Origin of the sequence: Pantoea coffeiphila (genome assembly GCF_016909495.1) — a bacterium.
Lineage (GTDB): Bacteria > Pseudomonadota > Gammaproteobacteria > Enterobacterales > Enterobacteriaceae > Erwinia > Erwinia coffeiphila.
Genome location: NZ_JAFBFW010000003.1, coordinates 401,733 through 517,075, shown reverse-complemented (window position 1 = coordinate 517,075; position 115,343 = coordinate 401,733). Strand labels below are relative to the sequence as shown.

100 protein-coding genes, 1 pseudogene and 1 riboswitch (2 of these 102 cut by a window edge) are annotated in these 115,343 nt (G+C 54.7%); of the genes and pseudogenes, 44 read left to right on the top strand and 57 right to left on the bottom strand.

From position 1 onward, the window contains the following. Both JOE09_RS12090 and JOE09_RS12085 read right to left on the bottom strand, forming a co-directional pair. Positions 1–186: the 5' end (the start) of an ABC transporter substrate-binding protein gene (locus JOE09_RS12090; RefSeq protein WP_105592476.1), read on the bottom strand. It extends 789 nt beyond the left edge of the window; only the first 186 of its 975 coding nucleotides appear in the window; it begins with the start codon at positions 184–186; the stop codon falls past the left edge of the window. Positions 187–215: 29 nt separating this feature from the next. Beyond that, positions 216–1,283 (bottom strand): ABC transporter ATP-binding protein, encoded by a 1,068-nt coding sequence (locus tag JOE09_RS12085; protein ID WP_205065936.1) that lies wholly within the window; start codon positions 1,281–1,283, stop codon positions 216–218. 244 nt (positions 1,284–1,527) lie between these two features. On the opposite strand from JOE09_RS12085, the gene JOE09_RS12080 reads away from it, so the two are divergent. Next, on the top strand, positions 1,528–2,454 hold the full coding sequence (locus JOE09_RS12080; protein ID WP_205065935.1) for a LysR family transcriptional regulator: 927 nt from the start codon (positions 1,528–1,530) through the stop codon (positions 2,452–2,454). A gap of 86 nt (positions 2,455–2,540) precedes the next feature. Here JOE09_RS12080 and mdcH read toward each other — a convergent pair whose 3' ends face one another. The 13 genes from mdcH to JOE09_RS12015 all read right to left on the bottom strand — a co-directional run bounded on the left by mdcH (position 2,541) and on the right by JOE09_RS12015 (position 15,726). After that, entirely contained in the window at positions 2,541–3,443 is a 903-nt protein-coding gene (gene mdcH / locus JOE09_RS12075; RefSeq protein ID WP_205065934.1) for a malonate decarboxylase subunit epsilon, read from the bottom strand. Next, positions 3,440–4,045: a malonate decarboxylase holo-ACP synthase gene (locus JOE09_RS12070; RefSeq protein WP_205065933.1), complete on the bottom strand. Its 606-nt coding sequence runs from the start codon at positions 4,043–4,045 to the stop codon at positions 3,440–3,442. The genes mdcH and JOE09_RS12070 overlap by 4 nt, the downstream gene beginning before the upstream one ends. A gap of 1 nt (position 4,046) precedes the next feature. Beyond that, complete coding sequence (locus tag JOE09_RS12065) at positions 4,047–5,006, bottom strand: AEC family transporter (RefSeq protein WP_205065932.1); 960 nt, start codon at positions 5,004–5,006, stop codon at positions 4,047–4,049. 129 nt (positions 5,007–5,135) lie between these two features. Further along, positions 5,136–5,936: a biotin-independent malonate decarboxylase subunit gamma gene (gene mdcE, locus JOE09_RS12060; protein ID WP_205065931.1), complete on the bottom strand. Its 801-nt coding sequence runs from the start codon at positions 5,934–5,936 to the stop codon at positions 5,136–5,138. Further along, positions 5,933–6,769 carry a biotin-independent malonate decarboxylase subunit beta gene (locus tag JOE09_RS12055; RefSeq protein ID WP_205065930.1) on the bottom strand — a complete coding sequence of 279 codons (837 nt, stop codon included), beginning with the start codon at positions 6,767–6,769 and terminating at the stop codon, positions 5,933–5,935. Before JOE09_RS12055 ends, mdcE begins: the two co-directional genes overlap by 4 nt. Continuing rightward, positions 6,762–7,061: a malonate decarboxylase acyl carrier protein gene (gene mdcC, locus JOE09_RS12050; protein WP_200546235.1), complete on the bottom strand. Its 300-nt coding sequence runs from the start codon at positions 7,059–7,061 to the stop codon at positions 6,762–6,764. The genes JOE09_RS12055 and mdcC overlap by 8 nt, the downstream gene beginning before the upstream one ends. A 143-nt stretch (positions 7,062–7,204) precedes the next feature. After that, positions 7,205–8,059 (bottom strand): triphosphoribosyl-dephospho-CoA synthase, encoded by an 855-nt coding sequence (locus JOE09_RS12045; protein ID WP_205065929.1) that lies wholly within the window; start codon positions 8,057–8,059, stop codon positions 7,205–7,207. Next, a complete protein-coding gene (gene mdcA / locus JOE09_RS12040; RefSeq protein ID WP_205065928.1) occupies positions 8,059–9,711 on the bottom strand; it encodes a malonate decarboxylase subunit alpha in 1,653 nt (550 codons plus the stop codon). Before mdcA ends, JOE09_RS12045 begins: the two co-directional genes overlap by 1 nt. A 262-nt stretch (positions 9,712–9,973) precedes the next feature. Beyond that, the gene (gene olsF, locus JOE09_RS12035; RefSeq protein ID WP_205065927.1) at positions 9,974–11,701 is read right to left on the bottom strand and encodes a bifunctional ornithine lipid synthase OlsF; all 1,728 of its coding nucleotides are present in this window, start codon (positions 11,699–11,701) and stop codon (positions 9,974–9,976) included. Between the two features lie 136 nt (positions 11,702–11,837). Beyond that, positions 11,838–12,548 carry a proteasome-type protease gene (locus JOE09_RS12030; RefSeq protein WP_205065926.1) on the bottom strand — a complete coding sequence of 237 codons (711 nt, stop codon included), beginning with the start codon at positions 12,546–12,548 and terminating at the stop codon, positions 11,838–11,840. 18 nt (positions 12,549–12,566) lie between these two features. After that, the gene (locus tag JOE09_RS12025; RefSeq protein ID WP_205065925.1) at positions 12,567–13,367 is read right to left on the bottom strand and encodes a transglutaminase family protein; all 801 of its coding nucleotides are present in this window, start codon (positions 13,365–13,367) and stop codon (positions 12,567–12,569) included. Continuing rightward, positions 13,367–14,296 carry an alpha-E domain-containing protein gene (locus tag JOE09_RS12020; protein WP_200546230.1) on the bottom strand — a complete coding sequence of 310 codons (930 nt, stop codon included), beginning with the start codon at positions 14,294–14,296 and terminating at the stop codon, positions 13,367–13,369. Before JOE09_RS12020 ends, JOE09_RS12025 begins: the two co-directional genes overlap by 1 nt. Next, on the bottom strand, positions 14,290–15,726 hold the full coding sequence (locus JOE09_RS12015) for a circularly permuted type 2 ATP-grasp protein (protein ID WP_205065924.1): 1,437 nt from the start codon (positions 15,724–15,726) through the stop codon (positions 14,290–14,292). The genes JOE09_RS12020 and JOE09_RS12015 overlap by 7 nt, the downstream gene beginning before the upstream one ends. 262 nt (positions 15,727–15,988) lie before the next feature. On the opposite strand from JOE09_RS12015, the gene JOE09_RS12010 reads away from it, so the two are divergent. Continuing rightward, on the top strand, positions 15,989–16,981 hold the full coding sequence (locus tag JOE09_RS12010) for a transcriptional regulator (protein ID WP_205065923.1): 993 nt from the start codon (positions 15,989–15,991) through the stop codon (positions 16,979–16,981). Continuing rightward, complete coding sequence (locus tag JOE09_RS12005; protein ID WP_244913717.1) at positions 16,902–17,345, top strand: hypothetical protein; 444 nt, start codon at positions 16,902–16,904, stop codon at positions 17,343–17,345. Before JOE09_RS12010 ends, JOE09_RS12005 begins: the two co-directional genes overlap by 80 nt. 11 nt (positions 17,346–17,356) lie before the next feature. Here JOE09_RS12005 and JOE09_RS12000 read toward each other — a convergent pair whose 3' ends face one another. Continuing rightward, positions 17,357–18,349 carry a lysozyme inhibitor LprI family protein gene (locus tag JOE09_RS12000; RefSeq protein WP_205065922.1) on the bottom strand — a complete coding sequence of 331 codons (993 nt, stop codon included), beginning with the start codon at positions 18,347–18,349 and terminating at the stop codon, positions 17,357–17,359. Positions 18,350–18,546: 197 nt separating this feature from the next. On the opposite strand from JOE09_RS12000, the gene JOE09_RS11995 reads away from it, so the two are divergent. After that, complete coding sequence (locus JOE09_RS11995) at positions 18,547–19,029, top strand: YlaC family protein (protein ID WP_200546226.1); 483 nt, start codon at positions 18,547–18,549, stop codon at positions 19,027–19,029. A 44-nt stretch (positions 19,030–19,073) separates the two neighbouring features. Here JOE09_RS11995 and JOE09_RS11990 read toward each other — a convergent pair whose 3' ends face one another. Beyond that, a complete protein-coding gene (locus JOE09_RS11990; RefSeq protein ID WP_205065921.1) occupies positions 19,074–20,480 on the bottom strand; it encodes an aminotransferase class I/II-fold pyridoxal phosphate-dependent enzyme in 1,407 nt (468 codons plus the stop codon). 65 nt (positions 20,481–20,545) lie between these two features. Next, a complete protein-coding gene (locus JOE09_RS11985; RefSeq protein ID WP_205065920.1) occupies positions 20,546–22,669 on the bottom strand; it encodes a putative bifunctional diguanylate cyclase/phosphodiesterase in 2,124 nt (707 codons plus the stop codon). Positions 22,670–23,183: 514 nt separating this feature from the next. Here JOE09_RS11985 and JOE09_RS11980 point away from each other — a divergent pair. From JOE09_RS11980 to tcuC, 6 genes are all read left to right on the top strand, one after another. After that, positions 23,184–23,750: a spore coat protein U domain-containing protein gene (locus JOE09_RS11980; RefSeq protein ID WP_205065919.1), complete on the top strand. Its 567-nt coding sequence runs from the start codon at positions 23,184–23,186 to the stop codon at positions 23,748–23,750. A 14-nt stretch (positions 23,751–23,764) separates the two neighbouring features. Beyond that, positions 23,765–24,301: a Csu type fimbrial protein gene (locus JOE09_RS11975; RefSeq protein ID WP_205065918.1), complete on the top strand. Its 537-nt coding sequence runs from the start codon at positions 23,765–23,767 to the stop codon at positions 24,299–24,301. 25 nt (positions 24,302–24,326) lie between these two features. Further along, entirely contained in the window at positions 24,327–25,052 is a 726-nt protein-coding gene (locus JOE09_RS11970; protein ID WP_420830647.1) for a fimbrial biogenesis chaperone, read from the top strand. An 18-nt stretch (positions 25,053–25,070) separates the two neighbouring features. Further along, entirely contained in the window at positions 25,071–27,482 is a 2,412-nt protein-coding gene (locus tag JOE09_RS11965) for a fimbria/pilus outer membrane usher protein (RefSeq protein ID WP_420830638.1), read from the top strand. Further along, positions 27,479–28,465 (top strand): Csu type fimbrial protein, encoded by a 987-nt coding sequence (locus JOE09_RS11960; RefSeq protein ID WP_205065915.1) that lies wholly within the window; start codon positions 27,479–27,481, stop codon positions 28,463–28,465. The genes JOE09_RS11965 and JOE09_RS11960 overlap by 4 nt, the downstream gene beginning before the upstream one ends. Positions 28,466–28,611: 146 nt before the next feature. Next, complete coding sequence (gene tcuC, locus JOE09_RS11955) at positions 28,612–29,931, top strand: MFS transporter (protein WP_205065914.1); 1,320 nt, start codon at positions 28,612–28,614, stop codon at positions 29,929–29,931. Positions 29,932–30,116: 185 nt separating this feature from the next. Here tcuC and exbD read toward each other — a convergent pair whose 3' ends face one another. Continuing rightward, a complete protein-coding gene (exbD, locus tag JOE09_RS11950; RefSeq protein ID WP_105592504.1) occupies positions 30,117–30,539 on the bottom strand; it encodes a TonB system transport protein ExbD in 423 nt (140 codons plus the stop codon). A gap of 5 nt (positions 30,540–30,544) precedes the next feature. After that, positions 30,545–31,279 (bottom strand): tol-pal system-associated acyl-CoA thioesterase, encoded by a 735-nt coding sequence (gene exbB, locus JOE09_RS11945; RefSeq protein ID WP_105592505.1) that lies wholly within the window; start codon positions 31,277–31,279, stop codon positions 30,545–30,547. 249 nt (positions 31,280–31,528) lie between these two features. Here exbB and metC point away from each other — a divergent pair, with 249 nt between their 5' ends. Together metC and JOE09_RS11935 are read left to right on the top strand one after the other, a co-directional pair. Next, a complete protein-coding gene (gene metC / locus JOE09_RS11940) occupies positions 31,529–32,719 on the top strand; it encodes a cystathionine beta-lyase (RefSeq protein ID WP_205065913.1) in 1,191 nt (396 codons plus the stop codon). A gap of 120 nt (positions 32,720–32,839) precedes the next feature. Continuing rightward, a complete protein-coding gene (locus JOE09_RS11935; protein WP_205065912.1) occupies positions 32,840–33,496 on the top strand; it encodes a DedA family protein in 657 nt (218 codons plus the stop codon). 12 nt (positions 33,497–33,508) lie between these two features. Here the strand turns inward: JOE09_RS11935 and JOE09_RS11930 are convergent, their stop codons facing one another. After that, on the bottom strand, positions 33,509–34,399 hold the full coding sequence (locus JOE09_RS11930) for an AraC family transcriptional regulator (protein WP_205065911.1): 891 nt from the start codon (positions 34,397–34,399) through the stop codon (positions 33,509–33,511). Positions 34,400–34,571: 172 nt separating this feature from the next. On the opposite strand from JOE09_RS11930, the gene yqhD reads away from it, so the two are divergent. Next, a complete protein-coding gene (gene yqhD / locus JOE09_RS11925; RefSeq protein ID WP_205065910.1) occupies positions 34,572–35,729 on the top strand; it encodes an alcohol dehydrogenase in 1,158 nt (385 codons plus the stop codon). An 86-nt stretch (positions 35,730–35,815) separates the two neighbouring features. After that, positions 35,816–36,640 (top strand): 2,5-didehydrogluconate reductase DkgA, encoded by an 825-nt coding sequence (dkgA, locus tag JOE09_RS11920; RefSeq protein ID WP_105592510.1) that lies wholly within the window; start codon positions 35,816–35,818, stop codon positions 36,638–36,640. Between the two features lie 46 nt (positions 36,641–36,686). Here the strand turns inward: dkgA and ftsP are convergent, their stop codons facing one another. From ftsP to parC, 3 genes are all read right to left on the bottom strand, one after another. Then, complete coding sequence (gene ftsP / locus JOE09_RS11915) at positions 36,687–38,102, bottom strand: cell division protein FtsP (RefSeq protein ID WP_205065909.1); 1,416 nt, start codon at positions 38,100–38,102, stop codon at positions 36,687–36,689. 123 nt (positions 38,103–38,225) lie between these two features. After that, positions 38,226–38,963: a 1-acylglycerol-3-phosphate O-acyltransferase gene (locus tag JOE09_RS11910; protein WP_200543553.1), complete on the bottom strand. Its 738-nt coding sequence runs from the start codon at positions 38,961–38,963 to the stop codon at positions 38,226–38,228. A 150-nt stretch (positions 38,964–39,113) separates the two neighbouring features. Then, positions 39,114–41,387: a DNA topoisomerase IV subunit A gene (gene parC / locus JOE09_RS11905; protein WP_205065908.1), complete on the bottom strand. Its 2,274-nt coding sequence runs from the start codon at positions 41,385–41,387 to the stop codon at positions 39,114–39,116. Between the two features lie 553 nt (positions 41,388–41,940). On the opposite strand from parC, the gene JOE09_RS11900 reads away from it, so the two are divergent. From JOE09_RS11900 to JOE09_RS11875, 6 genes are all read left to right on the top strand, one after another. Beyond that, a complete protein-coding gene (locus JOE09_RS11900; RefSeq protein ID WP_205065907.1) occupies positions 41,941–43,632 on the top strand; it encodes a ShlB/FhaC/HecB family hemolysin secretion/activation protein in 1,692 nt (563 codons plus the stop codon). A gap of 239 nt (positions 43,633–43,871) precedes the next feature. Then, a complete protein-coding gene (locus JOE09_RS11895; protein ID WP_205065906.1) occupies positions 43,872–45,746 on the top strand; it encodes a two-partner secretion domain-containing protein in 1,875 nt (624 codons plus the stop codon). Between the two features lie 228 nt (positions 45,747–45,974). Continuing rightward, positions 45,975–47,837 (top strand): two-partner secretion domain-containing protein, encoded by a 1,863-nt coding sequence (locus JOE09_RS11890; protein ID WP_205065905.1) that lies wholly within the window; start codon positions 45,975–45,977, stop codon positions 47,835–47,837. A gap of 146 nt (positions 47,838–47,983) precedes the next feature. Further along, on the top strand, positions 47,984–49,852 hold the full coding sequence (locus tag JOE09_RS11885; RefSeq protein ID WP_205065904.1) for a filamentous hemagglutinin N-terminal domain-containing protein: 1,869 nt from the start codon (positions 47,984–47,986) through the stop codon (positions 49,850–49,852). 220 nt (positions 49,853–50,072) lie between these two features. Then, the gene (locus JOE09_RS11880; RefSeq protein WP_200560208.1) at positions 50,073–50,654 is read left to right on the top strand and encodes an NAD(P)H-dependent oxidoreductase; all 582 of its coding nucleotides are present in this window, start codon (positions 50,073–50,075) and stop codon (positions 50,652–50,654) included. A gap of 39 nt (positions 50,655–50,693) precedes the next feature. Continuing rightward, positions 50,694–50,999, top strand: a complete 306-nt coding sequence (locus JOE09_RS11875) for a putative quinol monooxygenase (RefSeq protein WP_105592518.1) — start codon at positions 50,694–50,696, stop codon at positions 50,997–50,999. A 20-nt stretch (positions 51,000–51,019) separates the two neighbouring features. On the opposite strand, the gene JOE09_RS11870 is transcribed toward JOE09_RS11875, so the two are convergent. The 6 genes from JOE09_RS11870 to nudF form a co-directional block, all read right to left on the bottom strand. Next, a complete protein-coding gene (locus JOE09_RS11870; protein WP_205065903.1) occupies positions 51,020–51,919 on the bottom strand; it encodes a LysR family transcriptional regulator in 900 nt (299 codons plus the stop codon). Between the two features lie 93 nt (positions 51,920–52,012). Then, positions 52,013–53,908: a DNA topoisomerase IV subunit B gene (gene parE / locus JOE09_RS11865; protein WP_205065902.1), complete on the bottom strand. Its 1,896-nt coding sequence runs from the start codon at positions 53,906–53,908 to the stop codon at positions 52,013–52,015. 52 nt (positions 53,909–53,960) lie between these two features. Further along, entirely contained in the window at positions 53,961–54,545 is a 585-nt protein-coding gene (gene yqiA, locus JOE09_RS11860; protein ID WP_200560210.1) for an esterase YqiA, read from the bottom strand. Between the two features lie 3 nt (positions 54,546–54,548). Continuing rightward, positions 54,549–55,376 carry a 3',5'-cyclic-AMP phosphodiesterase gene (cpdA, locus tag JOE09_RS11855; protein WP_205065901.1) on the bottom strand — a complete coding sequence of 276 codons (828 nt, stop codon included), beginning with the start codon at positions 55,374–55,376 and terminating at the stop codon, positions 54,549–54,551. Between the two features lie 48 nt (positions 55,377–55,424). Then, positions 55,425–55,847: a DUF1249 family protein gene (locus JOE09_RS11850; RefSeq protein ID WP_105592523.1), complete on the bottom strand. Its 423-nt coding sequence runs from the start codon at positions 55,845–55,847 to the stop codon at positions 55,425–55,427. 2 nt (positions 55,848–55,849) lie between these two features. Next, positions 55,850–56,482: an ADP-ribose diphosphatase gene (gene nudF / locus JOE09_RS11845; RefSeq protein ID WP_205065900.1), complete on the bottom strand. Its 633-nt coding sequence runs from the start codon at positions 56,480–56,482 to the stop codon at positions 55,850–55,852. A gap of 211 nt (positions 56,483–56,693) precedes the next feature. Here nudF and tolC point away from each other — a divergent pair, with 211 nt between their 5' ends. From tolC to JOE09_RS11830, 3 genes are all read left to right on the top strand, one after another. Beyond that, complete coding sequence (gene tolC / locus JOE09_RS11840; RefSeq protein ID WP_205065899.1) at positions 56,694–58,100, top strand: outer membrane channel protein TolC; 1,407 nt, start codon at positions 56,694–56,696, stop codon at positions 58,098–58,100. Between the two features lie 212 nt (positions 58,101–58,312). Further along, positions 58,313–58,990, top strand: a complete 678-nt coding sequence (locus tag JOE09_RS11835; RefSeq protein WP_200543529.1) for a DUF1190 family protein — start codon at positions 58,313–58,315, stop codon at positions 58,988–58,990. A gap of 6 nt (positions 58,991–58,996) precedes the next feature. Next, complete coding sequence (locus tag JOE09_RS11830; RefSeq protein WP_200543527.1) at positions 58,997–60,157, top strand: glutathionylspermidine synthase family protein; 1,161 nt, start codon at positions 58,997–58,999, stop codon at positions 60,155–60,157. 57 nt (positions 60,158–60,214) lie between these two features. On the opposite strand, the gene ygiD is transcribed toward JOE09_RS11830, so the two are convergent. Together ygiD and ribB are read right to left on the bottom strand one after the other, a co-directional pair. Next, positions 60,215–61,000, bottom strand: a complete 786-nt coding sequence (ygiD, locus tag JOE09_RS11825) for a 4,5-DOPA-extradiol-dioxygenase (protein WP_205065898.1) — start codon at positions 60,998–61,000, stop codon at positions 60,215–60,217. A 269-nt stretch (positions 61,001–61,269) separates the two neighbouring features. Continuing rightward, complete coding sequence (ribB, locus tag JOE09_RS11820) at positions 61,270–61,926, bottom strand: 3,4-dihydroxy-2-butanone-4-phosphate synthase (protein ID WP_205065897.1); 657 nt, start codon at positions 61,924–61,926, stop codon at positions 61,270–61,272. A gap of 108 nt (positions 61,927–62,034) precedes the next feature. Then, positions 62,035–62,184: riboswitch (FMN riboswitch) on the bottom strand. A gap of 147 nt (positions 62,185–62,331) precedes the next feature. Here ribB and ubiK point away from each other — a divergent pair. Beyond that, positions 62,332–62,673 carry a ubiquinone biosynthesis accessory factor UbiK gene (ubiK, locus tag JOE09_RS11815; RefSeq protein ID WP_200560272.1) on the top strand — a complete coding sequence of 114 codons (342 nt, stop codon included), beginning with the start codon at positions 62,332–62,334 and terminating at the stop codon, positions 62,671–62,673. Positions 62,674–62,712: 39 nt separating this feature from the next. Here ubiK and hldE read toward each other — a convergent pair whose 3' ends face one another. The 3 genes from hldE to JOE09_RS11800 all read right to left on the bottom strand — a co-directional run bounded on the left by hldE (position 62,713) and on the right by JOE09_RS11800 (position 68,520). After that, positions 62,713–64,143, bottom strand: coding sequence for a bifunctional D-glycero-beta-D-manno-heptose-7-phosphate kinase/D-glycero-beta-D-manno-heptose 1-phosphate adenylyltransferase HldE (gene hldE / locus JOE09_RS11810; protein ID WP_205065896.1), 1,431 nt, complete (start codon positions 64,141–64,143; stop codon positions 62,713–62,715). A gap of 132 nt (positions 64,144–64,275) precedes the next feature. Further along, positions 64,276–67,110, bottom strand: a complete 2,835-nt coding sequence (gene glnE / locus JOE09_RS11805; protein WP_205065895.1) for a bifunctional [glutamate--ammonia ligase]-adenylyl-L-tyrosine phosphorylase/[glutamate--ammonia-ligase] adenylyltransferase — start codon at positions 67,108–67,110, stop codon at positions 64,276–64,278. Between the two features lie 105 nt (positions 67,111–67,215). Then, a complete protein-coding gene (locus tag JOE09_RS11800) occupies positions 67,216–68,520 on the bottom strand; it encodes a CYTH domain-containing protein (protein WP_205065894.1) in 1,305 nt (434 codons plus the stop codon). Between the two features lie 307 nt (positions 68,521–68,827). Here JOE09_RS11800 and JOE09_RS11795 point away from each other — a divergent pair, with 307 nt between their 5' ends. Both JOE09_RS11795 and JOE09_RS11790 read left to right on the top strand, forming a co-directional pair. Beyond that, complete coding sequence (locus JOE09_RS11795; protein WP_205065893.1) at positions 68,828–69,448, top strand: TIGR04211 family SH3 domain-containing protein; 621 nt, start codon at positions 68,828–68,830, stop codon at positions 69,446–69,448. Between the two features lie 149 nt (positions 69,449–69,597). Further along, entirely contained in the window at positions 69,598–70,818 is a 1,221-nt protein-coding gene (locus JOE09_RS11790; RefSeq protein ID WP_205065892.1) for a multifunctional CCA addition/repair protein, read from the top strand. Between the two features lie 31 nt (positions 70,819–70,849). Here the strand turns inward: JOE09_RS11790 and bacA are convergent, their stop codons facing one another. Beyond that, the gene (gene bacA / locus JOE09_RS11785) at positions 70,850–71,671 is read right to left on the bottom strand and encodes an undecaprenyl-diphosphate phosphatase (RefSeq protein ID WP_200560223.1); all 822 of its coding nucleotides are present in this window, start codon (positions 71,669–71,671) and stop codon (positions 70,850–70,852) included. 161 nt (positions 71,672–71,832) lie between these two features. Next, positions 71,833–72,192, bottom strand: a complete 360-nt coding sequence (folB, locus tag JOE09_RS11780) for a bifunctional dihydroneopterin aldolase/7,8-dihydroneopterin epimerase (protein ID WP_205065891.1) — start codon at positions 72,190–72,192, stop codon at positions 71,833–71,835. A 107-nt stretch (positions 72,193–72,299) separates the two neighbouring features. On the opposite strand from folB, the gene plsY reads away from it, so the two are divergent. Then, positions 72,300–72,926: a glycerol-3-phosphate 1-O-acyltransferase PlsY gene (gene plsY, locus JOE09_RS11775; RefSeq protein WP_205065890.1), complete on the top strand. Its 627-nt coding sequence runs from the start codon at positions 72,300–72,302 to the stop codon at positions 72,924–72,926. Between the two features lie 45 nt (positions 72,927–72,971). Here the strand turns inward: plsY and tsaD are convergent, their stop codons facing one another. Beyond that, entirely contained in the window at positions 72,972–73,985 is a 1,014-nt protein-coding gene (tsaD, locus tag JOE09_RS11770) for a tRNA (adenosine(37)-N6)-threonylcarbamoyltransferase complex transferase subunit TsaD (RefSeq protein ID WP_200543506.1), read from the bottom strand. A 309-nt stretch (positions 73,986–74,294) separates the two neighbouring features. Here tsaD and rpsU point away from each other — a divergent pair, with 309 nt between their 5' ends. From rpsU to rpoD, 3 genes are all read left to right on the top strand, one after another. Beyond that, positions 74,295–74,510, top strand: coding sequence for a 30S ribosomal protein S21 (gene rpsU, locus JOE09_RS11765; protein ID WP_001144069.1), 216 nt, complete (start codon positions 74,295–74,297; stop codon positions 74,508–74,510). A gap of 143 nt (positions 74,511–74,653) precedes the next feature. After that, positions 74,654–76,399: a DNA primase gene (dnaG, locus tag JOE09_RS11760; protein ID WP_205065889.1), complete on the top strand. Its 1,746-nt coding sequence runs from the start codon at positions 74,654–74,656 to the stop codon at positions 76,397–76,399. A 252-nt stretch (positions 76,400–76,651) separates the two neighbouring features. Then, entirely contained in the window at positions 76,652–78,496 is a 1,845-nt protein-coding gene (rpoD, locus tag JOE09_RS11755; RefSeq protein WP_205065888.1) for an RNA polymerase sigma factor RpoD, read from the top strand. Positions 78,497–78,568: 72 nt separating this feature from the next. Here rpoD and mug read toward each other — a convergent pair whose 3' ends face one another. The 5 genes from mug to JOE09_RS11730 form a co-directional block, all read right to left on the bottom strand. Then, positions 78,569–79,087 (bottom strand): G/U mismatch-specific DNA glycosylase, encoded by a 519-nt coding sequence (gene mug / locus JOE09_RS11750; RefSeq protein ID WP_205065887.1) that lies wholly within the window; start codon positions 79,085–79,087, stop codon positions 78,569–78,571. Positions 79,088–79,141: 54 nt separating this feature from the next. After that, positions 79,142–80,176: a tartrate dehydrogenase gene (locus JOE09_RS11745; RefSeq protein WP_205065886.1), complete on the bottom strand. Its 1,035-nt coding sequence runs from the start codon at positions 80,174–80,176 to the stop codon at positions 79,142–79,144. 13 nt (positions 80,177–80,189) lie between these two features. After that, complete coding sequence (locus JOE09_RS11740; RefSeq protein ID WP_205065885.1) at positions 80,190–81,146, bottom strand: beta-propeller fold lactonase family protein; 957 nt, start codon at positions 81,144–81,146, stop codon at positions 80,190–80,192. A 61-nt stretch (positions 81,147–81,207) separates the two neighbouring features. Further along, positions 81,208–81,669, bottom strand: coding sequence for a heme-degrading domain-containing protein (locus JOE09_RS11735; RefSeq protein ID WP_200543499.1), 462 nt, complete (start codon positions 81,667–81,669; stop codon positions 81,208–81,210). A 165-nt stretch (positions 81,670–81,834) separates the two neighbouring features. Beyond that, the gene (locus tag JOE09_RS11730; protein WP_200560228.1) at positions 81,835–82,755 is read right to left on the bottom strand and encodes a LysR family transcriptional regulator; all 921 of its coding nucleotides are present in this window, start codon (positions 82,753–82,755) and stop codon (positions 81,835–81,837) included. 167 nt (positions 82,756–82,922) lie between these two features. Here JOE09_RS11730 and JOE09_RS11725 point away from each other — a divergent pair, with 167 nt between their 5' ends. Continuing rightward, a complete protein-coding gene (locus JOE09_RS11725; RefSeq protein WP_205065884.1) occupies positions 82,923–83,312 on the top strand; it encodes a tautomerase family protein in 390 nt (129 codons plus the stop codon). 52 nt (positions 83,313–83,364) lie between these two features. Here the strand turns inward: JOE09_RS11725 and JOE09_RS11720 are convergent, their stop codons facing one another. After that, positions 83,365–84,516: a porin gene (locus tag JOE09_RS11720; RefSeq protein ID WP_105592548.1), complete on the bottom strand. Its 1,152-nt coding sequence runs from the start codon at positions 84,514–84,516 to the stop codon at positions 83,365–83,367. A gap of 813 nt (positions 84,517–85,329) precedes the next feature. On the opposite strand from JOE09_RS11720, the gene opgB reads away from it, so the two are divergent. Continuing rightward, positions 85,330–87,624 carry a phosphatidylglycerol--membrane-oligosaccharide glycerophosphotransferase gene (opgB, locus tag JOE09_RS11715; protein ID WP_205066145.1) on the top strand — a complete coding sequence of 765 codons (2,295 nt, stop codon included), beginning with the start codon at positions 85,330–85,332 and terminating at the stop codon, positions 87,622–87,624. A 362-nt stretch (positions 87,625–87,986) separates the two neighbouring features. Then, positions 87,987–89,111, top strand: coding sequence for a D-alanyl-D-alanine-carboxypeptidase/endopeptidase AmpH (ampH, locus tag JOE09_RS11710; RefSeq protein WP_239553063.1), 1,125 nt, complete (start codon positions 87,987–87,989; stop codon positions 89,109–89,111). Positions 89,112–89,134: 23 nt separating this feature from the next. On the opposite strand, the gene JOE09_RS11705 is transcribed toward ampH, so the two are convergent. Beyond that, positions 89,135–89,449, bottom strand: coding sequence for a helix-turn-helix domain-containing protein (locus tag JOE09_RS11705; RefSeq protein WP_205065883.1), 315 nt, complete (start codon positions 89,447–89,449; stop codon positions 89,135–89,137). Positions 89,450–89,570: 121 nt separating this feature from the next. Between JOE09_RS11705 and JOE09_RS11700 the strand changes: the two genes are divergently transcribed. From JOE09_RS11700 to JOE09_RS11655, 10 genes and pseudogenes are all read left to right on the top strand, one after another. Then, complete coding sequence (locus JOE09_RS11700) at positions 89,571–89,828, top strand: helix-turn-helix domain-containing protein (RefSeq protein ID WP_105592551.1); 258 nt, start codon at positions 89,571–89,573, stop codon at positions 89,826–89,828. Positions 89,829–89,942: 114 nt separating this feature from the next. After that, complete coding sequence (locus JOE09_RS11695) at positions 89,943–90,203, top strand: helix-turn-helix domain-containing protein (protein ID WP_205065882.1); 261 nt, start codon at positions 89,943–89,945, stop codon at positions 90,201–90,203. A 163-nt stretch (positions 90,204–90,366) separates the two neighbouring features. After that, positions 90,367–91,185 carry a lipoprotein NlpA gene (gene nlpA / locus JOE09_RS11690; RefSeq protein ID WP_420830637.1) on the top strand — a complete coding sequence of 273 codons (819 nt, stop codon included), beginning with the start codon at positions 90,367–90,369 and terminating at the stop codon, positions 91,183–91,185. Positions 91,186–91,489: 304 nt separating this feature from the next. Next, positions 91,490–92,284 carry a winged helix-turn-helix domain-containing protein gene (locus tag JOE09_RS11685; RefSeq protein WP_205066144.1) on the top strand — a complete coding sequence of 265 codons (795 nt, stop codon included), beginning with the start codon at positions 91,490–91,492 and terminating at the stop codon, positions 92,282–92,284. Further along, complete coding sequence (locus JOE09_RS11680) at positions 92,281–92,799, top strand: FidL-like protein (protein WP_205065880.1); 519 nt, start codon at positions 92,281–92,283, stop codon at positions 92,797–92,799. The genes JOE09_RS11685 and JOE09_RS11680 overlap by 4 nt, the downstream gene beginning before the upstream one ends. 495 nt (positions 92,800–93,294) lie before the next feature. Further along, positions 93,295–94,662 (top strand): annotated as a pseudogene (locus JOE09_RS11675) (acetaldehyde dehydrogenase (acetylating)); the annotation flags it as partial. 198 nt (positions 94,663–94,860) lie between these two features. After that, positions 94,861–97,299, top strand: a complete 2,439-nt coding sequence (gene cutC, locus JOE09_RS11670; protein ID WP_420830646.1) for a choline trimethylamine-lyase — start codon at positions 94,861–94,863, stop codon at positions 97,297–97,299. Positions 97,300–97,358: 59 nt separating this feature from the next. Beyond that, positions 97,359–98,306, top strand: a complete 948-nt coding sequence (gene cutD / locus JOE09_RS11665; protein WP_205065879.1) for a choline TMA-lyase-activating enzyme — start codon at positions 97,359–97,361, stop codon at positions 98,304–98,306. A 38-nt stretch (positions 98,307–98,344) separates the two neighbouring features. Beyond that, positions 98,345–98,758, top strand: a complete 414-nt coding sequence (locus JOE09_RS11660; RefSeq protein WP_205065878.1) for a DMT family transporter — start codon at positions 98,345–98,347, stop codon at positions 98,756–98,758. Positions 98,759–98,769: 11 nt separating this feature from the next. Then, positions 98,770–99,099: a DMT family transporter gene (locus JOE09_RS11655; protein ID WP_200560234.1), complete on the top strand. Its 330-nt coding sequence runs from the start codon at positions 98,770–98,772 to the stop codon at positions 99,097–99,099. 115 nt (positions 99,100–99,214) lie between these two features. On the opposite strand, the gene JOE09_RS11650 is transcribed toward JOE09_RS11655, so the two are convergent. Further along, positions 99,215–99,772, bottom strand: a complete 558-nt coding sequence (locus JOE09_RS11650; protein WP_205065877.1) for a UPF0149 family protein — start codon at positions 99,770–99,772, stop codon at positions 99,215–99,217. Between the two features lie 354 nt (positions 99,773–100,126). Between JOE09_RS11650 and JOE09_RS11645 the strand changes: the two genes are divergently transcribed. Further along, complete coding sequence (locus JOE09_RS11645; RefSeq protein WP_200543485.1) at positions 100,127–101,437, top strand: MFS transporter; 1,311 nt, start codon at positions 100,127–100,129, stop codon at positions 101,435–101,437. A gap of 1,465 nt (positions 101,438–102,902) precedes the next feature. Here JOE09_RS11645 and JOE09_RS11640 read toward each other — a convergent pair. From JOE09_RS11640 to JOE09_RS11590, 11 genes are all read right to left on the bottom strand, one after another. Continuing rightward, entirely contained in the window at positions 102,903–105,125 is a 2,223-nt protein-coding gene (locus JOE09_RS11640) for a TonB-dependent receptor domain-containing protein (RefSeq protein ID WP_205065876.1), read from the bottom strand. Further along, positions 105,122–107,242 (bottom strand): S9 family peptidase, encoded by a 2,121-nt coding sequence (locus JOE09_RS11635; RefSeq protein WP_205065875.1) that lies wholly within the window; start codon positions 107,240–107,242, stop codon positions 105,122–105,124. The genes JOE09_RS11640 and JOE09_RS11635 overlap by 4 nt, the downstream gene beginning before the upstream one ends. A gap of 18 nt (positions 107,243–107,260) precedes the next feature. After that, positions 107,261–108,061: an energy transducer TonB family protein gene (locus JOE09_RS11630; RefSeq protein ID WP_205065874.1), complete on the bottom strand. Its 801-nt coding sequence runs from the start codon at positions 108,059–108,061 to the stop codon at positions 107,261–107,263. Further along, positions 108,061–109,008, bottom strand: coding sequence for a ChaN family lipoprotein (locus JOE09_RS11625; protein ID WP_338049338.1), 948 nt, complete (start codon positions 109,006–109,008; stop codon positions 108,061–108,063). Before JOE09_RS11625 ends, JOE09_RS11630 begins: the two co-directional genes overlap by 1 nt. A gap of 330 nt (positions 109,009–109,338) precedes the next feature. Then, a complete protein-coding gene (gene pqqF / locus JOE09_RS11620; protein ID WP_205065873.1) occupies positions 109,339–111,828 on the bottom strand; it encodes a pyrroloquinoline quinone biosynthesis protein PqqF in 2,490 nt (829 codons plus the stop codon). A gap of 3 nt (positions 111,829–111,831) precedes the next feature. Beyond that, positions 111,832–112,980 carry a pyrroloquinoline quinone biosynthesis protein PqqE gene (pqqE, locus tag JOE09_RS11615; RefSeq protein WP_205065872.1) on the bottom strand — a complete coding sequence of 383 codons (1,149 nt, stop codon included), beginning with the start codon at positions 112,978–112,980 and terminating at the stop codon, positions 111,832–111,834. Continuing rightward, positions 112,967–113,248 (bottom strand): pyrroloquinoline quinone biosynthesis peptide chaperone PqqD, encoded by a 282-nt coding sequence (gene pqqD, locus JOE09_RS11610; RefSeq protein ID WP_105592565.1) that lies wholly within the window; start codon positions 113,246–113,248, stop codon positions 112,967–112,969. Before pqqD ends, pqqE begins: the two co-directional genes overlap by 14 nt. Then, positions 113,245–114,000, bottom strand: coding sequence for a pyrroloquinoline-quinone synthase PqqC (gene pqqC, locus JOE09_RS11605; protein WP_105592566.1), 756 nt, complete (start codon positions 113,998–114,000; stop codon positions 113,245–113,247). The genes pqqD and pqqC overlap by 4 nt, the downstream gene beginning before the upstream one ends. Continuing rightward, positions 113,997–114,908 carry a pyrroloquinoline quinone biosynthesis protein PqqB gene (gene pqqB / locus JOE09_RS11600; RefSeq protein WP_205065871.1) on the bottom strand — a complete coding sequence of 304 codons (912 nt, stop codon included), beginning with the start codon at positions 114,906–114,908 and terminating at the stop codon, positions 113,997–113,999. The genes pqqC and pqqB overlap by 4 nt, the downstream gene beginning before the upstream one ends. A gap of 84 nt (positions 114,909–114,992) precedes the next feature. Next, on the bottom strand, positions 114,993–115,064 hold the full coding sequence (pqqA, locus tag JOE09_RS11595; RefSeq protein WP_072166356.1) for a pyrroloquinoline quinone precursor peptide PqqA: 72 nt from the start codon (positions 115,062–115,064) through the stop codon (positions 114,993–114,995). Positions 115,065–115,240: 176 nt separating this feature from the next. Next, positions 115,241–115,343, bottom strand: the end of a protein-coding gene (locus JOE09_RS11590) for a dipeptidase (RefSeq protein WP_205065870.1). Its footprint extends 941 nt past the window's final position; only the last 103 of its 1,044 coding nucleotides appear in the window; the start codon falls outside the window, past its right edge; it ends in the stop codon at positions 115,241–115,243.

Here is a 115,343-nt window from a genome sequence, read left to right as displayed (position 1 = left end):
CAGCTGGGTGGTGCCGTTGCGGGTCCAGCTCACCTCAATACCGGGGTTAGCGGCTTTAAAGGCTTCAATCGTTTGCTGAGCGATTTCAGGCGCCTGCGAGGTATAGACCACCAGTTTTCCATCGGCCGCCTGGGCTGACAGAGAGGTGAACGCCAGCAGTGCCAGAATTTTTACCGTGCTACGCATCTGTAGTCCTTAGTGAATTGAAAAAGAAATTAGTGCGGAATGACCCAGCCGTCGGTGGCGGCCAGCTTTATACGTTCTCCGACCCGCGGCGGTGCGGCGTCTGACTGCATTAGGGTCAGACGGCACTGCGGATCACCCAAAGGTTCAATTTCCAGCTGGCTGTAGCCGCCACGATAAATCACCCGGCGGACTTCGCCATCGAAGCCGGGCGCATCCATCGCAACCCGCTGCAAATCGCCCGCGTGCAGGCAGATTTTGCCTTTTGGCAGTACCGCCTGAGTGGAGCTGGCGCGCAGCTTCACCCGTAGGCCAAACAGCGTGACCCAGGCAAAGCCGTGGCCGTCGGGTTCGATATCCCCAACCGGCACAACCCGGCCATCATCAATGAATCGTGCCACCATTTCGCAGGCGGGCTGGCGGTAAAGCTCCTGCGGGGTGGCGAACTGCATTACCTGCCCCGCCTGCATCACCACGATACGGTCGGCCAGCGCCATCGCTTCGTGCTGATCGTGAGTGATGTACAGCAGCGTGGCACCGGCGTGATGATGAAAACGGGTAAACTCTTCTTCCATCGCCGCGCGCAGATGTACGTCAAGGTTGGCCAGCGGCTCATCCAGCAGCACCAGCTGCGGCCGCGTGACCAGGCAGCGCGCCAGCGCCACGCGCTGGCGTTGGCCGCCGGAGAGATCCGCCGGGCGGCGTTCGCCCATGCCGTTAAGCCCGACCAGCTCCAGTGCGGCATCCACGCGGATACGGCGATTGGCGCGATCCATGCCCTTCACTTTCAGGCTGTATTCGATGTTTTCCGCCACCGACATATGTGGCCACAGGGCGTAATTCTGGAAGACGACGCTCAGCTCGCGCTGTTCGGGCGGCAGATGTTGACCCGGCGCGCTGTAAGTGCGATCGCCGACGGCGATCGTGCCGGAGTCCGGGATTTCAAATCCGGCGATGGTGCGCAGCAGCGTGGTTTTTCCGCAGCCGGAAGGCCCGAGAACGGCGATAAACTCCCCGTGCTCAATCTGCAACGAAACATTGCGCAGCACCGGCTGCTGGCCAAAGGATTTACACAGATTGTCGATCAGGATCGCAGACATCGGGCACTCGGACTCCGTTCAATTAAAGCAACGGCTTAGAACATACTGAGCAAAGATGACAGCCCGGTGACAGCAGGTAGAATGAAGCGGCTGCCGCTCACCGCCGTTGATAAGCGCGGGAAAATCAGGGGAAAATGGCAATGTACTGGCTGGATTTCGCCGCATCAAAGCGTAAAACCCGGCGCGCATCTTCATCATAGACTCGTTAAACTCACCACATTGCGACTAACGGAAACAGGTCAAAATGAGCATCGATTCGGATATCACCGTTCGTAAACTGGAAATATTCATCGCCTTTATGACAAGAGGCAATCTTGCCCGTACGGCGGCTGCGCTTGGGATCAGCAGCGTCAGCGTGCATCGCGCCCTGCACAGCCTGGAAGAGAGCCTGCGCTGCCCGCTGTTTATTCATCAGGGGCGCAATCTGGTGCCGATGCCCGCCGCGCATACGCTGTGGGAGTACAGCCAGGAAGCGCTGGACCTGCTGTCACGCGGCGTGGAAGAGGCGCGAAAAACGGCCGGAATGAGCCAGGGAAATCTGCGGCTGGGCACGCTCTATTCGCTGACCCTGGAGACCATTCCACAGCTGATTATGGGCATGAAGCTGCGCCGCCCGGATCTGGAGCTGGAGCTGACGATGGGCTCGAATAAGATGCTGCTGAACCGTCTGGAGGAAGGGTCGCTGGACGCGGTGCTGATCGCCACATCCTGCGAGCAGATTAATCACGCTCATCTGGAAACGCTGCCGCTGTTTGAGGATGATATTTTTCTCGCAGCACCGGCCACATCCGGTCTGGATGTCAGCCAGGAGGCCGATCTGCGCGATTTCCGCACGGAGAAATTTGTCTCCCTTGATGAGGGTTTTGCTACCTGGCAGGGCTTTCGTGAGGCGTTCGCCATTGCAGGCTACGAGCCGGAGATCGTCACGCGGGTGAATGATATCTTTTCGATGCTGAGCCTCGTACAGGCCGGAGTGGGCTTTACCCTGCTGCCGGGGCGGATGAAGCGAGTTTATGAAAATTCGGTACAGCTGCTGCGGCTGGCGCAGCCCTATCAGATGCAGCAAAACATCGCGATTGTCTTTGAACGCAACCGCGAGCACGATCCGAATCTGCTGGCGCTGGTCGCCGAAGGCCGGATGTACAGCCGCCAGCGCGGGGCGAAATCCTGAGCCTCACCCGGTACGGATTTCTGCTCGCTCGACCAGCTCAGTACGGGCGACCGATCCACAGCGCAGACCGGGATGCCGCCTGGATACTAGCTCCTGGCCCTCTGCGCCAGCCGGGATGCCAGTTCGGCTCCGCTCTGCTCCAGCGAGATCGCTTCACCGCCGAGGCTAAATGACTGCCGGGTCAGGCCGGTCAGTCCCGAGCCCGGCGGCATCTGGATCGCCAGCCCGACGTCACGTTCTTCTGCCGCCACCATTGCGTCATACCAGTTCACCCTGCGGGCCATATTCCAGGCCAGATCGTCGGCAATCTGCTGCGGCTGCCACAGTACCCGCGCGCTGCTGCCGCTGAGATACGCACAGCGCGGACGATGCAGCGTGACCGCCTTGAAAGCCTGCGCCAGCTCCTGCGCGGGCTTCGCCAGCAGCTCACAGTGCGAAGGCACGCTCACCGCCAGCCGACAGGCGCGCTGGGCACCAAGCGATTTCGCTGCGGCACCGACCCGCGCCATCGCCGCATCCGATCCGGCAATCACCAGCTGCTGCGGGCTGTTGACGTTGGCCAGCCAGCAGTCATCGCCCAGCAGCGGCAGCAGTTCCGACTGTGGAAAACCGACAATCGCCGTTAATCCATAGCCCTGCGGCCAGGCGTTCTCCATCAGCGTACCGCGCAGTGAAACCAGCCGCAGCGCATCGCTGAATTCCAGTGCGCCGGCCACCACCGCCGCCGGATACGCGCCGATCGACAGCCCGGCGGTCATATCGGGAACGGTGCCCTGCCGCTCAAGGGCACGGGTATGGGCAACGCCGCTAATCAGAATGCACAGCTGTACCGCACGGGTATGCCTTAGCGCCTCCGCGCTGTCCAGCCGTCGCGTATCCTCCGCCAGGACGTCGCTGACCTCATCAAGCAGCGCATCACCGTCAGGCAGCTGCTGTAACATGCCGGGCCGCTGTGCGCCCTGGCCTGGGAAAGAGAAAAGGACTTTCATTCTGTACTCCAGGGCCGATCGGTCAGCAGCGGGCCATGTGGTGTTTTCAGCATCACCCGCCCTTCCCGCAGCCATTCAGTTAACGCAAAACCACCACGCGGCGTACCGATTTGTGTGTCCACCCGACAGGGAAGCTGGCTGATAAACGTCTGCCAGCGCAGCAGCTCGGTATTATCGAGCGGCCGGTGGCTGCGGATCAGCAGATCGAGATCGCTGCTGTCGCGCAGCACCGGCACTTCGGTCGCCAGCGCATAGCCAACGCTGCCGGTGATCCCCCAGCTCCACGGCCATGCCTGCTGGGCCAGCTGAAGCGCGGCCTGTAGCGGCGGCTGGGAAATATAGGGTGAAGCCAGCAGCCGCGCCGGATCGCTGAGCATTTCCGGCGACACAATTCGCCGGATATGGCGGGGATCGACCCAGCCTGCGGCCCGCAGATCGCGCCGCAGGCCGCGTACGCCAACCGGCACGCGTCCGCCCTCATCAGCGTCCCTGCGCACCACCAGCGGCAGCGCTGGCCGCCACTGGCTGGCCACCCATTCCGGCAGGTCGCCCTGCAATGCGGCGCGGTCGGAAACCCAAATCAGATCGTGTGGTGAACTCATTTCACATCCCGGAAGTCAGCGTGATAAACAACGGCAGGCTAAGGATACACAACAGTGAGGTGATTAGCAGAACGGCCTCCGCATCCGGTGACTGCGCGCCAAACCGGTTGCCGAATACCACCCCGAAGAAGCCCGCCGACAGTGCGATCATCAGGATCGCCGTGATCGCCACCTGACCATGCAGGCCCATCGCCAGTACTATGCCCCATGCGATCAGCGGCTGGATCAGCAGCTTGGTAATGCTGCCCACGATCACCGCACCATTGATGCTCAGCTTACGCGCGGAGAGGATCACCCCGGTAAGGAACAGTGCGGCAGCGGTAGCCGCCAGGCCGAGCGGTTTAATCGCCGCCAGCACGATTTCCGGCATGCCGATCCCCAGCCCGGACAGCACCACGCCCAGTAGCGGACCCCAAACGATAGGTTTCGTTACCGAACGCCACATCAGGATTGGCAGCATACCGATGCCGGACTGCTGGCCGTTGCCCGCCGCCAGAGCTTTTTCACGCTCGAGGATCAGCAGGCAGAACGGCGTCAGCAGCACCGAACCACAGGCGATCGAAACCGCCACAGACAGCGACGTCGATGGCCCTTCACCCAGTACGCTACCGAGGATCGGCAGGCCCAGCGCCGCATAGTTCGGCAGAGCGACGGTGAGCGTCAGTACGGCAGCATCCTGCGGTGACTTATGGAACAACCGCGTGGCCATAAAATAGATGGCAAACCAGCCCACCCACATCGACAGCACCAGCACCACGATCAGCGGCGACTGCTGAACAATCCCCAGCCAGGGGGTTTTAACCGTCGCGCTGAACAACGCGGCGGGTAGCGCAAAATCCATCACAAAGACGTTTAGCAGCGCCACATTTTTGTTGTCCACCATCTTCGCTTTCCCGGCATAAAAGCCGAGCAGCATAATCACGAAAATTGGGGCAAGCGCATGAATAATTATATATGTCATAACATCACCTGGTAGTCTGATTAAGCACCGGTGCGATGATTATTATTTTATTTTTCAGGCCATTGCTGCGGGGGCGAATGCTCCGTTTGCCCCCGCAGGTAACCCGGCAGGTTTGTCTTAGCTACTTTCTTACCAGGCTGCGCGCATCAATTCACGCACCCGTTTTGAACTGCTGCGGTTCTCTGCCTGCAGGCGACACTGCAGTCCGGGATCGCGGCGGGCGGCAGCTACGGCGGCGGCCAGCGCCTGGCGAACCTGTGTAACATCTCCGGCATCCGGTTCGTCCGGTTTGCTGATATCCAGTAGCGATTCCAGCAGGCCCAGCGTCTGGTAGTGGTGAATGTCGTAGGCCATTGGTGGGATGGTTTCCGCCAGTTTTTCCAGCGCCTCGACGCTGCGCAGAGTGATACGTGCCGCCGCCTCTTTGCCCATCGCGTGGATCATCACGCCGCCGTCATTGAAGGCGATCAGCCGGTTAGCCTGATAGCCGTGAGCCAGAAACGCCCCCGACATCGCCTTGCCGACAATCAGCCCAATCACCACGTGGCCTGCCAGCCGTGCGCTGGCGTAAGCGCCTGCCGCTGCGGCCAGCGCCTGATGGATACCGAAAGCTTCTTCGCGGCGGCCATAGGCCTGACTGGGAACGTCGATCACCGCCACGATGATGCGTTTCTCAGATTTATTTGCGTCTTCCGCTACGGTTTCACTCACCACCTTCGCCAGCGTCCAGCCCTCAAGCAGTCCGGCTTCCCCACCGGCAGCGCGCGGGAAGTGGTTATTTTTATCCGCCACGACGGCGATAAAGCGTGCGGCTTCACCGTGAACTTCACCGTCGGCAACCTGGACTGACGGGCACAGTCCCGGCATCCGGCTGGCACCGGCAGTCAGTGTTTGCAGCCAGATCTCACCGCGTCCTGTTTGCTGTTTCATGACCGATCCTCCTTGCTGAAAAGCCGTGTAATTTGCTGTGAATCCGCCTGCCGGGACGTATCAAACTTCGTCAGTCGCGGCAGATACCAGGGATAGTTTTCGGAACGGTGTACCGCCGGTACGCCCTTCGCCAGCGCATCATGCATCGCCTGCTTCACCGCTTTCTGGCCGTCGCCGACCAGTGCATCCGCCAGCCCGCTGGCCGCACGGGTTTCGCCACCGGTCATGCTCCAGATAAACGGACGGTCGCGGGAGTCATACTCGTCAATGCCCGCCTCCTGCTCAATAACCTGCGGGCCATTCAATCCCAGCCGCGCTTCGCGGGTTACGATCAGATAGCTGCACAGTCCGGCAGCGATGGACATGCCGCCGAAGCAGCCGACGGTGCCGGCAATAATGCCCACTACCGGGGTATAGCGACGCAGATCGACGATCGCCGCGTGGATGTCGGCGATCGCAGCCAGGCCAAGATTGGCTTCCTGTAGCCGCACGCCGCCGGTTTCCAGGCACAGCACCGCGCGGGTGGGAATACCGTTGCGGTTATCTTCCGCCGCCAGCTCCAGCGCCGCCGCCATTTTGGCTCCCGACACTTCGCCCATGCTGCCGCCCTGGAACGCGCCTTCAATGGCAATCACTACCGCAGGCTGCCCGTCAATAGTGCCCTTCGCCACCACCATGCCGTCGTCTGCCTGCGGGACAATCCCCTGCATGCCCAGCCACGGTGAAACGATCCCTTCAAAGGGGTCTAACAGTTCGCGGAAGCTGCCCTGGTCCAGCAACAGCCGTGCGCGCTGGCGGGCATTCAGTTCAATAAAGCTGAGATCGTTACGCATCGGCTACCTCCTCAAATACCTGCTCAATGCGAATCCTCGCCACGCCGGGCGTGGCACCGAAGTCGTGGATGGTCATCTGACCGGCGGGCAGATCCCCGAAGGTGCCCAGCCGCTCGAACAGCGCCGTCCAGCGCTTGCTGCTGTTATCCACCGAGGTGATGATGTCAACGTTCAGGGTGTCGCTGCCGTCGGCGACAAACAGCACTTCCATGTCGCCTGAACCCACAACGCCCGCCAGCGCTCTGCCGTTTAGGCGTCGTGAGGCTGGAAAATAAAGGCTTATCTGTTGCATAAGATCCTCTTTAAATAAAAATCCTTGTGTCGGACGGCCGTTACGGGCCGCCGCTTCGGAGTGTCAGGAACCCACACTGACGGATGTGATTCGCCGCAGGCTTGACTCACTGCACCGATAGCGGGCCTGCATCGCGTGGCGCATCAGGCCGGGCAGATACGATCAAGAAACAGCGTGGCGGAAAGCAGATCGGCTGCACCGCCCGGTGAAGCATTCAGCGCCAGCATGTGCGCATCGAGCCGCGCCAGCGCGCGCTGCCCCGCAGGCTGACTCACGCCGCCTGCCGCCAGCACCGCCTGCGCGCCCTGCTGCATCGCCTCAAGCCCGTCCATGCCCGCCCGCGACAGCACGCAGGTGTCGCTGAGTGATGTCATCATGATCATCAGCGTATCCAGACGGGCTTCGCGTTCGCTGGCCCCCTGCCGACGGCTGCGTTGCAGTTGTGGCAGCGCCAGGTTCACCACGTGCGGGAAGCCCTGCTGGGCCTCTTCACGCGCGCCCGGCAGACGGTAGCGCGAACTGGCCCGCTGGCCGTTGCTGAACAGCTTCGGTGCCGCATCATCAGGCAACATCGCCAGCGCGGCTGCACCGTCAACCACCTGCTGCACGCTGCCTTCCCCGCCGCGCATCGCACTGGCGGCGATCAGCAGGCCCAGCGCCCAGATCGCCCCGCGATGGGTGTTAACACCCGCGGTGGTCTGCATCATTTGCGCTTCGCCTTCACGACCCAGCCGACCGACCAGCTGGCGCAGGGCCACATCCGCCGGGCGCTGCCAGCATTGCAGCGCCAGTGCGTAGAAGGTCGGGGTCAGGCTGTGGGCCGAGCGTTCAAGGAGATCCAACGTCAGATCCTTGTGCGCCCCGCTTCCCCGGCGATCCACTAACCCCGGTTTCGGCGTCAGGTTCGCCTCCTCCAGCAGGCAGTGGGTCGCCACCACGGCCAGATGCCGCGCATGGCGCTCTGCAACGATCGCGGCGAGCTGCCGCTGCGGGCTCATTACCAGCTCCTGAATTTAGCCGGTGGCTGATAAAGGCCGCCGGACCATTCGACCAGGTCCGCGACGCTGCCTGCCGCCAGCAGTGAACGGCTGGCATCGGTACGACGGATGCCGATATCTTCCGGGAATACCACTTTGCCTTCGCGACGCAGCTTAGCCACGCGCTGCGCATCCACGCCGAGTCCAACGTCGGTGATACCGGCAACCGCCGCCACCATCGCCCGGCGCTCTTCCAGCGAACTGGCGCGGTAGAGATAGGCAATCCCCTCTTCGGTCAGCACGTGGGTCACGTCATCGCCGTAGATCATCACCGGTGCCAGCGGCATACCGGCGGTTTTCGCCACGTCTATCGCCTCCAGTTTTTCGACGAAGGTGGGTTTAACGCCCGCCTGGAAGGTTTCCACCATCTGCACCACCAGCTTGCGGCCGCGCGCCAGCGGGTCGGGTTCATTGATCATCGCCAGCCAGGCCGGGGTAGCGTGGCGGCGACCGTGCGGATCGTGGCCCATATTGGGCGCACCACCGAAGCCGGAGAGACGGCCTCGGGTCACGGTGGAGGAGTTTGCCTGGCCGTCAACCTGTAACGTCGAACCGATAAACATATCGACCGCGTACTGTCCGGCCATCTGGCAGAAGGCGCGGTTAGAGCGCATGGAACCGTCGTGGCCGGTAAAGAACACATCCGGGCGAGCAGCAATGTAGTTTTCCATGCCCAGCTCGCCGCCGAAGCAGTGCAAGCTTTTCACCCAGCCGCTTTCAATGGCCGGGATTAATGTCGGATGCGGGTTCAGCGCCCAGTGGCGGCAAATTTTGCCCTTCAGGCCAAGTTTCTCACCGTAAGTCGGCAGCAGCAGTTCAATGGCGGCGGTGTTAAAACCGATGCCGTGGTTCAGCGACTGTACCTGGTGTTCGGCGTAGATGCCTTTAATCGCCAGCATCGCCATCAGCACGTGTTCCTGCTTAATCAGGCGCGGATCGCGGGTAAACAGCGGTTCAATAAAGAAAGGCTTGTCCGCCACCACCACGAAATCTACCCATGAACCGGGGATATCCACACGCGGCAGATCGCACTCGTCATCGACCAGTTCGTTAACCTGAGCGATAACGATGCCGTTATGAAACGCAGCGGCTTCAACCAGCGCCGGGGTATCTTCGGTACTGGCCCCGGTGTAGAGGTTGCCTTTGCGGTCGGCTTTAAATCCGGCGACCAGCGCCACATCGGGCGAGAGGTCAATAAACAGCCGCGCGTAAAGTTCGATGTAGGTATGAATAGCGCCGATTTCCAGCAGGCCATCCTCAAGCAGCTGCGAAATACGCAGGCTCTGGGTGCCGGAAAATGAGAAGTCCAGCTTGCGGGCGATGCCCTTTTCAAAGATATCAAGATGCTCGCTGCGGCCGACGCTGGGCATAATCATATGCAGGTCGTGCAGCGTTTGCGGGTTAACCTGCGCCAGCGAACGCGAGAGGAAATCAGCCTGCTTCTGGTTGTTGCCCTCCATCACCACCCGGTCGCCGGGTGAGATCAGCTTTTCAAGCATGGCGACAATATCGTCGGTGGGCAGAACTTTATGGGGGATACCGAGGCTGGCTATACGGCGCTGTTTCTCGCGCCGACGTGTATCCCAGACCTGGGGTGACGGGGTAGATAACATGGTTAACCTCCTGTAAGTGCATCTTCTGCAGATGCTTTCAGTATGGCAGCCAGTCTGTACCGGAATGGATTGCTCATCAATTACGCTTCGTGCCAAATAATTACTCTGAGAGTAACGATTAAAATAAACCGTTTACTGTTCAGGGAATTAGCGCTAACGCACGGAATGTATTCAGTTTATATCCAGCAGGTTGAATCAAAAATGCCACAAACGTTAGCTAATTCATTAACCGGACGTTTGTGGCAGGAGGGAGGGGATAGCGTTAGCCGACGGCAGTTTCCTGCTCCAGCTGCTGGTGAATGGCGATGTAGCGCTGGAAGCGGCTCTCTTTCAGCCGGGTAAGGTCCACCAGCACCAGGCCGTCGATGCAGTGGTTAAAATCGGGATCGCTGCCGAAGTCGATAAACTGCACGCCGCCGCTTTCACACAGCTCGGAATACTGCTTGTACAGCGGCGGAATGCCGGTGCCGAGGTTGGCCAGCAGGCGCTTCAGGCGCTTGAGATCTTCGCTGTAGTTGTCGCCGCTGAACTGGGCCAGCACGTCAGGTAACGAGGCCGGATACGGGCGGCGAGAAGTGGCCAGCGGCAGCAGCGGCGCGAAATAGAGGCGATAGAAAGCCACCAGCAGATCCCGCGCCGCCAGCGGCAGGCCGCCGGAGATGGAAACCGGGCCGAACAGATAGCGGTACTGCGGGTATTTCGCCAGATAGGCGCCGATGCCCATCCACAAATAGTCGAGGCCGCGTTTGCCCCAGTAGGCCGGCTGGATAAAGCTGCGGCCCAGTTCGATCCCCTGCATCAGCACCGGATTCATCTGGTGATCGTAGTGGAACAGGCTGTGGCTGTAGATGCCGTCCAGCCCCTTGCGCTCGAACTGCTCGGCAGTGGGAATAAAGCGGTAGGCACCGACGATATCCAGCGCTTCTTCGTCCCAGAGGATCAGGTGGTAATAATCGTCGTCGTAGTCGTCGAGGTCACGGCGGGTGCCGCTGCCCTCGCCCACCGCGCGGAAGGCGATTTCACGCAGGCGGCCCAGCTCGCGCAGGATCGGCACGTAGTCCTCGCCGTTGCGGCGATAGAGGTAAATGGTTTTTCCATCGGGCAGTTTGCCCAGCACTTCACAGCCCGCCAGCGCACGCTTCAGCACCGCGCGGTCTTCGCTGCGGGCGATGGCCGCTTCGGTCTGGAACAGCGCGGATTTGCCCTGCGCCACGCGATACAGATGGCGGCGGAAGCGTGCAGCCAGCTCTTTCGCCGGGGTACGGCCGTCGTGCCAGCTGGCGTAGGGAATACGCGCGCCGATTTTCAGCTTCAGCCGCTCACCGCGATTGCCGAACATCTCTTTTACCAGCAGCAGCATCGACAGCGGCTGGTAGATTTTTGAAATCAGGTAGAACAGCGCGCTGTTGCGGCCGCTGACGTGGATCGGCACGATCGGCGCGCGGTAGCGCGCGGCCAGCCGCAGGAAGCCGTGGCTCCATTTGCCGTCCTTCACGCCTTTACTGCCGAAGCGTGAAACCTCGCCCGCCGGGAAGAAGATCAGCACGCCCTGGCTTTCCAGCTGGTCCTGCATCAGCGCGACCTGCTGGCGGCTGGTGCGATTGCCCATGTTATCCACCGGCACCATCAGGCTGCTCAGCGACTCCAGGCAGTTCAGCAGGCGATTGGTGACGATTTTCACATCGCGCCGCACCTGCGACACCGCGTGCAGCAAGGCCAGACCGTCCAGCGTACCGAGCGGATGGTTGGCGACAATCACCACCGGTCCCTGGCTGGGGATCTGTTCCAGATCGCGCTCGCTCAGTTCGCAGCTGACGTCGAGGTATTCCAGCACCTGTTCGACCATATCCAGCCCTTTCAGGTGTTTATTGCGCTGGTTGAATCGCTGGAATTCTTTTTCATGCAGCAGGCGGCGCAGGACGCTTTTCTGCCAGGAAGGGGTTTCACGCTGCGGATAGAGGTCTTCAAGTACGGTTTCAATGGTAAACACAGGCTTATCTCCCGGGTGTTTTATCCGCACACTAACCATCGGGAGTGACGCCAACATGGCAAAAAAATGACGAAAAAAAGACAGCGCAGCGCGGTCTGTTTTACCGCGCGGCAAGGGGGTTAAATCGGGGAGAAAATTACTCCTCCAGCTGTAGGGAAGGCAGCTGGGAGAAAACGCTTAACAGCCCACTGCTCCACAGCTGGCGGATCTGCGAGAAGTAAGGGTGCTTCTCGGTAATATGATACTGCTGCGCGGTGCTGAAGCTGTCCGCCGGATAGATCATCACGTCCAGCGGCAAGCCGACCGAGATATTGCTCGCCAGAGTAGAATCCATGGAAATTAGCGCACACTGCATCGCCTGATCCAGCGGCGTATCGTAGCGCAGCACGCGGTCGATAATCGGCTTGCCGTATTTGCTTTCGCCAATCTGGAAATACGGCGTATCGGTACTGGCTTCAATAAAGTTGCCCTGCGGGTAGATCTGGAACAGCCGGGGCTCTTCACCTTTGATCTGCCCGCCGAGCAGCAGCGTGCCGCCAAACTCTTCACCATCGCGCTTGATCACCGTCCGCAGCGTTTCGCCCACCAGCAGCGCCACGTCGTACATATTGCTACAGCTCATCAGGTTCGGTTTTTTAGCGTCTTCACAGCCCCGGCGCAGCAGGCTTAACGCGCTCTGCGTGGTGGCAAGGTTGCCGGCGCTTTGCAGCACCAGCGTCCGCTCATCATCCTGTTGAAATACATGGAGCTTACGGAAAGAGGAGATATGATCCACGCCCGCATTGGTACGGGAGTCGGAAACGAAAATCATCCCTGACGATAAGCGCATTGCCACACAATAGGTCATAGTTTTCCCGATTAACGATTACTGCTGCGAATTCACCTGCTGCACTGCGGCGACCGCCTGCATATCCTCACTGCCGCCGCCAAGGCGCATACCGCGAACCGGGCAGGCATCCAGATAATCCACGCCAACGGCCAGCTTCAGGTGCTGACGGATGCTGCGGGTGTTGTTGGTGATATCAAAGCTGTGCCAGCTGTCGTCGATCCACGCTTCTACCCAGGCATGGGTGGCCACGTGCTCCACGTTGTCAGTATACAGATAGCCGCTGACGTAGCGTGCGGGAATCTGCAAACTGCGACAGCAGGCCAGAAATACATGGCTGTGATCCTGGCAAACGCCGCTGCCGGCGGCAAAAACTTTCGCCGCGCAGTCGGTCACCAGGGTGCTGCCCGGCTGCCAGGGCATTTTCAACAGCAGTTCGCCCATCAGGCGTTCCAGGCTGTCCAGCGGCGCTTCCGGCCGATAATAGCGGCGGGCAAAGTCGCGGATGGCCTCATCCGGCAGGGTCAGCGCGCTTTGGCGCAGGAACACCAGCGGCGACAGCGCGTTGGCACCATCGGCAGCAAACTCACCGCCGTCGATAATTTCCACCACGCCACGGGCTTCAATTTCAATCGCCTGATGCGGAGTATCCAGCGTCAGCACGTGCAGTACGTTGCCCCAGGCATCGGTGGTGCACACCGCCTCGCCCGGCAGCCGCAGCTCCCAGGAAATAATCCGCTGGTGGGCGGAATCCTGCGGCGTCAGGCGCAGGTACTGGGTGCTCTGCGTCACCGGGTCCTGATAGCTGAAACAGGTTTTATGTTCGATGGTCAGCTGCATTATTTCGCCTCCAGATAGGTATGATGAATGCTGTCAGACAGCGTTGCCAGTTCGCCCAGAAAGGCGCTGAGCCAGGCGTGCAGTCCGCGATCGAGTACCGATTCTTTGCTGCTGAAGCGCAGCTGCGCATGTAGCACGCTGATCAGATAGCGCGGACGATCCTCGCCGCTGCTGCCGATTTGTTCGAGCAGCCCGGCGATATCCTCCACACAGGATCGCAGCGATCGTGGGCTTTCTTCGCGCAGGATCAGCATTTCGTTCACGCCCTCCGCCGCCAGCTGCTGCTTGTAGATGCTGTGATAGGCTTCGCGGGCCGAAACCGAGCGCAGCAGCGTATCCAGCCGGTAGTATTCCCGCACCGTGTCGTCGTCGGCATCCGAGAGGTATTGATACGCATCCAGCAGGCGTGCGGTGCAGTCGGCGCGCTCCAGCAGCGTGCCAAGCCGGATAAAGTTCATCGCATCGCCGCGCATCAGCGTGCCAAACATCGCCCCGCGAAACAGATGGCAGCGCTCTTTCACCCAGTCAAAGAACGCATCCGCCCCGCCGCTGCCGACGCCGCGTCGACGAATTTTGCGCAGTTCGATCCAGCTGGAGTTGATACTTTCCCATACCTCCGAAGAGAGGCTGCCGCGCACCGCGTGGGCGTTGTTCCACGCCGCCTGCCAGCAGTTATAAATGCTGGCCGGGTTACGGTCGTCAAGGGCAAAAAAGCTGAACAGCTGCGGCATCGCCAGCGCGTCGCTGACCGACCAGTAAAGTTCGCTGGTGTTGGTGAGGTTCAGCGGTACGCGCAGTTCGTTGTTGTGGCTACCGCGCACCGGCATCAGCGACAGACGATTGGTGACGTCAAGCACCCGGGCAATATTTTCCGCGCGCTCCAGATAGCGCGCCATCCAGTAGAGGCCAGTAGCCGTGCGACTCAGCATGCGTCATCCTCCAGAATCCAGGTGTCCTTGGTGCCGCCACCCTGCGAGGAGTTGACCACCAGCGAGCCTTCGGTCAGCGCCACACGGGTCAGCCCGCCGGGCACCAGGCGGATCTCCGCACCGCTGAGGGCAAACGGCCGCAGATCGATATGGCGCGGTGCCAGCCCCTGTTCGACAAAGGTTGGACAGGTAGAGAGCGCCAGCGTGTGCTGGGCAATGTAGTTCTGCGGCCGCGCTTTCAGCAGCGCGCGGAAATCTTCCAGCTGCTGTCGGCTGGCCACCGGACCGATCAGCATGCCGTAGCCGCCAGCGCCGTGAACCTCTTTCACCACCAGCTTTTCCAGGTTCGCCAGCACCCAGGAGAGATCTTCCGGGCGGCGGCATTGCCAGGTCGGTACGTTGTTGAGGATCGGATCTTCATCCAGGTAGAAGCGCACCATATCCGGTACGTAGGGATAGATGGATTTGTCATCGGCCACCCCGGTGCCGATAGCGTTGGCCAGCACCACGTTGCCGCTGCGGTAGACTGACAGCAGGCCGGGCACGCCCAGCATCGAATCCGGGTTAAACGCTAACGGATCGAGGAAGGCATCGTCGACGCGGCGGTAGATCACATCCACCTTGCACGGCCCGGCGGTGGTGCGCATCAGCACCGCGCCATCTTTCACATACAGATCGGCGCTTTCCACCAGCTCTACACCCATCTGCTGCGCGAGGAAGCTGTGTTCGAAATAGGCGCTGTTGAAACGCCCGGGCGTGAGTACCACCACCACAGGATCGTTGACCGGCGAGCTTTCGCGCAGGGTTTGCAGCAGGAGTGAAGGATAGCGTTCAACCGGCGCGATGCGCTGGTCGGCAAACAGTTCCGGATAGAGCCGCATCATCATCTTGCGGTTTTCCAGCATGTAGGACACCCCGGAAGGGGTACGCAGGTTATCCTCCAATACGTAGTATTCGCCGTCGCCGTTGCGGACCATATCCACCCCGGTGATGTGCGCATAGATATTGCGGTGCAGGTTAATTCCCTGCATGCAGGGCTGATACTGTTCGTTAACCAGGACCTGTTCGGGAGGGATAATGCCGGATTTCAGGATATGCTGATCGTGGTAGATATCGTGCAGGAAGGCATTCAGCGCCTGGACGCGCTGGCGAATGCCTTTGTCGAGCATCGCCCACTCCGCAGCGGGTATAATACGCGGCACGCTGTCGAACGGAATCAGCCGCTCCGCGCCGCCGTCTTCGCCATAAACATTGAAGGTAATTCCCACGCGGTGAAAGAGCAGTTCCGCTTCTTCGCGCTTGCGCGCAATCGCCTGCTGGTCAGCCTGCTGTAGCCACTGCCAGTATTCCCGATAGTGTTGACGATAGTGTCCATCGCTCAGCAACATTTCATCATAAAAGTGCGACGCTAATTCATAGCTTTGATTCATGATTTCCCTACCGCTGTCTGTGAACCCACATTCAAAGCTGCACAAAGCGTGCCAGTATCCTGGTGGAGGCAGGCACCCCGCGAGGCGTATGAGCGCAGCACCAGGGGCAAACGGCCGATTTGTTAGCAAAATGCCTGAAAATGAAGCGTGCACTTTCTTTCGCACCAGAACGGTGCGCGATCACAAAAAAGAAGGGTAAGTTGCGCTGACTGGCCGCCAGCAGTCATAATATTCAGTGACAAACTTCTGCCTAACGGTACCTATGACTCCGTCTCTTATCATTCATCACTGGCTGATTGACCATGCCTCCGGCTCGCTGATCCATCAGGTCACCGGGGAACAGCGTCGTCTTGGCGAGTATCAGCTTAAACTGTTGCAGGTTCTGGCCGAGCATGCGGGTGAAACGCTGACGCGTGAGGATCTGACTAATCTGGTGTGGGAACGGCGGGTTATCGGCAATAACAGCCTGCCAAACGCCATCCATGCCCTGCGCCTGGCGCTGGAGGATGACGGCAAGCAGCAGCGAATTATTAAAACCGTACCGAAGAAGGGCTATATTCTCGAAGCGGAGTTCTGCCAGTTTATTACGCTGGCGGATATCCTGCCGCAGCCCGCCGAGGCATCTGCCCGCGAAGAGGCTCTGACTGAGGGCGAAACGGACGCGAATACCCATCCCGACAATGCCACTCAGGTGTACGTGGAGCCGGTTACCCCTGCCGCGCCGCCCGCTCCTGCTCCCGTTGTGGAAGCCCGCTTCTGGCGCTGGCTGGTGCTGGGCCAGGTCATCATACTGGCCGCCCTTTTAGTGGTTGTCGCCCGCAACTATTTCACCGCCTCGCCGACGCAGCTACAGGAAAAGAATTCGGTCGCCTACAGCAATATCCGCCTGGTGGAAGTCCGCCGCGGCTGGGACGGTTCATCCGCCTCCGAAGATTTGAATAAGCAGCTGGGGCCGGTGCTGTTTTCACTGAATCAGTATCTGAAAAATCGCCAGGTCAATATGGAGGTGTTTTTCTTTACCTCCGGCACCGCGCTGAACTACACCATGACCTTCATTAACCGCTGCAACCGCAGGCAGCTGGCGATGAACATTATCAACTGGCGAACGGATGGTGCGCAGCTGAGCGCGCTGATCTATCGTGAAGGCGAGAGAAAAATCAATGAAATGGCGAACTGTGTCGATAAGTCTGCTGGCGATAACGCTGCTGCTGGTGCTGACGGCAGCGCTGCTAAAGCTGCTGCCGCTCGGCAATAAGGATCTGTTCAGCCGCGATTTTACCGGCTCAAGCCTGCAGCTGGGCTATTACGATCTGCTGGCACGCCAGCGGGAAATTTATGACACCCGTTTTATTATCCAGGATAAAACGGCGATCATGACGCTGACCAGCCCGAACGATAACCGTTTTTTGGCGAAGGTCAGTCTGGAGCAGAAGCGCACCAGCGCCCACAGCGTGGCGTTTAACTATCACCAGATTTACTACGCCGACAGCGGTTCGGCGCGAATGATTAAAAATATTCTCGGCTACGCGCAGAACAACGGCGTGCGTTTCGAAACGCTGGAATTTGGCGACGAGCAGTTACTGATTACCCCGTCAGGCCAGATTTTTAACTATCACTAGCCGCCCGGCGCTTAGCGTTCTGTGAACCTGGCTCGCCAGTTGGCCAGCGTTTTTGGCATGCGGGTTTTATCTTTTTCGGTGGTGACATAGTGCAGTTGCAGGCCCTTGTTATCCTTGCCCGGTTCCACGCGCAGCGCCCAAATTTTACCGTCCGGCGTATACATGATCATCGCCGATTTACGGTTGGCCATGCCCTTCACCCACAGCGTTAACACCGTTGCACCGAGGCTGTCCTCATCCGCGCTGTACACAAAGCTGGTCGCGGTCGCCAGATACTGCTGATAGTCATCGCCCACCAGCTCGCGGAAGCGATCGTCGAGCGCTTTATTCGGCATAATCCCCAAGGTGAGCAGCGTGGCGGGCGGGCGGGGATCGCTGGCGGCTTTAACGTAGACGCCGTCGATGGCCATTTCCCCAGGCAGCAGCATATCGCAGCCGCCGCTGTTATCGCTGCTGACTTCCAGCTTTCCGTCGGAACGCGGCACCAGGATGATGGCGCAGTGGCCGCCCCAGGCAATTTCATTGGTGTAGCCAACGCCGTAGTAATCATTGACGCTGCCGCTGAGCACCGAGCTGTAAACGCCGCCCCAGACGGTCGCATCCATCTTAAAACCCCAGTCGGCAGCACCGTGGATCAGGATTTTTCCGCCGTTGCCGTGGGTGGAGGTGGTATTCCACCACACGCCCTGCCAGTCGAACGAGGCCGGGACGCCGTACAGCTGACCAATACCGTTCAGATAGGCACGCTGCAGGCAGGCATCGCTGGCGCAGGCGTCGCGGGAGCGGGTCCAGCTGTTGACAATGCTTTCCACCCGCTGCGGGTTTTCGACCACCACATCGCGGAATGAGTCAGTAAACAGGCGGTCCAGCCACGTCAGCTCTTTACTGTCGCAGATGGTGTTCTCGACCACGGTTGAAGCACGTCCGCAGTCCAGCGCCTGGGCGGATGACATCCCCAGCAGGAGCAGCAGAATAATCAGTAAAAAGCGAGAGTGGTTAACCATGATGCCTGTCCATTGATTCTGTTATCGGCCCTTCCGGGGGAATGGGTAAAATTTTACACTGCGCTATGCAAGGTCGCTACAAACTCCCTTCTGCTGACAACTGTTATAGCTTAATAGCCCTAAACTGTGTCTGCTGTTGCAGCAGAAACTGTGATTTACTTTCACTCTGCCCGGACTCTTTGAACAGAGGTGAAAAAATGGAAGAAGTTAAACAGATACTGCTGCGCGAGATCGATACGCTCAATCGCGAGGAGCAGCGCGATAATAAGCCGCGCTTCAGCTTTAAGTTCCTGAAAACCCATCCGGGCCTTTGGGCTTCTATGTATGGCTGCTACGTGCTGACCGTAGCGCTGATCTTTACCACCGATTTCCTCGGCTGGCCCGCGTTCTGGGGAGCCACGCTGTTCGTTCTGCTGATGAGCGGGCTGATGCTGATGGATATCAACCCCAAGTACCGCTTTGAAGATATTGATACGCTTGATCTTCGCGTGTGCTACAACGGCGAATGGTACTATATCCGCACCCTGTCACCGGAAGCGGTGAACGATATTCTCGGCAGCGAAAAGGTGCCGGATAACGTCAAGCAGGGCATCAACAAGCTGCTGTCGCTGAAAGGCGAAGTCGACTTTTATGACGTGTTCCATCTGACCTGGGGTCAGAAAAACGCCGCGACTATCTGATGCCTGCCGCTGGCGATCGGTTCTTCCTTCAGGGCCGATCGCCGCTATAGCAGTTCACCTATCAACGCCCCCAGTTTCGCCACCGCGGCTTCCTGAGTCTCATCCCACCACGCGGTATTAAAGCGAAAATAGTTCGCGTACTGCTCGCTGGAAGAGAACATTTTCCCTGGCGCAATGCTGATCTTCTGCTCCAGCGCGCGGTAGTACAGTTCGGTGGTATTGACCTGTTTTGGCAGCTCAATCCACAGGAAATACCCGCCGCGCGACTCATTGATTTTCGCCCCGGCGGGCAGATGCCGTTTTAGCGATTGCAGGGCCAGATTCTTGCGCTGTTCGAGTACCTGCCGCAGCCGCCGCAGATGGCGGTCATAGCTGCGGGTGCCCAGATAGGTCGCCAGCGCCTGCTGCATCGGCGCACTGGTGGACAGCGTGCTCATCAGCTGCATGCGCTGAATGCGCTGGGCGTGCTTGCCGCCCGCCACCCAGCCCACGCGAAAACCCGCCACCAGATTTTTAGAAAACGACGAGCAGTGCAGCACGTTATCGTCGCGATCGAAGGCCTTGGCTGGCAGCGGCTTCTCGCTGCCAAAATAGAGCTCGCTGTAAACATCATCCTCAATCAGCGTGACGTTATGCTGCGCCAGCAGCGCCACCAGCTGCTGCTTTTTTTCCCGGCTCAGCGTGCAGCCGACCGGGTTTTGCTGATTGCTCATCATCCACATCGCTTTAATCGGCCAGCTTTCCAGCGCCCGGCTCAGTTCATCGAGGTCAATGCCGGTCTGCGGATCGGTGGCAATCGCCACCGCTTTCAGCTTCAGTCGCTCAATCGCCTGCAGCGCGCCGTAGAACGACGGATTTTCAATCGCCACCCAGTCGCCCGGCTCGGTCACCGCCTGTAAGCTGAGGTTGAGCGCTTCCATCGCGCCGTTGGTAATGACGATTTCATCCGGCGAGACCTGTACCCCCTGCAGGGCATAGCGCTGAGCAAGAGTTTTGCGCAGCGCTTCGTTACCCGGCGGCAGGTTATGTAAGGCATCCACCGGCTTCATGCTGTGGGAAACGGTGGTCAGCGCCCGCATCAGCTGGCGCTGGGGAAAGAGTTCCGGGTCGGGAAAGGCCGAGCCAAAGGGGACAATATGCGGATCGCGGCAGGCCTGAAGGACGTCAAAAATAAACGCGTTAATATCCACCGACTCGGCCAGCTGCAGCTTTTGATGGCTGACCGGCTGGCTGAGAAATTCGGCGCGGGGCGCAACGTAATAGCCCGACTGCGGGCGCGAGATAATCCATCCCTGGCTTTCCAGCACCTGATAGGCGTGCATCACCGTCATCAGGCTGACGCCGCTCAGGCTGACCTGCTCCCTCAGCGAGGGCAGTTTTTCACCGGGCAGCCAGATTTCCGTTTCAATTTGCTGGCGGATTTGGGCCACCAGCTGTTCATATTTTGCCACGACTGTTACAGGCCATTGTCATCAAAAAGTGAACTATTATAGGTCAGCCGTTGAGCACAGTACAATCACCCGGCATCAACGGGCTTTGACTGTACTGGCGCATTCTCCGCAACCTCTTCCGGCTTATCACCGGTGAAGAAGTCAGCCAGCTCAGGCACCTTATCGGCCGCCAGAGGGCGACCCAGCAGATAGCCTTGCAGGGTATTGCAGCCGAGGCTGGTCAGGAACTGCTGCTGTTCCGGCGTTTCCACCCCTTCCGCCACCACCTTCAGGTTCAGAGTTTGCGCCAGCGCCACAATGGCAGAAACAATGGTGGCATCTTCGGTCTGTTCCTGCAGCTCTTTCACAAAGGCGCGGTCGATTTTCAGCTCGCTGGCCGGAAGCCGCTTAAGGTACAGCAGGCTGGAGTAGCCGGTGCCGAAATCATCAATCGATGCCTTCACGCCCAGCTCGGTCAGTTGGGTGAGAATGCGGATGCTTTCGTCCGGATCGCGCATCGCCGTGGTTTCCGTCACCTCCAGCGTCAGCAGCTCCGCCGGGATCTGATGGGTCGACAGCGCTTTAATTACCGTTTCCACCAGTCCGGTTTGTTCAAACTGTAGCGCCGAAAGGTTAACCGCCACCGACCAGCGGGTGTTGCCCTGTAAGTGCCAGACGCGAAGCTGCCGGCAGGCTTCGTTGATTACCCAGTTACCAATGCTGATAATCAGCCCGGTCTTTTCCGCCAGCGGCAGGAAAACGTCCGGCGTCAGCAGGCCACGCTGCGGGTGCTGCCAGCGCAGCAGCGCCTCAAAGCCGACGATCGGGCCGTCCGGCGCACGGAATTTTGGCTGATAGAACAGGCGCAGCTCGCCGTTGTCCTGCGCCATCCACAGATCGTTGATCAGCTGGCGCTGGTTCTGCGCAATGATGTTCATTGAGGGCTGGAAGAAGCTGAAGCCGTTACGTCCCTTGTTCTTGGTGTAATACATCGCTGCATCGGCGTTAAACATCAGTTCCCGCTCATCAACCCCGTCCCCCGGGAAGACGGCGACGCCGATACTGAGCGAGACCTGTAGCTCGTAGCGGGAAATATCGAACGGCTGCTCGATGCTCTTCACCAGCGCACCGGCAACCACCGCCGCATCGTTGGGATCTTCAATCTCCATCAGCAGTACAAACTCATCGCCACCCAGACGCGCCAGCGTGTGGTGCCCCAGCAGCAGCGATTTCATTCGTTCGGTAACGGCGATCAGCAGGCTGTCACCGATATGGTGGCCGAAGGCATCGTTAACGCCCTTGAAGCCGTCCAGATCCATAAACATCAGGGCAAACTTCGAGTTTTCCCGCGTGGCTTTGTTGATCGCCTGATCGAGCCGGTCTTCCAGCAGGATGCGGTTAGGCAGGCGCGTAAGGTTATCGTGCAGCGCCAGCTGGGCCAGCTCGCGGTTGGCTTCCGCCAGCGAGGTTGCCAGCAGCGAGGTCCGCGCCTGCAGGCGGGCATCCAGCATGGATATCAGCAGGGTAATGCCGAGGATCGACAGCGTGACCACCACCACCAGCACCGCCAGCCAGTTGCTGTTGACCCCCATGTGCGTCGCGTGGCTGTCCATCGGGAAGCTGGCTGCTGCCATACCGGTGTAGTGCATTCCGGCAATCGCAATGCCCATAATCAGCGACGCACCGCCGCGCATCAGCGTCAGGCGGCCGGTCCCCTTCCGCAGATGGAAGGCCAGCCACAGCGCGGCCCCGGAAGCCACCAGCGCGATCAGCACCGACAGCGCAACCCAGCCCCAGTGCCAGACGATGCCCGGCTGTACCATCAGCGCCGCCATACCGGTGTAGTGCATCGCGACTACGCCGCTGCCCATGATCACCGCGCCAACACTCAGCCGATACCAGGGCAGTTCGCCGTAGCAAACCGTCCACAGCGCGAAGATCGATGCCGCAACGGCAATCACCATCGACACGATAGTCAGCGTGGCATCATAGCTCATCACCATCGGCAGGCTCATCGCCAGCATGCCGATAAAGTGCATTGACCAGATACCAACGCCCATGGCGAACCCACCGCCGAACAGCCAAAGTCGGGCAGCTTTACCGCTGGCGGTCGCGACCCGCCCGGCCATGTCCAGTGCAGTATAGGAAGCAAGGAATGCGACGATAAACGAGATGATAACCAGCAGCTGGTTGTAGGAACTCATTAACATGTGACGATCTCGGGATCTGTGTGTCAGGGCGTGAATCTCCCCGTCTCAACTGCGCTGACCCGAATCGATTTTGGGAGCCAGCCGCCGCTACGGGATGAAAATAATTAAAGAGGCTGATTTAACCATGCAGAATATCCCTATAATTTATAAAGTTTATTAATCTTCCTCTCCTTCAGAGTGAAAATAGCATCACCTCAAAATTTCGCCTAGCTCGGTCTAAGATAATTCTTGAAAATGTTTCCTTTCCACCGTGCCGGAAGGGGAGCTTTCATTGATGACTTTCATCGCCATAATTTAATTTTTTTTCTTGCAGGCGCTTCACAGCGGGAAATCCGCTGCCTATAGTTAATTCAAATAATTTAACCTGTTAAGACAGGTAACATAATATGACCGAAGTACGCTTCCGTCATAGTTTGGTTATTTTTCCATTATCCTTGCTGCGTTTAGCGTAACTGCCGTGGCATTTCATCAGGCGAAAAAGTTCTTTACTCACTCTAATCATTAAGGAATGGTTATGAAAATAAAGCTTTTTCTGCTGGGCTGTGGTCTGACTATGGGTGTGGCCACCTCGGGGATTGCTGCAACCACCGGGACCATTGGGGCAACACTGACCTTAACCGCTGGCTGTCTGGTCAACGGACAACCAGCCACCACCAACGCCAACTTCGGTTCACTTAACTTCGGTAGCCAGGTCGCCACCTTCGGTGCGCTACAGGCTGCGGTTAGCGGGTCGCAGGGGGCCGGTATTTTCGTCCGCTGTACCGCCGGTGAAGACTATAATCTGCAAATTACGGGCAGCCTGAACACCGCACCTACCACGGTGTTTGGCACCGCTCCGACGACCGGTGCGCGTTATCTGATCCGCGCCACCGATGCAACACGCGGCGTGGTTTATGGCCTGTACCCTTCTGCGGCGTCCACCACGCCGATTGTCAATAACACCACCATCACTCCTCTGGGAGCTGCCGACCAGACCTACGGCGATAACTACACTATCTTCGGTAAAATCGCCGGCAATAACAGCGCCCTCGTCCCCGTCGGGGTTTATGTCGATACGATCAGTGTAGCCGTAAACTACTGATAATTGGGAAAAGTATGGTGCCGGATCGCATCCATTCATTGACGTTCTGCTGGCACTTACTCACTCCGCTGCTGCTGATCAGCAGCAGCGGGTGGTCAATGCCTAACCCCGTCGCCGTTGAGGTAAAAGCCAGCATCGTTAACGGCTGCGTGGTTTCCGGTACGAATCCGAGCGCAATAGGTACGCTAAATTTCGGTACGCTACCCGGCATCAACTCTACTGCGACAACGGCTAGCGCGGTCTTTGCCAACAATACCACCATCATTCTGGCCTGTACGCCGGGTACCACGCTGACGATGAGCATCAACGGCGGCCTTAATTACGCCAACGGCAGCCGCAATATGAAGATCGCGAATAATACCAATGTCGTGCCCTACGCCCTGTATACCAACGCCGCACACACCACGGCGATCCCACTGAATACGGCTCTGACCGTTACTTATAACAATGCAAACAATATTACGTTGCCAATTTATGGCCTGGCGCAGATCCCAAGGGTTAACCGGGCCGGCACCTACACCGATACGTTAACGGTAACGTTAAACTGGTGATTTATTTCGAAGAAAGGAAACGCTAATTATGAAACGCTCGCGCATCACCGGATTCGGCTTTCTGCTTTTAGTCTCTTTTGTTGCTTTTAACAGCTGGGCGGCAAACTCGGTGCTTTTGTGGCCGATCGACCCGAAAATTGCGAGCGATGAGAAAGCCACCGAGCTGTGGATGGAAAACCGCGGGGACAGCACCACCCTGATGCAGGTCCGCGTGTTCCTCTGGCAGCAGAAGGACGGCCAGGACCAGTATCAAACCCAGCAGCAGGTGCTGGCCAGCCCGCCAATGGTGCGGATCGAGCCGGGAAAAAAACAGCTGATTCGCCTGGTGAAACAAACCCCGGTCCCTGCCGGTGAAGAAACGGCATTCCGTATTCTGATCGATGAGATCCCGTCACCACAGGCGCAAACCTCGGCGCAAAATCAGGCCGGACTGAATTTCCAGATGCGCTATACCGTACCGCTGTTCGTTTACGGTAACGGCGCCAGCGTCACCAGCAGCAAGCCGCAGCTGGCATGGCAGCTGGTTAACAAAGATGGCCAGCAGGCGCTCGAAATTACCAACAGCGGTAGCGGGCACGCCCGACTGAGCCACGTATCGCTTGGCGGGCGAAGCGTTTCTGACAGCCTGCTCGGCTACGTTTTACCGCATTCGAGCAATACTTTCCCCCTCAGTTTTCCGGCAGCGGCTAATGCGGAACTGAGTGCGCAATTAAGTGATAAAACCGTTTGGCGCGGCCGCAGCTCCCGCTAACCAATGAGGATTGACTTCGTGGCGTCAACTCCCCTGAAGCTGGCTATTATCGGCCTGGGCGGCGGCCTGCTGCCGCTGTTTGCCGGTGCCGAAACCTGGAATGCACTGCCGCCGCCGCCGACGGCACAGACTCCTACGGGCGAGGCACAAAGCTGGATGCTGGGGCTGATGTTAAATGGCTACGATACTGGAGAGGTGGTTAGCGTTCAGTTCCAGGGCGATCACTATGTGATGCGCGCGGGGGACTTGATGCGGGTGGGTATCCCCAGTTCGAAGATTAACTCGACGATGATGGACGTCTCGGCAATGGAAAACGTCAAGGCAGAGTATGATCGTCAGGGGCAGCGCCTGCTGCTGACGGTGCCGCCGGAGTGGCTGCCGCAGCAAACGTTCGGTAAAGTCATCCAAAACGGCCCCCGCATTGACGGCCTCAGCAGCGCGGGTGCGCTGTTCAATTACAATGTTTACGGCAGCCAGACCGACGGCGGCGGCAGCCGTCTTTCGGCCTGGAACGAGCTGCGTCTGTTTGGCGGCTGGGGGCAGTTTTCCAATAGCGGTATATTACAGCGCCAGCTGTCCGGCGACGCCGATCTGGGCAATACCTATACCCGCTATGACACCTGGTGGTCGAATCAGAATGAAGATAATGCGCTGACCCTGCGGGTGGGCGATCTGGTGACCGATTCCCTGGCGTGGAGCAGCAGCGTGCGCGTCGGCGGCATTCAGCTGGCGCGTGACTTCTCGCTGCGACCCGATTTAATCACCTACCCCCTTCCCTCGTTCTCGGGCCAGGCCGCCGTGCCGTCTACCGTCGATCTGTTTGTCAACGGCTACCGTACCAGCAGTAACAGCGTGCAGCCCGGCCCCTGGTCGATGACTAATCTGCCGTTCGTTAACGGCGCGGGCAGCGCGGTGGTGGTGACCACCGATGCCCAGGGACGCCAGGTGACCACCACCCTGCCGTTTTACGTCGCCAGTAATCTCCTGCAAAGCGGCCTGTCGGACTATGCGGTTTCTACCGGGGCACTGCGCGAGAATTACGGCCTGGAAAACTTTGACTACGGCCCGCTTACCGCCAGCGGCTCTTACCGCTATGGCTTAACCGACTGGTTAACTCTGGAGAGCCATGCCGAAGCGGCCGAGTCGCTGGCGCAGCTGGGAGGGGGCGGTCAGCTGCGGGTCGGTTCGCTGGGCGTGGTCAACGGCTCCGTCAGCCAGAGCCAGATGATGGGGCAAAGCGGTAATCAGAACAGCTGGGGCTATCAGTACAGCACGGGCCTGTTCTCCGTAGGGATGCAGCAAACGCTGCGTTCCAGCGGCTATGGCAACCTCGCGCTGTACGGTGATCGCAAGAATGGCGAAACGTGGAACAATGCCGACCAGGAATACTACACGCTGAGCCGGCGAAGTGCCCAGTACAGCGCCAGCCTGTCGCTCGATCAATACGGCAGCCTGGGTGCCGCGCTGATCGACATCACCAGCGGCAACGGCGATCGTACCCGGCTAATCAACCTGACCTGGAGCCGTGGACTGTGGGGCGGCAGCAGCATTTATGTCTCCGCGAGCCGGGACGATCAGGCGGACAACTGGGCGGGTGCCATTTCGCTCAGCGTGCCTTTCAGCAGCCTGATCAGCGGCGGGACCAGTATAGAACGCGATGCTGAGGGCAAAAACTCCCAGCGCCTGTTTGTCTCCCGCGCGATGCCGAGCGACGGCGGCTTCGCCTGGGATGCATCCTGGGCGAATCAGAGCAGCAGTGGCGACTACCGCCAGGGCAGCCTGCGCTGGCGTAACCAGCAGGTGGAAACGTCCGGCGGCTTCTACGGTGACGATGAATACATGACCAAATGGGGCCAGGTTAACGGCTCGCTGGTGCTGATGGACAGTCAACTGTTTGCCGCCAATCAGGTGACCGACTCCTTTGTTCTGGTGAAAACGGGCTACCCGAATGTCGGGGTGCGCTTCGAGAACCAGTTACAGGGCAAGACCAATAATAAAGGGTACTTGCTGGTTCCACGCGTAACCTCAAACTATGCCGCCAAATATGATATCGACACGCTCGACCTGCCCGCGAACCTGGGCACCGCAGATGTGGAAAAACGCGTGGCGGTGAAGCGTCAGAGTGGCTATATGTTGGATATGGAAATCAAGCCGCTGCGCGCCGCCAGCGTGATTATCAACGATCAACACGGCCAGCCGCTGCCGGTGGGTACCGCAATTCTCCGTACCGCCCCGCCAGCGGAAGTGGTCGGCTGGGATGGCATCGTGTGGATGGATAACCTCGAGCAGCGTAATCCGATTCGCGCCCGTACGCCGGACGGCCGCACCTGCGAGACCGAACTCACCCTGCCGAAAGAACTGCCGGACACGCTGGTGACCTACGGTCCGCTGGTCTGTCCGCTGTCGCCCCCTCCAGGAAGCAAGCCATGAAACGAGTTTTATTATCCCTGACCTTTCTCCTGCTGATGAGCGGATCGTGGCTGGCGCAGGCGGCCTGTACGCTTAGCCCGACCAGCACGACGGCCAGCTTTGGTACCATGACCTCGTTTGCGGTCACCACCGCGCAAACTACGCTGAATGGCACCTACACTGTAGACTGTGGTGCCGGGGTATTAACATTACTTGGTAACGACAATATCACCGTTAAATTGACAACGGCGACCTCCGCATCCAGTACGACCCAGGCGGCGCTTGGGCTGGGCACCGATCGTATACCGCTGCAGGTGTGTACAGACCCCAACTGCACATCGATTGCCACGCTGGGCGGCACGGGGGTGATTATTCCCCGCAGCACCCTGCTGGACCTCGCCGGGTTGTTGAATGGGTATCGCTTTCCGATCCCGCTGTATGTGCGCCAGATGCCCGGCGCGGTAGTAGCGGCAGGTAACTATACGGTGCTGCTGACGGTGACATTTACCTATGACATCTGTACCGCTATTGGCATTGGCAATCTCTGTTTGTTGGGCAGCCGCCAGCAGGGCACCTTATCTCTACCGATTACGCTGAATATGACCGTCACACGCGACTGCACCACCATCACCGCGCCAGGCATTGATTTCGGCAGCGCGCCGCTGCCCGCCAACTTCCAGACGGTCAGCCAGTCGCTGAATGTGATCTGCACCAAAGGCAGCACCTATACCGTCGGCATTACCAACGGCGGTAATCCAGTGGGCAACCAGCGCTATATGATCTCCGGCAGTAACCGGCTGGCCTACCAGATTTATAAAGGAACCACCGGTACTACCTATTGGGGGCCGACCGGTACCGATCGCGTTGACAGCAGTACGGCCAGCTCGACCAGTACCGATGGTTTAACCAAGACTTTCAGCTATCGCGCGCTGATTATCAGCAATCAAACGCCGCAGCCGGCGGGGAGCTATCTGGATTCGGTCTCGGTGGATGTACAGTTCTGAACTGATGTACGGATTTTAAGCGATATGAGCATTGTTAATTATTTGTTACCAAAGTAAATATCCTGTGCCCGGTAACGGTGATGTGTATCACATTAATACCGTTACCGGCAGGCTAAAACAGGGGAAACCACAATAAGGATGTCCTCATGACCCCTGAGACAGTCAGCACTTCATCGCGGCAGGGCGGTGCCCGAACCATCTTCAACGTTACCAGCGGTAACTTCCTCGAAATGTACGATTTTATGGTGTTCGGCTACTACGCCACCGCCATTGCCAAAACCTTCTTTCCCGGCGACGACCCCTTCGCTTCACTGATGCTGACACTGATGACCTTCGGTGCCGGGTTCCTGATGCGCCCGCTGGGGGCGATTATTCTCGGTTCCTACATCGACCGTCAGGGCCGCCGTAAAGGGCTGCTTTTAACGCTGGGGCTGATGGCTATCGGCACGCTGACCATCGCGCTGACGCCGGGTTATGCCACGCTGGGCATGGCCGCACCGGTACTCATCCTGCTGGGCCGTTTACTTCAGGGCTTTTCCGCAGGCGTCGAGCTGGGCGGCGTGTCGGTGTATCTCTCCGAGATTGCGCCAAAGGGTAAAAAGGGGTTCTACGTCAGCTGGCAGTCCGGCAGCCAGCAGATTGCGGTGATCTTCGCGGCGCTACTGGGGCTGGGGCTGAACCATCTGCTGGATAAAGGCCAGGTCACCGAGTGGGGCTGGCGTATTCCGTTTGTGATTGGCTGCATGATCGTGCCGTTCCTCTTCTGGATACGCCGTGCGCTGGAGGAGACGGAAGCCTTCAGCCAGCGTAAGCACCACCCCACCATGGGGCAGATTACCCGGTCGGTGGCACGCAACTGGGCGCTGGTGCTGGCGGGTATGCTGATGGTGGTCACCACCACCGTAATGTTTTATATGATCACCGCCTTTACGCCGACGTTTGGCAAGACGGTGTTGATGATGAGCGATAAGCAGAGTTTTCTGGTGACGCTGTGCATCGGTATTTCCAATCTGTTCTGGCTGCCGTTGATGGGTGCCGCATCCGATCGATTTGGCCGCCGTCCGCTGCTGTTGCTGTTTACCGTGTTGATGATTTTGACCGCGTGGCCGGTGCTGCACTGGCTGGTTGGATCGCCGAGTTTTGCCCATTTGCTGGAGGCGGAGCTGTGGCTGTCGTTCCTTTACGGCAGTTATAACGGTGCGATGGTGGTGTATCTGGCGGAGGTGATGCCTGCCGAGGTGCGTGCAACCGGATTTTCTCTGGCCTACAGTCTGGCGACCGCGCTGTTTGGCGGTTTTACGCCAGCGGTGTGCAGCTATCTGATTCACGCTACCGGTGATAAGGCGATGCCGGGGGTATGGCTGACTGTTGCTGCGGTGTGTGGTTTGGTAGGGACGCTGATTATTAAGCGGCTGGTGAAGCAGTATCAGGTTCGACGTTTGTCCGAGCCGGCGATTACGGTTTAGCTGGGGTCGGCTGGCAGCTCGGCGATCCCGCCTACGGGCTGTCTCCGCTCAGCCATCGGGCACAGGGCACCAAAGCCACCGGCGACACGCATAAAAAAACCGCTATCTAAAAGACAGCGGTTTTATTTTAAACCGGGGAAACATCATCTGAAACGGCAGCCCTTAAATCGGCAACCACAACCCGATTATTTCGACACGGTTTCCATGCCCATCAGGCCAATCTTCAGATAACCCGCCTGACGCAGCTTATCCATCACGCTCATCAGCGTCTCATAACTCACTGACTTATCGGCCTGGAAGAAGATAGTCGTATCTTTCTTGCCTTCGGTCTGCTTAACCAACGCATCCACCAGCGTCTCTTCCGATACCGCATCGTTACCGATAAACAGCTGATTATCAGCCTTAATCGACAGATAAACCGGTTTTTCCGGGCGCGGCTGCGGCGAACTGGTTGAGGCCGGCAGATTGACGCGAACGTCAACGGTGGCAAGCGGCGCGGCGACCATAAAGATAATCAGCAGCACCAACATCACGTCGATAAACGGCGTCACGTTGATTTCGTGCATTTCACCGTTGCTATCGAGATCTTCGTTTAATCGCATTGCCATAACGCTTAACCTACCCGCAGTTTCTGCGCCGACTGAACGCGGTGAGAACCTTCGCTGGCGGCAAGGTCAAGATCGCGGCTTTGCAGCAGCAGAACCTGTGCAGCCACATCGCCCAGAGACGCTTTATAGCTGGCAATCATACGAGCAAAGACGTTGTAGATAACGACCGCAGGAATTGCGGCAACCAGGCCAATCGCCGTTGCCAGCAGCGCTTCCGCGATGCCCGGAGCCACAACGGCCAGGTTAGTGGTCTGGGTTTTTGCAATCCCGATGAAGCTGTTCATGATGCCCCATACCGTACCGAACAGACCCACGAATGGCGCAATCGCACCAATGGTAGCGAGGTAGCCATTGCCGCGACCGGCGTGGCGGCTGAAGGCAGCAACGCGGCGCTCAAGGCGGAAACCGGTACGCTCTTTAATCCCGTTGTTATCGTCGGTACCAGCGGAAAGCTCAAGCTCGTTTTCGGCTTCTTTAATCAGCAATGCGCTGAGGCTCTGACCGGTGAAACCGGCGCTGGTTTTTGCTGCTTCATCCAGCGAACGTACGGTTGCCAGTTGCTGCTGCTCGCGCTTCAGACGTCTGCGTGCGGAACTCAATTCGATTGTTTTGCTAAAGAAGATGGCCCAGGTGACAACGGATGCCAACAACAGTCCAATCATTACGGCTTTAACCACGATGTCTGCATGCTGGTACATGCCCCAGACGGAAAGGTCCATCTGCATCAAATCATTTGTCACGCTGTGTCTCCAACATCTAATTGCTGATAGCGAAAAAATTCAGGCCAGATCATACCAAACCCGTTAGGAATTGATAGTAGTTCTCATTACTATTTACACCCTATAAGACATTTTTTGAACAATTTTTTTCTTATTTGCGGATGTGATGGCGCTCACAGTGAAATTTTATCACTTACCCGCAGGCCGAATACCTCAGGAGAGGTAGCCGTGTTAACGTAAAAAACATAACTGAATAAAGAGATCGTTTTAATGACCAGCAAAAAAATCGAAACGGCCCTGGTGGCCGCCGGACGCAGCAAACGATACACCCAGGGATCGGTGAACAGCGTGATCCAGCGCGCCTCTTCTCTGGTTTTTGATACCGTAGCCGATAAGAAACGTGCCACCGCAGGGCGCGCCAACGGCGAACTGTTTTATGGCCGCCGGGGTACCCTCACCCATTTTTCGCTGCAGGATGCGATGACCGAACTGGAAGGCGGTGCGGGCTGCGTGCTGTATCCGTGCGGTGCCGCCGCCGTCGCTAACGCCATTCTGGCGTTTGTAAACGCCGGTGATAACGTGCTGATGAGCGGCAGCGTTTACGAACCTACCCAGGACTTTTGCACCAAAATCCTCAGCAAACTGAACGTCAGCACCACCTGGTTCGATCACGGCATCGGGGCTGAGATCGCCGATTTAGTGCAGCCCAACACCCGCGTGGTGTTCCTTGAGTCACCGGCTTCCATCACCATGGAAGTGCAGGATATTCCGTCAATCGTGGCGGCGGTTCGCAGCAAAGCGCCCGATGCCATTATTATGGTCGATAACACCTGGAGCGCCGGTATCCTGTTCCGCGCGCTGGATTTCGGCGTGGATATCTCCATCCAGGCCGCGACCAAGTATCTGGTTGGCCACTCGGATGCGATGATCGGGACTGCCGTAGCCAATGAACGCTGCTGGGCACAGCTGCGCGAAAACTCCTATCTGATGGGCCAGATGGTCGATGCCGATACCGCCTATGTCACCAGCCGCGGGCTGCGCACGCTGGCCGTGCGCCTGCGTCAGCATCAGGAGAGCAGCATTCAGGTTGCACAGTGGCTGGCAGAGCGTGATGAAGTTGAGCGGGTGAATCATCCGGCGCTGCCTCAGTGCAAAGGCCATGAATTCTGGAAGCGAGATTTCAGCGGTTGCAGCGGTCTTTTCTCCTTTGTGCTGAAAGAACGCCTGAGCAGTGAACGCCTGGCGCATTACCTGGATAACTTCAGCCACTTCAGCATGGCCTACTCCTGGGGCGGCTACGAGTCGCTGATCCTTGCCAATCAGCCTGAAGAGCTGGCGGCTATCCGCCCCGCGGGCGGCGTTGATTTTAGCGGCACGCTGGTTCGGGTACATATCGGCCTGGAACACGTGGACGATCTGATCGAGGATCTGCGTGCGGGATTCGACAGACTTAGCCAATAATCGCCTGTGCTTCAACAAATTATCAATAAGGCGCGCTGTTCGCGCCTTTGATCAAGATATCTGGCACGATTTGCGAGTACTATAGGGACATAGCTATAGGTGTAGTTAACGGGATAACTAATGGGTGTTTTACACGAGATTGTTCAGGCGCTCTGGCATCAGGACTTTACCGCGCTGGCCAATCCGGATGTGATTTGGGTTGTTTACGGGATTATGTTTATCACGTTGCTGCTTGAAAATGGTTTGCTTCCGGCTTCATTTCTCCCCGGCGACAGCCTGCTGCTGCTGGCCGGTGCCATGGTGGCCAAAGGCGTCATGGCGTTTGTTCCCACGATGATCATCCTGACCGCCGCCGCCAGCATTGGCTGCTGGCTGAGCTATCTGCAGGGCCGCTGGCTGGGCAATACCCGGCTGGTTAAGGGCTGGCTGCTGCACCTCCCCGCGCAGTATCACCAGCGGGCGTGGAGCCTGTTTAACCGCCACGGGCTGCTGGCGCTGCTGGTTGGCCGCTTCCTCGCCTTTGTGCGAACCATTCTGCCTACAATGGCTGGTATCTCCGGGCTGAAAAATGGCCGTTTCCAGCTGTTTAACTGGCTCAGCGGGCTGCTGTGGGTAACGATTCTGGTGACGCTCGGCTATGGCATCAGCCAGGTGCCGTTTATCAAACGTCATGAAGATCAGGTCATGGCGATTCTGATGATCCTGCCGCTGGTGCTGCTTTGCGCCGGACTAACCGGTAGCGTTGTGCTGGTTCTGAGGCGTAAAAAGGCCCGTTAATCCGGGCCGGTTTTACCCCGGCTGCCGCATCCGCGTCATCTCTTCCCCTGGCGTTACGCCAAAGTAGCGTTTGAATTCGCGCGAGAACTGCGAGGCGCTTTCATATCCCACTTTCATCGCCGCCACGCTGGCCTTCATTCCCTCCTGCAGCATCATCATACGCGCCTGGTGCAGACGGTAGCTTTTCAGATACTGCAACGGCGAGGTGCTGGTCACCGCCTTGAAGTTATGATGAAACGCCGAAACGCTCATGTTGGCCTCGGCCGCCAGCAGGTCAACGCTCAGATTGTCGGTAAAATGATGTTCGATACGCCGCAGCGCGCGGGCAATCTGGCTGAACTGCGTCTGCCGACTCACCAGCGCCAGCAGCGCACCACCGCACGGCCCCTGCAGGACGTAATAGAGGATCTCCCGCACCAGCTGCGGCCCCAGTACTCGGGCATCGCGCGGATTGTTCATCATGTCCAGCAGGCGCTCCGTGGCGCAGAGCATCTCCTCCGTCAGCAGCGCCGAATGAATACCGCAGGTTTTCGGTTCAGGATGGAAAGCATCGTCATCACCAATATCCATCAGCAGATCCTGTAGCTTTAACGGATCGACCCGTAGCATCATGCCGGCCAGCGGCGCTTCCGGGGTGGCGAACGTCTCACATTCAAACGGCAACGGTACGGTCAGCATCAGGTATTTATTGGCATCGTAGCTGAATACGCTGTTACCCAGGTAGCCGGTCTTCTGCCCCTGAAACAGGATCACAATCGCCGGCTGATACATCACCGGAGTGCGCGACACATGTTTGTCAGCATAAATCAGGCTGATACCGGGAACCGACGATACTCCCTTATTCTGCGTCACCAGGCCGATAACCTGACTTGCCAGCCGTTCACACGTCGCGCTTCTGTTCATTCACTCTTCCCGCTGCTGAAAGTTTTACGTCAGCATCATCGCCTGACGCCCGTCATTTCTCCAGTAGTTTGGAGAATCAGGCAAGATTCCGGCAGAAATGTGCATTGAGCAATGCTCACCTGCTGCGCACAATGATTCATCTGATAAACGTCATACTTCCAGGATTATCGCGATGAACAATTTCGTACTGCATACGCCCACACGCATCCTGTTTGGCAAGGGACAAATCTCCCAGCTGGCCACCTCCATTCCTGCCAACAGCAAAGTGCTGATCCTGTTCGGCGGCGGCAGCGTCAAGAAAAATGGCGTCATGGATCAGGTCTATAGCGCGTTACAGGGCTTTGATCTGCAGGAATTTGGCGGCATCGAACCTAACCCGGATTTCTCGACGCTGATGAAAGCGGTGGAGATCGTTAAACGGGATAAGATCACCTTCCTGCTGGCGGTGGGTGGCGGCTCGGTACTGGACGGCACCAAGTTTATCGCCGCTGCGGCGCTGTATCCGCAGGACCCGTGGCATATTCTGGAAACCGGCGGCGCTGAAATTGAACAGGCGCTGCCTGTCGGATCGGTGCTGACGCTGCCCGCGACGGGCTCCGAATCAAATCGCAGTGCGGTAATTAACCGCCGCGCCACGCACGATAAGCGGGCGTTTCGCAGCAACCTCCTGTTCCCGCTTTTCGCGGTGCTGGACCCGGTTTACACCTACAGCCTGCCGCCGCGCCAGATCGCCAACGGCGTAGTGGATGCCTTTGTGCATACCGTTGAGCAGTACCTTACTTTCCCGGTTGACGCCCGCGTACAGGACCGGTTTGCCGAAGGCCTGCTGCTGACGCTGATTGAAGAAGGCCCACGTGCGCTGGCGGAGCCGGAAAATTATGACGTTCGCGCTAACGTGATGTGGAGCGCCACCATGGCGCTGAACGGCCTGATCGGTGCCGGAGTACCGCAGGACTGGTCAACGCATATGCTCGGACACGAGCTGACCGCGCTGCACGGCATTGACCACGCACAGACGCTGGCTATCGTGCTGCCGTCGCTGCTGAATATCAAACGCGATACCAAGCGGGAAAAACTGCTGCAGTATGCGGAGCGCGTCTGGGGAATCACTGACGGCAGCGAGGCGGAACGCATTGACGGCGCGATTGCCGCCACACGCGAATTCTTCGAGCGTATGGGTATCGCCACCCGGATGTCCGATTATCAGCTCGACGGGTCATCGATCCCCGCCCTGCTGGAAAAACTGGCAGAAAAAGGACTTACCGCGCTGGGTGAACGGCAGGACATTACGCTGGAAATCAGCCGCCAGATCTATCTGGACGCACGCTAGTCCCCACGAATCCTCTGCTTATCAACTAGACTTAATTCCATCAACCGGTGCCCCTGCACCGGTTTTTCCGCAGAAAAGGAGCGAACATGGCAGATCAACCAATCATTAAACTGCACGATGGCAACATGATGCCGCAGCTTGGGCTGGGCGTCTGGCAGGCCAGCGTGGATGAAGCGCGAAGCGCGGCAGTGACGGCGCTGGACGTCGGTTATCGTTCGATTGATACCGCGGCAATTTACAAGAATGAAGAAGGTATTGGCCAGGCGCTGCGCGAAACCGACGTGGCGCGGGACGATATCTTCATCACCACAAAACTGTGGAATGACGACCAGCTGAATGCCGAAAAGGCGCTGGAAGCCAGCCTGAAAAAACTGCAGCTGGATACGGTCGACCTCTATCTGATGCACTGGCCGTGCCCGGAAAAAGATACGTTTGTCGCAGCATGGCAGGCCATGATCAAGCTCCAGCAGCAGGGGCTGACCAAAAGTATCGGCGTATGCAACTTTAACGAACCGCATCTTAAGCGATTACTGGATGAAACCGGCGTCAGCCCGGTCATCAATCAGGTGGAGCTGCACCCGATGCTGCAACAGCGCACTCTGCATTCATGGAACGCGATGCATCATATTCAGACGGAATCATGGAGCCCGCTGGCACAGGGCGGTGAAGGCGTTTTCGATCAGGAGATTATCAAACGGCTGGCGCAGAAGTACGGTAAAACCCCGGCTCAGATCGTTATCCGCTGGCATCTGGATAGCGGACTGGTGGTGATTCCAAAATCCGTGACGCCATCGCGTATTAAAGAGAATTTTGAAGTTTTTGATTTCCGCCTGGAGAAAACGGAAGTCAGTGAAATTACGTCGCTTGATCGTAATAATCGCCTGGGCCCGGACCCGGAAAGCTTCAATTAATCCGCCACGATTTGCCCGCCTCAACAGCGGGCAAATCGTCCAGGATCTACAACACAGGGTTGACCAGCATCTGCCCCGCTGTGCCGCGATCGGCCATTTCCAGCATCTGGCTGTAATACACAAACGGGAAGTGCTCGGAAGATGACTGAGTAAATGACACCAGCAGTTCCACATCACCGTCTATCCAAACTGTATCCTTCCAGCCGCGATCTTCAGCCATGGTCTGCGCACCATTGACGCTTTTAATCAGAAACATCACGCCCTGAATATGAAACGCCTGCGGTATATCTGAATGAATCATCCAGCGCTCAAAACTGCCCTGCTGCGCCTGAGTGTCAATTCGCTTCATATCCCAGAGCGCACCGTTAATACCCGGCGTGGAGTCACCCAGGCGGAATTCGCGGGTGCGGCTGACGGTGCCGGGAATGATTTGGTCCGCCAGAATGCGCATAGGTAAGTTATCGGTTACTAACGGTAACAGCCCCGTAGGACGCAGGGTCAGTATCAGTGTGGAGATCAAAATGCTGGAGGGTTCGAAGATGCCACGCAGCCGATCGACAAAACCTGCCGCTTCACCTGCGGTAATCGAAACTTCATCCCCCTGGGTCATATCAATCAGGACTTCACGGCGCTCACCGGGTGCCAGTGACAGTTGTTCAACCACAACCGGCGCAGGCAAAAATCCCTGATCGCTGGCAATGACATTGAACGGGCGGGCATCGCTCATACGTAATTGATAGCGGCGAGCATTGGAGGCATTCAGCAAACGCAAACGCACCCAGCCGCGTGAAACTTCAAGGAACGGATTCTGCACGCCGTTAACCAGCAGCGTATCACCAATAAAGCCACCTTCGCCGGGCGGGTCGTATTCCGGCGAGCCGAAGTTATCGAGTCGTTTGTCCTGAATAATGAGTGGGAAGTCGTCCACGCCATAGTGTTTGGGAATAGGTAAGGACTTACTAACCTCATCCTCCACCAGCCACATTCCCGCCAGCCCGTTATAGACATGCGGGGCCATGCGATTCGGCGTATTGGCATGATACCAGCAGGTTGCAGCAGCCTGACGAATGGGAATGACCGGTGACCAGTCAACGCCCGGTGACATCATGCGGGCAGCTCCCCCCATCAGCGCACCGGGCACCTGCAGCCCACTGACGGTCATCGCTACCGGCTCATTTAGCCGATTGCTGTAGATCAGTTTGACGTCGTCACCGCTCCATACGCGTACCGTTGGCCCCAGATAGAGACCGTTAAACCCCCACACCTGCGCCTTGCTGCTGCCGTCAAAAGACCAGTGACTACGCTGCATCGTCAGAAACAGCGGCTGCCCACGGCGAGACTCAATCAGCGGCGGAACCGGCAGTGGCGTGCTAGGTCCTGCCGCCCGCGCGCTGAAGGGTAACGAGGAAGCGCAAAGGGCAATGCCTGAGGCCTTAAAGAACTGACGACGACTAAGGGACATACCCGACTCCGTAAGCCAAAAACGGCCAACAGGGCGGCCGAAATCCATTGTTATCATTGTGCGCGGGCTGTGCTGCCGCATGAACAACTACAGTGAGCGTGACGCCACGCTCACTCCGATAATTTATAGCTTACCTGATGCTTCGCGTGCAGCGACTTCAGCATTTAACTCATCAAGTTTTGCCGACATCAGCTCGCGGCAGTGGGTTGCCAGCTTACGAACAGACTGATTTTCAAATGATTTTGTATCGACGGGCGGCATCATTTCAACGATAGCAAGGCCATTTTTCAACCTGTTGAGTTTGATTTTGTCATGCGTGTTGGAAACCACGACCGGAATAATCGGTACACCGGCAGCAACGGCAGCATGAAACGCACCGGTTTTGAACGGCAGCAACCCACGGCCGCGGCTACGCGTACCTTCCGGAAACATCCAGAATGAGATTTTCTTCTTCTGAAACTCGTTAACCAGTTCACCAATGGTGCCGTGCGCTTTGGCACGATTATCACGGTCGATCAGCAAATTACCTGTCAGCCAGTAGAGCAGACCGAAGAAAGGAACCCACAGCAGGCTTTTCTTGCCAACGGTAACGGTTGATGGCTCAACGATATTCGCCGCGGTAATCATGTCGTAGTTGTTCTGGTGATTACAGATATAGATCGCATTGGGGAAATTTTCATGGCCTTCGGGGCGACGCAATTCAACCTTTAAGCCAAACACCGGGGCCAGCCGGCCGAAAAGACGGCCAAAGGTAGAAACATGCTTCGGGTTTCGTGGACTGAACAGGCAATAAATACAGCCAAAAACACAAACCAGTATCGAATAAATAATAACCACAATGATACGTAAAATAGAGAGCATCACAACCTCGTTATTGCATGCCGACAACGTATGCTGACCGAATGATTTCGGCATCATACGCTGACTAAAAGTGGCTTAACTGTTTTTTATTTGATGATTTCGGCAGGCTGGCGACATTGACGTCCCCAGCCTGCAATCGGCACAGGAGAATTACTCCTCGCTGTCATCTACGACAGGACGTGACGGACCATCAACATCAACACGATCGATACGCTGCAGTCCGCGCGGCAGCTGGGTGCCACGACGCCCACGCTCTGCACGGAATTTCTGTAAATCTTCCGCTTTCAGCGTCAGCTTACGCTTGCCGACGTACAGAGTAATGGCACTTTGCGGCGTCAGCAACAGTAGCCAGGCCAACTTATCTTCACCCGATGCTGCCTGAGCCGCCGGAATAGAGATAATCTTGTTGCCCTTCCCTTTGGAGAGCTGCGGCAGGTCGCCAACCGGGAACATCAGCATACGTCCGGCTGCGGTAATCGCCAGCAGCAGATCGTCATCACCATGAATAGCCAGCGGCGTCATGACTTTGGCATTTTCCGGCAGGCTGAGCAGCGCTTTGCCGGCACGGTTGCGGGAAACGAGATCGCTGAAGGTGCAGACAAATCCGTAACCTGCGTCCGATGCCATCAGCAGCCGCTGCTCATCGGCCTCCATCAGTACCTGTTCAACCACCGCCCCCGGCGGCGGCGTCAGCTTGCCGGTGAGCGGCTCGCCCTGCCCGCGCGCCGACGGTAGCGTGACAGGATCGAGCGCGTAGCTACGCCCGGTGGAGTCAATAAAGGCGACCGGCTGGTTGCTCTTACCGCGTGCCGCCGCACGATAGCTGTCCCCGGCTTTGTAGTTAAGACCCGCCGGATCGATGTCGTGCCCTTTGGCGCTGCGCACCCAGCCCATTTGCGACAGAACAATGGTCACCGGTTCGGACGGCACCAGTTCATGCTCGCTGATGGCCTTCGCTTCTTCCCGCTCGCGCAGCGGAGAACGGCGGTCGTCCCCGTAGGTATCGCTATCGGCCTGCAGCTCTTTTTTCAGCAGCGTATTCATTTTGCGTTCAGACGCCAGAATACCCTGCAGGTGATCGCGTTCCTTTTCCAGCTCATCCTGCTCACCGCGAATTTTCATCTCTTCCAGCTTGGCGAGATGGCGCAGTTTCAGTTCCAGAATGGCTTCAGCCTGGGTTTCTGAAATGTCGAAACGTGACATCAGTACCGGCTTCGGCTCATCTTCACTGCGAATGATATGGATCACTTCGTCAATATTCAGGAAAGCCACCAGTAAACCGGCAAGGATATGCAGGCGCTTCAGGACTTTCTCAAGACGATAGTTCAGACGGCGACGAACGGTATCACGGCGATAGACCAGCCACTCGCTGAGGATCTCCAGCAGATTTTTCACCGCAGGACGGTTATCCAGACCAATCATATTAAGATTGATACGGTAACTGCGTTCCAGATCGGTGGTGGCAAACAGATGGTTCATCACCTGTTCCAGATCGACACGATTGGAGCGCGGCACGATCACCAGGCGGGTAGGATTCTCATGATCCGACTCATCACGCAGATCCTCCACCATCGGCAGCTTTTTATTACGCATCTGCGCGGCAATTTGCTCCAGCACGCGCGCGCCGGAAACCTGATGCGGCAGCGCGGTGATCACCACGTCGCCATCCTCTTTTTTCCATACTGCGCGCATGCGAACCGAACCACGACCGCTTTGGTAAATTTTACGGATCTCACTGCGCGGCGTAATGATTTCGGCTTCGGTCGGATAATCCGGCCCCTGGACGATATCCAACAACTCATCCAGCGTGGTTTTCGGGCTGTCGATCAGCGCGATCGCCGCTTTGGCCACTTCACGCAGGTTATGCGGTGGGATATCCGTTGCCATACCGACCGCAATACCGGTGGTGCCGTTCAGCAGGATATTAGGTAGCCGCGCAGGCAGCATCTTCGGCTCCTGCATGGTGCCGTCAAAGTTCGGAATGTAATCGACCGTTCCCTGCCCCAGCTCGCCCAGCAGCACTTCCGCATACTTTGACAGGCGAGATTCCGTATAGCGCATCGCCGCGAAGGATTTCGGATCGTCCGGTGCCCCCCAGTTACCCTGACCATCGACCAGCGGGTAACGATAGGAGAACGGCTGCGCCATCAGCACCATCGCTTCATAGCAGGCGCTGTCGCCGTGAGGATGATATTTACCGAGTACGTCACCCACGGTACGGGCTGACTTTTTAAATTTCGCGCTGTTACTCAGTCCCAGCTCAGACATCGCGTAAACAATACGGCGCTGTACCGGCTTGAGGCCGTCGCCAATATAGGGAAGTGCGCGGTCCATGATCACGTACATGGAGTAATTAAGGTACGCATTTTCTGTAAACTTGTGCAGCGCAAGGCGCTCGGCACCATCCTGCATCAGATCGCTCATTGTTCTCTTTTCCTCACATTGCGGTGCTCCGGCCTGACAACATCGAACGGAAGTCATCAACAGGTTGATATCTTGCCGTTCTCAGTCAGGCAACTCCGCTCCACATCGCGGTAAGTTTGGCGAGGATAGTACCTTATCCGGTTAGGGGCTGTCACAGGGTTCAGTAGAGAGTGCCGCAGGTAATCGCATTAAAAATGCGCGATCTTAACAATTAAAAACATCAAAAATGGCAAATTAAAATTCCAAAAACATCTAATATAAATTACAAATATTAGATTAATTACTATTCCACCGCTGACTTTCAACATCTATACTGCCGGAATCATTTAACACGAACCATTAATAAAATTAAAATCACATGGCTCAGCTATGCTTGAGCCTGTTTGCATTCCATCTGAAAAATTATTATTGCATTCACTAATCATATTCTTTGATGACATTCTTTTTAGTACTAATGTCATTAACGGCACGGAAAAAGGCAAGGAAAGCCAGAAATAGTTCCAGAGTCAATTAAATTTGACTCTGGAAATGCGCGTTTTAATGGAGATTTATCGTGACACCCTATGTTTATAAATTTCATCACCTGGCAATTTTACTCATTTTTGTGACGAAAAGTGCATTTCCAGCCAATCCAGCTGCCAACATTCAGCAACAAAATGCTAATCAGCAAGAACAACAAAAAGCGCTACAGTCCCAGTTGGATACCACGGGTAAAGATGTACGTTCGGAACCCGCTCCGGATATAAGAAAGGGGCAAAAATATCTTGATGAGCCCGATTGTCTAAAAATTAAAGATGTACAGCTTGATAAAGACGGTGCAGTCCCCCACTGGCTTCCATTGCAAAGGATTGCCAATCAGGCCGTTGGTCACTGTATGAATGCCAGCAATATCAAAACAATAGCAATTGTCCTACAGAATAAGCTGATCGCCTCGGGTTACATTACATCTCGTACTGAACTACCGGAGCAAAACGTTAAAGATGGCGAACTGAAAATTAAGATAGTTTCTGGTTTGATTGGGAATATTTTCTTGCAAGATGGTTCGGATAAATACGTTCGCGTAACCAATACATTCCCTACTCATAAGGGGAAAATTCTCGATCTCCGCGATCTTGAACAGGGGCTGGAAAATATGCAGGGCATTCCAACGACGGATGTGCATATTAATCTCCTCCCCTCTTCGGAAGAAGGAAAGAGCGATGTTGCTATCGACCGGTCGCAGCAATCATTCTGGCGCGTGGCAGGCTGGGTAGACGATTCAGGCAGCAGAAGCACCGGACGCTATCAGGCAGGGCTTGCACTTTACCTCGATAACCCAACATCATTAAACGACCTGTTTTACATCTCAGCATCGCATGACCTTGAGGACAGTCACACTAAAGGTAATAAAAGCACTTCGCTGAATTATACCGTACCGTTTGGATACTGGTCGTTTAATATTTATGCCAGTGAAAACAAATATCATCAGGCTCTTGTCGGGGACTATTCTAATTATCAATATCGCGGTAATAACAAAGTGGTAATGGGTAAGGTTAGCCGTGTTCTGCATCGCGGCGCACAGCAGAAAACAACATTTAGTACGCAGGTGATCAAGCGCGATGCGCACTATCACATTGGCGATACGGAAATGGAGTTACAGAAATTAAATCTGACTAACCTACGTTTTGATCTCGCCCATCGGCACTACCTTCGAAATTCGGTAGTCGATGCCGATCTGAGCTTCCAGCGAAATGTTCGCTGGCTTGGAAGTAAAGAAACGGCCAGTGCAAAGTATGGTGAAGCCAGTGATATTAGCAGGATCGTCACTCTGGATTTGCAGGCACAGGTTCCCTTTGAGCTCGCCGGGATGGCAATGAGCTGGCAGCCACGTTATTACCAACAATACAGTCCGGATCAACTGATTACGCAGGACCAGTTCAACATTGGCAACCGCTGGACGGTACGCGGCTTCAACGGTGAAAACACGCTTATGGGGGACCGCGGCTGGTATTTTAGCAATACAATTAATATAGATATGCCCCAATCATGGAATAATCAGCTCTATATGGGAGTGGATTATGGCAGGGTTTCAAATATCAATCAGGAATGGGTTACCGGAAAATCAATTTCCGGCGGCACGCTAGGATTTCGTGGTGTGAAATGGAAAACCGGGTATGACGTTTTTGCTGGGGTACCTATTTCAAAACCTAAAGGACTGGTTACCGATCATCTTACGCTAGGGTTAACTTTACAATGGATGTATTGAAAAATGAAAATCATTGAAAATTAAGACATTGAAATCAGAATACTAAAAAAGGTGAAAGTAAAAAATTTAACTAAAGATTAAAATAGCAATAAACCTAATTGTTTTTACGTGGGAAATAAAAATAAAAAAGAACTCTGTATATAACATTAGAATAAATGCATTACTATTTATAGCATATAAAAAAGAAATTATAACATTGCTGGCTATATTAAATTCATTTAAACAAACAAGGATCGGTTATGTTATCTATCAAAATAAATCATCAAATCAATGCTGATAGTAGAATTTCAAAATTTTTCAAAGTAGCCCCAGTTTGTCTGATGACGTGGGCGATATTCGGTGGCATTTTTTCGGCAGAAGGTGCTGTGATTGCGGATTCGGGCATGGTAAATCGGCCGGGAATTCATGAAAACCTTACCGGACCAACCATTGTTGATATTAACGATCCATCAAAAAACGGCGTTTCGCATAATAAATTCACTGAATTTAATGTCAATAAAAACGGTCTAATTCTTAATAACAACATTAACGAATCCAAGACTATTCTTGGCGGTAAAGTAGCTGGGAACAGTAACTTATCAAATGGTCCCGCCACGGTGATTATCAATGAAGTGGCATCAAAGAACATGACGCAGTTAAATGGCTTGATTGAAGTGGCAGGTAAAAAAGCCAATGTGATTATTGCAAGTCCTTCAGGTATATCCTGCGACGGCTGCGGTTTTATCAATACGGAAAGAGGCGTACTGACTACCGGAAAAGTGGACATTTCAGACAATCCGTCCATTAGTGTTTCAGAGGGAAATATTATTCTGCAAGGTAATGGTTTGCAGGATCAGTCTGACTACACTGCACTGATCGCTCATACTATCAATATCATTGCTGAAGAAAACTCTGCAAATAATTTAACAGTGATGGCTGGTAAAAACTCTGATATCCATCATGTTGACGGCGTATTGAAGAGTCGCGCAGCCATAAATGAACAGGCTGATTATGTCGGAATTGATGTTGCTAAACTTGGCGGTATGTATGCAGATAAGATCACACTAATTGCAGGACAGAAAGGTGTATCAATAAAAAACAGGGGAATCATATCTGCGGATACCGATCTGGTCATTCAAAATAATGGTGTTATCAGGAACTCAGGGAATATATCCAGTGGTAATGATCTGACAATTAATGCCGATCAAATCAACAACCGAAAAGGCAATCTGACAGCCGGTGGGAATTTTAAATCGACATCACAAAGCCTTGAAAATACATCAGGCAGCATACTTGCCGATGGTGCACTAAGTATTTTAGCTAATACTAACATCAACAACTATCATGGAGCTATAACGGCCGATAATGTAGATATCAAATCTGGATCAGTACAAAATATCAAAAGAAGCGAACGCGAATCTTCAGATCCAGATAAAAAAAGTCAAATCATCGCAAAAAATGGTGATATAACCATTGTGACCGATGGAGAAATGTCAATTGGAAACGGCGGAACAAAAATAACGGCATCAAAAGGCAGCGTTTCTCTCAAAGCCGGCAACAGGTTGGGAATCAACTCAACTGAAATCAATGCGAAAGATGTTGTTATCAATGGTGCTTTTGCCAACGGTCCTATTGTAAATGGTCTGGAAGGAACGGAAATCAAAGCAGATCATGATGTTACCATTAATCTTGGTTCACTTGACGCTATTACATCAGATTCAGTTATTAAAGCCGGAAACGATATCAACCTTAACATTACCAATCAGGATGAGAATGCAAGAAACCTGAATAACTTAGGTACATTCTCCGCTGGAAATAACTTCAACTATAAAAGTGCCGGGGCATTTTCAAACTTTGGTACGGCTGAAGCAGGAAAAGTTATCGACATTAACTCTGCCGGATTTAATAATTATGCAAAAGTCAGTGGCAATCAAGTCAATATCCATTCAACAAGTGGATTTTACAACAAAGAAAATGGTCAAATCTTAAGTAAAACAAGTGTTGCATTAAGTTCTAAAGGATTCTTTAGAAATACAGGAGGAATCACTTCAGTTACCGGAACTAAAGTGATGAGTAATTTCTATCGTAACGATGGAAAAATTGAAGGAAAAGTGGAAGTACAGCCTTACAAGTAACGACCCCGCTCCTCACAGTAGGTGGGGGGCGTATTTTACTTGCACCTTGAAAAATAAAAAACTCCCCACGAAAAAATATAAAAACCCTGTCACTGCCCCCCGCTATCGAAAGGCAGTGAATAATGTTCCACATTAAATAAATTACTATATATGTAATAATTAAAATCTTTAAAATGGGTGATAAGTACTGAACTCAAGTACTCATTCTGTAATATATGGAGATATACAATGAGCAACGGAAAATCATCTAAATTATTTAAAACATCGACAATCTGTATGATGACGTGGTTGGCAATGGGGTATATCGCCACTACACAGGCAGCGGTAGTTGTAGATATTAAACAAGCAGAACGCCCATGGGTTAAAGCCAACACAAATGGTTCTGTCACGGTTAACATTAATTCTGCATCATCAGCAGGGGTTTCCCATAATAAATACACTCAATTCGATGTGACTAAACAGGGTGTTATACTCAACAATAGCAAAACAGCGGTAAATTCTCAGTTAGCTGGTCAGGTTGCGGGAAACACTAAGCTTAGCGCTGGCGAAGCAAAGCTAATTATTAACGAAGTGACATCAAATATCGCAAGCCAGCTTAACGGCCAGATTGAAGTTGCTGGTCAGAGAGCTGATGTTATTGTTGCTAACCCATCAGGTATTACCTGCAGCGGATGCGGTTTTATCAATACCGGCCGCGGTACATTAACCACCGGCACTCCGACCATCGGCAATGATGGCAGCCTTACCGGAATTAATGTACAAAAAGGAAAAATCATCATCAATGGTCAGGGAATGACGGATACTGCTGACTACACCACGCTGCTGGCAACCGCATTACAGGTTGATGCCAAAGTCAACGCTAAAGAAATCCAGGTGATGTCTGGCATCAATAGCAATATCGTTACATCAGGTAAAGAACTGGTCAATATTGGCTATACTAAAAATTCACCTGCCGTAGGTATTGACGTTTCCGCACTGGGTGGTATGTATGCGGACAAGATTACCTTAATGGCAGCATCAACTCTTGATGGTGTTCGTAACAGAGGAATAATTTCTGCGAACTCAGATCTGAACATTAATCTTGATGGCACGATTACTAATACTGCTGGTACTCTGGAATCAAGAACTGGCAGCGTGAACCTGAGTACAAGGCGTCTGAACAATACAACTGGAAAAATTTTCGCTGGTAAGAATATCGACATTCTTGCGGAAGATACCCTCACAAACTCAAAAGGCCTGATTGATGCCGATAAGATGGTGGCTATTAACGGCACAAACGTAAACAACGATCGTGGTTTTATTAGCGGAAATGAAGTTAGCATAGTCGCTGGCACTCTGACGAACACCAACAGCAAGTCATTTTCTGACAATCCTAAAGCAGCAAGTGAAGGCGGAATCCACGCTGAAAAAGATGTCAGTGTGAATACCAATGGCTTACTTAACAACTCTGCTGGTTGGGTATATTCTGATTCAGGTAATGTTTCTCTGGTATCGAATAGCGATATGGTTCTGAACTATTCTCGAATTTACGCCAGCAAGGATATTCTGGTGTCATCGAATACTCTTGACTACCCGGCAAGACCAAAGCCAGACCCAATTGATGCACATCTGGCTGCTGGAAATGATATTAACTTTGTAGTTGGAAATCTTGGCAAGTTTGATGGAACAACCGTACTGGATGCAGGTCATGACATTAACATCAGCAGCCTGGATGGACGCAATACAGGGACCTTCCTTAACTATGCAACACTCTCTGCAGCCAATAATATTAATTATGATCATGGAATCATTAATAACTATGGCGTATTAGATGCAGGTAATGAAATCAGCATTAAAACAAGCCAACTCCTTAACCATAATGTTATTACTGGATATGGAAATGTGAAAGTTGATGCCAGTCAGTCTGTCTTTAATGATTATAATGGCATGATCTCATCCATGAAAAAGCTAACATTAAATGGACCAACCATTAATAATAGTCGTGGTCGATTAATGGGAAAAACAGGTATTGATGTTTATACTAATTCATTTACTAACACCGGTTATACATCAGGGTCCATTAATCAGTATCCATTAAGCAGAAAGCCGTAAGTTCATTGATTTTAAGAAGCCCGCAGATACGCGGGCTTTTTGTTCATAAAACAAATAAATTACTATTTTTAAATAACTAAAGTTACATTAATATAATTATCGAATAAACAAGGTGGTTAATCAAATCAATTAACAAGGAAAGAATAATGAGCATGAAAAACTCATCATATGGATGTTATAAAAAATTGAAACTCAGTAAAATATCCCGTATTGCACCAGTCTGTGTGATGACATGGTTATCTCTGGGTTATATTTCATCAACCCATGCAGAAATCATTGTTTCACAAAATCAAAGCAACATCCCAACCATTATCAATAACAGTAATCAGTCCACGACAGTAAATATCAACAGTGCATCATCATCTGGAATATCACATAATAAATTCACTCAATTTGATGTTAATCAAAATGGCGTTATTCTAAATAACAATTCCAGTGAAAGCACGACGACTCTGGCCGGGAAAGTTACTGGCAATACCAACATGGCGAAAGGCCCCGCGTCATTAATCATAAATGAAGTTATTTCAAACAACCCCAGTCAGCTAAACGGTATGATTGAAGTGGCGGGAAAAAAAACTGATGTGATTATCGCTAACCCTTCGGGAATATCATGCGATGGGTGTGGATTTATTAACACCGGGAACGCCACCCTGACGACTGGAAACATTAAAATTCAGAATGACAAACTGACAAGCATTAATGTTAAAAAAGGCGATATCATCATTACCGGGAATGGAATGAATGATAAATCTGATTTTACCAATCTGTTGGCTAATACCGTTAAAGTCAGTGCTGAACTGCGCGCTAAAGATTTAAAGATCAGCGCTGGTAAGACGAACTCTCGAACAGCTGCCGAACCAGGGATTGTGGGTATCGATATCTCTGCACTTGGGGGAATGTACGCAAATAAAATCACGATGGTAATAGATCAGGATGGCCCGGGAATCAGTAACAAAGGATTAATTTCCGCAGACTCAGAACTATATATCACAACTATGGGAACGATCGGCAATAACGGTAAGATTAGCACATCAAGTGGTGACGCGAACATTATTGCAATGAATGTTGATAACACTTCTGGCTCTATCTCCAGTACTGGAGATATTTTCATGATTGCCGGAGACGAACTCAATAACAACCAGGGAACTATTAGCAGCGCTAAATCCATTACGCTTAACGGCAGCACCCTGGATAACACCTCAGGGTTAATTTCGGGCAATGATATCAGTCTGGTTGCCAATCAGATAATCAATCAGGATAGCAAAAAATATGGCATCAAGGATGGAGAAATTACTAAAGCTAGCGAAAAAGAAAATCCAACATCCGGTGGAATTATTGCAAAAGGAGACATTGCAATTAATGCCGGAAGTTTATTGAACAATAGTGCCGGCGCCGTTCACTCTGAGAATGGTACTGTTGCGCTGGCCTCTCAGCAGGATATCAACCTGGATAATGCTGATGTCTCCGCCAATACGATCAACATCTATGCAGAAGAACTGAAAGGTAAAGAGTCCGGTATTGCTTCGGGTAAGCTACTTGCTAAAAATGATATTGTTATCGAAGCCAACACTCTTGGAGAGTTCGACAGTAATACCTCCCTTGATGCAGGCAACAACCTCACTATAAGCGGCAATGGTAGTGAAGACAGTACCCATTTCACTAATAATGGTATCCTAAAAGTCGGAAAGAAATTCAGCTATGACCGCAGAGGTTCATTCGTGAATACAGGAGAAATTCAGTCTGCTAATGAATTGGTCGTTAAGGCGGATACCATTGAAAATCGCAACATCATCAGCAGTACAAAAAAAGCGTTGCTACAGGCCAGTACGTCGTTGACGAACACCAGCGGTAAGATTTCAGCCGACGAGAAGTTGATGATTAATGCTCCTGAAGTCCTGAATATTAAAGGTGAACTTGCATCGACCAAGCCGATTGAAATTCAGAGCGATAAGTTTGAAAACACCGGAGAATCATCCGAGGTTAGATTGAGCCCTTATCAAACACCTTATCAGTAAAATTCAGCCTCACAGCCGCTGAAGCTAAACGCTTTCAGAAGCTCTAGCGCCTTCGGCCCCGCACAACGCTGTACGGGGCCGGTTCATACGCTTTATCGCTCACCAGCCATTGCTTCCGTATTGTTGCCTGCCAGGCAAAAGTGTTGTGATCCATACCACGTTTTACGCCCCCATATGCTGCTGTAGACTTGCATCAAATTCACAGAATCAGGATTAAGCCATGAGCCATATTTTAATTATCGATGCAGGTAAAACCTTTGCACATTCTAAAGGTGAGCTGAACCATACTTTGACCGGTATCGCCGCCAGCTGGCTGCGCGATGCCGGACATCATGTTGACGTCACGGTAGTGGATGACGGATATGTCGTTGCAGACGAGATTGAAAAATACCTCGCCGCTGACACCATCATTTATCAAATGCCGGGATGGTGGATGGGTGAACCATGGACCCTGAAAAAATACATCGATGAAGTCTTTACCGAAGGCCACGGCAAACTGTATGCCAGTGACGGGCGTACGCGCTCAGATGCGGCAAAAAAATATGGTTCCGGCGGTCTGCTGCAGGGCAAAAAGTATATGCTGTCTCTGACGTGGAATGCGCCATTGCAGGCCTTTACCGACCCGGAACAGTTCTTTGAAGGCGTTGGCGTGGACGGCGTTTATCTGCACTTCCATAAGGCTAACCAGTTCCTGGGTATGGAAGGATTACCAACCTTTATCTGTAATGATGTGATAAAACAGCCTGATATCGCAGGAGATATCTCCCGTTATCGGACTCATCTGAGTACAATTTTTGCTTAACTTAGTCTGTTAATTCGATTCATCGATCCGAGGAGCGCTATGTTAACCGTTGTGGCTGAAATTTGTATCAAACCGGGCCGTCGTGCCGCCGTACTTGAAGCTATCGAGCGGCTGATTCCGCTGGTACTGCAGGAGGAAGGATGCGGCAGCTATCAGGCACTGATCGATCATAAAGCGCAGGTGCCGTGGAAGCAGCACTCACCGGACTCAATTTTTATGGTGGAACACTGGGAGTCGCTGCGTCATCTGGAACAGCATCAGCAGGCGGACCATATGGAAACCCACCGCGCGATCATCAAAGATGATGTGGTCGACGTGAAGATCTTCGTGCTGGAACCCGCGTAAGAAGGTCATTGGCGGGCGGCTTACAGCAAATTTTTGCTGGCAAGCTGCTCGCTGAGGTAGTCCAGAAAACAGCTGATCCGCGCGGCCAGCGTACTGTTGCGATAATAAACCGCATTGATCGGGTGGCGCATTTCGCAGGTTTCTGCCGCCAGTACCGGCACCAGCTGGCCGCTGGCAGTCGCCTCCCGGCAGAGAAAATCGGAAACACGCACGATCCCCTGCCCATGTAGCGCCAGATGCAGCAGCGTTTCACCACTGGATGCCCCTATGCCAGGCTTAATCTGCAGCAGTTCGCCGTCGGCCTGGCGAACAGGCCAGATATTATGCTGTTCCAGCTGGCTAAATCCCAACAGTCGATGATGTGCAAGATCGGCCACGCTCTGGGGCGTACCGTGCTTTGCCAGGTATGCCGGACTGGCCATAAGCCGCAGTTTACTGCTGCCCAGCATACGTGCGTGCATGGTCGAATCCCGCAGCTCGCCAATGCGAATCGCAATGTCGGTTTGCTGTTCGAGCAAATCAATCACCACGTCATCGGTATTCAGCTCCAGCTCAATCAATGGATAGCGCTGAATAAACCCGTCAATAAGCGGCACAATGACGTGCAGCATAAACGGGGAAGCCGCATTCACCCGGAGTCTTCCTGACGGAATTTCCCGACGCTGCGCGATCTGTTCTTCGGCGGCCTCTACGGAGGCGATAATCTGCCGGGCATGCTGCAGGAATATCTGCCCCTCTTCGGTCAGCGCAATGCGGCGGGTCGTTCGATGCAACAGCGTGGTTTGCAGCTTGCTCTCCAGCCGACTCAACGCCCGGCTGATGCCGGAAGTGGTCTGGTTAAGCTGCTCGGCAGCGGCGGTAATCGAGCCACAGTCAACCACGACCACCCACGCACGCAGTTCTTCAAGGGTAATTTTCAATGGGCCGGCCTTTGGGAGAAGAGGAGAATGAGGTTTCTTTGCAGATTATGGATGAGCAGAAGCGGATCGTAAATGACGATCCGCTCCGGAGTTTTATACTTCGATTTCGGCAGTATCGCCTTTTTCCTGCAGCCAGTTACGACGATCTTCGGAGCGTTTCTTCGCCAGCAGCATATCCATCACCGCCAGCGTCTGATCCACATCGGTTTCATCGACCGTTAACTGCACCAGGCGGCGGGTATTGGGATCGAGCGTGGTTTCGCGCAGCTGAAGCGGGTTCATTTCACCCAGACCTTTAAAGCGCTGCACGCCCGGTTTGCCTTTCTTACGCTTCAGCTGTTCAAGGATACCGGCCTTCTCTTCCTCATCCAGCGCGTAGTAAACCTCTTTACCCAGATCGATACGATAGAGAGGCGGCATGGCGACGTAAACGTGACCATTTTGCACCAGCGTGCGGAAGTGGCGAACAAACAGCGCACACAGCAGCGTGGCGATATGCAGTCCGTCGGAGTCGGCATCGGCGAGGATACAGATCTTACCGTAGCGCAGCTGGCTGAGGTCTTCACTGTCCGGATCGATACCAATAGCGACCGAAATATCATGCACCTCCTGCGAAGCCAGCACCTCATCCGAGGAGACTTCCCAGGTGTTCAGGATCTTACCTTTCAGCGGCATGATCGCCTGATATTCACGATCGCGCGCCTGTTTAGCCGATCCGCCCGCCGAATCCCCTTCCACCAGGAAAAGTTCAGTACGATTGAGATCCTGTGCGCTACAGTCAGCCAGTTTACCCGGCAGCGCCGGGCCGCTGGTCAGCTTTTTACGCACCACTTTTTTAGCGGCACGCATGCGGCGCTGAGCGCTGGAAATGGCCAGCTCGGCCAGCAGCTCTGCCGTCTGCACGTTATTGTTAAGCCACAGGCTGAAGGCATCTTTCACTACGCCGGATACAAAGGCGGCACACTGGCGCGATGACAGACGCTCTTTTGTCTGGCCGGCGAACTGTGGGTCCTGCATTTTTACCGACAGCACGTAGGCACAACGATCCCAGATATCTTCCGCCGAAAGTTTAACCCCGCGCGGCAGGATGTTGCGGAATTCACAAAACTCACGCATTGCGTCCAGCAAGCCCTGCCGCAGACCGTTAACGTGCGTACCGCCCTGCATGGTCGGGATCAGGTTAACGTAGCTTTCCGTCAACAGTTCACCGCCTTCCGGTAGCCAGAGCAGCGCCCAGTCAACCGCTTCAACGTCACCGGAAAACGCGCCGACAAACGGTTTTTCCGGCAGCAGCGGCAGGCCATTAACCGCTTCCATCAGATAGTCGGTCAGGCCATCAGCGTAGCACCAGGTCTGTTCAGTATTGTTTAGCTTGTCTTTGAAGACGATCTCAACACCCGGGCAAAGCACGGCTTTCGCCTTCAGCAAATGGCTGAGGCGCGATACAGAGAAACGCGGGCTGTCGAAGAAGGATTCATCAGGCCAGAACTGCACGCGGGTGCCGGTATTGCGTTTTCCTACCGTGCCCGTCACCGACAGGTCCTGCACCTTGTCACCGTTTTCAAACGCCATTTCGTAGACTTCACCGTTACGGCGCACGGTGACTTCCACGCGTTTTGACAGCGCATTTACCACCGAGATACCCACGCCGTGCAGGCCGCCGGAGAACTGGTAGTTTTTGTTGGAGAATTTACCACCGGCATGCAGGCGGCAGAAAATCAGCTCAACGGCCGGCACGCCCTCTTCGGGATGGATATCCACCGGCATTCCGCGCCCGTCGTCGATCACTTCCAGCGACTGATCGGCGTGCAGAATCACTTCCACACGTTTTGCGTGGCCGGCCAGCGCTTCATCCACGCTGTTATCGATCACTTCCTGACCTAAATGGTTAGGCCGCGCTGTGTCAGTATACATACCCGGGCGACGACGCACGGGTTCAAGGCCGCTGAGAACCTCAATGGAATCAGCGTTATAGCTGGATTGAGTCATGGTAACAATCTGAATTAGTGGCTAAAAATGATTGCCCAAACTCCGTTTGATTTCACGCTTGCGAGGTTAGCCCCAGGAAATCAAACATAGCGGAGAAATGGCGTTCGAATCCGATAAAAGCATGATTTCCGCCCTCTTCTACCGTCTGGCGACAGGCGCTGTAATAGTCCAGGGCCTGACGGTAGTCGAGCACTTCATCACCCGTTTGTTGCAGCAGCCAGATCAAATCCGGCGACTCTAACGGGTCAATCTGCATCACTTTTAGATCGTAAATATGGCGCGACTCTAACACATATTGCTGGCCGGTGTAGGGGTTCTGATTTTCCCCGAGGAAATCTACCAGCAGCTCAAACGGCCTCACGGCGGGATTCACCACCACCGCAGGCAGCGTAAAACACTGGGAAAGCCAGGTCGCATAATATCCGCCAAGCGATGAGCCGATGATGCCCAGCGGCTCCCCTGACGCCTGCAATACGATATTTTCAAGCAGTGCCGCCGCTTCAGCCGGAAAGGCAGGGAGTTGCGGAACCAGCAAATTGATCGACGGATGGTGCTCCCCCAGCCAGCGACCGAACGCGGTCGCTTTAGCCGAACGGGGTGAGCTGTTAAAACCGTGAAGGTAGAGCAGCGTCGCCATCGATCAGTAACCTTCCGAATCCAGGTCAGGGCTGAAAATTCGCGTTGTCAGCCTACAGACTTCAGTTTCTAAGCGGCCATCATCGAACAGATTGAGCCAGCGCCAGCCGGGAGATTCTGCGTCAATGGTAAAGTTGGTGCAGTGCGGCTTGAATTGCACGCAGGTTGAAGGAGAAGCCAGCACGCGTCGGCCCTGCCATTCAAGGTCCAGTTCCTGATGAATATGGCCACAGAGTAGCGTTTTCGCCAGCGGATAACGCTGCAGCACGGCATCCAACATATGTGGATTTCGCAGGCCGTGCTGATCGAGCCACGTACAGCCAGAAGGCAGGGGATGGTGGTGAAGCAAAACCAGCGTATGCCGATGCGGCTCCCTGGCCAGCGTTTTATCCAGCCATTCAAGCTGATACTCACTCAGCTCGCCATGGGGCACGCCAAAAACCTGACTATCCAACAGCACAACCTGCCAGCAGTCGCCGATCAGGACGTGTTTTTCATCGGCTATGCTAGCGCTTGCCAACGTACTGAACATCGTCGGCTGAAAGTCATGGTTGCCAGGCAGCCAGACGCAAGGAGCAGGCAGACGAGCGATACCCTCAGCAAAATGCTGATAGGCTTCGGTAGTGTGATCCTGAGCAAGATCGCCGGTAGCAACGATCAGGTCATAATGCCGACGTTGTGCCGCGATGGCTTCCAACACCGCTTCATAACTGGCCCAGGTATTCACACCCAGCAGCGTTTCATGTTTGCCTGCAAAAAGGTGAGTATCCGTTATCTGTAAAATCCTGATACTGGACCCACTCGCCACAGGAAGTTTCAACAAGCTATCCAATCAAAGTCCTTAGGGTTACCGCTCTCTTGCTAACGTGTTGCAGCGGGTTCAACAAACCGGAACGGCTACCGCTCCATGTGATAAACAGTAGCGCAGCCATTCCGCCAGAAACTGGTTAATCTGGTGTTTTTCATCACGCTGATGCAGCTTTTTATTAGGATAATCATAGCGTGCTTTAAATCGGTAGATCTGCTGTGTTGAACACACTTCCGCCACCATGGCATCGTGATAGAGCCTGACCGACATAGAAGGCAGACTCCAGTAGCTCACGGCCGGGGCGGTTTGCTTAATCTCCACCAGCGTGGTGTAACGCGTCGATTCCAAAATGGTAATTTGATAGCTGGCACCATTTACCTGGTACGCCACTGACACTCCGGCCTGGTCGTCACGCGGAAGTAAGCGCCGCAGTTGTGCAAAGTTAGTTTCGCACACGCGCATCATTTCGGGAAAGTCAGGAACGTAACGCTTCATCGTTAAGGCTTCCACTCATCACTTAGTTGTTTATAGTGCAACTCGAGCCATTGTAAGGCAATGATCGCAGCTGAATTATCGATTTTCCCCTCTTCCACCCATTGATAAGCCTGACTACGGCTCACCACATGGACGAGAATATCCTCATTCTCTTCCTCCAGTCCGTGGTTTCCCTTCGCCACGCTGGCATCCACTTCACCAACATACACTATCAATCGCTCGGTCGTGCCCCCCGCGCTGGACAGGTAATTGCTGATAGGTTTGGTGCGCCCGGCGGTCAGTCCGGCCTCTTCAACGGCTTCACGTCTGGCAACCTCTTCCGGGGTTTCGCCTTCCTCAATCATTCCTGCGACCAGCTCAAGCTTCCACGGGGTTGGGCTGGTGTCCCAGGAGGCAATGCGTATTTGCTCGATCAGCACGACTTCATCACGCAGCGGATCGTAGGGTAGCAGCACCGCTGCATGGCCGCGCTCGAAAATTTCCCTGCTTACTTCACCACTCATTTCACCGTTAAACAAGCGGTGGCGAAAGCGATAACGTTCCACCGAAAAAAAACCGCGATAAAGCGTCTCTCGTGCGATAATTTCTACATCGTCTTTGGTAAACGTTACCGGGAATGTGTTACAGATTGCCATAGGAACCTCTCCTGAAAATGATCGCAATGACGAAAAGTGCAATAGTAATACCGCTAGATTTGTAGTTTCTGAGGAATTATTTACGTAAATTAAAGCGAGATGGCACTTTCAGCCAACTTACCTTATCGGCACACTCTGCTAGAATCGGCGATAATTTTTTGGCCTACGCCAGCGCTACCATAGCAATTTTGCGGCACTACAAGGAATGCAAATGAACAAACTGCTCCCTTTACTCATTGGTCTGAGCCTGGGCGGCTTCAGTGTTGCCAGCCAGGCTGAAAACCTGCTTCAGGTCTATCAGCAGGCTCGTTTGTCTAACCCTGATCTTCGTAGCTCAGCGGCCGATCGCGATGCTGCTTTTGAGAAAATTAACGAAGCCCGTAGCCCACTGTTACCGCAGCTCGGGTTGGGAGCGGACTATACCTATACTAACGGTTATCGCGATGCTCGTGATTCGAACAGCGATACGAAAAGCGCATCGCTGCAGCTGACCCAGACCATTTTTGATATGTCAAAATGGCGTGCGCTGACCCTGCAGGAAAAAACCGCCGGTATTCAGGATGTCACCTACCAGACCGCACAGCAGAAGCTGATTCTGGACACGGCAACGGCGTATTTCAACGTTCTGAATGCGATTGATACCCTTTCCTATACCGAAGCGCAGAAGCAGTCAATCTATCGTCAGCTGGATCAAACCACCCAGCGCTTTAACGTGGGCCTGGTCGCCATCACCGACGTGCAGAACGCCCGTTCACAGTACGATAGCGTGCTGGCCAGCGAAGTGAGCGCTCGTAACGACCTGGATAACGCCGTTGAGTCTCTGCGTCAGGTAACCGGCAATTACTACCCAAGCCTGGCATCGCTGAACGTGGATCGCTTCAAAACAGATAAGCCGCAGCCGGTGAAAGATCTGCTGAAAGAGGCTGAAAGCCGTAACCTTAGCCTGCTCTCCGCCCGTCTGTCTCAGGACCTGGCTCGCGAGCAAATCCGCTCCGCTGAAACCGGTCATATGCCAACCGTCGGTCTGACCGCGTCAACCGGCCTGTCAAACAATCGCTACCACGGCGATCGTTCTACCGGCACGGACAATATCAGCGGCAGCAACCAGGTTGGACTGAGCTTTAGTCTGCCGCTGTACAGCGGTGGCTCGGTCACCTCGCAGGTCAAACAGGCGCAGTATGCATTTGTGTCTTACAGTGAGCAGTTAGAAAGCGCCCACCGTACCACTGTGCAGACCGTCCGTTCTTCATTTAATAACGTGAACGCGTCTATCAGCAGCATCAACGCCTATAAGCAGGCCGTGGTTTCTTCACAGAGCTCCCTGGACGCCATGGAAGCCGGTTATCAGGTCGGTACTCGTACCATCGTTGACGTGCTGGACGCGACAACAACGCTGTACAACGCCAAGCAGCAGCTGGCGAATGCACGCTATAGCTATATGATTAACCAGCTGAATATCAAATCTGCTCTGGGTACGCTCAATGAGGAAGATTTACAGGCGCTGAATACTCATCTCGGCAAAGATATTCCCACCACGCCGGATGCCGTTGCACCTGAAAATCCAAAACAGGATGCCGCCGCCGACCGTGATTTGAGCCGTTCGGTTCAAGCACAGTAAATTACAAAGCCAGCGGTAATCCGCCGGCCAGTAATCTATAGAGAAGGGCAGCCTGCGCTGCCCTTCTGCTTTTCCAAAGCAATTTGTAAGCCGTCCTTCACAATCAAACGTATAGCTACGTAAAGATCCCCGTACCATCCAGCCGCATCGCTTCATTTTTCACCGCCGTTCCCCTATCCTATGCACTATCTTTGGGCACAGGACAGAAAGCCATGAAACGGACTAAACAGATCAATCACGCCTCTTTTCGTAAAAGCTGGGGCGCACGTCATTTAACGCCGGTGGCCCTTGCGGTGACCGCAGTCATTATGCTGGCGGGCTGTGAGCAAACGGACGAAAGCGTTTCGATGTATCAGAATGCGGATGACTGCTCCAGCGCCAATCCGGGTAAATCAGAGCAGTGCACGGTCGCATTTAATAAAGCGAAAGAAGAAGCCGTTAAGACCGCACCCAAGTATGCCAGCCGTGAAGACTGCGTGGCCGAATTCGGTGAAGGTCAGTGTCAGCAGGCTCCGGCACAGGCTGGTGTAACCACCAATGCGGAAAATCAGTCCAGCGGCAGTTTCTGGATGCCGCTGATGGCCGGTTACATGATGGGACGAATGATGAGCGGGGGCATGGGACAGCAGCAGCCACTCTTTAGCTCAAAAAACCCGGCCAGCCCGGCTAACGGTAAGTTCGTGGATGCCGCTGGTAAGAGCTATGGCCCGGCCGTATCAGGCCGCACGATGAACGTACCGAAAACAGCGATGGCGCCGAAACCTGCAACCACCAGCACGGTAACGCGCGGTGGCTTTGGTGAAAGCGTGGCGAAACAATCCACCATGCAGCGTAGCAGTGCGTCCGGCAGCAATCGTTCCAGCACCACCAGCCGCAGTTTAGGGGGCTAACGCCGGATGAAACGCATTGCTATTGCTGAGCGTCCTGACTGGCGAGCAAAAGCCACTGAGTACGGTTTTAACTTCCACACCATGTACGGCGAGCCTTACTGGTGTGAAGACGCCTACTATCAGTTTACCCTGCAGCAGATTGAAACTCTGGAAGATGTCACCAGCGAAATTCATCAGATGTGTTTACAGGCGGTGGATTTGGTCACCGGCAGCGAAGAGCTGCTGGAGAAGTTTCGCATTCCTAAGCACACCTGGGATTTCGTGCGGGAATCCTGGAAAAGCGGCCAGCCATCGCTCTACTCCCGTTTAGACCTTGCGTGGGACGGCCACTCTCCTGCCAAGCTGCTGGAGAATAACGCCGATACGCCAACCTCACTTTATGAAGCCGCATTCTTCCAGTGGGTCTGGCTGGAAGAACAGCTTAACGCCGGGAACCTTCCGGCAGGCAGCGATCAGTTCAACAGCCTGCAGGAAAAGCTGATCGAACGTTTTGCCGATCTGCATCAGAAACACGGTTTTGGCCTGCTCCACTTCTCCTGCTGCCGCGATACTGAAGAAGATCGCGCCACGGTGCAATATTTGCAGGACTGCGCGACCGAGGCCGGTTTACCGAGTGAATTCCTGTTTATAGACGAGATTGGTCTGGGGGAAAAAGGCCAGTTCACCGATGTAAATGACCAGGTGATAAGCAACATGTTTAAACTCTATCCCTGGGAGTTTATGCTGCGCGAGATGTTCTCCACTAAGCTTGCCGATGCCGGTGTGCGCTGGCTGGAGCCGGGATGGAAGAGCATCATTTCCAATAAAGCGATGCTGCCGCTGCTATGGAAAATGTTCCCTAATCACCCGAATCTGCTTGCCGCTTACTTTGCCGAAGATAACGTGCCGCATATGGATAAATACGTGGTTAAGCCACTGTTTTCCCGTGAAGGCGCGAATATTCGCATCGTGGAAAATGGTAAAGAGATCGCCCGCGTTGACGGGCCTTACGGCGAAGAGGGAATGATCGTCCAGCAGTTCCATCCGCTGCCGAAGTTTGGCGACAGCTATACGCTGATCGGTTCCTGGCTGATCGACGATCAGCCAGCGGGAATTGGCCTGAGGGAAGATCGCGAACTGATCACCCAGGATCTGTCACGCTTCTATCCGCACGCGTTTATCGAGTAATCTTTTCGGGCGAGGTTCCCCTCGCCCAATATCAAAGCGGCAAGTCATCCTGGCAGTTTAGCCCACCTGCACGGACAGCATACTCAACGACCCCATCACAATGCCATCCACCGGCACGGTTACCGCTTCATCCTGCGCCCTGGCGCCCAGCACGTAAAGCAGTGGCAGATAGTGCTCTGGCGTTGGATTCGACAGCGCCGCGCCCTCATGCTGCATAAAGTTAACCAGCGGATGCTGAGCATCCTCACCCTGCCATGCCAGATTATCGCGCACGTACTGATTAAACGACTCAGCCCACGGATAGGCTGGTGCTTCTCCCTGCCAGCGAACCATACGCAGGTTATGCACTACGTTGCCGCTGGCAACGATCATCACGCCCTGCTCGCGCAGTAGCGCCAGTTTGCGTCCCAGCTCAAAGTGATACGCTGCTGGTTTTGTGCCATCAATGCTCAGCTGAACAACCGGAATATCGGCATCCGGGTACATCTTAATTAACACTCCCCAGGAACCGTGGTCAAAGCCCCACTCCTGATCGAGCTGAACGTCAACCGGCGACAGCACTTCCGCAATCTGGCGGGCCAGCGCCGGGGAACCAGGAGCAGGATAGCGCGTGTCAAACAGGGCCTGCGGGAAACCACCAAAATCATGAATGGTACGTGGTTTCTCCATCGCGGTAACCGCCGTTCCGCGCGTATACCAGTGCGCGGAAACCGCAATAATCGCTTTTGGCTTCGGTAAGGTCTCACCCAGCTTGCGCCAGGTTTCGGTATAGATATTCTCTTCCAGCACATTCATCGGGCTACCGTGGCCAAGGAAGAGTGCGGGCATACGTTGGTGACTCATGGTTTACTCCAGAAGTGTTCGTTCAATGACGCTTACATTACGCCCATATGTATCGTGATGAACCTGGATAACCCTGATGAAGATATTCAGATAATTTGAACAGAGATTGCAGAATGGATGACGGTTGGCTGATGTACATCAAGACTGCCGCTGTGGTCTGAAGGCAGGAAGCAGGAAGCAGGAAGCAGGAAGCAGGAAGCAGGAAGCAGGAAGCAGGAAGCAGGAAGCAGGATAAATTAACAGGGCCGGGTAAACCGGCCCAGAGAAGATTAGCTGGCCTGGAGCGTTTCGTGGCTACGGCGATAAGCCACCAGATCTTCGATAGTGACGACCGGCATGTCATGCTGCTTAGCGAAGACAACGACTTCCGCCGCATGTGCCATTGAACCATCATCGTTAGTCAGCTCACACAGCACGCCCGCCGGCTTGAAGCCCGCCAGCGTCACCAGATCGATAGTGGCTTCGGTGTGCCCACCGCGGGTCAGCACGCCGCCAGCACGACCGCGCAGCGGGAAGACGTGACCAGGACGATTCAGATCGGCAGGCTTGGCATCATCAGCAATAGCGGTACGGATAGTGGTGATGCGGTCTGAAGCGGAAACGCCGGTGGTGACACCCTGCGCAGCTTCGATGGTGACGGTGAAACCGGTGCCGTAGGCGCTGGTGTTATCTTCAACCATCATTGGCAGGTCAAGCTGACCAAGACGTTCTTCGGTCAGACAAAGGCAGACGATACCGCTGCCGTGACGAATGGTTAATGCCATCTGTTCTACGGTCATGGTTTCGGCGGCGAAGATCATATCACCTTCATTTTCACGATCTTCATCATCTAAAACCATTACACCGCGGCCAGCGCGAAGCGCTTCGATAGCACGGGTTACACGCTGTTCAGGCGTGCCAAATTCAGAAAGTAGCGACTGATTCATGGTAAATAAACCTTAATAAATGTATGGGTTACCAGAATCAGGGCGTGCTTAGGAGTGTCAAGCTGTGACAAAAAAATAACGCGAGGCGAGCGCAGGCCCGACAAGATACGTTACTCTCTCCCATCCGGACTCTAACCGTCGGCCCCGGAATTACACCGGATCTGCTGTCCTTCAGGAATGACCCTGAAGCGCTCGCGGGCTTTCAGCCGAAGCTGATTTACCGCCGGTGGGGAATTTCGCCCCGCCCTGAGAATAAGCAGACTTACTATAACGCTGATAATGAACGCGGGCAACGAACAAAATTGGCAAATTTATATCCATTTATTCGCTATGCTCATTTCCGGTTTATCCTTTCCCCCGGAGGGATTACACTTAGAGAAAATTTGCTGCTACCAGGAAGCTGACATGATTGATGCTAAAAAAATTGAACAACTGGCCCGCCAGATCCATGAATCTATGCCAAAAGGTATCCGCGAGTTAGGCGATGATGTGGAAAAGAAAATTCGTCAGACCATCCAGGCCCAGCTGACCCGTCTTGATGTCGTGAACCGTGAAGAGTTTGACGTGCAGACTCAGGTGCTGTTGCGCACACGCGAAAAGCTGGCAGTACTGGAACAACGCCTGGCGGCGCTGGAGAACCAGTCTGCAGCACCAGCGGCGGCGGCAGGAACGGCCACTGCACCGGTCACGACGGCACCCGCTGCGCAGGCCGCATCAGAGCCTGGCGATGCAAAAGATCCTGTCTGATTTACAAAGAAAAAAGCTGCCCAACCGGGCAGCTTTTTTTTAGTTCTTACGATTGATAATCGTCTTAATGATATTGCTGGTTGAGATACCGTCTTCGAAGTTCAGCACGCGTACGTCACCGCCGTTAGCCCACACTTCTTTACTGCCTGCGATATCCTCTGGCTTATAGTCGCCGCCTTTGACCAGCAGGTCCGGCAACACTTCAGCAATCAGACGCTGCGGCGTGTCTTCTTCAAAGCCCACCACCCAGTCTACGGCTTCCAGCGCACCCAGAACGATCATACGATTTTCCAGCGGGTTAACCGGACGTGTTTCGCCCTTCAGACGGCGGGTGGACGCGTCGCTGTTCACCGCCACAATCAGCCGGTCACCCAGTCTGCGGGCATTCGCGAGATAGGAAACGTGCCCGGCATGAAGAATGTCAAATACGCCATTGGTCATCACCACGCGCTCGCCGCGCTGGCGGGCTTTAGCGACTTCAGCCTTCAGCTGAGCTTCATCCATCACGCCAAAACCAGACTCGGGGCGCGCATGAATCGCATTTTCCAGCTCAATCGGGGAAACTGTCGATGTACCCAGTTTACCCACAACCACGCCCGCAGCCGCATTTGCAAGGAAGCAGCTCTCTTCCAGGCTGTTGCCAGCGGCCAGCGCGGCAGCCAGTACGCCGATCACCGTATCGCCAGCACCGGTTACATCGAACACTTCCTGCGCCTGCGTTGGCATATGGAACGGTTCTTTGCCCGGCTGTAGCAGCGTCATACCGTTTTCAGAACGGGTCACCAGCAGCGCCGACAGGCCGTGCTTCTGCATCAGCGCGGTACCACGCTCAACGATTTCAGCCTCGCTTTTGCACTTACCGACTACGGCTTCAAACTCCGAAAGATTCGGCGTCAGCAAGGTGGCGCCGTGATAACGGCCGAAATCGGTCCCTTTCGGGTCCACCAGCACTGGTACACCGGCTTCACGTGCCAGCTTGATCATGGTTTCTACGCTCGACAACGCGCCTTTGGCGTAGTCAGAAAGCACCAGCGCACCGATTTTAGGCAAGGCCTGCTGAATGCGCTCGTGCATAGGTTCCGGGTTAACCCCTTCGAAACCCTCTTCAAAATCAAGGCGGATTAGCTGCTGATTACGCGAAAGAACGCGCAGCTTGGTCACGGTTGGATGGGTTGGTACAGAAACAAAATCACACTGCACGTTGACCCCAGTCAGCGTCTCGCTCAGTACGCGCGCAGCATCATCAATGCCGGTTAGTCCCACGAGGCGAGATTCAGCGCCAAGAGAAGCGATATTCATCGCCACGTTTGCCGCCCCGCCGGGGCGCTCTTCCACGTGTTCAACCTTGACAACCGGCACCGGAGCTTCGGGAGAGATACGGCTGGTTGGCCCGTGCCAGTAACGATCCAGCATCACATCACCAACAACCAGAACACCCGCACGTTTAAAATCAGGCAGTGTAACTTTCATTCAGACACTCCACTCCAGACAGCATAAAAACCAAAAATTCAGGCGCGCGATAATAGCACAAATGTTGCCGTGCCTGACTATCGCGGCCACGTTGTTCACTTCGTCACCAAGCCACGGATACGCTCTGCGTCCTCAGTCGCCAAACCAGGTTTGCCAGCTGTGATTAACCTGGGCTTTTTCACTCGCATAGGCGCTTTCTTCCACATGCCCCGGCAGCTCCTGTAGCGCCAGGTGGTGCAGTGCATCTCGCAGCGTAACGTAGGCATGAGTCAGTGCTTTCGCCTCCGGCTCCGTCATTTTTCCCCCGTTAGCCAGCAGTTCGAAAATACGAACATTATCGGACCAGCGGGTTAGCGTCAGATCCTGTGAGGCATAGCGTAGGACCAGATATTGCGTGATGAATTCAATATCTGTGATGCCACCGGCATCGGCTTTAATATCCCAGCGGCCTTTATGTTTCTGTCCAAGATGCGCACGCATTTTTTCACGCATCTCCCGAACCTCAACCTTCAGGGTTTCTGCCTCACGCGGCAGCGCCAGGATACCCCGGCGAATTTCTCCAAAGCGCTGACTGAGCTCCCCATCTCCGTAAACGATGCGAGCACGTACCAGCGCCTGATGCTCCCAGGTCCAGGCTTCATTGCGCTGGTAATCGTCAAAGGCTTCAAAGGTACTCACCAGCATACCGGCAGCACCCGAGGGGCGCAGGCGGGCATCGACTTCATAAAGAATACCTGACGAGGTTCGGGTACTGAACAGATGCATCACCCGCTGTGCCAGCCGCAGATAGAACTGCCGCCCATCAATACTGCGATCGCCCAGCGTGACCGCTTCCTGAGGGCAGTTGTGCAGGAATACCAGGTCCAAATCGGAGCTGTAACCCAGCTCCCAACCGCCCAGCTTGCCGTAGCCGACAACGGCAAAGCCACGCTCGCTGTCGCTGGTCAGATGCGATGGCCGCCCGTAGCGCTGTACCATCATATTCCACGCCTGCTGTACTACCGCTTCTATCATCGCTTCGGCAAGCCAGGTCAGATGATCGCTGACCTTCATTACCGGCAGCGTGCCGGCGATATCCGCCGCGGCAATACGCAGATGCTGGGCCTGTTTAAACTGCCTGAGTGCTTCCAGCTGCTGCTCTTCATCCTCTTCCGGGATACGCAGCAGATACTGACGCAGCTCGTCGCGATAGGCATCGGTTGCCGTTGGCTGGTAAAGCGTCGCCGGGTCAAGCAGCTCATCAAGCAGCAGCGGATAACGCGCCAGCTGGCTGGCAACCATCGGAGAGGCGGCACACAGGCGAATCAGATGCTGGAGCGCGCCGTGGAATTCCGTGAGCAGCTCCAGATAGGTGGTGCGTGTGACCACGCCGAGCAGCAGCGGCGTCAGGCGGCCAAGCGTGACAACCGCATCATCGCGCGGTACTACCTCGCTGAGCAGACGAGGCATCAGCTGATCGAGCGCCTGGCGGCCGCGTGGGCCGATCGTGCGCTTATCCACATCCAGACGAAAATCGGTAATCGCCCGCAGCAGTTGCTGACATGCTTCACCGTTCAAATGCGGGACGAGCGGCAGCAGTTCAGCTTCCTCTAACTGGTCCTGCCACAGCACACCATATTCCCCGGCTTCACGGTTCTCGCCGCTCTCCGGGGCATCGTCGCCAATCAGCTCGTCGAAGATTGAGCGTACCGCCACCATATGCCCATCCAGCCGGTCGTGCAGGCCCTGCCAGTCGGCAAATCCCATCGCCCACGCCAGACGCGCGCGGTCCAGCTCACTGGCCGGCAATGTCTGCGTCTGTTCATCATTAATGCTTTGCAGCAGATTTTCCAACCGCCGCAGGAACAGATAGGCATCGTGCAGCTGCGCGACCTGAGACTGTGGAAGTAAATTCAGTTCTTTGATTGATTCAAGAGTAGGAAGCAATGAACGCAGCTGCAGCGACCGTTCACGACCACCACGGATCAGCTGGAAGACCTGAACAATAAACTCTATTTCACGGATACCACCGGCACCGAGCTTGATGTTATCGGTCAGCCCGCGCCGCCGCACCTCACGCGCAATCATCGCCTTCATATTGCGCAGGGACTGGATCACGCTGAAATCAATATAGCGACGAAAGACAAACGGCCGCAGCATCTGCCGTAGTTCCTGGCTCCAGCGATCGTCACCGCCGCCCATTAAGCGGGCCTTGACCATCGCATAGCGTTCCCAGTCGCGCCCCTGCTCCTGGTAATAATCTTCCAGCGCCGCAAAGCTCAGCACCAGCGGGCCGCTGTCACCAAACGGCCGCAGCCGCATATCTACGCGGTAGACGAAGCCGTCCACGGTTGGCTGATCGAGCACTTTGATCAGCCGCTGCCCCAGACGCGTAAAGAACTGGGCGTTATCCAGCTCACGCCGTCCGCCCTGCGTCACGCCATTTTCCGGCCAGGTGAAGATCAAATCGATATCGGAAGAGAAATTCAGCTCACCACCGCCCAGTTTACCCATACCGAGGATCAGCAGCGGCTGCGGCTCTCCGGCGGCATTAACCGGCGTGCCAAAATCCTTGCAGCAGGCGAGCCACAGCCAGTCACGGGCAGCGACGATCAGGGTTTCTGCCAGTTCGCTCAGCTGCGTTAACGTTTGTTCGGTGCTGCTGGTCGCCAGAGTCTGCATCCAGGCGATGCGCGTCAGCATATGGCGGCGAAACAGCCGCAGTTCGCGCATCAGCGTGTTTTCATCCAGCACCGAGGCCAGCCGCTCTGCCAGCCACGCGGTATAGTGCTGCCACTCGTCGGCAAGCGGCGGCTGAGTTTGCAGCTGCTGCCACCATTCAGGATGTTTCGTCAGGTTATCACTGATGAAGTCACTAAACGCCAGCACGGACTGCTGCTGCGGAGTGGTCCCGTCCGGCAGAGGATCGATAACGGAAATCTGTTCAGCCAGCAAAGATGGCAGCGGCTGCGATAGTAAAGGCACCATAAACACTCCCTGATTAATCACCCCCGAGACTCAGGCTCCAGGGGCGTTGGCTGCCATCCTGCAACACACGATCAACGGGTTTGGAAAATAAGCGTTTCTAACGGCTCAGGCGTTACCATTTTTCCAGAATGCCGGCTGTTTCAGCGCCTGCCGGCGGTGGCCATCCAGCCATACATCCTGCCGATCGATGATCGCCTGACGCAGTAGCTGCCAGTGACCGAGCCACTCACTTACCGCTGCCTCGTCATAGCTACCGGCCAGCAGATGTACGGCAAGCTGCTGCCGATGGAGGCGTGTCAGCTTATCCTGGTATTCATTCAGCTGATTGACCTGACCAAAGGTCTCCTTCAGGTCTGCGGAAATGCGCCCCAGCATGATATCGCTGAAACGCTTAAAGGAGCCCTGTAGCTTGGCATCGGTTTTCGAGTCGATAAAATCACGCCAGCGCGTCGTGGCGATCCAGGTGGTCAGCGCCAGCTGCGTTTCCAGCCAGAGTGGACTGAAGCACACGGACAGGGCATCCAGATCGTCTTCCAGCAGTGCCGCTTCCAGCTCGGTCAGGCGCTGACGCAGCTCGCTGCTGGCCTTGCGTGGCACCAGCGCACCATACAGAGAAAATGCCTGACGCAGCGTTTCCAGCGCCTCCTGAATTTCCCCGAGCGCGTCAGCATTGCCGCGCAGCCACAGCTCTTCATGATACTGCCACTGGCTGAGCGCCAGCAGGAAAGCGTCCTGCATCCCCTGCTCCACCGTCGCCTTCGGCTTGACCTTAAGCAGTGGAACCGGGCGCAGCTTACGGGGTGGGTTGCCTTTCGCCAGCGCATATCCGCGCGCCGCTTTACTCAGGCTTCCCAGCCGCAGGCCGCCCATTTTTGCCAGCTCGACGGCAAATGCCAGAAGATCGTCGCGATTACCGTTTTTCAGCTCCAGCTCGATTTCATGCAGCGGCTCGCTCAGTTCTCCGGCGCTGACCTCTCCCAGATCGAAAGCCACTTCTATTTCGCTTTCACCATAGGTCACCACCCACTTCTCACGGACGAAATGAGTGCTGAACAGCGGGTTTAACTGCTGCTGCAGGGCATCAAGATCGGTACCTTCTGGCCAGACGTCCGCGGGAAGCTGATGAATATCCAGCACCGGTTCATTGAGTGCGACGTTGTACTCCGGTCGCTGGTGAAGACCACCAATCGTCTGCCCGGCAGTTTTCAGCGTCATTTCGAAACTGTCACCAAATCCGCGAATGCGCAGACCCATGTCCCAGCTGCGCAGCTGGCCGTTGGCCGTTTCAAAATAGATGTTGCTCAGCTTCTGCCCGGAGGTGTGTTCATGGGGCCAGAGAGCCAGCTGGCTGGCGAGTTTTGTCGCAGCATCGGCGGTGGTAATGAACTTTAGCTCGATTTCGATGGTCATAATGTCTTATCTAAATGATTACCGGCACGGTAAATGGTGGTAGTGTTTGATAATAACCGCAAATTTCCCGATAGCGCAGAAAGAGCTGACTCAGCCGCTGCAAAAAAGCAGGGCAACTTGCGGATCATCGCACCTGAGATACCAAGAAGAGTAATGCACAAGCAGCAGGGATGTCTCTGCTTTATTACGCTTTCGCGCGTTGCCTCCCATGTCGCCTGAGATCAGGACAGTTCTCATTCAGCTTTCTGCGAGGCCGCTCCAGACTGTGCTATTACTTTCGCCCAGTACTTATGCAAAAAGAGTTCGAATGAAAAAAACTCACTTTATTGGCCTGACTTTTCTGGCTTTTAGCGCCGTCGCTAACGTGCATGCTGAAGAAAAACGTTACATTTCCGATGAACTCTCTACCTGGGTTCGCAGCGGTCCCGGCAATGATTATCGCCTGATCGGCACGCTGAACGCCGGGGAAGAAGTTACCCTGCTGCAATCTAATGAGAACAGTAAATACGGGCAGATCCGTGATGCGCAGGGCAGAACAACCTGGATACCGCTGAGTCAGCTCAGTGAACAGCCCAGCCTGCGTTCACGCGTGCCGGAGCTGGAGCAGCAGGTTAAAGACCTGACCGCCAAACTGGCGAATATTGACGGCAGCTGGAATGAGCGCACGGCAGAAATGCAGAAAAAAGTCGCAGGCAGCGATGACGCCATTAACAGCCTGAAAGATGAAAATCAGCAGTTAAAGAACCAGCTGGTGGTCGCCAGTAAAAAGGTGGATGCCGCCAACGTTCAGCTGGATGATAAACAGCGCACCATCATTATGCAGTGGTTTATGTACGGCGGCGGCGTTGCCGGCTTCGGCCTGCTGCTCGGTCTGCTGTTGCCGCATATGCTGCCGCGCAGGAAGAAAAACGACCGCTGGATGAACTAAAGGTTTTCAGTTTGGTTGGAGGGCATCCGTGGATGCCCCCTTTGGCGTACCTGCAATTTGGCATCATCCCTGACGGATGTTGTAGTATTACTGCTTACTATAAAAAAATGCTTTTCCTCTGACCCGACGTTTTATTCTGGAGATGTGCAGTGAAAACATACCTTGTCGGTGGCGCGGTTCGCGACGGACTGCTGAATTTGCCGCTGAAAGATAAAGACTGGGTGGTGGTTGGTGCCACCCCCGAGCAGATGCTTGAGCTGGGCTATTCCCAGGTCGGACGTGATTTCCCGGTTTTTCTGCATCCCGAAAATCATCAGGAATATGCGCTGGCACGTACCGAACGTAAATCAGGCAATGGCTATACCGGGTTTGTCTGCTATTCCGCACCCGACGTAACGCTGGAGCAGGATCTGGCGCGCCGCGATCTGACCATCAATGCCATTGCGCGCGATGATAACGGCCAGTATTACGACCCTTACAACGGTCGTGCGGACATTGAGCAACGTATTCTGCGCCATGTTTCCGCCGCGTTTAATGAAGATCCTTTGCGCGTGCTGCGCGTCGCACGGTTTGCCGCGCGCTTCGCCCATCTTAACTTCCGCATCGCTGATGAAACGCTTGAGCTGATGCGTTCTATGGCGCACAGCGGCGAGTTGAATCATCTGACGGCGGAACGCGTGTGGAAAGAGACCGAAAGCGCGCTGCTGACCCGCAACCCGCAGGTGTTTTTCCAGGTACTGCGCGACTGCGATGCGCTCGCGATCTTATTTCCCGAGCTGGATAATCTCTACGGCGTACCGGCTCCGGCGAAATGGCATCCGGAAATCGACAGCGGCGTTCACTCGCTGATGACGCTGGCGATGGCTGCACATCTCAGCCCGGAGCTGGATGTGCGCTTCGCTACGCTGTTTCACGATGTCGGCAAGGCCCTGACGTCGCCGGAAAAATGGCCCAGCCACCACGGCCACGGGCTGGCTGGCGTACCGCTGGTTGCGGCGCTGTGCGAACGCCTGCGCGTGCCGAATCACGTTCGCGATCTGGCGCTGCTGGTTACCGAATTTCACGATCTCGTTCACACGATCCAAAATCATTCTGCCGCAACGCTGGTTAACCTGTTCGACAGGCTCGACGCCTGGCGTAAGCCGCACCGCGTTGAGCAGATTGCGTTGACCAGCGAAGCCGATGCGCGTGGGCGTAGCGGGTTCGAAAATAATCCCTATCCGCAGGGAACGTATCTGCGAGAAGCCTTCAGAATTGTGTCAGAAGTGCCTACGCGCGATGTGGTCGCAGCCGGGTTTAAAGGTGCAGCGGTGAGGGAAGAACTGACGCGCAGGCGCATTGCGGCGCTGGAGGTCTGGCAGGTGCAGTAAGGGCGGATCGGCGATCCGCCCCTGGTATCACTTACAGCACAAACACCGCGTAAACGGCAGCGGCGATAATAAAGCGGTAGATCGCAAACGGGATAAACGAAATCCGTTTGATGATATGCAGGAAGCTCTTGATGGCGATCAGCGCCACGATAAAGGCGGTCACAAAGCCCACCGCAAACATCGGCACATCGGCGACGCTCAGGAAGCCCATGCTCTTATAGAGATCCAGCGCGGTGGCGCCCATCATCATCGGCACCGCCAGCAGGAATGAGAATTCCGATGCGGCATAGCGGCTTACGCCCATCAGCATTCCGCCGGAGATGGTCGCACCCGAGCGGGAAAAACCGGGCCACAGCGCCAGGCACTGGAAGCAGCCGATAATAAACGCCTGACGATAGGTGATATCATCCACGCCTACCGCTTTCGGCTGTTTCGGCTTCAGCAGTTCGGCAGCAATCAGCAGGACGCCACCGACCACCAGCGCATACATCACGTTAACCGGGTTAAACAGGGTTTTAATTTTGTCGTGCAGCAGCAGACCGATAACCACCGCCGGCACCATACCCAACAGGATATGAATCAGCGTTAAATGCCCGGTGCCGGTGCCTTCATGCTTAACTTCACCGAAGTTAATACCGATCAGGCCGAACAAACGACGCCAGAACATCACCACTACGGCAAGAATCGAACCTAGTTGGATAACAACTTCGAAGGTTTCCGCCTTCTCTCCCTCAAACCCCAACAGATGACCCACGATGATCATATGCCCGGTAGATGACACGGGGAGAAACTCCGTTAACCCCTCAACTATCCCTAGTATCGCTGCAACCCATAGCTGATGAATATCTGCCATCAAAATACCTTTAGCCCTTTAAAATCATGAAAAAGGCGGTCGCTAACGCTTCCGCCAATCAGCCCTGAATTTACAGTAAAAATTCAGGATCACCCCTAAGTCGCAACTTAAGACAAACCTTACTGTGATTTGGTTTCATTGTGATGGCAATCACATTGAATTTATTTCGGAATATTACCGCGTTCGATAATCACGCCAACCTGGTGTGCCTGCGCAACGGCGCCGGGTTTGCTGACCTTGATGCGCACCCAGGGCGAGGCGAACTGGTTCAGCAAGAGTGTGGCTATCTCTTCCGCTACGCGCTCAACCAGCGCAAATTTTCCATTCTGTACGTGGGCAATAATCGCTTCTGATACATCGGCATAGCTCAGACAGTCATTCACATCGTCACTGGCGGCAGCTTTACGATTATCCCACGCCATTTCGACATCGAACACCAGCTTCTGCTGAATGGTCTGTTCCCAGTCGTAAACGCCGATGGTGGTGATAACGGACAATTGATCAATAAATACGATATCCATGATACGGCTCTCTGTTTTTGTGGTTGCCGGATACCATCCCCGGCGGTTTATGCGTATTATCCACGGATGTTAACAACAAAACGACCCCAACAAGACGGAACGGTGTTATGAGTGTATTCGCGCTTGGCATGATCCTTTTCGCGTATCTGTGTGGCTCCATCTCCAGCGCGATTTTGGTCTGCCGACTGTTCGGATTGCCGGACCCACGCCAAAATGGATCGGGCAACCCGGGTGCCACCAACGTACTGCGATTAGGCGGGAAAGCTGCGGCGGCGACGGTACTGGTTTTTGATGTTCTCAAAGGTATGCTGCCGGTCTGGCTGGCCTACAGTCAGGGCATTACGCCGCTCTACCTTGGCCTGACCGCGATTGCGGCCTGTCTTGGCCATATCTACCCCGTTTTCTTCCATTTCAAGGGCGGCAAAGGCGTGGCGACGGCATTCGGAGCCATTGCACCCATCGGTTGGGATCTGACCGGCCTGATGACCGGCACCTGGCTGCTGACCGTACTGCTCAGTGGATATTCGTCATTGGGGGCGATTATCAGCGCACTGATTGCGCCGTTTTATGTCTGGTGGTTCAAACCGCAGTTCACCTTTCCGGTCGCCATGCTCTCCTGCCTGATCCTGCTGCGGCATCATGACAACATCCAGCGCCTCTGGCGCGGCCAGGAAAATAAAATCTGGAAGAAGAAAAAGAAAAAGAAAAACGGCCAGGATAAACCCCAGCCGTAATGTTGAATAGCCAGCCTGAAATACAGCGATTTCAGGCGGTCAGGCTTAAATCGCCGGCAGTTCCGCCAGCGGCCAGCGAGGGCGCACGGTCACGTTCAGCCCGGCATAAGTACCGCCTTTAAGGCGTACCATGCCCGCATAGGCGATCATCGCGCCGTTGTCGGTACAAAACTCAGGCCGGGCGTAAAACACTTCGCCGCCGCGTTTTTGCATCATTTCCGCCAGTTTGCTGCGCAGCGTACGGTTAGCGCTCACGCCGCCGGCAATCACCAGACGCTTAAACCCGCTTTCATCCAGCGCACGGCGACATTTTATCGCCAGTGTATCCACCACCGCATCTTCAAACGCACGCGCAATATCGGCACGGGTCTGATCGCTATCGTCATTATCCCGGATAGTGTTGGCAGCGAAGGTTTTCAGGCCGGAGAAGCTGAAGTCCAGCCCCGGACGATCGGTCATCGGTCGCGGGAAAACAAAACGCTTTTCTACGCCCTGCTGCGCCATTTTCGACAGCATCGGCCCGCCGGGATAATCCAACCCCAGCAGCTTAGCGGTTTTATCGAAGGCTTCACCGGCGGCATCGTCAATCGATTCGCCCATCAGCGTATATTCGCCGATACCGGTGACGCTGATAAGCTGGGTGTGGCCACCGGAAACCAGCAGTGCAACAAACGGGAATTCCGGCGGATTATCTTCCAGCATCGGCGCTAACAGGTGCCCTTCCATGTGATGCACGGCGATCGCCGGCACATCCCACGCGAAGGCCAGCGAACGGCCTATGGTTGCTCCCACCAGCAGCGCACCCACCAGTCCCGGGCCCGCGGTATAGGCAACGGCGTCGATATCCTGCGCCTGTAGCCCGGCTTCACGCAGCGCGGCCTGGATCAGTGGAACGGTTTTACGCACGTGGTCGCGCGAAGCCAGTTCAGGCACCACGCCGCCGTAGTCAGCGTGCAGTTTGACCTGGCTGTAAAGTTGATTAGCGAGCAAACCCGCAGCATCGTCGTAAATGGCAATGCCGGTTTCATCGCAGGATGTTTCAATTCCGAGAACACGCATGGCTGTCTTTTTTTACCTCAATTCTTGCGGCGCGCAGTGTAGCACGAGCGGGCTTTTAACGGCGGCAATTTTAACCTTCCTGCGGTTAACTGTTGTGCAAAAGGTGAATTTTTTACCACCGCCGATGCCTGTTTGATGTATAATCGGCCCCCTGAAAAAAGCCGGCAGCCGCACAGGCGCATCTGTTGGTTACTTTATGCTATGGTGCTTTACAACGCAGCCTGTGTTGGAGTAAAATTCCGCACCATTTTGAAATGAGCTGGCACTGATGCCAGCGGCAAAACCGAATTTATCCGAGGTGAGAGTTACATGCCGGTAATTAAAGTACGTGAAAACGAGCCATTTGACGTAGCACTGCGTCGCTTCAAGCGTTCTTGCGAGAAAGCAGGCGTTCTGGCTGAAGTTCGTCGTCGTGAGTTTTATGAAAAACCTACTACCGAACGTAAGCGCGCTAAAGCGTCTGCAGTAAAACGCCACGCGAAGAAACTGGCTCGCGAAAACGCACGCCGCACTCGTCTGTACTAATTTTCTGAGGGTTCGCCCTCACGTTTCACAGACAAGTTAGTAGTTATCAGGCCGTGCTTTCCGAAAGGAATGCGCGGCTTGTTCTCGTTTATAGCCATAAGTGAATAACGGATTATTCTCAGGGCAGCATTCGAAGGGGATTTATGGCTGGACGCATTCCGCGTGTTTTTATCAATGACTTATTGGCCCGCACGGACATCGTGGATCTTATCGATGCTCGCGTTAAGCTAAAAAAGCAGGGTAAAAATTATCACGCATGCTGTCCTTTTCATAATGAGAAAACCCCCTCCTTCACCGTAAACGGCGAAAAGCAGTTTTATCACTGTTTTGGCTGTGGCGCGCACGGTAACGCCATCGACTTCCTGATGAATTACGACCGTCTGGAGTTTGTCGAAAGCATTGAAGAACTGGCGACGGCCTATGGTCTGGAAGTGCCGTACGAAAGCGGTTCCGGCCCCAGCCAGCTTGAGCGCCACCAGCGTCAAAGTCTTTATCAGCTGATGACCGGCCTGCGCGATTTCTATCAGCAGTCGCTGTCTCAAAACCAGGCCGCTGGCGCCCGTGATTATCTGGCACAGCGCGGGTTGAGCGATGATGTTATACAGCACTTTTCTATCGGCTTTGCGCCTGCGGGTTGGGACAACGCCTTAAAGCGTTTTGGCCGTAATCCGGATGATAAGCAAACGCTGATCGATGCCGGAATGTTGGTGACCAACGATCAGGGGCGCAGCTACGACCGTTTTCGCGAACGCGTGATGTTCCCCATCCACGATAAACGCGGGCGGGTGATTGGATTTGGTGGCCGCGTACTCGGCGACGGGATGCCTAAGTATCTGAACTCGCCGGAAACCGATATTTTCCATAAGGGTCGCCAGCTGTACGGCCTGTATGAAGCACAAAAGAATCATCCTGAACCGGCCAAACTGCTGGTTGTAGAAGGTTATATGGATGTGGTTGCCCTGGCGCAGTTTGGCGTGGATTACGCCGTTGCATCACTGGGAACCTCAACCACGGCAGAGCATATACAGTTGTTGTTCCGCACCACCGATACGGTCATTTGCTGCTACGACGGTGACCGGGCGGGGCGTGAAGCCGCCTGGCGCGCGCTGGAAACGGCTCTGCCTTACATGAACGACGGGCGTCAGCTACGCTTTATGTTTCTGCCCGACGGTGAAGACCCGGATACGCTGATTCGTAAAGAGGGCAAAGAGGCGTTTGAGGCCCGGATGGAGCAGGCCATGCCGCTGTCAGGGTTTCTGTTTGATACGCTGATGCCGCAGGTTGATCTACGTTCTCCTGATGGCCGTGCCCAGCTCAGTACCCTTGCGCTGCCGCTGATAAGCCAGGTGCCAGGTGAAACGCTGCGTATCTATTTGCGCCAGGAGCTGGGCAATAAGTTGGGCATTCTTGACGACAGTCAGCTTGAGAAACTGATGCCTGGTAAGGCCGAAAATGCTATACCGCCCGCGCAGCCCCAGCTAAAACGCACGACCATGCGTATACTTATTGGGCTGCTGGTGCAGAATCCGCATCTGGGTGCCATGGTCCCTTCCCTTGAAGGACTGGAGCAGTCAGAGGTCGCAGGATTCCCGCTCTTTGTAGAATTAGTGAGTACTTGCGTTGCTCACCCTGGCCTGACCACCGGACAGCTACTAGAGTTATACCGTGGAACAAAATTTAGCCAGAGCCTTGAAACGCTGGCAACCTGGAACCATATGATTGTTGATGACGAAGTCGACACCATGTTTCAGGATGCGCTGGCCAGCATGTACGATGCCGCGCTTGAGCGTCGGCTTGAAGAGCTCATCGCCCGCGACCGTACTCACGGGCTGAATGCCGAAGAGCGCCGCGAATTATGGGCGCTGAGCCAGGCGCTGAAAAAGCAGTAAAAGCCATATCAGCTACACTACAGATTATTGACAGCGGATGACATTTTTATTGCTCATCCACTTAAACGACAGAATTCAGAAGCGCGAGCTTCGAAACGAGATCTCAGCGGCTTAGGTGCCGATTATCCGTCAGGTAGACCCTGACAGCCGCCACGATGGGCAGCGGCAATAATCCAAACGCCCTCACTGTTATTGTTGGCATGTTAGCCGACCGACACCAATCTAATTTAACAGAAGTGTGGATACCGTCTTATGGAGCAAAACCCGCAGTCACAGCTGAAACTTCTTGTCACCCGTGGTAAGGAGCAAGGCTATCTGACCTATGCCGAGGTCAATGACCATCTGCCGGAAGATATCGTCGACTCCGATCAGATCGAAGACATCATCCAGATGATCAACGACATGGGCATCCAGGTGGTAGAAGAAGCACCCGATGCCGATGATCTGATGCTGAACGAAAACAGCACCGACACCGATGAAGACGCAGCAGAAGCCGCCGCTCAGGTCTTATCCAGCGTTGAATCTGAAATCGGTCGTACAACCGACCCGGTGCGTATGTACATGCGCGAAATGGGTACCGTTGAGCTGTTAACGCGCGAAGGCGAGATCGATATCGCAAAACGCATTGAAGATGGTATCAACCAGGTTCAGTGCTCCGTCGCGGAATATCCTGAAGCCATTACCTATCTGCTGGAACAGTACGATCGCGTAGAAGCAGGTGAAGCACGCCTGTCCGATCTGATTATCGGCTTTGTCGATCCAAATGCTGAAGAAGATCTGGCCCCAACGGCAACTCACGTCGGTTCTGAACTCTCTGAAGAAGAGCGTGATGACGACGAAGATGAAGACGAAGAGTCTGACGACGACAGTTCGGAAGATGACAACAGCATCGACCCTGAACTGGCCCGTGAGAAGTTTAACGATCTGCGCGTGCAGTATGAAGCCACCCGCACTGTGATTAAAGCGAAGAGCCGCAGCCACGCTGATGCTATCGCTGAAATTCAGAACCTTTCCGACGTGTTCAAGCAGTTCCGCCTGGTACCGAAGCAGTTCGACTACCTGGTGAATAACATGCGTACCATGATGGACCGCGTTCGTACTCAAGAACGTCTGATCATGAAGCTGTGTGTTGAACTGTGTAAGATGCCGAAGAAAAACTTCATCACTCTGTTCACCGGTAATGAAACCAGCGAAACCTGGTTCAAAGCCGCACTGGCGATGAACAAACCGTGGTCAGAGAAGCTGAACGACGTTTCTGAAGACGTCCATCGCAGCCTGCAAAAACTGCAACAGATTGAAGAAGAAACCGGTCTGACTATCGAGCAGGTAAAAGATATCAACCGTCGTATGTCTATCGGTGAAGCGAAAGCCCGCCGTGCGAAAAAAGAGATGGTTGAGGCTAACCTGCGTCTGGTTATCTCTATCGCGAAGAAATACACCAACCGTGGTCTGCAGTTCCTCGACCTGATTCAGGAAGGCAACATCGGCCTGATGAAAGCGGTAGATAAGTTTGAATACCGTCGTGGTTATAAGTTCTCGACTTATGCAACATGGTGGATTCGTCAGGCGATTACCCGTTCTATCGCCGACCAGGCGCGTACCATCCGTATCCCGGTGCATATGATTGAGACAATTAACAAGCTCAACCGTATCTCCCGTCAGATGCTGCAGGAAATGGGGCGCGAGCCGACGCCGGAAGAACTGGCTGAGCGTATGCTGATGCCGGAAGATAAAATCCGCAAGGTGCTGAAAATTGCCAAAGAGCCAATCTCCATGGAGACGCCAATTGGTGATGATGAAGATTCACATCTGGGTGATTTTATCGAAGATACCACGCTGGAGCTGCCGCTGGACTCTGCCACCTCTGAGAGCCTGCGTTCTGCCACCCACGACGTGCTGGCAGGCCTGACGGCCCGCGAAGCGAAAGTTCTGCGTATGCGTTTTGGTATTGATATGAATACCGACCACACGCTGGAAGAAGTGGGCAAGCAGTTTGACGTAACGCGTGAGCGTATCCGTCAGATCGAAGCGAAGGCGCTGCGCAAGCTGCGTCACCCAAGCCGCTCCGAAGTGCTGCGCAGCTTCCTCGATGATTAATCGAAGCATCGCGTAACAGAATGGCCCCTTTACGGGGCCATTTTTTTAGTGGGGCTTTTCTCTTTTAAACGTTCAAACGCCGCGCGCCGTCAGCGCCTGCTCCAGCGCCGCATAGGCCGCGCTCATTTCTTCCTGTGAAGCACGATTCAGCCCGCTGGGATTAGGCAGAACCCAGACCTCCGTATCACCGATTAACTCCGGCTGCCTGCCCCACTCCACTTTGCTGCGGCGAAAGGCCTGCTGATAGGCCTGTTTTCCCAAAACGGCCAGCGCCGCCGGTCGATAGCGTTCGATTTTTTCCCTCAGCGCCAGCCCGCCGTCACGCAGTTCGTTGCCTGCAAGCTCGCTGGCCAGTACGGTCGGACGCTCCACCAGCATAGTAATGCCGCAGCCAGTTTCCAGCAGCCGCTGTTCCTGTTCGGGTTTGAGCTGGCTCAGGGTAAATCCTGCCTGAAAGATAGTTTTCCAGAATCGGTTACCGGGATGGGCAAAGTGAAAGCCGGTATGAGCTGACGATTTTCCGGGGTTGATACCACAGAACAACACCCGCAGGCCGGGCTGAATAATATCGGTAATACCGTGCGCTTCCATACTGCAAAGGCTCCTTTCAGACGGGCCTCCTGATTTAAGAGGCCCGGATTGAAATCAGATAGCGGCGATCACCGCTGCGGTGATTTCTGCCGTTGTTAACCTACCGTTCACTTTCGCTTCTGCGGTAACCGCTTCAACGGCATGCAGAATAGCATCAGCCGCCCTGGTTTCACCCAGATGCTCCAGCATCAGCGCCGCTGACCAGATTGCCGCAATCGGATTGGCGATCCCCTGGCCGGCAATATCCGGAGCGGAACCGTGTACCGGTTCGAACATCGATGGCACACCCGGATTCGGATTAAGGTTGGCTGAAGCAGCATAGCCCAGTCCGCCCTGAATCGCCGCACCCAGATCGGTCAAGATATCGCCAAACAGATTGGAAGCAACAATGACATCCAGGGTTTCCGGGTTCATCACCATGCGGGCTGCAATGGCGTCAATATGATAACGGGTTACGCTGACGTCAGGATATTCCTTCGCGATCTCCTCAGTGACTTCATCCCACATCACCATGGTGAACTTCTGCGCGTTGGATTTGGTCACCGATGCCAGACGCTTGCTGCGCTTGCGCGCCGCCTCAAATCCGAAACGCAGGATGCGTTCAACGCCACGCCGGGTGAAAATAGAGGTTTCAACCGCAACCTCATCCGGCGTTCCCTGGTGAATGCGACCACCAGCCCCGCTGTACTCGCCTTCGGTATTTTCACGAATGCAGAGGATATCGAAATCACCTCTACGCAGCGGGCCTTCTACACCGGGCAGCAGGCGGTGGGGGCGGACATTGGCAAACAGATCGAACTGCTTGCGGATGGGCAACAGCAGGCCGTGTAATGACACGCTATCAGGCACTTTTTCCGGCCAGCCTACGGCACCCAGCAGTACGGCATCGAACTGGCGCAGTTTATCGATGCCGTCTTTCGGCATCATCTCACCGTGCTCAAGATAGTACTCACAGGACCACGGGAAACGCTCGCCGCTGAGGGAAAAATCAAACTTAGCCGCGCTGTGTTCCAGTACCTGCCAGGCTGCATCAGTCACATCCACGCCGATACCGTCTCCGGGGATCAACGCCACTTGATAGCTTTTCATGACTCTCCTTAGGTTAATTCAGGGCAAAATAGCTCAGCACTTCACAGCCGCGGCCGACCGACGGCGTGGCAATCACCTGCCTGCTGGCCAGATCGATCACGCTCAGCGTACCGTCATCTTCGTTTGCGATGAGCAGCTGGCTGTTGTCCGGGCTGAAGCAGCCATCCATGGGTTTATGGCCGACGGCAATCTGCCCGAGTGGATTCAGGGTGGCATCATACAGGCTGATAACGGGCTCGCTATCGCCAATGACCACCAGCAGGGAACCATCTTCGCTGAAGCGGGTAATTTGTGCTGCTTTATTGTGGCCGTTCAGCGGCAGATGCTGCCGAATACGATGGCTCTGCGCATCAACCACATAGAGCAGCGGTCGCCGCGCATCGGTAGCGACCAAATAAGGATAGAGCGGCGAGGCGGCAATACCGCTGATGGGCCCCGGCATCAGAATATTATCCAGCACTTCACCTCTGCCGTTAGCCAGTCCGACGACGGTAATCGTCGCATCCTCTTCATTATCGGTAAATAATTTACGCCCGGACGGCAAAATGGTCAGTCGGTGGCTGTTGTATGAAGTCAGCGGAATATGGCCGATCATCCGTTCACTTTCCGGATCGAGTATCAGAATCGTCGCGCTATTTTCACAACACATATAGACGTAACCATCACTACCCAACCGCCCGGTATGCGGCGACTCCAGCGGACTGATATCGATAAATCCCGTCAGCTCACGAGAAACCAGATCGATAACCGCGATTTTATGACCGGGATGGGGGTTATCGCCGTGGATGCCATCACCGTAAATCGGCACCCAGGCTTTGCGCTGTTTGGGCAGGATCAGCAACTCATGAGGACGGGGTGGAAAAGCGTTAAGCTCGCGCTCTACGGCAAAGGTCTGCGGATTGAGAAACAGGACATTGCTGCCCTGCTTATCAACGGCAATCAGGCCAAACTGGCGATCGGTTAGCGGCATACAGATACCCCTTAGTTTTATCACACTATAAGGGTAGTCCATCCGGCTACACGATGAGGGTTCAGAGCACCTGCTGGATGGCCCAGACGGCCAGCGCGTGATCTTCGTGAGAAGGCAAACCGCTGACGGTGACCGTGCCTATCACGCCGCCGTTACCCAGCAAAATCGGGAAGCTGCCGCCGCTGTCGGTATAACGCTCAGGGTCCATGTAGTTCATCTCGGACATCGGCGTGCCCTGTGACTTATTCAGCTCCTGGGTGTAGAGCGAGGAGTGGGCATTGCGCAGGACGGTATGGCGCTTGCGTGCAATCCACTCAAGGTTTTCCGCACTCGAACCGCTCAGCGAGGTGCTGAACAACACCTGTCCAAACGCGAACACTTCAATGGCGACCGGCATCTTCTCACTGACGGCACGCTCACGGATCAGAGAGCCAATTTTCCATGCGGTATCAAAATCAAACTGGCTAACGCGAACGGTGGCTTCCTGCTGTAACAGCGTTTCAAGGCTGGGAATGGCTGACATAAAACATCTCCGGCAAGTTTGACGAAATAAGGCTTGCAGGATAAATGAAGTTATTTTTCCAATAAATCACAAAAGGAAATAAATATTTTATTTGAGAGGACGATCAACTATTTCCTGCAACCGGTCGCAACGTTATCGCCCACCTTCGGCAACAGAATGAAGGCGTCACCCGGCGGAAAATGCCTCACGCAGCCAGTGGATAAAGCCACTTACCGCGCGCGGCACCTGGGCCGACCACGGGCGCACAACATACAGCATATCGGCAAAGGCCCCGACGGTTTGCCACTCTGGCAGCAGTTGAATCAGCTTCCCCTCCTTTAATGCTGCTTGCGCACTGAAATCCGGCAGCAGTGCGATGCCCAACCCTTCCAGCGCCGCATCGCGGATCGATTCGCTGTTATTGGTGGCAAACGGGCCGCTGACGTTAACTGCCAACCTTTCACCACCGGAAAGAGGCTGAAAGCTCCAGCGGGGAGGTTCCACGCCGCGTGGATAATACAGGCACTGATGCTCGCTCAGTGACGACGGCGTCTCCGGTGTACCGTAGCGTGCCAGATAGTCCGGTGATGCCACGACCAGTGCACGGGTCGTACACAGCGGCAGCGCGACGTGGGTTTCCGGCAGGGTGTTACTGTGGCGAATAGCCAGATCAAACCCTTCGCTGGCGAGAGAAACCAGCCGGTCAGAGACCTCCAGCTGTACCCTGACCTGCGGATGCTGGCGGAGAAATGCGGTGATATGCGGCACCAGCTGCTGGCGGGCGAATGCCACCGGTGCAGTGACCCGAACCAGGCCACGCAGCGGTCCGGCAGAATCACGCACGCTGAAAAAACTCTGTTCGATCTGGGCAAACGGCGCTCGAAGATCGTCAACCAGCTTTTCACCCGCGCTGGTCAATCGTACGCTGCGCGTGGTTCGCGTCACCAGCGGTACACCCGCCAGCTGCTCAAGCTCTTTAATCTTCTGCGACATCGCCGCCTTACTGACTTCCAGCCGATCGGCCGCGGCGGTAAAACTCCCCTGCTCGGCCAGCACCGTCAGCCAGTGCAGATGCGTCCACAGCGCATCGGTCTTTAGTTCTTTCATCGACATTGTTCACTATAGTAAATAATCAATTCAAGTATAGCGCTTTTTCCCAACGGAGTTTATGGGTAAATTTATCACCAGAGACGAGCAGGAGAGGCTGACAGCTTTCCATAAAAGCACAGCGAACCAGCCCAATAAAACCAGCAATAGAGAGTGTCGAGGTTATTATGCCATTACTGCAATTTGATGTTATTCAGGGCCGTTCCGAGTCAGAGCTGAAAACGCTGCTTGATGCCGCGCACCGTGCAGTGCTGGCAGCATTTAAAGTACCGGAGCGCGATCGCTACCAGATTGTTCACGAAAACAAAGGTTACCAGATGGTATTTGAAGATACCGGTCTGGATTTACAGCGAACCGATAATCTGGTGATGGTGCGGGTATTTACCAGCCCGCGCAGCAGCGAGCAGAAGCAGTTCTTTATGGCGGAGCTGTGCCGCGAGTTTAAAGAGAGCTGCGGTATCCTGCCTTCAGATGTGATGATTACCTTTATCACTAATGAGAAAGGTGACTGGAGTTTCGGTAACGGCGTGGCACAGTACCTGACCGGCGAACTATAAGACGTATTCAGATGCAGACGCTCCCCGACAGCCGTCGGGGAGCACTGTTAAATCAGAAGTCGTAGCGCAGGCGCACCAGGTTCATATCACCCAGATTGTCGGTGCTTGAGGTAAAGACGTGTTCGTAGTCAACACGGAAGCCGTAATCCAGCTTGAAGGTAACACCCAGACCGTTGTCGATACGCTTGTAGTTGCGGCCAGTAACGTACTCCAGACGGTCACCCATCACATACGGCATCACTGATTTCAGCCCGTACTGCTGTACCGGAATGGTATAACCTGCCAGATATTCAATACCCCACGCATCACCGGCAAAGTAGTTGTGAACATTAGCCTGCTTGGTGGTCAGGAAATTATCATACCAGCCACCGCCGGCGGTGAAGGTCCAGTTATCCGGCGTCCAGCTCAGTGCCGTACCGAAGATATTTTGATCGTAGGATTTATCATCGCCGTTGCCAGGATTGCGCATTTCAGCGCGCGTATAGTTCCATGCCGTACCCCAGGTCAGATCCTTCGTGATGTGGTAGTCCACACCCAGCGAGCCGCCACCCTGACGTTTGTAACGCAGGCCGTTACCCGGCAGGTACTCATTGTCGGAGAACAGATAGGAAGCGTAAAAGTCGGTATTGCCTAAGGTATTTTTGTATTTCAGCATCTTACGGCTACGGTAAGAACCGTCATAATCGCCGTTAATCCCGTTACCCGATGCCTGGCCCAGCATGTCGTAATCCCAGATATCGGTTTTAGCGCCGACAACATCGTAGTAGACGCTGTTCTGCTGACCAAAGGTCAACTGGCCCCAGGTCGCGCTCTTAAGGCCGGTATACAGCATACGACGCGAGGTATTATTTGCACCGTCGGCGTGGTGGTTATCCCAGTCGAACAGCGCAGGGATATTCACACCCAGTTCGTAATAGCTGATCCAGCTAATATCATCGAACAGATAATAATCTGCCGCGAAACGGAAACGCGTACCGCCATCAAAACCGTTACGTTTATATGAACCTTTATCACCGTCGCCGGTCATATTGTTGAACTGTGGTCGGATACTGCCGCCCACGGTGAAGTTCAGGCGGCTAAGCGGATCGCCTGCCTGAGGGTCCTGTTTCAAAAGGGTAATTTCTGCATTAGCGGCGAAAGAAGCACTGCCCACAATCAGTCCCAGCGCCACTGCCTGAGCAAGCGTACGTGTTTTAATTAACATCTTGTATTCCTGTGTAATATTGTAAAATAAATATTGAACAAAATATTACACTGGACAAACTAATATAAAACATACCAATTTTATTATTTTGTGCTTTTTCCCCTTAATAAATAACCGATAATTGTTTTCAATATATTTCAAAACAATCGCAATTAATCATTTTGTGCTTATTGCTTATACACCAGTTAAACAATAGCATTATTTGTTCGCTTAAAAATCATGCTGCATAACGCAGAAATTCACTTGCCGTCGTGCAAAACACCGGAAAGTTATCGCCCAGGCCATCAGGGTAAAGAATGAGATGGGGTTCGCCATTACGACCGCCCCCCTTCCTTTACGTGGGTCTTTTCCCATCATAACAGGCTGATGTGACGCCCTACCCGCAAACTAAGGAGAAGTGCCAAACAGCCATTGAGAATGTGAGCCGTATCTGAATTTTGTAATTATTGCCGAATGAAAAGAAAGATTAGTAATCTTTACCCAATCGCTCACCGTATGCATTCTCTCATCAACACTGTAAGAGTACATGGCAGATAACGAAGAAATAAATAAATGATATAAAAGAGTTTTATATCCCTGCCATAGCAAGCTGAGTTAAACCGGCTTTGCTTAACATTAGTTACGTTTACTCCCGGGAAAGTTAAACAAAACCTAAACAGACAGGCTTGAATGGCCTCGACACCCACATTTCGCTGTCCCCCCCATTTATTGCCAGAGATAATTCGCTGCGTTAAATTAATTCGTTAACTCGAATCATTTCATCTCGCCGCTACCTGACAGGGATTGCGTCACACACAGGGTAAAATCGATCCAATGGTTTCAGAATGGTTATCTTTAGTATTGTTTGTCGCTTCTGCTGCTCTCTACACCTGGAAGGGGGGGCAACATAAGCTGTGGTTTTCTGCCGTACTGGCGCTGCTGGGCATCTATATCATTCTAAATGCTTCACTTTTTGCGAGTAATTACTTTACCGGTGAAGGAATTAACGACGCGGTTATCTATACGATAACCAGCAGTCTGAGTGGCGCAGGATTACAGAAATATATTATGCCGGCCGCTGGACTGATCGTCGGTTTATTATTGCTATTTCTGTTTTTATCCTGGGTTTTACGTCTGCGTAAAAACCATAATTACAGCAAACTGTACAGCCTGCTGGCGCTGGTACTCGCTGCGGCATCCATTAAAACAACGCCGGCGTACCAGCAGGTTAGCGATCTGATCAAATCACAGGTCGCGAAAGGGGATTCCGACTTTTACAGTCACTATAAGGTGCCGGGGAAGAACCTGCGCGGCGATCGCCCAAACCTGGTGTATATCTACGCGGAAAGCCTGGAACGTACCTATTTTGATGATAAGGCGTTTCCTGCCCTGGCCCCGGAACTGAACCGCATCAAAGCGGACTCACTCGATTTCAGTAACACCGAACAGCTGCCCGGGACCGAATATACGATTGCCGGTATTGTTGCCTCACAGTGCGGCATCCCGCTGTTTGCGCCTTTTGATGGCAACGCGTCCAGCTCGCTTTCCACCTTCTATCCGCAAAACGTCTGCCTGGGTGACATCCTTAAAGCGTCCGGCTATCAGAACTATTTCTATCAGGGAGCCAGCCTGAGCTTTGCCGGCAAAGATCTGTTCTTCACTTCCCACGGCTTCGACCATATTTATGGTTTCAATGAATTAAAAAGCATGGTGAAAGATCAGAACTATCGTAACGACTGGGGCTGGTACGACGATACCGTGCTCGATATCGTCTTCGATAAATATCTGGAGCTGGCGAAGAAAAATCAGCCCTTCTCGCTGTTTGCACTCACCGTAGATACCCATCATCCAGACGGATTCATCTCCCGCAGCTGCCAGAAAAAGTCCTATCCATTTGATGGAAAAGAGAATAAGTCTTTTGCTGCCGTCGCCTGCGGCCAGGAACATATTGCCCGGCTGATTGAAAGAATACGTGCAACACCGTACTTCAAAAATACCATTATCGTTGTCGGCTCCGATCACCTGGCGATGAACAACACCGCCTTTAAGTACCTGAACCAGCACGATCGTCGCGACCTGTTCTTCATGCTGCGCGGCGACAACGTCAGCAGCAAAGTTATCACGGCCAAACGCAGCACGCTGGATAACGGTGCGACCGTACTGGATGCCATGGGCGGAGATAACTTTATCGGTCTGGGGCGCAGTTCGCTTTCATCCACGTCACTTTCTGCCACTTATCTGAATATCAAAGAAAAGATTAACGAGTGGAAGCCCGACGTTATAAAGCTGTGGAACTTCCCGAAAGCGATTTCGGATTACAAAATAGACAGCGAAAATAATACATTCAGTTTCTCAGGTTCCCACTTTAAGCTGCCGCTGCTTTTATCGGTGATGCCAAACAAGATTGAACCCAAGCTTGATGCCTATCTGGCAACGCCTCTGAAACAGCAGCTGGCGAGATTTGCCCCTGATGAAAAATTTGTCTGGGCCGATCGCTGTTACAAAATCGGCAGCGTATGGGACGAATCCCTGACGCTGAATAACGGGCTATGCATTGCCAACGGTACGCTGAATGCGAAACCGCATATTGAACAGCTCAAACCGGGCAGTACATTGGGGAAAATCACCTTTACCCCAACCAACAGCAGCAGTGACGAACAGTATCAGCGCAGCGTAACCCGCCTGCGAATCGCCGATGCCGATTTAAAATATCGCTCGGACCGTATTCTGTTTAACCTGCCGGGGCTACCGCAGCAGGTGCTGAAAATCACCGGTATGTCCTACGTTGAGCCATGGGGCCGCTGGTCTGATGCGAATCTGCTACCGGAAGTGACCATACAGTATCTGGAACCGCTGCCTGAAGCGTTCCAGCTGAAGCTGACGGCGCGCGCGTTTGGCAACAACGCATTACGCCCGGTCGTCGTTAAGGTGGGTGACTGGCAGCAGGAAATCTCTCTGGGCGAAAGCGATACCACCCTGACGTTACAGGTCAGCAATCCTTCAGGTGCGCGCAGTATCATCCTGGTACCTCCAGAACCGGCCGAGTCAACGCTGGGTACCGTTGATGGTTTTGCTGCCCGCAGGCTGGGCATCGGACTTATCGACCTGCAAGTATCGCCACAGCAGTAAACAATCCGCCCCCGGCATCGGGGGCGCTTGTCATTTTATCGAATGATAAATATAGAATTTCGGCTAACCCAGATTCCGCTAACCAAACGCCCGGCTTGTACTATTGGCAGTATTTTTATGCCTTCGCGGGGGTTATTTCGAAACCGTTGTGAATTCGCCGCGCTTTATTTTCTACCAGAGTGAAACACCTGCCCGCTATTGATTCCATTCGATACCTGTCGTGACACTTTTATTCACATGAAGGGCTTGCAGTAAAAAACAGAAAAATTACTATGGCGTAGTAACCATTCACTCACAGGAAAGCCTTCCCGTTGAAATCTTTGCGCTACGCCCTGATATTTTTACCTGTGCTTGCTCTGCCAATGCAAAGCCAGGCGCAGAAAACGCCCGATCCGCTGCTGGCCTCCGAACTGGTTAATCGCTATGCCGATAATATTTTCTATAACACCAAAGCCAGCGGTATGGCCATTGTCGCTATTGATGCCAACCAGCGTATCTTCGCCAGCCGCGGTGTAGTGCGTCCCGGAAGCAAGCAGCCACCCGCTAAGGATTCACTGGTCCGTATCGCCTCGTTGAGTAAGCTGATGAGTAGCGAACTGATGGTTAAACTGGCAGAAGAAGGTCGGCTCAAGCTGGACGATCCTCTTAGTAAGTACGCTCCTGCCGGTGCCCGAGTACCCACCTGGAACGGGCAGCCCATCCGACTGGTTAACCTTGCCACACACACCAGCGGCCTGCCTCGTGAGCAGCCCGGCGGTAAAGCGATGCGTCCGGTGTTCACCTGGCCTACGAACAGCCAGCGCTGGGCGTGGCTGCGTACCGCCCAGTTAAAATCAGCTCCCGGCCAGGTTGCTTCCTACTCTAATTTAGCCTTTGATTTATTGGGTGATGCCCTGGCAAAAGCCGGAGGTAAATCCTATCCGGCCCTGCTGCAGGAGAAAGTCACCCGACCTCTGGGAATGAAAGATACCACTTTTACACCGTCTCCAGACCAGTGTGCGCGTCTGATTATCCCGGCGAAAAACCCCAGTCCGTGCAATAACTCACTGGCGGCGATTGGCAGCGGAGGGGTTTACTCCACGCCGGATGATATGGGTCGCTGGATGCAGCAGTTCCTGTCATCAGATGTGCAGGCTCGTAGTGCCCATGTTGACCGACTGCAAACGATGATTTACCAGCGTAGCCAGCTCACTAAAGTAGAGGGGATGGATGTCCCCGGACGTGCAGATGCACTCGGTATGGGATGGGTTTACATGGCTCCGCGCGAAGGCAGGCCGGGGATCATTGAAAAAACCGGTGGAGGTGGCGGCTTTATTACCTATATGGCGATGGTGCCACAGTACAGCGTAGGTGTATTTATTGTTGTCGCCCGCTCGAATGAAACCCGCTTCACGCCAATGAGTGATGGCGTCAATAACCTGCTTACCGAGATGATTGGTAACTCGTCAGGCAGCGCTCAGCTGGCCGCCAGCATTATGGCAAACTGATTGTGTTATGTTCGGCATGCATTTCATTCTGCATCCCCTTTCTCATCATTTAAAACAGAATCATCCGCCGCAACATCATCCTGCGTGCGGCGGATAAGTCTCTCACGCGGGAGCAGGCGCCCGCGCTTATCATAATAACGACTTGGCCAGATTTCTGATGGGTGCATATCCAGCGCGGCGGCAATAATAAACTCACCTTTTGGCCAGGGTTTTTTCAGTGCATTCGCCAGCGTCCCCGAACTCAGCCCTACCTCACGCGAAAGTGCTGCCAGTGAATTTTTACGTTTTTTAATCGCAGCAATAATATCTGCACTGTGCATATCCTGTCGTTTCGTCATGGCATCCTCTGCGTGTCGGTGAGTTCCTGCTTCGTGCTCAATTTAACACTAAGCATTACTTAGTACAATTTGCATTAGCAACTAAGAGAATCCCGTTAATTGTTTCAATACCGGGATTATTATGCTGGCACATCGTTTAAAAGAGGCTCGCCTGAGAAAAGGGCTATCGCAGCAAAAACTGGGCGTTTTAGCGCAAATTGACGAGGCTACAGCCAGTGCCCGTATGAACCAGTACGAACGTGGGATTCACGTGCCTGATTTTGAACTGGTATGCCGTCTGGCCGTTATCCTGGACGTGCCATCCTGCTATTTTTATACGGTGGAAGATGAACTTGCCAGGCTGGTGCTGGCCTGGTACTCGCAGCATAAATCACACTAAATGTTAAAACGCATTCCCTGCTGTATCTCCTGTCGATTAGACTAAGTTCTACTTAGTACATTTTATTCGAGCGGCTAAGAGAATCCTGTTATCTGTTCAGAAGTCAGGATCGACATGCTGCCACAACGTTTAAAACACGCGCGAACAAGGATGAAGATATCGCAGCAGAAACTGGGGATTTTAGCCGGAATTGACGAAGCCACCGCCAGTACCCGAATGAACCAATACGAACGCGGTATTCATACACCCGATTTTGAACTGGTTTGCCGCCTGGCAGCCATTCTGCAGGTGCCCGCATGCTATTTCTACACGCAGGAAGATGAACTGGCCGAACTTATAGAGCACTGGTATGAGCGCCATAGCAGCTCAAACTAAAGCGTCCTCCCGCCACTCAATCCATGTCGTAAAGCTCGCGCGCGCTCCTTACATCATCTGATTATAAGTTGTTCTTTTTTATCATATGCCCGAACGGTTGACTCGATCGCGGAATTACGGTTATTTGACAGCCTTCTACCTCTTTGAATTCAGGGAAAATATCGTGTTTAAGCCTGCCATAACTCGTTCCATTACCACTACTGCGCTTCTGTTGGGATTACTACTCACCGGCTGCGATCAGAAAGCCGCTGACAGCCATCATATTAAAGTTGGCGTCATTAACGGTGCGGAGCAGGATGTTGCTGAAGTTGCGAAAACGGTCGCTAAAGAGAAATACGGATTAGATGTTGAACTGGTTGGTTTCAGCGGTTCTCTGCTGCCTAATGAACCTACGGCAGGCGGCGATCTGGATGCCAACGTGTTCCAACACCGACCGTTCCTTGAGCAGGATAATAAAGCCCATGGTTATAAACTGGTTGCGGTTGGCAATACATTTGTTTTCCCAATGGCTGGTTACTCTAAAAAAATAAAAACAATCAGTGAGTTGAAAGAAGGCGACACCATCGCCATTCCAAATGATGCCACCAATCTTGGCCGCGCACTGTTGCTGTTACAAAAAGAAAAACTGATTACGCTCAAACCGGATACGGGCCTGTTGCCCACCGCCGTGGATATCACCGCTAACCCACTGCATCTGCAAATCATGGAGCTGGAAGGCGCACAGCTGCCCCGCGTGCTGGATGATGCCAAAGTGACGGTGGCAATTATCAGCACCACCTATATTCAACAAACCGGGCTGAATCCGGTGCGTGACAGCGTATTTATTGAAGATAAGCAGTCACCTTATGTGAATATCATCGTGACCCGTGAAGAGAATAAAGACGCTGAGAACGTTCGCGATTTTATTAAATCCTATCAGTCGCCGGAAGTGGCGGCCGCTGCGGATAAAATCTTCAATGGTGGTGCCGTCGCAGGCTGGTAATCGAACTTACTCGCAGTACCATAATGATTAACACTGTCATTTGTTTAGATTACTAAAATCAGATATTTGTGAAAAGCCACACAGTATTTGGATAATCTTCAACGACGCCGCTCACCGTTGATCGCGATCAAGAAGGATCATACCTGCTCATCGGTATGATCCTGCCTGTAAAATAAATCTCATAACCTGACTATTTTTCCGGCTTCGTTCCTGGCATTTTCAATCACGGAGAACTTCATTGAGACACGGGTAAGCAATCTCATAATGACTTTGCTTAATGACGGGCAACATGGATGAGCTGCCAATGCGATACAACATTAACGCCAGTCTTATTTATGACGCCGCAGACGGAACCATTACGCTGCCCGGCAGTAATACTCCGGACGCCCAGCTCTCGATTACTGCCAGCGCGCTACTGCTGTTCTTCCTGCAGCATCAGGAGGTAGTTAGCCGGGAAGACGTGCTAAAAAAAGTCTGGGATGATAATGGATTAACATCATCAAACAGCAACCTTAATCAGTATCTGAGCATGCTGCGCAAAACATTCCGCCACTATGATATAGAAAATATTATTTTGACCATTTCGCGGGGTAATTTGCAGTTTAATCCGGATATTGCAGTCGAGATGCTCGATAGCCTTTCTCTTCAACCCGCACCAGAAGTGCATTCTGACCGGACGATGCCGCCAAAGGTGGTGAGAGACCGTAATGCTTTTCCAAAGGCCGGGAAAATTAACTGGAATATGGCCAGCGCCGTATTACTGATTCTATCGCTACTGATGCTCCCCTTATCCCTGATAAATCGCCTCAACCCGGTTTCTCTCTCCCCCGTTTCTGTTTCAGGCCGGGGCTGCGAATTGTCAGGTACAACAGATATGGTCGGCTCAGTAACGACTCACGACTATGAGAAGAATTTTTTTAATGTTTTACAAAAACTTAATCTCACCTGCAATCCGGGGCAGCAATACATATTTTTCTACAGCGACAAATTACAGACCAAAGGATTAGGTCGCGTTTTCCTCGCTCACTGCGCCATTCATGGCAATATCCCTTACGGTTACTGTGATAACTACTTTTATTATTCATGGGAGCCAAAATGAAGATGTATCCCAGATCTTTTTTTGCCGTTTCGCTGATGATATTTAGCGCAACGGCGGTATTTACCGGCTGCCGTTTGCTACCGCAGCAGGCCTCAACGCAAATTGACTGCTCGTCGCGGGTCATCATGCGATTTGAAAATATGGATAAGGAAAACGTGAACGGTTCGGTTCACTTCAACTTCGGCCCGAGTGGGAAAGGCTCCATGGTCGTGGAGGGCTATACCGATTCGGATGAAGGCTCTCTCTATCTTCAGCGCTACGTCAAATTTACCTACAGTGTCAGGCACGTCTCAGCGGCGGAAAATCACTACATGATTAATCAGTGGCAGGCGAGCGCCTCTTCGATAGACAGGTCGCCCGATATCATCTTCGACTATTTCATGCGCGAGATGTCAGACAGTCGCGATGGTCTGTTTCTGAATGCACGCAGGCTAAGCAGCAAAACCGTGTTATTCAGCTCAATCAACTCACCTTTATATATCTGCACCCTAAAATCCGGCAGCACTTTCAATTAACTTTAATAACGCCACCGTCCTATCCGCAAGGCTGAAAAACAGCACGTTATGTATTTAGCGCTACGCTAAAAAACCCAGTGAAATATGAAGCATGCCACAGTTTTATGTGGGGTTGTCTTTACTCATATTCAAACCATTAGCATCGGGCTAACAAAGTGACACGCCTGCGAATAACCTGGAAATCAGGCATGCTTAATCAACCACAGCCACAGTAAAAACCAGCACAGACAAGTAAATACAGGGCTTAGTAACGCTAAATATCAGATGAAAAAACTAAAAACCTCAACAATCTGAATTTAAATTTTGATTTCCATATTCAGGGATATAGTGAGCTTAAGAGCATTCGTTACGCATTTTAATCACGATGTAGTCGGTGTTCTTATTGCTGTTGTTCAGCACAAGTTCAACCGCGTATCGGCGATAGTGAACTCATCGCCTCAAAGCAACAATTTGATGCGCCTGGTTTTCTTTATTGACCCTGATTAAGGATAACTGATGATGACAATGGATAAGGATTTACTCTCCCGGCAGAACGCGCGGGATCTGGTACGTAATGCTAAGAAAGCGCAGGCGGTTCTGGCCACATTTTCACAGCAGCAAATTGATGCCATCGTAAAAAACGTTGCCAAAGAAGCAGCTGCCCAGGCCGAACCGCTGGCAAAACTGGCCTGTGAAGAGACCGGCTTTGGCAACTGGCAGGATAAGGTACTTAAAAATACCTTTGCATCAACCTTCCTTTATGAATCAATTAAAGACATGAAAACCGTGGGAATTATCCACGAAGATAACGAAAAAAAAGTGATGGATGTGGGCGTGCCTTTAGGCGTGATTTGCGCTCTGGTCCCTTCCACTAACCCCACATCTACCATCTTCTATAAAAGCATCATCGCGTTGAAATCCGGCAACGCCATCGTTTTCTCCCCGCATCCCGGTGCACGTGAATGCAGCTGGAAAGCTATCGACGTTGTAAGAAAGGCCGCTGAAGCCGCAGGAGCACCGGCGGGCATCGTTAGCGGCATTACCGAACTGACCCTGCAAGCAACGCAGGAACTGATGCACAGTAAAGACGTCTCCCTCATTCTGGCTACGGGCGGTGAAGGCATGGTACGAGCTGCCTATGCATCCGGCACGCCAACGATTAGCGGCGGTCCGGGTAACGGCCCCGCATTTATCGAACGTACGGCAGACGTCCACCAGGCGGTGAAAGACATCATTACCAGTAAAACCTTCGATAACGGGGTTATCTGTGCTTCCGAACAGTCGATTATCGTTGAACGCTGCATCTGGGAAGAGACTCAACGCGAGCTGAAAACGCAGGGTGCATACTTCATGAATGAAGAGGAGAGCGCGAAAATTTCCGCCCTACTGATGCGTGCCAACAACACCATCAACCCGGAAACGGTGGGGAAAACTGCACTGACCGTCAGCCAGATGGCCGGCTTTAGCGTTCCAACCAATACTCGCGTACTTGTCTCTGTACAAACCATTGTTTCAAAACAAAATCCTTTCTCGCGCGAAAAACTGTGCCCGGTACTGGGACTGTACGTCGAAGATGACTGGAAATCGGCCTGCGATCGAGTCGTGGAGTTGTTAAACAACGAAGGGCTCGGCCACACGCTGGTGCTTCATACGCGGAATCAGGAAGTTATCCGCCAGTTCAGTCTGGAAAAACCCGTCCATCGTATTTTGATTAATACTCCGGCAGCGCTGGGGGCCATTGGGGCCACCACTAACCTCACTCCGGCGCTGACGCTGGGTTGCGGTGCCATTGGCGGTGGTTCAACGTCTGATAACGTCGGGCCGATGAACCTGGTCAATATTCGCAAAGTCGGATTTGGTGTTCGATCGATTGAAGACCTGCGCCAGTAGCCGTTTCTCTGGCCATGAGTATGGCCCGGTAATAACGGTGCTCCATCAATAACCACACTCTGGACAACGGCCACCTCTTCCACAGGTGGCCGTCACCGCGAGCACAGCTCGCACCCGTATTAAGAACGACTGGAATAGATTCAGGAGAGTAATATGGAACATGATACTTTAGCGACTCCCGTACATAACAATGTGCCGAAGAAAAGCTTCAGCGCCACAGATATTCCTGCCACTCAGCATGAAAACGGCGTGACTGAAGGGCTGTCACCGCGACTGCAATATCTTCGTCAGCACTACCTTGAAGCCCGTCCAAGCGTTTCAATTTACCGCGCTTTAGCGTTTACCGAGGTGGTAAAAAACAATCCCGGCCTGCCTGTTATCCTGCTGCGAGCAAAAGCCTTCCGCCACGCCTGTGAAACGGCACCAATCCTGATTCAGGACCAGGAACTGATCGTGGGCCATCCTTGCGGCAAGCCCCGGGCGGGGGCGTTCTCACCGGACATCGCCTGGCGCTGGGTGCGGGATGAACTGGATACGATGGGTACACGTCCACAGGACCCTTTCGTCATCAGCGAAGAAGATAAAAAAACTATCCGTGAAGAAATCGTTCCCTTCTGGGAAGGCCGTTCGCTGGATGAAATCTGTGAAGCACAGTATCGCGAAGCCGGCGTGTGGGCTTTCAGCGGTGAAACCTTCGTCAGCGATCTCTCGTATCACCAGATTAACGGCGGCGGCGATACCTGCCCTGGCTACGACGTACTGCTGTTTACCAAAGGGATGAACGGAATTAAAGCCGATGCCGAAGCCCATCTGGCGGCACTGAGCATGGAAAACCCGGGAGATATAGACCGGATTTACTTCTACAAAGCGGCAATTGAAACCTGCACCGGCGTGGTTAACTACGCTAAGCGTATCGCAGCACGCGCCCGCGAACTGGCGGCGGCGGAGAAAGAACCGCAGCGTAAAGCCGAGCTGCTGAACATTGCACAGGTTAACGAAAACGTACCGGCTAATCCGCCAAAAACGCTGCAGGAAGCGCTGCAAAGTATCTGGACCGTCGAATCGCTGTTTGAAGTTGAAGAAAACCAGACCGGTCTGTCTCTGGGCCGCGTCGATCAATATTGTTACCCGATGTATGAAGCCGATATCCGTGAAGGCCGCCTCACCGAGGAGACCGCACTGGAAATGATGGAGGCCTTCATCATCAAATGTGCTGAGCTGATGTGGATGTCCAGCGAATCAGGCGCGAAGTACTTTGCCGGCTATCAGCCCTTTATCAACCTCACGGTCGGTGGCCAGAAACGCACGGGCGGCGATGCCTGTAACGACCTGACCTACCTGATTATGGATGCGGTCCGCTTCGTGAAGGTATACCAGCCGTCGCTGGCATGCCGTATTCACAACCAGTCACCGCAAAAATACATGGAAAAAATTGTCGATGTGGTGAAAGCAGGAATGGGCTTCCCGGCCTGTCACTTCGATGACTCGCATATTCGCATGATGCTGCGCAAAGGTTTTGATTTCGACGATGCGCGTGATTACTGCCTGATGGGCTGCGTGGAACCGCAGAAATCGGGTCGTATCTATCAGTGGACCTCCACCGGCTATACCCAGTGGCCAATGGCGATTGAATTTGTACTGAACCGTGGGCGTATGGTGCTGTTTGACAGTCATCAGGGCCTGGATACCGGCGATCTGCGTGAATTGCGAACCTTCGAACAGTTTGACGCTGCGGTCAAAAAGCAGGTTGAGCATATTGTTCGCCTGTCGGCTATCGGCACCGTTATCAGCCAGCGCGTACACCGTGACGTGGCACCAAAACCGCTGATGTCCCTGCTGGTCGAGGGCTGTATGGAAAGCGGTAAAGACGTTGCCGCAGGCGGCGCAATGATCAACCACGGTCCGGGCCTGATCTTCTCCGGGCTGGCGACCTACGTTGACTCAATGGCGGCCATCCGCAAGCTGGTTTACGAAGACAAAAAATACACGCTGGAACAGCTGCGTGATGCGCTGCTGGCCAACTTCGAAGGCTACGAGGCAATGCGCCGCGACTGTCTGAACGCGCCGAAATACGGCAATGATGATAACTACGTTGATCAGTACGCCGCCGACATTACCGAATGGACCGAGAAAGAGTGCCGCAAATACGACATGCTCTACTCCACCCTCAGCCACGGCACATTGTCGATTTCTAACAACACGCCAATTGGTGAACTGACCAATGCCACACCTAACGGCCGCCTGGCATGGATGCCGTTGTCAGATGGGATCAGCCCAACCCAGGGCGCTGACAAACAGGGGCCAACGGCAATCATCAAATCGGTCAGCAAAATGAACGTGGAAACCATGAACATTGGCATGGTGCACAACTTCAAGTTCCTGAAAGGGCTGCTCGACACGCCTGAAGGCCGCATCGGTCTGATCACGCTGCTGCGCACCGCCTCAATTATGGGCAATGGCCAGATGCAGTTCAGCTATGTCGACAACGAAGTATTGAAAAAAGCCCAGCAGGAGCCCGAAAAATATCGCGACCTGATTGTGCGCGTGGCGGGATACAGCGCCTACTTCGTTGAGCTGTGCAAAGAGGTTCAGGATGAAATTATCAGCCGTACGGTAATTGACGGATTCTGAGGGTAATCCACAGGGAAGAACGATGAACAGGGACGTTCACACAGATTCATGAGGTAGAAATGATGACCACTAAGGAACTAACGGGGCGGATTTTCAATATCCAAAAATACTCCATTTATGATGGAGATGGCATTCGCACGCTGATTTTTTTCAAAGGTTGCAATATCAGCTGTCCCTGGTGCTCAAACCCGGAAGGCCTGAACGGCAACTTTCAGGTGATGTACTCCCACGATAAATGTATTAACTGCGGTGACTGCGTCAGCGTGTGTCCTTCGGGTACCCACTACCGGGCCAATATCAACGGCAGCTTAAAACATTTCATCAACAGGGAAGCGGGCTGTAGCGGCTGCCGGAAATGCGAAGAAATCTGCACCCAGGATGCGATCAGCATCGTCGGTAAAGATTACACCGTCAGTGAACTGATGGAAGTGATAATGCAGGACTACTTTTTCTATACCTCTTCTGGCGGTGGCGTCACTATCGGCGGCGGTGAAATGAGCCTGCAAACGGATTTCGCGGTTGCGCTGTTTAGCGAATGCAAAAAAGTCATGATCAATACGGCAGTAGAAACGCAGGGAACAACGCCGCTGGAAAATTATAAAAAACTGGCAGCCGTTACGGACACGTTTTTATTCGATCTGAAAGAAATGGATAGCGCGAACCATAAAACACTGTTCGGCATGGGCAACGAACGTGTTAAGCGAAATCTGGAATGGCTGGTTGATTCAGGAGCCAATGTCGTTGTCCGCATTCCACTGGTGCGGGGTTACAATGACTCTGAAGAATCCGTGCTCACCGCAATTGATTATATAAAAAAACTTTCCCGACGCGGAAATATTCGCCGCATTGATATTCTTCCCTATCACCAGCTTGGTAAAAGCAAATATCAAAAACTTGATATGGACTATCCGGTGTTAAACGATCCTTCATATACACCGGAAGAATTAAATTACATGGAGTCTAGATTTAAAAATTTTGATTTTGATATTCGTTTAGTTCGCCATTAATTATTTATATTTTAAATATATCACTCAGGAGTTTACCCATGTCTTCGAAAAAGAAATGCTGGCTATGGCTGCTGCTGGTCATCGTCTCCGAAACTTCAGCAACCTCAACATTAAAAATGTTTGATAACAGTGAAGGCCTGACTAAAACCCTGCTGCTGGGGCTTATCGTTGTGCTCTACTGTATCTGCTACTACTCCCTGTCGCGGGCGGTAAAAGATATCCCGGTTGGCCTGGCCTACGCCACCTGGTCAGGTACCGGCATCTTAACCGTTTCAACGCTGGGTATGCTGTTTTACGGCCAGCATCCCGATACCGCAGCGATTATCGGCATGCTGGTTATCGCCAGCGGCATCATTATTATGAATTTATTTTCCCACATGGGCAGTGAAGATGCAGAAGAAACAACACCTCTATCCTCTGAACTCACTGAAAAAAGTTCACCAACACACTAAGGGGAATTATCATGGCTAACGTGGGATTTTTATGGCTGGCATTATCGATCTGTTCCGAAATAACCGGCACTTCAATGATAAAAAAAACCTCCGGATTCAGTAAACTGGCACCTTCTATTTTGGTTATTATTGCCTATGCCGTTTGTTATTTTGCACTGACCAGGGCAATGAGCACAATCCCGGTAGGAGTGGCTTATTCACTCTGGTGTGGCTTTGGTATTGTGGGCGTAACGCTTTGCTCAATGATTTTATACAAACAGAAACCCGATTTACCCGCGATATTTGCCATGCTGCTGATTATTTCTGGTGGTGTCATTATGAATGCCTTCTCCACCATGTAAGTCAGAAATAAATTGACTATTCGGTCACCCGGGACATTAAACACGTTCAATAAACTAACTGCGTAACAGGATTTGTCGTACCTGTTGCGCAGTTAGTAATGTCTTTTTCTTAAAATTAGTGCAGTGGCTGCTTCACATACAGGCTGATGGCCGCAGGACGAATGGCCTCAACGCTGATTTCATACTCTTCAACGGTGAGCGTTTCCAGCCGTTCAAAGTTCTCTTCACGCCCGTGTAAAGCGATGACCAGCAGAGAAGGTTCCTGCGATGGCGGTAAAGAAGACCAGTCTCCCAGATCAACGCCTTTCATATAGCCAAAGCACCATTCCTCTACCACCGTGTAATCTTCACCGTTAACGGTGTTAATACCAAACAGCGGCTCGAACTGGTCAGGATAACCGCTCAGGCGATCGACAATATCATTCATATGTTGGGAAAGTAGATCGTGGAAACGACGGAATTCCTCTTCAGATTCCCAGTCAGGCATCTCCTCCTCTCCGCCCCAGATAGCCGGCAGCCATTCGGCAGGTGGGACCGCTACCGGAGCAGACACGATGGCCGTCAACATGCCGTCCAGTTCGGAGGCATCGACCAGCGAAGTGTCGGTAGAATATTTCATTAAAATATCATCCAGCCATTCCAGCTGTTCTTCCGTCAGGGGACCCTGTTGCATAGCGTTACCTCTCTCCACATAACATTTTCACCAGCCGCGCCGGTGAGTATGGGGGTATTCTCGTTGCCAGTGCAGAAAAAAGCTATCCTGCTGCCGATTTAAAGCATCAGATAACCTGTAAATTGATTATCGTCACCGGTGCGCTAAAAGCCAGTCTGGCAAGTTAATGTAAAAACCGACGAGACCAACAACTCAAACTTTGCGTGCGAAACAACACCGCCTCTCGTGAGATCCGTCACGCAGATACCGGCCTGTAAGCCCCTTTTAAATGATAATGATTATCGCCAAGTTCCAACTCTGATAGAATTTGTACGCTTTTACCCACTGCCTTTCATTAAGATTCCGGAGAGAACCATGACTGATGCTGATGTGCATCCGGCTATCCAGCCAGCAACGCAAACGATTGCGGCATACCGTAAAATCACCTGGCGACTCATTCCTTTTTTATGCCTGTGCTATCTGGCTGCCTATCTGGACCGCATCAATATTGGCCTTGCCAAGCTACAAATGGCCAACGACCTGCAGCTGAGTGAAACCGCCTTTGGTCTGGGTGCCGGGTTATTTTTCGTTGGCTACATTCTGTTTGAGGTGCCCAGCAACCTGATCCTACAGCGCGTAGGGGCCAGCGTTTGGATTGCCCGCATCATGATCAGCTGGGGGTTACTCTCTGCCGCCACGCTGATGGTACAGACACCATCGCAGTTCTACGCGCTGCGTTTTTTCCTGGGGGTCGCGGAGGCCGGATTCCTGCCGGGCGTGCTGTTTTATCTGACCCGCTGGTATCCATCGTGGCGACGCGGCCGCATCATCGCGCTATTTATGATTGGCCTGCCGCTATCCAGCCTGATTGGCGGACCGCTGTCGGGCTGGATTATGACCCACTTTGACCAGCTTCATGGCCTGAGAGGCTGGCAGTGGATGTTCCTGCTCGAGGGGCTGCCCAGCGTGTTACTGGGTGTGATGACGCTGTGGGTGCTGCCCAACAGCGTGGCACAGGCGAACTGGTTGAGTCAGGAGGAGAAGGCATGCGTTCAGCGGGATCTGGAAATCGATGAGCGGGAGGGCCGCGAGAGTAAGCATCGACTGCGCGACGGGCTGTTAAATATCCGTGTACTGATGCTTGGCGGCATCGATTTTTCGATTCTGCTAAGCGCCTACGCCATGGGTTTCTGGTTGCCTACGCTGATTAAACAGGCCGGAGTGACCAGTATCAGTACTATCGGCTATCTGACGGCCGTTCCGAGCCTGGCCGCCCTGGTGGGGATGCTGCTGATTGGCTACAGTTCGGATCGTATGCGTGAGCGCCGCTGGCACATTATTGTGCCATTTATCATTGGTGCGGGCGCGATGGCGGCCAGCACGTTTGCCGGGCACAGCGTGCTGGCAACGGTTCTGCTGTTTTCACTGGCGCAGGCGATGATTATTGGTGCCGTGCCGGTGTTCTTTAGTCTGCCAGCGACCTTTTTAACGGGTACGGCGGCGGCGGCGGGATTTGCGCTGGCCTGTTCGGTGGCCAATATTGCCGGGCTGGTGAGTAATTCAATTATGGGTCTGGCGTTGGATTTGACCGGCAGCAGCAGCGGTGCGATGTGGTTTTTTGCGGTTTGTTTGTTGCTTAGTTCACTGCTGGTGGTGGCTTTGCCGGCCAGGCTGGTGAATCGTTAGGGGTAGCGCAGCGGCGTTGTCGATGGCGGCGGTGTACAGCTGGCTGGTTGTGCCCCCGGTCGGGCGGTCCTCGCGCCGCTTTGCGGTGCCCTCACTTCGTTCGTCTGCCGGACGGATCGGTTTAGACGGTCGTTTGCAAAGTCAGAAGTTGGCGCTGGCTGGTTGTGCCCCCGGTCGGGCGGTCCTCGCACCGCTTTGCGGTGCCCTCACTTCGCTCGTCAGCCAGACGGATCGGTTTAGACGGTTGTTTGCAAAGTCAGAAGTTGGCGCTGGCTGGTTGTGCCCCCGGTCGGGCGGTCCTCGCGCCGCTTTGCGGTACCTTCACTTCGCTCGTCAGCCGGACAGACCGGCACAGACGCGCGTCCTGCGCGGCTGTGCCTTTCGGCCGCGTCCATGCGGCCGAATCCTGGCTTCCTCTCTCCGTTCAGCGCTGCGGATTGCCCGACCGGGGGCACAACCAGCCTGCTATCTGACTTCCGCGTTGTCTGAAGAACAAATCCCGACGTTCTCAACGCATTCAGTGATGGGAATTGCCCGTTCGGTAATACAACCAGACTACTGTCTGACTTCCGTGTTGCCTGAGAAATAAATCCCGGCTTCCTTTTTACGTTCAACGCTGCGAAATGCTCGCCCGTGGAATAACCAGCCCGTTTCATACACCAGTGCTGTCTGTCAGTTAAAAATCACTCCAGAACAACTCAATACGACCGCGTAAATCTCATTTTGAAATGTGATACGACCTGTACCGGTGCTGCTTCAGAAAAGGCACTTCTGTTTCTGTATTAGTCCATATTTCTGAAATGGGTTCTCGACGTTAAAGAACTCACAAATATGCGACGCCTAAAACCATAGTTACAGCCGCTCAGCAATTCAGCCATCGGGCAGTCAGGCAGTCAGGCAGTCAGGCAGTCAGGCAGTCAGGCAGTCAGGCAGTCAGGCAGTCAGGCAGTCAGGCAGTCAGGCAGTTAAGCAGTTAAGCAGTTAAGCAGTTAAGCAGTTAAAAGTGAGCATGAAACGTTAAAGGAGGCCAGCCTCTGCGGCTGCCGGACAACCCGCAGCGCTGAGGTGGAGGCTACGAGCCAGGAGACGCCAACAGGACGTTGGCGTCAGGCATGGCGCGGGCAGGACGCCCGCTCCATGCCGGTCCGAAAGGCACGAAGCCGTAACCGAAGGCATCGCGCACGGCGCGACGTGAGGACCGTCCGGCAGCCGCAGAGGCTGGCCTCCAGGCCACCGTTCACCAGCGAAAAACAGCACCAACCGGGCTGAAGGCATCGCGCACAGCACAACGCGAGGACCGTCCGGCAGCCGCAGAGGCTGGCCTCCGGGCCACCGTTCACCAGCGAAAAACAGCACCAACCGGGCTGAAGGCATCGCGCACAGCACAACGCGAGGACAGCCCGGCAGCCGCAGAGGCTGGCCTCCGGGCCACCGTTCACCAGCGAAGAAACTCACGCCTAACCCGTCAGAAACGGAATTCCCCACCGAACACCCACGTACGGCCACGCGCAGTCGTATTCACCGACACGCCCTCTGCCGCAGTGCTCAAATCCTGGTTCATGCGGTTCAGCGCTTCCGCATAATCCCTGTTCTGCACGTTCTGCACCGTCAGGCGCAGCTGCAAATTATCCGTCACCTGATAGCTGCTGTAGAGATCGATAATCGTCGGGATCTTCGGCATGCTGTTCTTCCTCGCAAAGGAAACATCATCATGATCCCAGAAGTTAGGATCGAGGCGCTTAGACCTGCCGGTGTATTTGATCAGGCTACCGATAGTCAGCTTCTCATCCAGCAGACGCACGCCCAGATCGGCCGTAATATAGCGGCGCGGCAGATCGGCCAGATCGTCGTAGGCATACAGATTTGACGTACTGGCAATCGAGGTCGGCTGGTTGGTGTACTGCTCGCTGTAGGAAAGGTTCAGATAGGCGAGGCCCGCATCATAGTTCGCCTCCACCTCATAGCCCCGCGACTGTACCGGCGCGAGCGAGTTAACGTAAACGCTGGCGTTAAAACTGTCATCTGCATTATCAACATCCTTGCACAGCGAACCGTCGTAGCACAGGAAGAATGTTTCGCTGGTGATATAGTCTTTGGTACGAGTCTGATAAACCAGCGCTTTCAGCATCAGCTTATCTTTCTCCACCACCAGCCCTTCCAGATTCACATTTGCCCCGGCCTGCCAGGTTTCCGCTTTTTCCGGCTTGAGGAACGGATTCATTGACGCGCCGCCCTCGTTAGCAAAGAACACTTCCTGTACGTTTGGCGCACGGGATGAGTGGCTGTAGCTGACAAACGGCTGCAGCCACGGCGTGACCTGCGCAGAAAGCATCACCGACGGGTTGAAGGCTTTATCGTCAAGATCCAGCTCCGCCTCGCCCTGCGGGAAGCATTTCTCCTTATCGGAACAGGCCGGCTTGCGGCCATTCACCTTGCTGCGGGTGTAGTTCAGGTTCAGATCGAGCTGATAGATATCTTTATTGATCGTCAGCCCGGTATAGAGCGACTCGATCTTCTGCTTACCGGCAGGGGCAAATGCATTACGATCGGTGGCGCTACCCTGCGTATACTGGCGGGTGTAATCGGTTTTCATCACCTTGCTGCCCAGCAGGAAAGTGAAGTCGTAATCATCCAGCGAGAAGCGGCTGGTGTTACTTAAATCCACCGCGTTAGATTTATTGGTGCTGGAAGAGCTGGGGAAATTCCAGAACGCTTCCGGCACGTAATTCTGATTGGAGCGGCTGCTGCTGAGCAACAGGTTGACGCCCACCAGCTCGGAGAGCGGGTTAAACTTATAGCGCAGCGAGTAGTCGTCGCTGGTGATATCACGGCGAGTGAAGGTGTTGCTGTAGTTGCGCCCGTTAAACTCAAATTTGTTGTAGCGATCCGGGCTGAAATCCAGCTTGTACAGCTGCGACTGCGGGTTCTGCTTCATGTAGTCGGTATCGCTGCCGATAAACTCTTTGCTGCTCTCCCCCGCGCCGTTTTTATAGGTGGCATAAGTGGTGGTTCCGCTCATCCCCACCAACGCGCCGAGCTGGCCGCCGTTACCGAACTCTTCAGTCTTGCCCGCTACCGACACCATGCCGCTGCGGCCCATACCGTTATCGCCCACGGAGAAGCGGCTCAGCACGCCCACCTGGCGGCCTTCCTGCACCACATCGTCCACGCCGATAGTGCGAATGCCGGCGCTGCCCATCAGGGCGTTAACCCCCTGCGAACCCGCGCTGTTGCCGCGCGTGATATCAATCCCGGCGATAAAGTTAGGATCGATCAGCACGGAAGCGGCGCTATTACTACCACCGTGATAGTTAGTCGGTGCCATGCCGTAAAAGGTCTGCGTCACGCCATCAACCATGGTGTTAACGCGCCCCAGCCCGCTCATCCCACGAATGTTGACGCTCACCCCGCTCTGCAGCGGATCAAGCTGGGTGAAGGTGCCAGGAATACCGCGCAGGGTATTGTCCAGGCTTTGCAGCTTTTTATCGGCCGACCGCGAGCTGACTGCGCCCGGAGTGGAGAACGTTTCGGCTGATGACCCCACATCATCGGCCTGTTTTTTATGATTGCTGTCCGACACGCTGAGCGTGGAGAAGACGGTGCTGCCCTTTTCCCCTTCGGCGCTGGCAACGGCAGGTATAACAAGGCAACTGGCTAACGCGAGGTTAGCAAAAGAGTAATATTTCAACGCGGTGCTCCTGGTGTCTGGCTATTTTTGTTATCAAGGTGAATCAAGAAACTGAATGCCTGCGCGGAGTCTTCAAGGCGGGAGTAGCGCCCCGAGCGGCCGCCGTGGCCGGCCTGCATATTGGTGGTCAGCAGGATTTGCGATGAGGGATTGCGGTTGACCGTGCGCAGGCGTGCGACGTATTTGGCGGCTTCCCAGTAGGGAACGCGCGAGTCATATAGCCCGCTGGTCACCAGCATCGTCGGATAGGCGCGGGGGGTAAGATTGTCGTAAGGGCTCCAGGCCTTAATCTGCCGGTAAGCAACCGGATCGTTAGGATTGCCCCACTCCTCATACTCCTGCTGGGTGAGCGGCAAGGTCTTGTCCAGCATGCTGTTCAGCACGTCAACAAACGGCACCTGCAGCACCACCGCCTTAAACAGTTCCGGAGCCTGGTTTACCGCTCCGGCCAACAACAGGCCACCGGCGCTGCCGCCCATACCGTAGAGCCGATCGGGGCTGCCATAGCCCAGTTCAACCAGCCCACGGGAGGCGTCGATAAAGTCGTTGAAGCTGTTCGGCTTGTGCTCTTTTTTGCCGTTGAGATACCAGTTAATCCCTTTCTCGCCGCCGCCGCGTACGTGAACCAGTGCGAAGACAAAACCGCGATCCAGCAGGCTGACGCGCGGGGCGCTAAAGGCCGCATCCAGGCTGATGCCGTAAGCGCCGTAACCGTAGGTCAGCAGCGGATTTTCCCCTTTACGGAACAGATCCTTGCGATACACCAGCGACACCGGAATCGATTCGCCATCGCGCGCGGGCAGGTTGATAAACTCGCTGCGGTACAGGCTTAAATCTACTCCCGGAACCTGCTTCTGATGAACCAGCCGCGACTGGCCGTCATTCAGATCCCACTGGTAGTAGCCCAGCGGTTTATCCAGCGAAGAGTAGATGTAGTTGAAGGTGCTCGCTGCCGCATCACCGTTGCTGCCGGGGCGCGCCATATAGCTGTTATCAGGGAAGGTCAGATCCTGCCATTTGCCGTCAGCGAGGGTCAGTCTGGCAAAATGGGTCTGCCCGTCGCTGCGCCGGGCAATCACCAGCCAGCGGTCGAAGAGGAAGAAGTTTTCCAGCTCGCGATCCTGCTGAGGGGCGACAACGGTATGCCATTTTTCTTCCGGATAACCGAAGGCGTAAAGGCCGAAGTTCTTATCCCAGATGTTACTGCGCGCGTAAAACTGGCCGTTGTTGTGGTCGACGTAGTACTCCTGACCTTTCACTCTGGCGCGGATGATTTTCGGCTCGGCCTGCGGAACGCTAAGCGACAGCACCCGGGCTTCCGACGTGTCGTTGCCGCTCAGGGTGATAATCAGATATTCGCCGGAAGACGAACGCGAAATTCCGGTGTAGAGGCTGTCATCGTCCTCCTGGTAAACCTGGCGATCCGCCGCGCTGGAACCGAGCATGTGCTGCATCACCCGATACGGCGTCAGGGTCTGTGGGTGGTTCAGCACGTAAAAAATCGCGCTGCCGTCGCGGCTAAAAACCATATCGCCCGAGGTCTGCGCGAGGGTATCCGGCAGCCAGCGCTGCTGCTGCATATCCAGAATGGCGATCTGGTTCTGCCCCTCGCCGCGCGTGTCCTCGGCGATAGCGAGATAGCGGTTATCTTCGCTGACGGCATAGCGGGAGATGGCGTAGTAGGCATGTCCTTTGCTGCGCGGATTCGCGTCCATCACCGGCTGCCACTCGCCGTCGCCCTGCTTACGCATCAGCAGCGGATAATCGGCCCCCTCGGGGAAGCGGCTCTGATAGGTAAAACCGTGATTCTGCCAGGGCTGGGAGTAGTTATCCTGTGCCTGCCGCGCGCTCATCTCTTTATAGAGCTGGCGGCTCAGCGGCTGCCACGCTTTGCCAACCGCGGCGGCATACTGGTTTTCAGCGTTGAGGTGATCCAGCACCGCTTTATCTTTTCGCGTGTCGTCGCGCAGCCAGTGGTAGTTATCTTCTCGGCTGTCGGCGTGCGTCACGACGGTAAACGGCTGGCTTTGTGCCACCGGCGGAACCGGCTGATTTTCGGCAATAGCTACGTGTGCGATCGACAGGATGCCGATCGCCAGACCCCAAAGGCGATTCATTTTTTAAAGGACTCTCAATCAGTTTTTATTTTTTAAGGAAAAACTTATCGGCATCGTCACCGTATACCGTCCGGCCACCAGCAGTTCGGCGGGCGGCGGCGGCAGTGGGCTGGCCCGCTCCAGCATCGCCAGCGCCTCGCGATCGAGGGCAATGGTGCCGGAAGATCGATCCAGCCGACTGCCGCTAATATCGCCACCGGCACTGACGGTGAAGGTCACCGTCGCCACCCCTTCCCGCTCGCGGCGGCGCGCCTCGGTCGGGAACTGCTTCACCCGGTTGAGCACGCCCATGGCCAGCCCCTCCCAGCTCAGCCGCACCCGATCCATCTGCTCGGCATTACTTTCCACCGGCGCGGCGGTTTTGGACGCCTGCTTCTGGGAAGGCAGCGGCGCAGCACGACTGTTCAGCGTGGCGTTACCTTCTACCGCCTGCTGGTTCAGCCGATTCTCTTTATGCACATTCTGCTTTTTCACCGGCTTCGGTACCGGCGTTTTCGGTTTTTTCAGCGCCAGTTCGCCGTCATCGGCGGTTACCGCGCGGTGCGTTTCGGTTTTCTCCGGGGTCACCTGCGCGCGAGAGGCTTCTACCCGTCGCTGCTGGTTAACGCCAATCGGCATATCCAGCGGCACCTTTTCGGTTTGGACTTCCGGCGCAAACTCCAGCATCACCGCCGGGGGAGAGTTAACGGTGACGTGCTGCTTTTCAAAGGTGACGATCGCCAGCAGGGCAATAATGCCGTGTGCCGCCATGCTGAGCAGCGTTCCCCGCCCCCACGGCTGCGGAACCTGCTGGGCTTCGCTATGAAACATCGTACTCATTACTGACCCGACGCCGGGATATACCAGACATAGTCAGCCTGATCGGGGGTGACCTCGGTACCGCTGGCCGCCAGAATCAGCACCCGCGGGCGCGGCGCGTTGAGATCCTGCAAATGTAGCGGCACGCCGAGGCTTTTCGCCGCATGATAGCCACCGGCAATCAGCAGCGCCGGGCGCGGCGCGTTCATCAGCTGCTGGGCCATAAAGCGGTCGCGATTCTGCTGCACCGACAGCATGGATTTCAGCTGTTCCGGCGCCATTTTTCCGCCGTGCATGGCAGTAATCACCGAGGAAAGCGTGTTACGGACTTCCGGCCGGGACGCATGCTGACCGGCAGGGAACTGCGGCTCGGCATACAGTGCTTCAATCTGCGGACGACTGAGGTTGGCAGCCAGTAACGGAGCCTTGCCGTGCAGCGCAGACATCACCACGCCGCGATACAGCGGCCACGGCCAGCCGGTGCGCCACTGCAGCAGTTCCTGGATACGCTGCTCGCGAATATACGGATCGGATTTCAATCCCTTCTGTAGCTCGCTGACGGCGGCCTGCTGATCGTTATTAATCATCTCCATCAGCACGCTGCCCTGCGGCCGCTTCTGTGCCAGCTGCTCAATCAGCCACTGTTCGGCCTGGTGATGCCGCGCGTCGCTGTGCTCTTCGCCAACGATCACTATTTGTGCCTGGCTGAGCTCATCCAGCAGCGCCTGCGGCGTCAGGGTACGCGCGGAATCCAGGGACTTAATCGTTGAGGCTGAGGCAAAATCAGAAATGGACGCCGCCTGCGGTGCGAGCGATTTTGGCTGCTGGCAGGCGGTGAGTAATGAGGCGAGAGAGAGCAGCAGCGCGGTAGCGGCTAATTTTGTTTTCATCATCATTGAAATAACTTTGTGCCAGTCTTCTTCGCGAAGACTCCCCAGAAAAGCCACGGCGCGGCGAAAATGAGACATTATTCTTTTTGATAATGAATATCAATATTACTATCATTCTTATTATGAATTTTTAACGATTGACCACAAAAAATTAGCATCAGTGCTAGCAATAAATATCAGGGTTGATAATCCGGAACGGACAGCGCGGTTGAAACAGATATCCGGCATCTGGCGCACGGCTAATGTCAAACCGGGAGAGCAGCGAGAAAGGCTCAGCCATGGAGACATTGCCTGGAATGGGTGGCGTGAACGTGAATAACTCAGACAGCAGGCTCAGGTCCCGGAATTGATGGCTGCAATGTAGCCGTGGTTTGCATGCAGATACAGCCTCCCTGATGCCGTCAGGGTTCAGACGATAGTGTTTTTCCGGTTGCTCACCTGCCAGCAGAGCTGACGCTGCTGCAAAAGCTGCTGATGGTGATACTGCAAATCGGCCAGCGACAGATGCTCCACCGCCTCTGCCGTTAGTGCGGGTGCCGGGTCCTGCTGCTGCAGCCACTCTTCGCGGCTGGCCGTCAGCGGATCGTCGTGATGGGGATTGAGTGAGTCCAGCAGAACCCGACGATACTCAGCCAGCCGATCCGCCGTGAGGGACGCAAGAGACGTTGCCATCCGCTGTAAAAATGCGTCTATCGCCTGCCACAGATCGTCATGCGTCAGCGTTGGCGATTGCAGGCAGAACAGAATCCCCGACCGCCCCGCCACCTGCCACCAGCGGCAGCTGACCACGTAACCGATATTCTGCTCCACTCTCAGCTGCTGGAAAAATGCGGGCTGGAAGATCAGCGCCAGGCATCGCCAGGCGGCCACGGCCTGCGGGGTTGACCCGTTTAGCGGGCAGAACAGCACGACGGCGGCATCATTGCTGTCGGTAACCACGGAGTACTCCCGCTGCGGCACGGGCAGCGGGCGCGATGCCTCAACCGGCGAATTCACCCTCCCCGGAAAATGCGACAGCTGCCGCGCGATCTGCTGATGCAGCTCGCGGCTGCCGCCGTAAAGGCTCGCCTGCCAGGGCATTGCGGGCAGCGGCGACACAGAGGGCGAAGGGCTGGCGTTCTGCCACAGCGGTGGCAGCGCATTAATCAGCGCACGCACTGCAATATCGGCCTGCTGCGCGCGCTGCTGTCGCTGATATTCCCGCTCACCCTGCTCGATGGCCCCGGCGGGCAAGGCGGCCAGCCGCACCGTCAGCGAGGAAAGCGTGGCCATCATCAGCTCGGGAGAGCCGCTCAGCTGGATCAGCCACAGCCCCTGATAACACTCCAGCTTTAGCTCGCCGCCGCCGTGGATGCAGCTACCGGCCAGCGCACGCAGTGCCGCCTGCATAATCTGCCCCCAGGGCAGCGGCAAAACTGCAGCCGGGCTAAGCAGCAGCACTGCCTGCCCGCCATCGGGATGATGATGCGGCAGCGGCAGTTCAGCGGAAAGGCTCTCAGCGGTAAATGTCGGCGGCGGGCGCGGGAAGAAGTCCAGCGCGGGTATCACAGCGGGCAGCACAGCCTTATCCAGGTGCCGCGCCGCCAGAGGCAGGCTGAATCCCTGCACCAGCCGGTATCCGGTTATCCGTTTATCGCCTGGACCTCGTGGCTCAGTTTGCAACCCGCCAGCGGGCCGGGGCTGCTCAATGGCACCCTCGCGACTGAGAGGCGTTTGCCTGGTTTCCTGCTCGCCGCTTCGCAGCCGGGTCAGATTTTCCGCTACCAGCTGCGCCAGCAGCGGCTGCCAGCGCAGCGGCCAGGCTTCCGGCGGCGCAAAGCCAAACGCCCGTTCGCGCAGCCTGTCCATCACCGGCTGCCGGTTGAACTCCCGTACCGCCAGCGCCGCATAGTGCTGAAGCTGCTCGTCGCTCAGCCCCGCCAGCCGCCGCAGCCAGTGGTGCAGCAGACCTTCCGCCACTGCCGCGTGCTGCGGAGCCACCAGCGTCAGCTCGATGCTCAGCACCTGCTGCTCCGCGCTAACGTAGGGCCGCAGCACGCGCAGCTCGTCGCACAGCCCTTCAGCACGCAGCGCCGCCATCAGGCTGCCTTCGGCTTCATCGCGCAGCAGCTGGCGCAGCAGGGTCAGCTCTTCGCGGAAATGTCCGTTCAGCAGGAAGGAGAGACGCAGCCGCTCACCGTCCGGGCGCTGAAGCAGATAATCCCGCTGCGCTGATAACGCCAGCAGCGGTATAAGAGCATTTGAGGGCTGGGCTCGATCCGCTAAACGCAGACCGGCGCGTTCGGCCAGCTGCCACAGCTCATCAGCGGACTGCGGCCCCTGTAGCCACAGCGTGGTATTCGCGGGGTAATAAGCCTGCTGATGAAACTGCCGCAGCGCCACACACAACGCGGCCGTATCGGTGCCAAAACGTGCGCCGTCGCCGACCTGAAAACGCTGCCACGGGTGCGCGGCAAATGCCGCGCTCAGCGCCGCGTCGGCCAGCGTGTCCTGATGGCCGCACAGCAGGCGATACTCCGCATCGATCGCCGCCGTTTCCTGGCTTATGGCGCTTTCCGCCAGTAGCGGAGCCACCAGCATATCGGTCAGCCGCGCCAGCCCGTCCGACAGCAGCGCAGGGGAGCACTCAAAAAAGAAGGCCGTGCTGTTAGCCAGGGTGGTGGCGTTCAGCCGCCCGCCCTGCGCCTGCGCCCACATCATCAGGCGCTCGTCATCCTGAAAACCGGCGCTTCCGGCAAACAGCACGTGCTCCAACAGATGCGCCAGCCCCGGCCAGGCATCCAGCTCGTGCAGGCTGCCGACGCCCACCTGCACCAGCGCCGAGGCGCAGCGGGCCTGCGGGTCCGTAATAATACGGACCTGAAGACCATTGCTGAGCAGGCGCTGTTGTACCGGCATCGGTCAGACTTTGAAAATCAGCTGGGAATTAACCCGCTCGGAGTTGGCGCGGTTGCGGAATTGCAGCTGGTCAACACGCATGGTGGTGCAGTTGGCCTGCTCGCGGGCGGCGAGGATTTTGTGGTGATGTTCGGACTTGCTGCACACCGGGTCCGCATTATCCGCGTTGCCGGTCAGCATAAAGGCCTGGCAGCGGCAGCCGCCGAAGTCCTTCTCTTTCTCCGAGCAGGATCGGCAGGGTTCCGGCATCCAGTCAAAGCCGCGATAGCGGTTAAAGCCGAAGGAGTTAAACCAGATATCCTGCAGGCTCTGCTCCAGCACCGACGGGAACTGTACCGGCAGCTGGCGCGCACTGTGGCACGGCAGCGCGGTGCCTTCCGGCGTCACGCTGAGGAAAATCGCCCCCCAGCCGCCCATGCAGCCTTTCGGGCGCTCTTCGTAGTAATCCGGGGTCACGAACAGCAGGTTGGTCAGGTTATCGCTGGCGGACATTTTCTCACGGTAGCGGGCAACCACCGCTTCGGCGCGTTCGATCTGATCGCGGGTCGGCAGCAGCCCTTCGCGGTTCAGCTGCGCCCAGCCGTAGAACTGACAGGTCGCCAGCTCCACGTCATCCGCTTCCAGCTCGATGCACAGTTCAATAATGCGGTCGATCTGGTCGATATTGTGGCGGTGCAGCACAAAGTTCAGCACCATCGGATAGCCGTGGGCTTTCACCGCGCGCGCCATCTCCAGTTTCTGCTGGAAGGCCTTCTTCGATCCGGCCAGCGCGGCGTTCAGCGTCTCGTCGCTGGCCTGGAAGCTGATCTGAATATGATCGAGGCCCGCTTCGGCAAACGAATCGATCTTTTTCTGCGTCAGGCCGATCCCCGAGGTGATCAGGTTGGTGTAGAACCCCAAATCACGCGCCGCGCGGATCAGCTCCGGCAGATCTTTGCGCACCAGCGGCTCGCCGCCGGAGAAACCGATCTGCACAGCGCCCATCGCGCGGGCCTGTTTAAAGACTTCGATCCACTGCTCGGTGGTCAGCTCTTTTTCCTGCTGGGCAAAGTCCAGCGGGTTCGAGCAGTACGGGCACTGCAGCGGGCAGCGGTAGGTCAGTTCAGCCAGCAGCCACAGCGGCGGGTTGACCTTATTTTCAGGCTGGGTCACGTAATATTATCCACTTCTGTTCCCTCGCCTGAGCGAAGAAATCCTGTACATCGTCATCCACGCCGCCCGCTTCCGGGAAGCGATCGTTCAGCGTCTGAATGATGTCGGCCAGCGTGCGCTTACCGTCCACCAGTTCGAGGATCGCCGTGGCGCTGTCGTTCAGCTTGGCCATGCCTTCCGGGTAAAGGATCACATGGCAGTTCTGCACTTCTTCCCACTGCAGGCGATAGCCGCGGCGGAACATCGGAATAGTTTGCGGGTTGCTCACAGCAGTTTTCCTTTATGCCAGACGGGCTGGTCGGTGACAGTATGATACGGCGGGCGATCCAGGGCGTAGGCCATGGTCATGGCGTCCAGCATGGTCCACAGAATGTCCAGTTTGAACTGCAGGATCTCCAGCATGCGCTGCTGTTTTTCCACGGTGTTGCAGTACTCCAGCGCCAGCTCAAGGCCGTGCTCAACGTCACGACGTGCCTGGCTCAGACGTCCACGGAAGTAGCCATAGCCCTCTTCTTCAATCCAGGTATAGTGCTGCGGCCAGCTGTCGAGGCGCGACTGGTGGATCTGCGGCGCAAACAGTTCGGTCAGCGAGCTACAGGCGGCTTCCTGCCACACCGCACGGCGGGCAAAGTTCACATAGGCATCCACGGCAAAGCGCACGCCCGGCAGCACCATCTGCTCGGAGAGCAGCACATCACGATCCAGCCCGACCGCTTCACCCAGCCGCAGCCAGGCTTCGATGCCGCCGTCGCTGTCGCCGTAGCCGTCGTGATCCAGAATGCGCTGTACCCATTTGCGACGGGTCTGCGCGTCCGGGCAGTTGGCCATAATCGCCGCGTCTTTCAGCGGGATATTGGTCTGGTAGTAGAAGCGGTTCGCCACCCAGCCCTGGATCTGCTCGCGCGTCGCCTCGCCGTTGTGCATGGCGATATGGTACGGGTGATGAATGTGGTAATAGGCACCGCGCGCGCGCAGGGCCTGTTCGAACTGCTCGGGGGTCATCAGTGCTGGCTGGCTCATAGGTCGATACTCATTCCGTCAAAGCTCACCTCAATGCCGCGCTGCGTCAGCGCATGGCGCTCCGCCGAGGACTCATCGAGGATCGGATTGGTGTTGTTAATATGGATCAGGATCTTGCGGCGGGCCGGGAGATTACTGAGTAACGCCATCAGCCCCTGCTCTTCACCCAGCGCCAGATGGCCCATATCGCGCCCGGTATTGCGCCCTACGCCGGTATTGGCCAGTTCGTTGTCCTGCCACAGCGTGCCGTCGATCAGCAGGCAGTCGGCCTGCTTCATCAGCTCCAGCAGTTCAGCATCCGGCTCGCCCAGCCCGGGTGCGTACAGCAGCTTGCTGCCGGTGGTGGTGTTCTCAATCATCAGCGCGATGTTATGGCCGGGCAGCGGCCGCCCGCGATACGGCGAGTACGGCGGTGCGTTGCTGAGGATCGGGATGGCGGTAAAGCGCAGCGCCGGGCACACCGCGACTGAAAACGGCTCTGCGGGCTGGATGGCGTGATGCACCAGGCCGCCGTTCCAGTGGGACAGCATGGTAAAGATCGGGAAGCCGCTGGTCAGATCGTCGTGAACTTCCGGCGTGCACCACACCTGATGCGGGCAGCCTTCACGCAGGTTCAGTAAACCGGTGCAGTGATCGATCTGGCTGTCGGTCAGGATGATTGAGCCGATCGCCGTGCCGCGCAGCACGCCGTGCTTATTCAGTTCGGGATTAGCGGCAATCTGATGGCAGATATCCGGCGAGGCGTTGCACAGCACCCAGTCGGTGCCGTTATCGCTGACCGCGATTGAAGATTGGGTACGCCGCGTGGCAGGGATGCTGCCGTCGCGCACGCCCTGGCAATTGCGGCAGTTACAGTTCCACTGCGGGAATCCACCGCCCGCCGCAGAGCCAAGAACTTTGATTTTCATGGGTAAACCGGGAAAAAGGGAAAAAATGCCCGCGGTACACAGCAGGCATTATCTGCAACCGGGATAACCCGGCGGGCAGAAATATTAACGGTTAGAAATGTACAGAGTCACTTCTAAGCCCAGACGCATATCGATGAAAGTAGGTTTAGTCCACATAGTCATCTCCTCTAAATATCGCTAAAAAACACCCCACCGGACGCGCCAGGTGAAAGGCATGTTGTCAAATTACAAGAACTTGGCGGCGCAAATGTTGCGCCTATGCTAAATCGATATCAACCCTTAATTCTTTGTGGGTTACCAGATTTTGTACTATTTGGTTCAAAAACCACGGTTTATTTCTGCCAGGTTTGCCGTAAAACCCGCAGCCAGTTCGCGTAACACAGCTTGTTTATCAGCTCTTCATTATAGCCCGCTGTCCTCAGTGCGTTCAGTAGT

Bases quoted from the DNA above. Each gene is read 5' to 3' on its own strand.
- JOE09_RS12085 (WP_205065936.1), bottom strand. From the start codon at position 1,283: ATGTCTGCGATCCTGATCGACAATCTGTGTAAATCCTTTGGCCAGCAG.
- JOE09_RS12080 (WP_205065935.1), top strand. From the start codon at position 1,528: ATGAGCATCGATTCGGATATCACCGTTCGTAAACTGGAAATATTCATC.
- mdcH (WP_205065934.1), bottom strand. From the start codon at position 3,443: ATGAAAGTCCTTTTCTCTTTCCCAGGCCAGGGCGCACAGCGGCCCGGC.
- JOE09_RS12070 (WP_205065933.1), bottom strand. From the start codon at position 4,045: ATGAGTTCACCACACGATCTGATTTGGGTTTCCGACCGCGCCGCATTG.
- JOE09_RS12065 (WP_205065932.1), bottom strand. From the start codon at position 5,006: ATGACATATATAATTATTCATGCGCTTGCCCCAATTTTCGTGATTATG.
- mdcE (WP_205065931.1), bottom strand. From the start codon at position 5,936: ATGAAACAGCAAACAGGACGCGGTGAGATCTGGCTGCAAACACTGACT.
- JOE09_RS12055 (WP_205065930.1), bottom strand. From the start codon at position 6,769: ATGCGTAACGATCTCAGCTTTATTGAACTGAATGCCCGCCAGCGCGCA.
- mdcC (WP_200546235.1), bottom strand. From the start codon at position 7,061: ATGCAACAGATAAGCCTTTATTTTCCAGCCTCACGACGCCTAAACGGC.
- JOE09_RS12045 (WP_205065929.1), bottom strand. From the start codon at position 8,059: ATGAGCCCGCAGCGGCAGCTCGCCGCGATCGTTGCAGAGCGCCATGCG.
- mdcA (WP_205065928.1), bottom strand. From the start codon at position 9,711: ATGTTATCTACCCCGTCACCCCAGGTCTGGGATACACGTCGGCGCGAG.
- JOE09_RS12030 (WP_205065926.1), bottom strand. From the start codon at position 12,548: ATGACCTATTGTGTGGCAATGCGCTTATCGTCAGGGATGATTTTCGTT.
- JOE09_RS12025 (WP_205065925.1), bottom strand. From the start codon at position 13,367: ATGCAGCTGACCATCGAACATAAAACCTGTTTCAGCTATCAGGACCCG.
- JOE09_RS12020 (WP_200546230.1), bottom strand. From the start codon at position 14,296: ATGCTGAGTCGCACGGCTACTGGCCTCTACTGGATGGCGCGCTATCTG.
- JOE09_RS12015 (WP_205065924.1), bottom strand. From the start codon at position 15,726: ATGAATCAAAGCTATGAATTAGCGTCGCACTTTTATGATGAAATGTTG.
- JOE09_RS12010 (WP_205065923.1), top strand. From the start codon at position 15,989: ATGACTCCGTCTCTTATCATTCATCACTGGCTGATTGACCATGCCTCC.
- JOE09_RS12000 (WP_205065922.1), bottom strand. From the start codon at position 18,349: ATGGTTAACCACTCTCGCTTTTTACTGATTATTCTGCTGCTCCTGCTG.
- JOE09_RS11995 (WP_200546226.1), top strand. From the start codon at position 18,547: ATGGAAGAAGTTAAACAGATACTGCTGCGCGAGATCGATACGCTCAAT.
- JOE09_RS11985 (WP_205065920.1), bottom strand. From the start codon at position 22,669: ATGTTAATGAGTTCCTACAACCAGCTGCTGGTTATCATCTCGTTTATC.
- JOE09_RS11980 (WP_205065919.1), top strand. From the start codon at position 23,184: ATGAAAATAAAGCTTTTTCTGCTGGGCTGTGGTCTGACTATGGGTGTG.
- JOE09_RS11975 (WP_205065918.1), top strand. From the start codon at position 23,765: ATGGTGCCGGATCGCATCCATTCATTGACGTTCTGCTGGCACTTACTC.
- JOE09_RS11960 (WP_205065915.1), top strand. From the start codon at position 27,479: ATGAAACGAGTTTTATTATCCCTGACCTTTCTCCTGCTGATGAGCGGA.
- tcuC (WP_205065914.1), top strand. From the start codon at position 28,612: ATGACCCCTGAGACAGTCAGCACTTCATCGCGGCAGGGCGGTGCCCGA.
- exbD (WP_105592504.1), bottom strand. From the start codon at position 30,539: ATGGCAATGCGATTAAACGAAGATCTCGATAGCAACGGTGAAATGCAC.
- metC (WP_205065913.1), top strand. From the start codon at position 31,529: ATGACCAGCAAAAAAATCGAAACGGCCCTGGTGGCCGCCGGACGCAGC.
- JOE09_RS11935 (WP_205065912.1), top strand. From the start codon at position 32,840: ATGGGTGTTTTACACGAGATTGTTCAGGCGCTCTGGCATCAGGACTTT.
- JOE09_RS11930 (WP_205065911.1), bottom strand. From the start codon at position 34,399: ATGAACAGAAGCGCGACGTGTGAACGGCTGGCAAGTCAGGTTATCGGC.
- yqhD (WP_205065910.1), top strand. From the start codon at position 34,572: ATGAACAATTTCGTACTGCATACGCCCACACGCATCCTGTTTGGCAAG.
- dkgA (WP_105592510.1), top strand. From the start codon at position 35,816: ATGGCAGATCAACCAATCATTAAACTGCACGATGGCAACATGATGCCG.
- ftsP (WP_205065909.1), bottom strand. From the start codon at position 38,102: ATGTCCCTTAGTCGTCGTCAGTTCTTTAAGGCCTCAGGCATTGCCCTT.
- JOE09_RS11910 (WP_200543553.1), bottom strand. From the start codon at position 38,963: ATGCTCTCTATTTTACGTATCATTGTGGTTATTATTTATTCGATACTG.
- parC (WP_205065908.1), bottom strand. From the start codon at position 41,387: ATGAGCGATCTGATGCAGGATGGTGCCGAGCGCCTTGCGCTGCACAAG.
- JOE09_RS11895 (WP_205065906.1), top strand. From the start codon at position 43,872: ATGTTATCTATCAAAATAAATCATCAAATCAATGCTGATAGTAGAATT.
- JOE09_RS11890 (WP_205065905.1), top strand. From the start codon at position 45,975: ATGAGCAACGGAAAATCATCTAAATTATTTAAAACATCGACAATCTGT.
- JOE09_RS11885 (WP_205065904.1), top strand. From the start codon at position 47,984: ATGAGCATGAAAAACTCATCATATGGATGTTATAAAAAATTGAAACTC.
- JOE09_RS11880 (WP_200560208.1), top strand. From the start codon at position 50,073: ATGAGCCATATTTTAATTATCGATGCAGGTAAAACCTTTGCACATTCT.
- JOE09_RS11875 (WP_105592518.1), top strand. From the start codon at position 50,694: ATGTTAACCGTTGTGGCTGAAATTTGTATCAAACCGGGCCGTCGTGCC.
- parE (WP_205065902.1), bottom strand. From the start codon at position 53,908: ATGACTCAATCCAGCTATAACGCTGATTCCATTGAGGTTCTCAGCGGC.
- yqiA (WP_200560210.1), bottom strand. From the start codon at position 54,545: ATGGCGACGCTGCTCTACCTTCACGGTTTTAACAGCTCACCCCGTTCG.
- JOE09_RS11850 (WP_105592523.1), bottom strand. From the start codon at position 55,847: ATGAAGCGTTACGTTCCTGACTTTCCCGAAATGATGCGCGTGTGCGAA.
- nudF (WP_205065900.1), bottom strand. From the start codon at position 56,482: ATGGCAATCTGTAACACATTCCCGGTAACGTTTACCAAAGACGATGTA.
- tolC (WP_205065899.1), top strand. From the start codon at position 56,694: ATGAACAAACTGCTCCCTTTACTCATTGGTCTGAGCCTGGGCGGCTTC.
- JOE09_RS11835 (WP_200543529.1), top strand. From the start codon at position 58,313: ATGAAACGGACTAAACAGATCAATCACGCCTCTTTTCGTAAAAGCTGG.
- JOE09_RS11830 (WP_200543527.1), top strand. From the start codon at position 58,997: ATGAAACGCATTGCTATTGCTGAGCGTCCTGACTGGCGAGCAAAAGCC.
- ygiD (WP_205065898.1), bottom strand. From the start codon at position 61,000: ATGAGTCACCAACGTATGCCCGCACTCTTCCTTGGCCACGGTAGCCCG.
- ribB (WP_205065897.1), bottom strand. From the start codon at position 61,926: ATGAATCAGTCGCTACTTTCTGAATTTGGCACGCCTGAACAGCGTGTA.
- ubiK (WP_200560272.1), top strand. From the start codon at position 62,332: ATGATTGATGCTAAAAAAATTGAACAACTGGCCCGCCAGATCCATGAA.
- hldE (WP_205065896.1), bottom strand. From the start codon at position 64,143: ATGAAAGTTACACTGCCTGATTTTAAACGTGCGGGTGTTCTGGTTGTT.
- glnE (WP_205065895.1), bottom strand. From the start codon at position 67,110: ATGGTGCCTTTACTATCGCAGCCGCTGCCATCTTTGCTGGCTGAACAG.
- JOE09_RS11800 (WP_205065894.1), bottom strand. From the start codon at position 68,520: ATGACCATCGAAATCGAGCTAAAGTTCATTACCACCGCCGATGCTGCG.
- JOE09_RS11795 (WP_205065893.1), top strand. From the start codon at position 68,828: ATGAAAAAAACTCACTTTATTGGCCTGACTTTTCTGGCTTTTAGCGCC.
- bacA (WP_200560223.1), bottom strand. From the start codon at position 71,671: ATGGCAGATATTCATCAGCTATGGGTTGCAGCGATACTAGGGATAGTT.
- folB (WP_205065891.1), bottom strand. From the start codon at position 72,192: ATGGATATCGTATTTATTGATCAATTGTCCGTTATCACCACCATCGGC.
- plsY (WP_205065890.1), top strand. From the start codon at position 72,300: ATGAGTGTATTCGCGCTTGGCATGATCCTTTTCGCGTATCTGTGTGGC.
- tsaD (WP_200543506.1), bottom strand. From the start codon at position 73,985: ATGCGTGTTCTCGGAATTGAAACATCCTGCGATGAAACCGGCATTGCC.
- rpsU (WP_001144069.1), top strand. From the start codon at position 74,295: ATGCCGGTAATTAAAGTACGTGAAAACGAGCCATTTGACGTAGCACTG.
- dnaG (WP_205065889.1), top strand. From the start codon at position 74,654: ATGGCTGGACGCATTCCGCGTGTTTTTATCAATGACTTATTGGCCCGC.
- rpoD (WP_205065888.1), top strand. From the start codon at position 76,652: ATGGAGCAAAACCCGCAGTCACAGCTGAAACTTCTTGTCACCCGTGGT.
- mug (WP_205065887.1), bottom strand. From the start codon at position 79,087: ATGGAAGCGCACGGTATTACCGATATTATTCAGCCCGGCCTGCGGGTG.
- JOE09_RS11745 (WP_205065886.1), bottom strand. From the start codon at position 80,176: ATGAAAAGCTATCAAGTGGCGTTGATCCCCGGAGACGGTATCGGCGTG.
- JOE09_RS11740 (WP_205065885.1), bottom strand. From the start codon at position 81,146: ATGCCGCTAACCGATCGCCAGTTTGGCCTGATTGCCGTTGATAAGCAG.
- JOE09_RS11735 (WP_200543499.1), bottom strand. From the start codon at position 81,669: ATGTCAGCCATTCCCAGCCTTGAAACGCTGTTACAGCAGGAAGCCACC.
- JOE09_RS11730 (WP_200560228.1), bottom strand. From the start codon at position 82,755: ATGAAAGAACTAAAGACCGATGCGCTGTGGACGCATCTGCACTGGCTG.
- JOE09_RS11725 (WP_205065884.1), top strand. From the start codon at position 82,923: ATGCCATTACTGCAATTTGATGTTATTCAGGGCCGTTCCGAGTCAGAG.
- JOE09_RS11720 (WP_105592548.1), bottom strand. From the start codon at position 84,516: ATGTTAATTAAAACACGTACGCTTGCTCAGGCAGTGGCGCTGGGACTG.
- opgB (WP_205066145.1), top strand. From the start codon at position 85,330: ATGGTTTCAGAATGGTTATCTTTAGTATTGTTTGTCGCTTCTGCTGCT.
- ampH (WP_239553063.1), top strand. From the start codon at position 87,987: ATGCAAAGCCAGGCGCAGAAAACGCCCGATCCGCTGCTGGCCTCCGAA.
- JOE09_RS11705 (WP_205065883.1), bottom strand. From the start codon at position 89,449: ATGACGAAACGACAGGATATGCACAGTGCAGATATTATTGCTGCGATT.
- JOE09_RS11700 (WP_105592551.1), top strand. From the start codon at position 89,571: ATGCTGGCACATCGTTTAAAAGAGGCTCGCCTGAGAAAAGGGCTATCG.
- JOE09_RS11695 (WP_205065882.1), top strand. From the start codon at position 89,943: ATGCTGCCACAACGTTTAAAACACGCGCGAACAAGGATGAAGATATCG.
- JOE09_RS11685 (WP_205066144.1), top strand. From the start codon at position 91,490: ATGCGATACAACATTAACGCCAGTCTTATTTATGACGCCGCAGACGGA.
- JOE09_RS11680 (WP_205065880.1), top strand. From the start codon at position 92,281: ATGAAGATGTATCCCAGATCTTTTTTTGCCGTTTCGCTGATGATATTT.
- cutD (WP_205065879.1), top strand. From the start codon at position 97,359: ATGATGACCACTAAGGAACTAACGGGGCGGATTTTCAATATCCAAAAA.
- JOE09_RS11660 (WP_205065878.1), top strand. From the start codon at position 98,345: ATGTCTTCGAAAAAGAAATGCTGGCTATGGCTGCTGCTGGTCATCGTC.
- JOE09_RS11655 (WP_200560234.1), top strand. From the start codon at position 98,770: ATGGCTAACGTGGGATTTTTATGGCTGGCATTATCGATCTGTTCCGAA.
- JOE09_RS11650 (WP_205065877.1), bottom strand. From the start codon at position 99,772: ATGCAACAGGGTCCCCTGACGGAAGAACAGCTGGAATGGCTGGATGAT.
- JOE09_RS11645 (WP_200543485.1), top strand. From the start codon at position 100,127: ATGACTGATGCTGATGTGCATCCGGCTATCCAGCCAGCAACGCAAACG.
- JOE09_RS11635 (WP_205065875.1), bottom strand. From the start codon at position 107,242: ATGAATCGCCTTTGGGGTCTGGCGATCGGCATCCTGTCGATCGCACAC.
- JOE09_RS11630 (WP_205065874.1), bottom strand. From the start codon at position 108,061: ATGAGTACGATGTTTCATAGCGAAGCCCAGCAGGTTCCGCAGCCGTGG.
- JOE09_RS11625 (WP_338049338.1), bottom strand. From the start codon at position 109,008: ATGTCTCATTTTCGCCGCGCCGTGGCTTTTCTGGGGAGTCTTCGCGAA.
- pqqF (WP_205065873.1), bottom strand. From the start codon at position 111,828: ATGCCGGTACAACAGCGCCTGCTCAGCAATGGTCTTCAGGTCCGTATT.
- pqqC (WP_105592566.1), bottom strand. From the start codon at position 114,000: ATGAGCCAGCCAGCACTGATGACCCCCGAGCAGTTCGAACAGGCCCTG.
- pqqB (WP_205065871.1), bottom strand. From the start codon at position 114,908: ATGAAAATCAAAGTTCTTGGCTCTGCGGCGGGCGGTGGATTCCCGCAG.